This window comes from Draconibacterium mangrovi, from assembly GCF_010586825.1.
GTDB lineage: Bacteria > Bacteroidota > Bacteroidia > Bacteroidales > Prolixibacteraceae > Draconibacterium > Draconibacterium mangrovi.
In genome coordinates, this window is sequence record NZ_JAAAGB010000002.1 from 346,029 (window position 1) to 461,371 (window position 115,343).

The following is a 115,343-nucleotide window of genomic DNA, read 5'->3' on the forward strand; positions in this document are numbered from 1 at the left end:
TTGGCGTACAAAAATCAAGATTTCCCCAACGGTAGCGCTGGTTGGCATACGAGAACCAGGCGTTTTCTTCGGCGCGGGTTAGGGCCACGTAAAACAGGCGGCGTTCTTCTTCCAGCGTTTCCGGTTTATTGTCGCCATTTTGGTTCGAAGGGAAAAGGTTCTCTTCCATCCCTACAACAAACACATTTTTAAACTCCAGTCCTTTCGATGAGTGCACGGTCATCAGAGTCACTTTATCGCGGTCTTCTTCCTTTTCGTTGTCCTGGTCGGTAAGAAGTGCCACATCTTCAAGGTAATTTTCCAGTTTTTCGGGCTCACCGGTTTCTTTGGCGTTTATGCTAAATTCCTGGATACCGTTCAACAATTCCTGGATGTTTTCGTGGCGGCTCAATCCTTCGGGTGACTTGTCGATGTATAATTCTTTCAGGATACCGGTTTGTTCGGCAATGGTTTTGGCCGTATCAAAAGCATCGCTGTCTTGCGACAGTTGCATAAACCTCTGAATTAAACCCACAAAGTGTAGAATTTTACCAGCAGTTCCTTTATTTAAATTGCCGTGATTAACGGTAGGTAAATCGCTAATAATCTTCCAAATCGAAGTTTCGTTATTAATTGCCGCAGCCTCCAGTTTCGCGAGGGTAGTGGCCCCAATTCCGCGAGCAGGATAATTGATGATACGTTTTAACGCTTCGTTGTCGGCAGGATTTATCGTCATTCGGAAATAGGAGATGAGGTCTTTAATTTCCTTGCGTTGGTAGAAACTTAAGCCGCCATAAATTTTGTACGGAATATTTCTTTTGCGCAACGATTCCTCAAAGATCCTCGACTGCATATTCGTACGATACAAAATCGCGAAGTCTTCGTATTTGTAGTGATCACGCAATTGCGATTGGGCAATTTCCTGTGCTACCAAAAATCCTTCTTCGTTGTCGGTTAGCGCCGAAATCAATTTGATGGGTTTTCCGGTGGCGTTTTCAGAAAACACCTTTTTCGGAATTTGCCGTTTGTTTTTGGCAATTATGCTGTTGGCAGCGTTTACAATGGTTTGTGTTGAGCGGTAATTTTGCTCCAGCTTAAACACTTTATGCTCGGGGTAGTCCGATTTAAAATTCAGAATATTTTCGATACGTGCACCACGAAACGAGTAGATACTTTGAGCATCGTCGCCCACCACACAAATGTTTTTATGCCCGGCAGCCAGTTTTTTCACAATCAGGTATTGCGAGTAGTTGGTATCCTGGTACTCGTCAACCATCACGTAACCAAAGCGCTCCTGGTATTTTTTCAGCACCTCGGGATGATCGCGAAACAACACGTTTGTTTTCAACAGCAGATCGTCGAAATCCATGGCTCCCGAAAGTAAACAGCGTTTGGCATATTCTTTATAGATCTGGGCAATTTGTGGCAAACGCATGCTTTTATCAGCGCTGCGTATTTCGGCTGAGTTTTCATACGCATTGGGCGTAATCAGGTTGTTTTTTGCCATCGAAATACGGCTGGCAACCACTCCCGGCTTGTATATTTTATCGTCGAGCTGAAAACTTTTGATGATTGTTTTTATCAAACTTTTACTGTCGGCACTGTCGTATATCGTAAAGTTTGCCGGGTAGCCGATTGTTTCGTGTTCAAAACGTAAAATACGTGCAAAAATACTGTGAAAAGTACCCATCCAAAGGTAGCGGGCGGTGTTTTCGCCTACTACACTTGAAATACGTTCTTTCATTTCGCGGGCTGCCTTATTGGTAAAAGTCAGCGATAAAATGCTTGACGGCTTGGCGCCCTGTTTCAGCAAATTGGCAATACGGTACGTTAAAACACGCGTTTTCCCCGATCCGGCTCCTGCAATAACCAGTGCAGGTCCTTCGGTACGAAGAACAGCCTCTCGTTGGGCCTCATTTAAATTTTGAAGATAATCGAACACTATAGATTTCTTTTTTCTGCTTGCAAATATAAAATACTGACCGAATTAAATGTTTGTTAGCCGATTTCCGTGTGTGGGCGATTTTCGGTAAACATTCAGCATTCAATCGTAGTAAAACAACAACCGACGCGGCAGGTTGTTCTGCTTGCAAAATTAATGATGTCGGGTGGAATCTTTTCCTTATTGCCGGTGTTTTATTAACAAATTATTGAAGGCTTCTGTATTTCGGCGCAGGTTCACTATTTTTGCTTGTAACACCGATTGGAAATCAAATAAAGACTTTGGTTCAACTATTTCCAAAGTCTCTTTGATTAACCATCGACATTAACTCCCGAAAAAATTTCGGGATAATTTCACCATTTCGCTTAAGCTTTACGTTGAAAAACAATTGGTAGAACACGCAATTAAATGAAATTTATACGTTAATATTGTATCTTAAAGAGCAATAATTTATGAAGCGAAGTCTTTTTATTGTAACCATTCTGGTATTTTCTTTTTACGCTCTTCAGGCACAAATATCTTCGCCAGGAGCTGACGCCACAGATGTAACACAATACCCGGTATTTCCGGAAACCGACGATATTTTTATTTTCTGTAGTAACGACTCTGCAGCTGTTGTTGGTGCTTTAACCGCCAGTACTGCACTGGCAGGAACAAAAACCTGGTTGTGGGAAAAGTACAATGAAACAAGCGGAGCGTTTAATGAAGAATACCAGGAAACTACCGACGCTGCTTCGTCGCAAATAACTGGTTTGGCCGATGGTTGTTACCGGATAACCATTACACAGGGAACAACTACTGAAATCGACCGTGCGTGGGTTTTTAATAACTGGATGTATGCCGCTGGAGAGCTTGCTCTTTCAGACTGCGAACATTTTGTAATGAATGCAGAAATGAAGTCGGCCGTGCTGACGTATTACGATTTAAGCAGCAACGCGCCACTTTCTGTGAATAAAGATGTGCAGGTGGAATGGCTGGAAAATGGCGACCGCATTGCATCGATAATCAACTTAACGGTTTATGATCCGCCAACAGAAAATACAAACTACACTATGCGTGTTTACGATAAATTCGACTGTGATGCGCAGGCTGTTGTTTTGTACGAGTCGATTGTTACCAAAGCCAGTTTTACTGCTAGCCCGATGGAAGGCGAAGCGCCGCTTGAGGTTACTTTCTCGAATAACTCTGAAAATGGAACACCGGGTTATTACGAATGGTATTTCTACCGCGATTTAAATGCTATAAAAGCGGATTCGGACGGAACCGGAGCTCCGGTTGACAGTATCGATTTTGTAGCTTACGACGATGCACCTGTTTATACCTACGAAAACTCGGGAACATACATGGTGAAGCTGGTTTCAAAACACCTTTCCGACACGCAGACTTGTGCCGATACTGCTTATATGGAAGATTATATTGTGGTAGACACTTCGTTTATTGCCGTACCGAATGTATTTACGCCAAACGGCGACGGAGTCAACGATGAGTTTGTGGTTCAGTTCTGGTCGATGCAAAGTATCGAGATCAGTATTTTCAACCGTTGGGGCAAACGTGTACATTACTGGAAAAGTGGCGATGTACGTGGTTTTGATGATACCTACATTGAAACCGTTTGGGATGGCCGTATTATGGGAGGCCGTTACGCCAGTCCGGGAGTGTATTTTTACGACGTTGTGGGCCGTGGCCGCGATGGCGAAAAACGCAAAAAGCACGGATTTGTGCACCTGTTCCGAGATAAGGATTAGGGACTAAAATTTCAAATTAGATTTATTATACCCGTCCATTATCTTCATGGAATGGAGAGAAAGGGGAGAGGTTAAAATTCAGAAAATTAAGTACATGTTTCAAATTATTCTGTAGTTTCAATAGTATCGTCAGCTAGTTCAGCTAACCGTGGAAATACATTGTATTCGTCGCCAAACTGCGCCAGAAACTCTATACTAAACGCCCTGAACGTATAACTTACCGGCAATAAAATTACGGCTCCAATATAAGGGATGGCAATAAGCAACAAGCCAATGCAACAGGTCATCAGAGCAAAGAAAATAACAGCGATACCAATTGCAATTCCCAGTACAAAAATAAACAGCCCGTAAAGGATAAACGGTAACGCCTTTTTACCAAACAGCATAAGGAATTTTCCCCAGCCTTTTAATACGCCAACACGGTGTTTGTACATAATAGGCACCACAAAGTCTTTCAGAAACAGCGATATGTATCCAAACACAATCAGGTAGCCGATAAACAGCAGTATCATTTGTGTAACTCCGGCGAAAATAACCGCCTTGGGAGCATGTGTAAGGTATAAATCTTTACCGGTAACAAAACAGTAGGCGGCAATTAAAACAAACACTGCAAAAGCGAACCAGCCCCAGAAGAACTCAAAAATAAAAAGCGAGTTTCCCTGTTTTCGGAATTCGTGCCAGGGTTTACTGATTTCGGCTTTATCGTGTGCTACATTATCGAGAAACATAAATTTTCCACGCGAACTCACCCAAATAATCATCGAAATTATAATAAACAGAATAACCAAACCTACAAGAATAAGGTTGGCCCAAATCGGGTTGTCGAGCAGCCAATCCCAGGCCGTTTGCGGAAAGCTGAAAAATTCGTCCCAGTTTGCATTGTTCCCGGTGCTGTTTCCCGATCCGCTGCCACCTCCACAATCGGTTAGCCCGGCCAGCCAGGCTGTAAATCCTACTTTTATCCATTTGTTAATGTCGAACGGTTGGAACAAGGCTTTTTTCATGCGGTCCCAACCTGCAGAAAGTGGTAGGCTGTAGCTGATTTGCATGGCAGTAGTTTTTTGGTTTCCTGCAAGTTATAGCATTCGCTAAAAATTACCAAACCAAATGCCCATAAATAGCCCCACCCAAGCAAAATCCTTGTGTTGTCAGCTAGTGTATTTCGTTTTGTCCGGTAATTCTAATCCGGTGAAATTTTGAACTTCAAATTCGCATTAGTTTATTTCTATTCCTTATATTTGCTCCCTCAGGCAAACCTTTATTATATTGTGCGTATATTCACAGGGTGTATATATTGTAAATGTACAAGCTGTATTTATCTTTACAGTTGAAATAACAAGTGTACGGATTCTGCGTTACGTTGAATAGTTATTGAGTTTATTACAGATATTCGGCCAATGGTGAAAGGCCCGGCCATTAAATCGAAAATTGTTGTTATATGAAAAGGATATTTGCTGTAGTTGTATTGGTTTTTGTTGTGTTTAATACTTTCGCAAAAAAGGATGTAAATGCCTGGAAACAGGAGCAGACCCTGTCGAGCCAATACGCAAAATTTAAAGAAAACCTTAATTTCTGGAATGGATCTTATTTTTTGAAAGAGGATCAGTTGGATGATCTCTACGAAGCACTTACCGATACCATTGGTGTGCTGGAGAAAAGTTCGGAGCAGAAAAATGCGCAGATAAGAGACCTAAACAGCCAAATAAGCTCGAAAGATGCACAAATGAATACACTGCAGGAGCAACTCGACGAGAGTTTGAAGTTGCAGAACTCAATCGTGTTTTTAGGTATGAAAATAGATAAGAGCGCTTATTCGGTAACCATGTATTTGCTTATTGCCGGAGTTTTGGTTCTGGCCGGTTTTGTTTTCCTTTTATACAAACGAAGTCTTACAGTTACGCGCCGCACCAAAAAAGATTACGATGAGTTAAAAGAGGAATACGAAACGCATAAAAAGAATGCACTGGAGCGTTACACCAAAATGAATATGGAATTGCATCAAACCCGCCTGGAGCTAAAGAAGGGCTCGATAAAATCGTAATTGATTACTAACAGAGAATACAAAATATATAATAAAAAAAGTCCTGCACTGTTTTCGGTGCAGGACTTTTTTGTTGGTGTAAGGTTGAGGTAGGTTTTAATTGTTAGCCCTTATTTGTTTTCTCCATTTATTTTCGATTTGATTCATCTCCAGGTGATAAATTCTTTCAAATATCATTTCAGCTTCAGTACTTTTTGTGTTTGATAACGATTTAAATAATTCCAGGAATTTCTGTTTGCCAAACTCCCTGGTTAGAAATTCAACAAAAGATGCTGCTTGGCAGTAGTCTAAAGTAGCATTGTTCGAATTGCCAAATTCATCATATGAAAGAAGAGTTGAGATACTTTTTAATCCGTCCTTTTTGCTAAGCATTAAAAGAATTTCATTTGTACTTTTTGTTGGGTAGCCAATTAATCTTGAAAAAGCTTTGTCTCCAAATTGCTGGGATAGGTATACTGCTGTGCCTTCATCAATCAACGCCGGAGGTTGATTAAGTGTGTATCCCATAACATGCGACAATTCGTGATATGGATCCATCTGCACTAAATCATTAAATACCTCAACAATATTATTATCAAATCCCCATCCAAAACCTTTGTGCCCGGTAAGATAATACTTTATTTGCTCATTCTTAAAAAGAAAAATATTGAATGATAAACTTGTTTCTATCTCAAAAAAATCGGAAATCTCGTGGTATGCTATTTCTCTTTTCTTCAGTAAATCTAATCTTGTTTTAGTGCCAAGATGTCCTTTGAAAGTGTATAGATTGAAATGTTGTGAAGATGTTGATGTAAAAATCGAATCTTTGTTTGATAGCCATTCTGCCTCCTGTCCTTTAGTCATAAAAGGAATGAGGATTAGGGTGATTATGAATATCCGTTTTTTCATTGCTTGCTCCTTATAATCTCCGAAGTTTGATAGTCTTGTAGGGGGTGTGGTGTCGCGTTAATTTGATCTTGTAGCTGTGCTTTTTGCGTATGTATTTTAATAGGGCGCATATTCAATGCGTTTTGGTTTTTATCGGAAGTTTAAAGTTAGCATTAAATAAATAAAACAACATAAGTTTAGTTCATTAGGATTTGATCCGTATAGGTTGGTGCAAAAACGAATCGGGTCCTTTTTTTTATTGGTTTAGCCCTGTGCCCTGCTATAAGCGGCTTTTTGAATGTCAGGCAATTTTGCAGTCTTTGTAACTCGCTGATTTTAGGCTTCATGCATTCGTGTAATTGCTCAGCAAAAGTTGTAGCTTGCTTGTAACAGCGCTGCGGCAAGCAAAGAAATGTTGTGGCTCGTGCGTTGCACGGCTGCAATAAGCAAGAAATTTTTCTGGCGACCTTGTCGCACGGCTGCGATATACGAAAAAAGGTTGTGGAAGGCATGTCGCAATGTTGCAGCATGCGAAAAAATATTGTGGAAGGTATGTCGCAGTATTGTAATTAGGAAAAAATGTTGTTGCTCACCTGTTGCAGGGCTGTAACGTACAAAAAAGAATGAAGGAAGCCTGCTGCGCGGCTGTAAGAGGCAAGAAACTTTTATGGCGACCTCGCCGCACGGCTGCGGCATATAAGAAAGAGTTTTGGAAGGCCTGTAGTGGCAATGCAATATTCGAAAAAAAAGTTGTGAGAGCACGTTGCGTGGCTGCGGTAAGGGAATTTGATTCGGTCGGACATAAAAACAAAACCCCGATCCGTCAGCAGACGGACCGGGATTCATTAGTTATAGTAAAATGGATTAGAAAATGGTCTATTCTTCTTCCTGCTCGGCTTCGTAAGCTTTCAGCAGTTCTTCCTGCACGTCTGTAGGAACTTTTTCGTATCCGTCGAAATTCATTTTAAACACGCCTCTACCGCCGGTAATCGAACTTAGCGAAGTGGTGTATTTGAACATTTCTTTTTGCGGTACTTTAGCTGTAATTTTCTCCATGCCTTTTTCCGAGCCCATACCCATAATCATGGCACGACGTCCCTGCAGGTCGCTCATTGCATCGCCCATGCGGTCTGACGGTACCCAAACTTCAAGATTTAAAATTGGCTCAAGAATTTTAGGACCTGCACTTTTAAAGGCCATGCTAAAGGCATTACGTCCGGCCAGTTTAAACGAAATTTCGTTCGAGTCAACCGGGTGCATTTTTCCGTCGTAAACATAAACGATAATATCGCGGGCATACGAACCGGTAAGCGGACCTTCCTCGATTTTCTCCATAATTCCTTTCAGAATAGCCGGTAGAAAGCGGGCGTCGATCGATCCGCCAACAATACTGTTCACAAATACCAGTTTACCGCCCCAGTCCAATTTGTGCTCTTCAACCGCACGAACCGAAATTTTCTGCTCCTTATCGCCAAATTTAAACATGGTTTTAGGAGCAGCACCTTCTTCGTAAGGTTCAATAATCATGTGTACCTCGCCAAACTGTCCGGCACCACCCGATTGTTTTTTGTGGCGGTAATCGGCCTGAGCAGGTTTGGTAATGGTTTCGCGATACGGAATTTTTGGCTTCAGGTATTCCACTTCTACTTTGTGAACCTGGTCGAAATACCATTTTAATACGTTGAGGTGGTATTCGCCCTGTCCGTGTATCAATTGTTGTTTTAATTCTTTCGAGTACTCAATTACGTAAGTTGGATCTTCGTATTTGATCTTACTTAGGATTTCGCCTACTTTCTCGTCGTCGGAATCGTTAACAGCCTTAGCTGCTACAGTGTGGCGCGGCGTAGGAAATACAATCGGAGCAAATGCAGTTCCAATTTCTTTGGCTGACAGTGTTTGGTTGAATCGTGTTTCTTTCAGTTTAACGGTACAACCAAGGTCGCCTGCGTGAAGCTCTTCAACTTTCTCGCGGCTTTTACCATCAGGTACAAACACCTGCGATAAGCGTTCTTTGTTTCCGGTTTTTGAGTTGATGAGGTCTAAACCTTCTTTAACAATTCCCGACATTACTTTGAAATAGGTGATCTCACCAACGTGAGGCTCAACAGCAGTTTTAAAAACAAAAAGGCTTGGCGGTTGCGAAGCATCCATTGTTACCTCTTTTCCGGCAACAATTTTACCCATTTTCTTTTCCTTGGGTGTCGGAGCAATATTGGTAATAAACTCCATTAAGCGGCCAACACCAATGCTTTTCTTTGCACAGGTACAGAATACAGGAAACAGGGTAAGGTCGAGCATTCCCAGCTTAATACCTTTGCGCATTTCGTCTTCGGTAAGTGTTCCTTTTTCGAAATACAGCTCCATTAAAGCTTCTTCGTTTTCGGCAGCTTTTTCAACCAGTTCGTTGTGCAGTTCTTCTGCTTTCTCCATTTCCGATTCAGGAATGTCGGAAATTTCAGGTTTACCGCTATCGTCTTTGTAGGTGTACATCTTCATTTTAAGTACATCGATAATAGACGAAAAGCCTGTTCCTGCATCAACAGGGTATTGTACTATGGTAGTTTTATTACCAAAAGTAGTTTTGCACTGATCAAGTGTGCTATCGTAATTCGAGTTTTCGTGATCGAGCTGATTAAAAACCACAACAAGTGGCGTGTGTGCGTTATCGGCATGGCGGGCTGCGGCCTCGGTACCGGCTTCAATGCCGTTTGATGCGTTAACCGTTAGTAAACCTAGTGCCGTAACACTTAACGACGAAACAACACCTCCGCACAGATCGTCCATCCCCGGGGTGTCCATTATATTTATTTTTTTTCCGTTGTATTCGGTGTGCATCAGGGTTGAGAAAACAGAATTGCCATAATCCTGCTCTATCGGGTTGTAGTCGGATACGGTATTTTTTGAACCAACATCACCTTTACGTTTTATAATTCCACCCTCGAACAGCATAGCTTCTGCAAGGGTGGTTTTCCCACTGCCGGCATTACCAATTAGAGCAATGTTCCGAACTTCATCGGTTTTGTAAACTTTCATAGTATATAAGTTTTATTGATTTATTTATTCTCGTTTTCTTCATCATTTTGAAGCGAGGTCATCAAAAATAGTAATAATTTATTAACAATCAAGAGGTAGAAATCAGGTGGAAAAAATATATAATCCGGCCCCTGTATAGTAATGGTGTTAATGCGCATCAAAACAGCTTTTTAAGTACTTTTGTTAATAATTGTTATAGTCTGAAATCATTATAAATAAGGGGGTGTAGCGAATTATCAGAATAGCATAACAATTATATCAATTAAAAAACATATGTCCTGTTTAAGCCCCTTTCAGCGCCCTTTTGGTTTGTTAATTAATTTAGAACAAATAAAAATAAGTGATAAAAATTCTTTTTTGTCTGGAATTTTCATTTACATTTGCACAGTGTGATATAAGTCACATAGAAATAATTTTAAAGCGCAATGGTTAATACTTTCTCTAAAATAGCAATGATGAAAATGACATGTATGATGTGTATGTGTTGTGATGTTATTGTTGTGCAGAGGAACTGACCATAGATTGAAAATATTACTCGATTTGAAAGGCTCTTCTGTATTTGCAGAAGGGCTTTTTTTTTAGAATAATTCAGATGACAGAATGATAGTTTAAATAGTGATATGGCGTATGGCAAAAGAAAATGGAAATACAGTTGAGAGGAAACGAAGGAGTATCGTAAAAACGATTTCGTGGCGCACCATCGGTACCATCGATACCATTCTGATCTCGTGGTTTGTGGTGGGCGATATAAATTTTGCGGTTACCATTGGTGGTGTCGAGCTTTTTACCAAAATGACTTTATACTTTTTTCATGAGCGCGCCTGGAACAAAATCAGCTTCGGAAGGGTTAAACATACACCAATTGAATACGAAATATAAACAGTATGGATGACAAGAATTTTTTACCAATTGCAATTGATATTGCCAACCAGAAAATACTGATAGTTGGTGGCGGAAAAAGTGCTTACAGCAAGCTAAAGATCTTGCAGCGCCACAACGCTGAAGTTGAGATACTGGCCATTGATGTATGCGATGAAATTAAAAACAGCGGGGTGAAATACATTGAAGCGCCGTATCATAAAAAATATTTAAAAGACTATTTAATGCTTTATTCCTGCTCGAACAACGAAGAGCTCGACCGGCAAATTGAAAAAGACTGTCGCGAAGAAAAGGTATTAGTTAATATTCATGATAAACCATCTCGCTGTCAGTTTGTTTCTCCTGCTATCTACCGACATGGAAATATTTCGGTGGCGGTGAGCTCGAATGGCGAGAATGTTTATGAATCGATTAGAATAAGAAATTTAATAAAAGATAAGTTGCAACTTGAAGATTGAGTTGGATACGTTCAATTCAATCTCTTAATTAAAAATCAAAAATGAGTTTAAAAGCAAATCCATTAAATGATGCACAGTTAAGTGCTTTAAGCCAGTTGGTTGAAGGCTTGAATAAAGAGCAGACTGTTTGGTTAAATGGTTATTTTGAGGGGCGATTGGCAGCCCTTGGAGGAGTTGAAGTGCCAGCTGCAGCAGGAACAACTGTAAGTGCAGCTGCTCCGGCACCACAAAGTTCGATTAATCTTACCATTTTATATGGTACCGAAACCGGACACTCGCAGGGACTGGCCGAAAAATTAGGAGAGAAAGCTTCGTTTAAAGGAATTAATGTCCAGGTTTTGAGTTTGTACGATTACAATTATAAAAAGCTGCACGAGGAAGACAATGTAGCGATAGTTGTTAGTACCCATGGCGAAGGCGATCCGCCGGATATGGCCGAAGATTTTTACAAATACGTCACCGGGCCGCGCGCGCCTCAACTCGAGGGAGTAAACTATTCGGTGCTGGCATTGGGTGATAAAACCTACAAACATTTTTGTAAAACCGGCGAAGAAATTGATGTGGCATTAAAAAACCTGGGTGGTTACCGAATTACGCCAGCCGTAAAATGCGATGTGGATTACGAGCAACCATCAGAAATGTGGATGAACAACTTTCTGCTTAACCTGTCGGCTACTGAAACTCCGGAACCTGCCGCAGCAGGTGGATCAACAGCAACAGCAGGCGGTATTGGAGAGGAGTTCTCAAAGTCAAATCCATATATGGCCACGGTATTAGAGAAAGTTCGGATTACCGGAAGCGATTCCGACAAGGAAGTGTACCATGTTGAACTTTCGCTTGAAGGATCAGGTCTGGAATACGAACCGGGCGATTCGTTGGGGATTTTCACCAAAAACCCTGAAGCTTTGGTAGAAGATATTCTGGCTTTTACGGGATTCGATCCGGAACAGAAAGTTGATGTTGGTGAAGACGAGATGAGCATAAAGGAGGCTTTGTCGCATCACCTTGAAATTACAATATTGACTTTTGATTTGCTGAACAAATACCAGGAGAAAACAAAGAATGCCGAACTGGCCAAATTGCTTGCCGACGATGAGGCACTGGATGAATATTTGTATGGCCACGATGTGCTCGACCTGCTGGAAGATTACCCTTTCGAGTGGAACGCGCGCAAACTGGTTGAGGTTTTACGTCCTATTCCGCCACGCTTGTATTCTATTTCATCAAGCATGGAAAGTGTGGGAGAGGAAGTTCACGTTACCGTTTCGGTTGTGCGTTACGAGCGTAAAAACCGCAAACGCAATGGAGCATGTTCGTCTCACCTTGCCGATAGCATTGAAATTGATGAGCAAATACCGATTTACATCGACAAAAATCCATCGTTTAAATTGCCGGCCAACGGATCAAAAATTATCATGGTTGGCGCCGGAACCGGTGTAGCACCGTATCGCGCTTTTATGCAGCATCGCGAGAGTATGGGCATTAAAGGAGAGTCGTGGTTGTTTTTTGGCGACCGTCGTTTTAGCTCCGATTTCCTGTACCAAACCGAGTGGCAAAAGCTATTAAAGAATGAAATACTAACCAAAATAGATGTGGCTTTTAGTCGCGACCAGGAAGAAAAAGTTTATGTGCAGCATAAGCTAAAAGAGCAGCAAAAGGAAGTGTTCGACTGGCTGGAAAACGGTGCCCACTTGTATTTGTGTGGCGATATGAAATACATGGCCAAAGATGTAAACAAGGCTTTGCTTGATATCATTCAAACTCAGGGTGGAATCAGTGAGGAACAAGCCGAAAAATATGTGAAAAATTTGAAACGTGAAAAGCGTTTCCAAACCGATGTTTATTAGTGAGACTCAACTTCTAAAAGTGTAACGCATTAAAAGTTATTAGTCGACCTAATCCCGAGAATAAAGTTCATCGGGATAAATAAAAATAGCAGGAGCGACTGCAACTACCTTCATGTAGTTGCTCCTGAAACTATAACCCAAAAATTATGAGTGAAAATATTAACTGGCAGGAGCTTTCAGAAGTTGAAAAGCTCAAATACGATAGTAACTATTTACGGGGAACCTTAACCGAAAGTCTGGCCGATCCGATTACCGGGGCCATATCGGATGGAGATACGCAAATCTCGAAATTCCATGGTATTTATCAGCAGTGGGATCGCGATATTGACAAAGAGCGAAAACGGCAAAAACTGGAACCTGCCTTTTCATTTTTGATACGGTTGCGTATGCCCGGCGGAAGATTTACGCCAGGGCAATGGCTGGCAATGGATGAGTTGTCGGAAAAATATGCCAATGGTACATTGAAATTGACAACAAGGCAAACATTTCAGTTGCACGGTGTACTGAAGCGCAATCTGAAGGCCACCATTAAAGAAATGAACGACCATTTGATGGACACCATAGCTGCGTGTGGCGATGTAAACCGTAACGTAATGAGCCATGCCAATCCGGCGCAGTCATCGTTTCATGCTGAAGTGATTGAGACAGCTAAAAATATCAGCGAGCATCTTTTGCCCAAAACAGGTGCTTACCACGAAATCTGGCTGGATAAAAAACTTGTGGCCGACAGTAAAGAGGAAGTGGAACCCTTGTACGGAAACCGTTACCTGCCGCGAAAATTTAAAATCGGGATTGTAATTCCACCACATAATGATTGTGATGTTTTTTCGCAGGATTTGGGTTTTATTGCCATTGTTGAAAACGACAAAATTGTTGGGTATAATGTTGCTGTTGGCGGTGGTTTGGGAACTACTTTCGGGAAACCCGAAACTTATCCGAGAACCGGAACTGTAATTGGTTTTTGTACCCCAGGTCAAATTATTGATGTTGCAGAGAAAGTGGTGCTGGTACAGCGTGATAACGGTAATCGAAAAGACCGGAAACAGGCCCGTTTAAAATACACCATCGACCGAATGGGTGTAGAGGAGTTCGTTGCAGAACTGACAAAGTACCTGGGGTATGAACTGGAGCCGGAACGCGAATATGTTTTAGACCGAAACGGAGATGATTTTGGCTGGATAAAAGGCAGCGACAAAAAGTGGCATCTCACTTATTTTGTAGAAGGCGGCCGCGTGCTTGACCGGGGAGAATACAAACTGAAAACCGCTCTTCGTGAGATATCAAAAGTGATCGACGGTGATATTATCTTAACCGGAAATCAGAACCTGATCATTTCGGGAATGAGCACAAAAGTGAAAAACCAGGTGGATGCCTTACTAAAAACTTATGGCGTGTCTCCTGAAGATATTTCCGGCTTGCGAAAAAATTCAATTGCCTGTGTTGCTTTGCCAACATGCCCGCTGGCATTTGCTGAAGCCGAACGTTATCTGCCTGATTTGGTATCGAAAATTGAAACAATACTGAATGAACACGAGCTGGGCAAAGAAGAGATTGTAATTCGTATGACCGGCTGCCCCAATGGTTGCGGGCGTCCTTATCTGGCCGAAATTGGCCTGATCGGTAAATCGCCGGGTTACTACAATTTATACCTTGGTGGAAGTTTTAACGGATCGCGTTTGAATACGCTCTACAAACAAACCATCAACGAGGAAGGGATACTGAACGAGCTACGTCCGATTATTGCTGATTTTGCAGCAAACCGTGAGGATGGAGAGCATTTTGGCGACTTTGTTATCCGCAATAATTATGTGGAGGAAATTAAAGAAGGCAAGTATTTTAAGCACTAATTCCATTAGTAACAGGTAGAAATCAAAACTTAAAAAGCAAACAAACATGAGAACAACAGTATCGATATTAGGTTGTGGATGGCTTGGAACAGCGTTGGGAAGATCATTGCTCCGAAAAGGCTGGAAAGTTAAAGGTTCGGTGGCGTCAACGCAAAGTTACAACCGGCTTGAGGTGAGTGGAATTAGTGCATTTTATGTGAAAGCCAAAGCGCAATCGCTGACGGTGGATTACAATAGTTTTTTCAATACCGATGTGCTTATTATCAGCATTCCGCCAACGCGAACAGATTGTGTGGAGGACTCATACCCAAAAAAAATTGAGCAGGTGATTGCCAAAGTTGAGGAGTTGAACATTAAAAAAGTTCTTTTTATTTCTTCAACGTCGGTGTACGAATCGAAAAATGCAGAAGTAAAAGAAGGTGATGAGGGAACGCCGGAAAAAGCCAGTGGGCGAGCTTTGTTAAAAGCGGAAAAACTGTTGCTGAATAATCCGGCATTTCAAACTACTGTAATTCGTTTTGGCGGTTTGATCGGATACGACCGCAATCCGGCACGTTTTGTACAAGGCAAAAATACACCGGTTTTTGATGCACCTGTAAATTTGATTCACCGCGACGATTGCATAAATATCATCACTCAAATTATTGAAAAAGATATTTGGGGCGAGGTGTTCAATGCATCGAGCCCTGAGCATCCCGGACGAAATGAGTTTTATGCAAAAGCTGCAAAAATCAGTGATCTGCCAATTCCGGTGTTTTCAAAAGACAAAGGAAGTTACAAGGTGATTAACAGCGATAAACTTATTGAGGCGTTGGATTATAAGTTTGTATATCAAAGTCCGATGGACTACTTAAAAGAAGTGGAAGAGTGGGCCTACAGAATTTAGATATGGAACAGTTGGGAAAAGTTTATATTGTAGGAGCGGGCCCCGGACCGGCAGATTTACTCACTGTGAAAGCGCACAATTGTATTAAAGAGGCAGATGTGATTTTATACGATGCCTTGATTTCGCGCGATGTTCGGGCGCTTTTCCCGGAGAATGCAGAACTTATTTTTGTGGGTAAACGTGCCGGCGATGGCGTTGATGTAACGGAGCGGCAAAACTCCATCCACCACAAAATTGAAAAGCACGCAAAACAGGGGAAAGTGGTGGTGCGTGTGAAATCGGGAGATCCGATGATTTTTAGCCGGGGAGCGGAAGAAACCTCGTATCTGCAGGAAAAAAATATCCCTTTTGAAGTGGTGCCGGGTATTTCGGCGTTTAATGCGGCATCGGCGGAATTTGGTATTCCGTTAACCGACCGGCGGGGAAGCAACTCGCTGCACCTGCTTTCAGGACGCGATGTGGCTGGGAAATTGCTCAGCGTAAAACAGTTGGTAAGTATTCTGGAAAACCGCGGGACCGCTGTGATTTACATGGGCACGAAAGTACTGGAGGAAATTTACGAGGCGCTGGATGTCTTTCACCGCGAATGTATTCAGACTACAATCGTTTCACGTTCCGGCCGGTGGGATGCACAAAAGTTTAAAGGGACATTGCAGGAGATGGTTTCTTTGAATAGCGAAACACCTGTAAAAACGCCGGCTTTGATTTATTTACGAATGGAATGTTGATATAGCAATTTAATGTTCGTTGCTGTTTTGCAGTACTCAAAAAACTTCGTGGCCAGATTATTTTCGTTTCTTTTGTCTTCATGCCAGACGGGCAGTTCCTTTTCCAGTCGATGAAAAGGAACCAAAAATCTTGTCAAAAAATAACCTTTGCGTTTTTTCAATGTTGTAGGTTAGCCCGACTGACGGATTTTTGACGAGCCCGCACCAGTTTCATTACTCTGTAGGTTTAGGGAGAACTAGAATTGCAGCGCCACCTATTATTTGTAGAAATATATTGAATTTTAAAAAGGCGTTTCATTAGTGGAACGGCCTCTTTTGGTCTTTGTCAGGAGGTGAAATGAAACCTTAATGAGAGCGGGAAGCTCCGAAGAATTGAGGAGATCACCCGTCCGAATTTAGGTTTTATGAAACGGAGGATAAAGATCAAAAGCAGCCTTGATTTTTTTGCTTCGTTTTTGCATTAAGGCAAAAATGAAGGCCTCCGGCAGGAGATTTAAACTTTTATGGGTTTCAAAAGATAGTTTGGCAAATGGCAAATTGATAAGCTACTGTTAAGCGTAAATCGATAACAACGAAATAGCAATTAGCACAACTGAAACAGAATAGTAAACGAGGATTTTTATAAACCGGCTACGACTCTGCCTGGTCAGGAATGAAGATATTAACCCGAGGTTGGCAATAAAAAGAGCGAACAACATAAGAACAATGTGTTCTACGGGCCACAATCTTTTGGCAACCATATTATTGCTTTCGTCGGGGATGTACTGAAAATCGAAACCTGATCCCAGATTCGTAAACATTATCAGCCCTAAAATAAGTTGCAGATACAAGGCCACAATAAAAGCAATGGCAACATACTTGTCGGTTTTGGCGTAGGGCAGGTGGTTTTTTATTCCACGAACCGAGCGGTAAATCAACGTAACCGCCAAAAGTAAAAATGATACACTAACAATGTCGTGTATTATTTTTACTACGTCGGATGTGATTATTGCGCTCAGATTCATAATTTTCAGTATTCAGTCTCAGTTTGCAGTCTCAGTTTTAATTTCGCAGACTCTTTGTTTTGTATCCAGTTTCCGGTTTTCATTAGCGGAGTTTTCTTATCCTTCGCCAATCGAAAATCGTTAATCTTCATTCTCAAATCAACCGTTCCAGTTTGCACTTTTGATCCAGTCGACAACGAATTTAGCATTTTCAACCGGAATGCCGGGAACAAATCCATGACCTACGTTAAAAATCCATTTGTCTTCTTTTGCTCCAAACGAAAGGTATTCCTGCAATTTTGTTTCAATCACTTCCTGGTTGGCAAACAGAATACGTGGATCTAAATTTCCCTGAATTCCCATGTCTGCCGGGATCATTTCGCGTGCTTCTTTAATTGGTACCTGCCAGTCGACACTGATAAAGTCGGCATCGCCGGGTTGCAACTGTTTTAAACCGGTTCCCAAACCTTTTGGTAAGAAAATGGTTGGCGTACCAGTTTCCATTACTGCTGCCGATATTTTTCGTACAAACGGCATAATCAATTCCATATATAAATCTGCAGGGATAAGTCCTGCGTGCGTTTCAAAAATCTGAAAAGCAGCAATGCCATGTTTTACCTGGTTTAATGCGTACTCAATCGACAAATCGGTAATGGCAGCTAACAGTTGTTTTGCCAGCTTTTTGTCTTTATACAACAGCGAAACCGCATCCGGGAAAGTGTGGTTTGTTCCCAATCCCTGCACCATGTAACAAAGCGTTGTAAATGGCGCACCGCAAAAACCAATCAGCGGGAAATCCGCCGGTTTGGTTTCCTGTATTTTGTCGATAACATCATAAATGTATTCCAGTTTTGTGGCGTCCGGATTGATAAGTGACATCGGATCGTCAAGGTCTTTTAAAGCCGTGGCAAAACGTGGCCCTGAATCGGTAAATGTCAATTCCATTCCCATCGCCTCGGGAATTACAAGAATATCGGAAAAAAGAATAGCTGCGTCAACGCCCAAATCGTAAACCGGGAGCAGCGTAACTTTGGCTGCCAGTTCCGGATCGCGCATCAGTTCTTTAAAGCTATACTGTTTCCGCATTTCAAGGTACGACGGCAAAACTCTTCCCGCCTGACGCATAAACCACACCGGTGGCCGTTCCGTTTTTTGCCCTTCAAGTGTTTTTATAAATATTCCTTTTTCCATCTATTTTGGTATTTCTTTCTTATCAACAAAATTTGTGTAACTATCTGCAAAATATATCCAACTGGTTTCTGATTGAAATGATTGAATGGATTGACGAGATTGAGTTAATCCGCATCAATCTACAATCAATCTTTAATCGATCTTCTTTCAATCTCTCTTCCTAAGCTAATTGTTTTAAGGCGTTTAAATTGGCGTTGATGATGTTGTCGATATCTTTATCGGTGTGTGCGTACGAAACAAACAAACATTCAAACTGCGACGGCGCAATGTACATACCGCTCTCCAATGACATTTTGAAATATTCTGCATAACGTGCAGTATCTGCACTCATTGCTTCCTCATATGAGCTCACTTTTTCTTCGTTAGTGAAGAACAAGGTCATCATCGATCCAACACGGTTCAACACTGCTTTGATACCTGTTTCTTTCAGGTTGTTGCGAATTCCTTCTTCCAGCTTTTTAGCTTTCCGCTCCAATTCCGGGTAGAAGTCGGCAGTGTTCAGGATCAGTTTCAACATGGTGCTTCCGGCTGCCATCGCCAATGGATTTCCCGACAAAGTTCCTGCCTGGTATATTGGACCGTTTGGCGCCAGTTGATCCATAATTTCTTTTTTACCACCGTAAGCGCCAACCGGCAAACCTCCGCCAATGATTTTTCCCAGAGTGGTAATATCGGGCATTACGTTAAAGTATTCCTGTGCACCTCCTTTTGCCAAACGGAAACCGGTGATCACCTCGTCAAAAATAAGCAGTGCGCCATTTTTAGTGGCAATTTCGCGCAGTCCCTCCAAAAATCCTTTTTCAGGAAGAACAACACCCATGTTTCCGGCAACCGGTTCAACAATAATTGCAGCAATATTTTCTCCGTCTTCAGCGAATAGTTGTTCTACTGAAGCCAGATCGTTATAATTGGCCAGCAAGGTATCTTTTGCATTTCCGGCAGTTACGCCCGGACTATCAGGTAATCCCAGAGTGATAGCTCCTGAGCCGGCTTTGATCAGAAAACTGTCTCCGTGACCGTGGTAATTACCCACAAACTTTACAATTTTCTCGCGGCCTGTGTAACCACGTGCCAAACGAATGGCGCTCATTGTGGCTTCAGTTCCCGAGTTCACCATACGCACTTTTTCTATCGATGGCACCATCTCAACGATTAGCTCTGCCATTTCTGTTTCGTACAAGGTAGGAGCACCGTAACTGGTTCCTTTTTGTGCGGCTTCATTAATGGCTGAAACAATTTCAGGGTGTGCATGACCAAAAATCAGTGGCCCCCACGACGATACAAAATCAGTGTATTGGTTTCCGTCCAGATCAACAACTGTTGATCCATTGGCACAGTCGATAAAAACCGGATTTAGATTAACACTTTTAAAAGCCCTAACCGGAGAATTTACGCCTCCCGGAATACTTTGCTGAGCTTGCTGAAATGCTTCTATACTTTTTGAAAACTGCATGTTCTATCCTTTTATTCCATTCAAAATTTTCGCTGCCTCAACAGCTGAATACGTAATAATAATATCGGCGCCGGCTCTTTTTATCGAGGTAAGAATTTCCATCATCACACGCGGCCCGTCGATCCAATCTTTCTCTTCAGCTGCTTTTAACATCGAGAATTCGCCACTAACATTATAGGCAGCCGTTGGCATTTTGAATTCGGTTTTTACACGGTAAATAATATCGAGAAATGAAAGCGCCGGTTTTACCATAACAATGTCGGCACCTTCGGCAATGTCGAGTTCTACCTCGCGCATGGCTTCGTCTGAATTGGCCGGATTCATTTGATAAGTGGCACGGTTGCCAAATTTTGGTGCACTTTCCGCAGCTTCACGGAATGGCCCGTAAAAACCCGATGCATATTTAGCCGAATAAGCCATGATCGGAATTTTCTCGAATTTGTTGTCATCCAATGCTTCGCGGATACGTCCAACGCGTCCGTCCATCATATCGCTCGGAGCAATCATATCTGCACCGGCTTCTGCCAATGAAACTGATTGTGCGGCCAATGTTTCAAGTGTGGTATCGTTATCCACATCGCCATCAATTATGGTTCCGCAATGTCCGTGAGTGGTGTATTCGCAATTACACACGTCGGCAATGACATACAAATTCGGAAGTTCAGCTTTTATGGCACGAATGGCTTGCTGTACAATACCGTTGTGCTGACAGGCAACTGTTCCGTCTTCGTCTTTTTCGGCAGGAATGCCAAACAAAAGAACCGCTTTCACGCCTGATGCCGCAACCTCCTTACATTCCTCAACCAGGTTTTCAACTGATAATTGGAAATTGCCCGGCATTGAGCTGATCGGGTTGCGAACGTTGGTTCCGGCACAAACAAAAAGTGGCATCACCAAATCGTCAACCGATAGTTTTGTTTCGGTTACCATGTCGCGTAAAACCGAATTGTATCTTAATCTTCTTAATCTTGTTTCAGGAAACATCATATAGTGTAGTTTTATTTGGTTTGATAATAGTCGATTATTGCTTTGTACAGTCCTTCAGCATTTGAATTTTCTGCGGTAACCAATGGTTCGGCACCACCTTGTCGGATAGCTTCCGAGGTTGTTTCACCAATGCTGGCCATTTTCACACATGAAATATTTTCAGTGCCATAAAAGTGGCAGAAATTGTTAAACGTTGACGGACTTGTAAATACGATCAGATCGTAATTGTCATTCGAAATCGTATCCAGTATTTTCGAATCAGCACCCGATGGTTTTACCGTTTGATATGTATTGATACGGGTAACTGTATTTGTTTTTGACAATTCGGTCTCCAGTTTATCACCGGCCAGCTTTCCGAGGGCCAGTAAAATATTTTGGTTTTGCAGATTGTGCTTCTCTGCTAATTCCTTTAGCAGGCCGTCAGATGAATTCTCACTTGCCGTAAAATACGGCGCATAACCGTAATAATCCAGTTCTGCTGCTGTGTTTTTGCCAATCACGGCAATCTTTAAATCGTTGGGCAAAGTGGTATTGCCTAAGGTTTCGATAAGTTGTTTGAAGAAACTAACAACGCCATTTTTGCTGGTGAAAATAATCCACTGAAACTGATCGAGATTTTGTAAAGATTGTTCTTCTGCTGCAGTCAGTTGTGTCTGTTCAATTTGAATCATTGGCAGCGAAACAACCGATGCGCCTGCTTTTGTAAGCAGCTCAGGAAGATCATCGTGAATATCAGCCGGACGAGTTGAAATGATCACCTTGTCATTTAGCGGAAGTTCCGTTTTTGTAACAGGTAAATTCTCCGTGCGGATTGCATCCAGAATTTCTTTTCCGCCGGCGTTAAATAATTTATTGGCCAGGTTTCTTGCCAATTCATTGGCATCTTCAACCGGTCCGGTTGCCGTTTCTTTCAAAAATTTACTTCCGTCGATGCTGGCAATAAAACCGGTTATCTTTACCTGATCACCTTCAACTTTGCAGGTGCTTCCCACCGGAATTTGGCAACCGCCTTCCAAAGAATTCAGAAACACACGTTCTGCCGAACTTGTAATCATCGTTTCCTTGTGATTGATCTGCGCAATAATTGCTTCAATCTCCGGATCGTTATCTTTTATTTCGATTGCGATTGCACCTTGACCACACGCCGGAATCATTGTTTCCGGGTCAAGAATTTCGGTGATCGCATCATCCATTTCTAAACGTTGTAATCCGGCTCCTGCCATGATCATGGCATCGCAGTAACCTTCATTCATTTTGCGGATGCGCGTGTTTACGTTTCCTCTGATTTCAACGATATTAAAATCGGGATTCAAACGAAGCAATTGTGCTTTGCGGCGTAAACTTGAAGTTGCGATTATATGCTCCGAAGTCAGTTCCGAAAGTTTTAAATGATCTTTGCTGACCAGTGCGTCGTTAACGGTTCCTCTTTCCAGTACGGCTCCCAGTTTTGTTCCTTCAGGAAAAATAGTGGGAAGGTCTTTTAAACTGTGCACGGCCATGTCGATTTCGTTGTTGAACATGGCTACTTCCAGCTCTTTGGTAAAAAGGCCTTTATCGCCGATTTTTGACAACGGGACATCCAGAATTTTGTCGCCTTTTGTTTTTATAACAACAATCTCAAATTGCTTTTCAGGGAATTTTGGTTTCAGTTCATCTTTTACCCTATAAGCTTGATATAAGGCAAGTTTACTGCCTCGTGTACCAATGCGAATTATATGTTTCATGGAGCGAGCTTGAACAGATCGTTAACGAGTTCGATGTATTCTTTTTTACGCCCGTTATCGGTGATCGATTTAACGTTTTTAATCATCAGGCGAATAAATTTATTGGTAATATGGTCGGCGTACATCGAAGCTTCATCGGTGTTGTCTTTCGACTGTCGTTTGATAAAACCTTCGAGTTCGGCTTCATTTATTTTCTTGAAATTATCGCTGATGCTTTGGAAAGTCGGAGTAAGGTTACGGGTGTGTTGCCAGTCGCTAAAATCGGTAACAAACTCGGCAATGATAGCTTCTGCTTTTTCAATTTCACCCTTACGAATATCAAATGTTTTATCGACAACGGCATTTAAATCATCGATATCGTTAACAAAAACATTTTCTATTTCTGCTACGTTCGGTGCAACGTTATGCGGTACTGAAAGATCGACAAAAAACATTGGTTTATATTGTCTTTCAATCATTACCTGTTCCACCATTTCTTTTGTAATAAGTGGCTTTTTCGATGCGGTTGATGTAACTACAATGTCGTTGTGAACCAGTTCATTTTGCAGTTCCGAAAATTCTCTGGCCACTCCTTTGTAGCGTTTTGCCAGTTCCTGCGCTTTTTCTGCGGTACGGTTAATAATGGTGAACTTGCTGCATCCTTTTTTCAGCAGATTTTGCAGTGTGAGTTCACCTGTTTGACCAGCTCCAAGCAACAATGTTGGATGCGAACTAAGATTGTGCAGTTTTTTGTTAGCCAGTTCAACGGCAGCGTAACTAATTGAAACGGCTCCTTTTGAGAGTGCAGTTTCTGTTCTAACTTTTTTACCGGCCTCAAAAGCCTTGTTAAACAGGCGAATTAGAGTTGGAGTGTGCAGCTCATATTTGTCGGCAATGGCAAAAGCATCTTTCAACTGGCCAACAATCTGATATTCGCCCAGCGCCATTGAGTTGAGGCCCGATGCTACACGGAATAAATGTTGCGAAGCTTCGTCCTGAAATTTGTGGTAAAAATGTGCTCCCACACTTTTATCCGCTTTCCTCCAGTCAAAAAGCATTTTTGCCAATGTTGATGTACAATCAAAAATGTCTTTTTCCGGGTAGTCAAAATATATTTCGGTACGGTTGCATGTCGAAACAACGATTGCACCGTTTATACCTGCGTCGATTAATTGCGGCACAAAACGCTTCACATCTTCTTCGCAAAAAACAAATTTTTCGCGAACTTTTATAGGAGCAGTTTTGTGGTTTAATCCAAGTAATCCTATCATGAATGAATTGATTAAGTCTTGATTTTGAAACAATACTATTAAAACAATCTGTAGAAAATCTGTAGAAAAAACAAGATTTGGAGGGGTATTGAACAAAGGCTTGTAAGTGTTGTGTTAATGTGTCAGAAAAACAGGAGATTAAGCGGTGTTGTTATTTTGAGATTCAGTCTTCAAAATTCTTTGTTTCCGGGTTGAAAATAATGCTAAAATTGTGCAAATTATTCTCATAGGAATAAAGGGCCTTAAAACCCGAAACTTCGCATATTTTCTGAACGATGGCAAGCCCCAATCCAACTGAACTGTCGGAGGATGATGATTTGTAAAATCGTTTGAAAATATCGTCGGCGTTTCCCTCGATTTTTTCACCGCTGTTGGCAATCGTTAGTTGCGTTTCCGTTGTGGATATTGAAATAGAACCGTTTTTATGATTGTGGCGTATGGCATTTTTTAACAGGTTGGAAATAAGAATGTCGGCCAGGTACGGATTCATTTCAACAAAATATGCTTTGCCGGGGCTTACCACCGAAATCTTTTTGCTTTCGATAACATCTTCAAGGAACGAAAGTTGGGTGTTGATAATTTGAGTTAAATCGATTTTTTTGACTTCCGGAAATTGACGGTTTCCAATTTTAGAAAGCAACAGCAAGGTATTGGTCAGGCGCGAAAGTTTGTTGGAAGCTTCGTACGCGTCACTAATTGTTTTTAGTTCTTTCTCCTGCATACAATCCGACTGCAGCAAAAGCTCCATTTTTGAAATAATTACGGCAATGGGAGTCTGCAGTTCGTGAGAGGCATTTTCAGTATATTCCTTCAGGTTATAATAGTCTTCTTTTATGCGCTCGGTCATCGAAGTTAAAACCTTGTTTAGCTCGTTGAATTCCTTGATGTCGCTTTCTTTCAACTGAAAATCTTCGTGGGTGTTCAGGTCGTATTTTTTTATTTTGTTGATGGTGTCGTAAAACGATTTTAGTGTTTTTTGCGAAATATGCCGGTTTAGCACCAAAAGTCCTACAATAAGGGCAACTACCAACAGAGTCATTGATAAAATAATGCGGACCATCAGGTTGTCGGTTTCGGCGTGCGATTTAAAGATTCGTACCAGGTATTTTTGCCCGCCAATCTCCGAAACAAACTGCAGTTGACGGTAAGCGGTGTAAGCGCCTGTTTCATTGTTCACAATTAGCGTATCGGAATAACCTTCAACCGGAGTTTGGTTAGCAGGAATCGGAGTTATTTCAACCTTTTTTTCAAAATCGGTCGGTGTGGTAGCAGCCGAGTGTGCGGATTTCAATTCGTTCAGAATACTGGTTTGCCGTTTTTGCAGCTCAACATTAATGTTTTGGTTTACTTGCTGTCGGAGTAAAAAATAAAAAGCAATTAGCCCTACCAGAAAAATGAAAAGGGAAATGGAGAGGAAATTGAGACTTATTTTGGTAAGTAGTTTCATTATTTTTCTTTCTGGCTTTGCCTTTTATTCCTGGGTTAAATCAAATTTATAACCAACGCCGTAAATAGTTTTAATATAATCGGCACATCCTTTTTTTATGAGCTTTTTGCGCAGGTTTTTAATATGGCCGTATATAAAATCGTACGAATCGGCAATGTCCATATAGTCGCCCCAGAGGTGTTGTGCCAAACCTGTTTTGGTAATTACCTTGTTTTTGTTGGCCACAAAAAACTGAAGCAGTTCGTACTCTTTTTTGGTGAGTTGCAACTCGTCGTCGTTTACAAAAACCTGGTGCGAATCAGGAAGAATCTTTATTTCGTTGACCAGAATATGATTGTCGCCATCGAAATTTATTCGCCGGTTAATCGATTTTAAGTGCGCATTTAATTCGGCCAGATGAAAAGGTTTTGTGAGGTAATTATCAGCACCAATTTCGAGTCCTTCAATTCTGTTTTCCACCGAATCGCGTGCCGAAATAATAATGATCCCCATTTTTTTATTGTCCTTTTTTACCTGCCGGATAAGGTCGAGCCCGCTGCCGCCCGGCAAATTAATATCTACCAAAATGCAATCGTAAAAATGAATTTCAATATGTTCGGCCGCCGTGTTGTAATCGTAGGCAGTTTCGCACACATAACCTTCATCGGTCAGGTACTGAAAAATGGCGTCGGATAAAGCTATTTCGTCTTCTATAATCAGAATCTTCATGAATGCTTATTTTCAATTTGCAATATAATAACTTTTCAATCTTATGTCGTCATTTGTTCGAACTGAGTTAGAATATGGCCTTTAAGTTGTACCGTTCAAAAACTTTATAATTATCTTGCGCTATGCAAAAAAATAAACTTTGTTGCCGTATTTATCCGGTGGTAATTATTCTTGTTTCAGCCGTTATTTCTGCTGCCATTTTTTATTTTAGGGAAGGAGCGCACCAATTTCGTTTTCTAACTGAAAAGGTGGCATTTTTCGATTTTTTTGGAATAAGTATGGTAATTGCAGTGCTGCCGGTTGCACTATATTATTATTTAAGCGAGAAAGAACGATTTCAGAATTCGGCACGGCCAATATCGTTGCTTGGTTTTTTGCCAGCTTTAATTTATCTGATCTTTATTCTGTTATGATCCCGGGGAGTTGTAGAGTTATGTGAGATCACAAAAAAACACAATAGAATCAACTTTTTATACAGTAATTCTATTGTGTTTTTTTGTATTGTTTTATTCCGGGATTGTATCCTGAAGCGAAGGCGTTTCTTCTGTTTTCTGGCGTTTAAAGATATAACGTGTAATAAAAATACCATTGGTGTCATCAGCACCGCCGTAACTTTCAACACCGGTATTTACAAAAGCCAGTTCCCATCCCTGGCTCATCATATCGTTAATTTTAGAGGTTAACAATGCATCGTTCGAAGCAATGTTCTGAAAACGGATACCTCCAACATTAAAAAAGTTGAGCAGCTTTGTTTCGTCGTAATCCTTAATACGAATTTCTTCGCGGTCGCTTTTGTTTCTGTCTCCGTTTTCGGCTGTTTGTCGTGTGGTAAATTCTTTGTAATCCACTTCGTGATCGGTAGAAATTAAACGCGAACGGCCAACGCCACTTGGAATGATCGATTCGATAGTGGTAATTATTTTTACCTCGTATTGCGGAGTTTCCTGTCCGTTAGCTGCCGGCGATAAAAATATCGCCAAAAGGATGAACATGAGTGCTTGTTTCATTTTGTATTTGTTTTTGTGATTTATAACTTGTTCTGAATGACGAATCCTTATTCTTTAATTTCTTTTCTGAAATAATATCGTGTAAGAAATAATCCGTTCGGATCATTCGCACTTTCGCTATCGTCATTAATCAGTGCCTTGAAGATTTCTTTTTTCACACTGGCATTGGCCATTTTGCTTTCAACACCGGTTTTTACATCAAACAGCTCCCATCCGTTGGACAGCATTTCGTTAATTTTCGATGTTATCAACGCATCATTCGAGGCAATGTTCTGGAACCGGATTCCTCCTTCGTTGTAGAAGTTCAGTAACTTGGTTTCTTCATATTCCTTAATGCGTATTTCACTTCGTTTACTTTTGTTTTTGTCGTTTTTTGCTGCCGTTTGTTGCGAGGTAAAATCCTGGTAATTTACTTCCACAACCAGCGAAATCATTCGCGATCTTCCCAGGCCGCTCGGAACCAGCGATTCAATACAGCTAACAACCTTAATGTCGTATTTTGGCTGTTGGGCCAGTGCAAATACAGGCAGGCAAAAAAGCATGAATAAAGAAATTCGAATTTTGAGGTGCATTCTGAAACTAATTATGTTTAGCGCTAACAAATATAGTTAATTCATATTATCAACTTTATAGCAAAGGATAAAAACAAAAATCGATGCTCCAGGATTTTGTATGCTGATAACTCTGTTAGTATCAAATCGTCAATACTGGCGGGAGCATTGAGAATTTTTTCTATCTTTCCGCAACAAAAGTAAGTTATGTCAAAGTTCCCGTTTTATCAACAATTTGATGCAATGGATTGCGGCCCTACGTGTTTACGTATGGTGGCTAAATATTACGGGAAGCATTACACCACCGAATTTCTTCGCGAAAACTCCTATATCACCCGCGAAGGTGTGTCGTTGCTGGGAATCAGCGATGCTGCTGAAGCCATAGGTATGCGCTCGATGGGAGTAAAAATTACTTTTGAGCAGTTAAAGAAAGAGGCACCATTACCTTGTATCGTGCATTGGGGACAGGAACATTTTGTTGTTGTTCATCAGTTTAAGAAAGGGAAAGTTTGCGTGGCGGATCCGGCTTTTGGACGGGTTGAATATTCGGAGAAGGAGTTTTGCGAAAAATGGATATCAACCGTTTCCGGGGGCGAAGAAAAAGGAATCTGCCTGCTTTTACAACCTACACCCGATTTTTACCAGAGTGAAGACGACCAAGTTAAGCGTACCGGATTTCAGTTTGTATTTAATTACCTAAAACCATACAAAAAACTGGTAATTCAGTTAATTCTAGGGTTCTTTTTGGGAAGCTGTATTCAGCTGGTATTGCCATTTTTAACGCAGAGTGTAGTTGATATTGGTATCAATAACCAGGATATCGGTTTTATCTACCTGGTGCTTATCGCTCAACTGGTTTTGTTCATCAGCCGTATGTCGGTCGAATTTATTCGCTCGTGGATTCTTTTGCACATCAGTACACGTATTAATATTTCTATTATATCCGATTTTTTGATCAAGCTGATGAAATTGCCGCTGGGCTTTTTCGATTCGAAAATGATCGGTGATATTTTACAACGAATTGAAGATCATGACCGGATTGAGCGCTTTTTAACGGCCCAGTCAATCGGGGTGTTGTTCTCGGTTTTTAGTTTGGTGGTTTTTGCTATTGTGCTGGCCATTTACAGTTGGACTATATTTTTCATTTTTATTGTCGGTTCGGCCTTGTATTTTGTCTGGATCTATGTTTTTATGAAACGGCGGCGCGAGCTCGATTTTAAGCGGTTTAGTAAACTTTCGGAAAATCAGAGTAAGCTTATCCAGATCATTAATGGAATGCAGGAGATAAAACTGAACAACTACGAAAAGCAAAAGCGCTGGGAGTGGGAGCGTGTTCAGGCCGGGCTTTTTAAAGTGAGTGTGAAAAGTCTTTCGCTGCAGCAGTACCAGGATGCGGGTTCGGTATTTATTAATGAAACAAAAAACATTCTTATTATAATTATTTCTGCTACGGCGGTGGTGAATGGCGAATTAACCCTTGGTATGATGCTGGCAATACAATACATAATAGGGCAGCTAAATACACCTTTGCGCCAATTGATTAATTTTATGCACACAGCACAGGATGCCAAGATCAGTTTGGAGCGCCTCGCAGAGATACATGAGAAAAAGGATGAGAGTGAAGCCGGTAAGTCGTATGTGAGAAATCTGCCTGAAAATAAGGGGATATCGGTTAACGATTTGGTTTTTCAGTATGAAGGGCCACGTTCGCCAAAGGTGTTAAATAATATCAATCTCGAGATTCCGGAAAAGAAAACTACTGCAATTGTTGGAACCAGCGGTAGTGGAAAAACCACATTAATAAAATTGTTGCTTGGTTTTTACCCGCCGATTGCAGGTGATATTAAAATTGGAGGAACTCGCCTGTCCAATTATTCGCCGCAAATGTGGCGCGACAACTGTGGCGTGGTAATGCAGGATGGTTTTATATTTTCCGACAGCATTGCAAAAAATATTGTGGTGAATGACGAACTCATTGATCAGGAGCGTTTGCTGAATGCAGTTAAAATGGCTAACATTCAGGAGTACATTGAAGCTTTACCTTTGAGTTACAATACAAAAATAGGACAGGAAGGCGTTGGCCTGAGCCAGGGGCAAAAACAGCGAATATTGATCGCTCGGGCTATTTATAAATCGCCGGAGTACCTGTTTTTTGATGAAGCCACTAATGCGCTTGATGCCAACAACGAGAAAATGATCATGGAAAACATGGACAAGTTCTCGGCCGGTAAAACAGTGGTTGTTGTGGCACACCGTTTAAGTACGGTAAAAAATGCAGATCAGATTGTAGTACTCGAAACAGGTGAAATTGTTGAGCGCGGCACGCACGAAGAGCTGATTACAAAACAAGGAAAATATTATCAACTGGTAAAAAATCAATTGGAGTTGGGGAATTAATGGCTAATGACAAGTGACCAATGGCTGATGACAAAAAAATAGAGTTACGTTCCGGCGAAGTACAGGAGATACTTGGCGGAGTTCCATCGCGCATTGTGCGATACGGGATTCTTGTGTTTGTTGCCATCTTTTCGCTCATCATTATTTTTAGCTTTATATTTTATTACCCTGATATTCTGCGCTCGAATATTGTGGTTACTACCGAAAATCCGCCGGCTACACTGGTTGCCCGTGCAACAGGTAAAATCGATAAACTATTTGTTGACGATAAGGATCATGTAATAGCAGGGCAAACAATCGCTTTAATTGAAAATCCGGCAGATTATACCGATGTGCTTGAGTTGGAGCAGACGATAAGTACTGTTCAGCCCGCTTTTGATACGCTCAATTTTTCTGTTTCGCAGCGTTTTAATAAAAGTCTGCAGTTGGGTGCTGTTCAGGAGTATTATTCGCAGTTTTTAACCCGCTACGAGGAGCTGAATGAGTTTTACCAACGCAACTATTATATATTAAAAGAGGAGTCGTATAAGGAGCAGTTGAAAAACGCCCGGATTTTATATGATCGCCTTTGGGAGCAAAAAGTGGCCATTGATAAAGAATATCAGATTAAACAACGCAATTACGAACGCCAGAAAAAACTACTGGCTGGCGAGGTGGTTTCGTCGACTGTTCTGGAGCAGGCTGAATCGGAAATGTTGAGTAAAAAATCGGAACTCGACGGTATACGTTCAACTCTGGCAGAGCGACAAATCGGTATCAGCGAACTGGATCAGAAAATTATTGAAAACGAAAAAGAATATCGCGATTTTAAAATTCAATACGAATCGGCCCTCATTGAGGCTTTTAATAATTTGAAAAGCCAGGCAAGCAATTGGTTCCTTACTTATGTGTTGCGATCGCCAATTGATGGTGTAGTAACGTTTAATAAGTTTTATGCCGAAAATCAGAATATTACCGAGGGCGACCGTGTATTAACCATTGTGCCCGAAGATGTAGGCGAGGTAGTCGGGAAAGTAGAATTGCCTGTTCGTGGATCGGGAAAAGTTAAAGAAGGGCTCGATGTGAATGTGAAATTCGACAATTATCCTTACATGGAATATGGTTTGGTGCGTGGTAAAGTGAAAAGTGTTTCGCTGGTGCCCGAAGATAGTTTTTATATGGTAGAGATCACTTTCCCTAATGGTTTGGTTACTAATTACGATAACAAGCTGCAAATGCAAAGTCAGTTAATGGGGCAGGCCGAAATTATTACCGAGGATCTGCGTTTGATCCAGCGAATTTTTAATCCATTAAAATCGCTGTGGAAAGAAAGAATAAAGCAATAAGCGGTTTCAGTATTCGGTTGTCGGTTGTTTTGCCTATTTCTTCTGTCGTTTTCAATGCTGTCTGATGCTTCCGGCTTCCTTCTTCAATCTTCTCTCTCTCAATCCATTTCAATCTTAATTATTTCAAAAAAAAGGTAGAAATCTATTGTTCTTTAATAATAATTTGTACTTTTGCGAGCCGTTTTTAGGGGGAAAGTGCGCTTTTTCGTCTCGAAACGATTGATAATTAAGGATTTTTGCATAATTTTGCAGTCCATTTTGGATAATGATTATTAACTATATAAAAAACAGGTAGTTATGCCAACTATTCAACAGTTAGTTAGAAAAGGAAGACAAACTAAAGTTGAGAAAAGTAAATCTCCGGCTTTAGATTCATGCCCACAACGTCGTGGAGTATGTGTTCGTGTTTATACCACTACGCCAAAGAAACCAAACTCGGCAATGCGTAAAGTTGCAAGGGTTAGGTTAACAAATGGTAAAGAGGTGAATGCTTACATTCCTGGTGAGGGCCACAACCTTCAGGAGCACTCAATTGTGCTTGTACGTGGAGGTAGGGTAAAAGACCTTCCGGGTGTACGTTATCACTTAATTCGCGGTGCTCTGGATACTGCGGGTGTTGAAGGACGTTTACAACGTCGTTCGAAATATGGTGCGAAAAGACCGAAAAAATAAGAAAGTAAAAAAGAGTAATTAACTACGTTATTTGCAGTGGTTTGGTTGAGTAAGGAATTCTCTCTAATGTCTTCCGGAGATGAACTGAAGACCGCCTTAGGGCAGCCGATTTGAATAACACTAAAAAGTTTTAAAATGAGAAAGTCGAAACCAAAGAAGAGGATCCTTTTGCCGGATCCAAAATTCAACGACACTTTAGTAACAAGATTCGTAAATGACCTTATGGTTGATGGTAAAAAATCAACAGCCTACTCGGTATTTTACGAGGCTATGGACATGGTAGAAAAAAGAGTAAAAGAGACAGAGTTGTCTCCTCTTGATGTTTGGAAAAAAGCATTGGAGAACATTACTCCGAATGTTGAGGTTAAGAGCCGCCGTGTAGGTGGTGCTACTTTCCAGGTTCCAATGGAAGTTCGTCCGGAAAGAAAAACCGCTATCAGTATCAAAAACATGATTTTGTTTGCCCGTAAACGTTCGGGAAGATCTATGGCCGATAAATTATCTGCAGAGATCGTTGCTGCTTTCAATGAAGAAGGTGGAGCATACAAGAGAAAAGAAGATACACACAGAATGGCCGAAGCTAACCGTGCATTCGCACACTTCAGATTCTAGAATAGTTTAGTAAAATTGGTAATAGAAAATAGGTTAAAAAATGGCTAAACAAGATCTGAAATATACCAGGAACATTGGTATTATGGCGCACATCGACGCCGGAAAAACCACGGTAACAGAGCGAATTCTGTATTATACAGGTTTGACTCACCGTATTGGTGAGGTGCACGATGGTGCTGCTACCATGGACTGGATGGAGCAAGAGCAGGAAAGAGGTATTACTATTACTTCTGCTGCAACTACTACATTCTGGAAGCACAACGATATTGAGCATAAAATCAACATTATTGATACTCCGGGACACGTTGACTTCACTGTTGAGGTTGAGCGTTCACTGAGAATTTTGGACGGAACTGTAGCTTTGTTCTGCGCCGTTGGTGGTGTGGAAGCTCAGTCTGAAACTGTATGGCGTCAGGCTGAAAAGTACGGTGTTCCACGTATCGCATTCGTAAATAAAATGGACCGTCAGGGAGCCGATTTCTTTAACGTTTACAACGAGATTAAAGAAAAATTAGGTGCCAACCCTGTGCCAATGCAAATCCCTATTGGATCTGAAGAAAGTTTCGAAGGGGTAATCGACCTTGTAGAAATGAAAGCTATCCGTTGGGAAGACGATGCAGCAATGGGAACCAAGTATGTTCTTGACGAAATTCCTGCTGATTTAGTTGAGCAAGCTGAAGAGTGGAAAGAAAACTTAGTTGAAGCAATCGCGGAAGTAGATGACGCAATTTTAGAGCGTTACTTCGAAGATCCTGATTCAATTACGAAAGAAGAGATGTTGGCTGTTATCCGTAAAGCAACTTTGGAAGGAGTAATCATTCCAATGATGTGTGGATCAGCATTTAAAAATAAAGGTGTTCAGCGTTTGCTGGATGCTGTTTGTGAGTTTTTACCTTCGCCTCTTGATAAAGGTGAAGTTAAGGGTAAAAGACCGGGAACTGACCAGGATGTTACACGTCAACCTGATGCCGATGAGCCTTTGGCTGCATTAGCATTTAAAATTGCTACCGACCCATTCGTTGGTCGTTTGGCATTTATTCGTGTGTATTCAGGTACATTAAATGCCGGTGACTCTGTATACAACTCGCGTACAGGTAAAAAAGAGCGTATCTCGCGTTTATACCAGATGCACTCTAACAAGCAAAACCCAAAAGATTCTATCGAAGCAGGAGATATTTGTGCTGCAGTAGGTTTTAAAGATATCCGTACAGGTGATACACTTGGCGATCTTAAAAACCAAATTGAGCTGGAAAGCATGGACTTCCCTGAGCCGGTAATTGGAATTGCTATTGAGCCTAAGTCGCAAAAAGACGTTGACAAACTTGGAAACGGATTGGCAAAACTAGCCGAGGAAGATCCTACATTCGTTGTTAATACCGACGAAGATTCAGGTCAGACTGTAATCCGTGGTATGGGTGAGTTGCACCTCGAAATTCTGGTTGACCGTTTGAAACGCGAATTCAAAGTAGAATGTAACCAGGGAGCTCCTCAGGTTGCCTACAAAGAAGCGATTACTCAGGAAGTTGAACTTCGTGAAGTATTCAAGAAGCAGACCGGTGGTCGTGGTAAATTCGCCGATATTATTGTTAAAGTTGAACCTGCAGAAGACGGAAAAGTTGGATTGGAATTTATCGACGCTGTAAAAGGTGGTCGTATTCCACGCGAATTTATTCCTTCTGTTGAAAAAGGTTTCAAAGATGCATTGTCGAATGGTCCTTTGGCAGGTTTCCCTGTCGACAGCTTGAAAGTAACATTGATCGACGGTTCGTTCCACCCTGTGGATTCAGACCAGTTATCGTTCGAGATTTGTGCTCGTCAGGCATTTAAAAGTGCTACATCAAAAGCGAAACCAGCGCTTCTTGAGCCAATTATGAAAGTTGAGGTTGTAACTCCTGAGGAGTACATGGGTGATATTATTGCCGACCTTAACCGTCGTCGTGGCGAAGTTGCAAGCATGGATAGCAAGGGTAACGCAAAAGTAATCGAAGCTAAAGTTCCACTGTCAGAACAATTTGGTTACGTAACAGTATTGCGTACACTTTCTTCGGGTCGTGCTACTTCATCAATGGAATTTAGCCATTATGCAGAAGTTCCACGTAGCCTTGCTGAGAAAGTATTGGCAGATTGTAATGGAAAAGTTGATTTATTAAAATAATTTATAACAATTTTCTCTTATGAGTCAAAAGATCAGGATTAAGCTTAAATCGTACGATCACAACTTGGTAGACAAGTCGGCTGAGAAAATCGTTAAAACAGTAAAAACTACTGGTGCTGTAGTAAGTGGTCCTATTCCACTTCCTACTCACCGCAGAGTTTTTACAGTTTTACGTTCAACCTTCGTAAATAAAAAATCGAGGGAGCAATTTCAGTTGTCATCTTACAAACGTTTGATCGACATTTACAGCTCAACCGCTAAAACAATCGACGCACTAATGAAGCTGGAGCTTCCAAGTGGCGTTGAAGTAGAAATTAAAGTTTGATAATTTAAAGTAGTCGAAAAAAATGGCTGGTATTATTGGAAAAAAAATCGGAATGACATCCGTATTCAGTGTTGAGGGGAAAAACATCCCATGCACTGTGATTGAGGCCGGACCTTGTGTAGTTACACAAGTGAAAACGGCAGAGACCGACGGCTACGAAGCGCTTCAGTTAGCTTATGGCGAGAAAAAAGACAAGCACGCCACTAAAGCTGAAGTTGGCCACTTTAAAAAGGCTGGTGTTTCACCAAAGCGCAAAGTAGTAGAGTTTCATAACACCTATCAGGAAGAGTTTGAGCTCGGACAAGAAATTGATGTAAACATTTTCGCTGAAAAAGATTACGTTGATATAGTTGGAGTTTCAAAAGGTAAAGGTTTTCAGGGTGTAGTAAAACGTCACAATTTTCGTGGTGTTAACGATGCTACACACGGTCAGCACAACAGGCTGAGAGCACCTGGTTCTATCGGTGCATCTTCATGGCCTTCACGCGTATTTAAAGGTATGCGTATGGCTGGTAGAGACGGTGGAAAAACAGTTACTATCGAAAACCTCGAAGTAGTTAAAATTATTCCTGAGAAGAATGTATTAGTGGTAAAAGGTTCAGTACCTGGAGCCAAAGGTTCATACTTAATTATTAGAAAACAATGGAACTAAGTGTACTGAATATAGAAGGAAAAGAAACCGGAAAGAAAGTCACTTTAAACGACCAGATTTTCGGTATTGAGCCCAGCGACCACGCCATTTATTTGGATGTAAAGCAATATTTGGCGAACCAACGCCAGGGTACAAGCAAAAGTAAAGAACGTGGTGAGATTGCAGGTAGCACCAAGAAGATTAAAAGACAAAAAGGTACAGGTACAGCTCGTGCAGGTAGCATCAAGTCGCCAGTCTTCCGTGGTGGTGGTACTATTTTTGGCCCACGTCCGCGTAACTATGGTTTCAAGCTGAACAAAAAAGTGAAGCAATTGGCCCGTAAATCAGCTTTAACTTACAAAGCAAGCGAAAAGAGTATCGTTGTTGTTGAAGACTTCAATTTTGAAGCTCCAAAAACAAAAGAGATGATAGCAATACAGAACAATCTGCAAATTGCTGAAAAAAAGGCACTTTTCGTTTTACCAACTGAAAATAATAACATATATTTGTCGTCGCGAAATTTGCAAGACGTATCGGTTGTAATTGCTTCAGAGTTAAATACTTATCAGATCTTGAACGCAAAGGCCATTGTGCTTTGTGAGGGATCTGTTGCGAAAATTGAAGAAGCATTTAAACTTTAACGGATAAAAAAAGATGGAAATTTTAGTAAAACCATTAGTTACAGAAAAAATGACCGACCAGTCGGAACGTTTTAACCGTTACGGTTTTGTGGTAGCTCGCAATGCAAGTAAACCTGAGATTAAAAAAGCGGTTGAAGATCTTTATAACGTTTCGGTTGAGAACGTTAACACCATGGTTTATGGTGGTAAAGTAAAATCGAGATATACCAAAGGTGGTATTATTACCGGTAAAACAGCAGCCTATAAAAAGGCTATTGTTACTTTGGTTGAAGGAGATAGTATTGACTTTTATAGTAATATATAATAGTATATAATTAATAAGTATTATGGCAGTAAGAAAACTGAAACCAGTAACTCCGGGTCAAAGGCACAAAGTAATTGGCGCTTTTGATACCATTACTGCATCTACACCTGAAAAATCATTGTTGGAGCCCATTAAAAAGTCCGGTGGTCGTAATAACCAGGGACGCATGACAATGAGGTATATAGGTGGGGGACATAAACGCAAATACCGTATTATCGACTTTATGCGCGATAAAGACGGTGTTGCAGCTGTTGTCGATTCAATTCAGTACGATCCAAACCGTACAGCTCGTATCGCCCTTCTGAAATACGAAGATGGCGAAAAACGTTACATGATTGCGCCTAACGGGTTGCAAGTTGGCCAAACTGTAATGAGCGGTACTGGAGCAGATCCTGAAATCGGTAATTGTCTTCCTCTGGCTGAAATGCCTCTTGGTACTTTGGTTCACAACATTGAACTTCACCCAGGACAGGGTGGAGTGATGGCACGTAGTGCAGGTGCTTATGCACAATTGACCTCACGTGATGGCAAATATGCAATTTTAAAATTGCCATCAGGCGAATCTCGTATGGTACTTACGTCCTGCAGGGCTACAGTAGGTACGGTTGGAAATACAGAACATAACATCGAGAAATCGGGTAAAGCCGGTCGCTCTCGTTGGTTAGGAAGAAGACCTCGTGTTCGTGGTGTTGTAATGAACCCTGTCGATCACCCAATGGGTGGTGGTGAAGGCCGAAACTCAGGAGGACACCCGAGATCACGTAAAGGTTTGCTTGCGAAAGGTTATAAAACCCGTTCGAAGAAAAAAGCTTCCAACAAGTATATTGTAGAACGTAGGAAAAAATAGTAAAGAGGAATAAATTATGAGTCGTTCATTAAAAAAAGGCCCATTTATCGATTTCAAGTTAGAACGTAAAGTTTTAGCTATGAATGAATCGAACAAAAAATCGGTTGTGAAAACCTGGGCCAGAGCATCAGTAATTTCTCCTGATTTTGTAGGACACACTATTGCGGTACATAATGGAAACAAATTCATCCCGGTATATGTCACCGAAAACATGGTGGGACACCGTTTGGGCGAATTTGCTCCAACCCGTACATTCAGGGGGCATGCTGGTAATAAGAAAAGATAGGCATTAATATTTAAAAAGTAAGTACAATGGGTGCCAGAAAAAGACTAGCAGCTGAGAAAAGAAAAGAAGAGAAAAAACAACAATATTTTGCTGTTTTACGCAACTGCCCTACATCTCCAAGGAAAATGAGGCTTGTAGCCGATTTGATCCGCGGAATGGAGGTTAATAAAGCCTTAGATGTATTGAAGTTTTCTTCAAAAGAAGCATCACGCAGGGTAGAGAAACTTCTGCTTTCAGCCATTGCCAATTGGCAGGCGAAAAACGAAGGAGTTCGTTTAGAAGAAAGTGAACTTTACGTATCACAAATCATGGTTGATTCAGGTCGTATTTTGAAACGTTTGCGCCCGGCTCCTCAGGGTCGTGCACACCGTATCAGAAAACGCTCGAACCACGTGACTATTTACGTAGATAGTAAAGAAAGTGTTGTTGAAGAAAACCTTAATTAATATTCATGGGACAAAAAGTAAATCCGATAGCAAATCGTTTGGGATTCATCAAAGGATGGGATTCAAACTGGTTCGGTGGTGATAATTACGGCGACAAACTGGTTGAAGACCAAAAGATCAGGAAATACCTGAATGCTCGTTTGGCCAAAGCCAGCATTTCAAGAATCGTTATTGAACGTACCTTGAAGCTGATCACCATCACCGTTCATACTTCTCGCCCTGGTATTATTATTGGTAAAGGCGGTCAGGAAGTTGACAAACTGAAAGAAGAATTAAAAAAGATTACCAAAAAAGAGGTTCAAATCAACATTTTCGAGATCAAACGTCCTGAACTTGATGCTAAGATCGTTGCAAATAACATTGCACGTCAGCTAGAGGGTAAGATTGCTTACCGTAGGGCGGTTAAAATGGCCATTGCTTCAACCATGAGAATGGGAGCCGAAGGAATCAAAGTATTGGTTTCAGGTAGGTTAAACGGAGCAGAGATGGCTCGTTCTGAAATGTATAAAGACGGCCGTACTCCGCTTCATACTTTGCGTGCAGATATTGATTACGCATTGGCAGAAGCATTAACAAAAACCGGACTTATTGGAATTAAAGTTTGGATTTGTAAAGGTATGGTATACGGAAATCGCGACCTTTCGCCTAACGTTGGACAAAAGTCCGGACGTCCGGGTGGAAACAGAGGTGGTGGTGCAAACCGTAACCGTCGTAGAAAATAGTGGTTTAACACTCACAATCTAAAAAAAGGATGTTACAGCCAAGAAAAGTAAAATTTAGAAGAGTACAGAAGGGTCGAATGAAAGGTAACGCTCAACGCGGAAACCAATTAGCATTCGGTTCATTTGGAATAAAGTCGTTGGAAGAATCGTGGCTTACCGGTAGGCAGATTGAAGCTGCCAGGGTTGCGGTAACACGTTATATGCAACGTCGAGGACAAATTTGGATACGCGTATTCCCCGATAAACCTATTACCAAAAAGCCAGCCGAAGTAAGGATGGGTAAAGGTAAAGGTGCTCCTGAAGGATTTGTTGCTCCGATAGCTCCGGGTCGTATTATTATTGAAGCCGAAGGCGTTTCATTGGAAACAGCAAAAGAAGCTTTAAGACTTGCCGCTCAGAAACTACCGGTAAAAACAAAATTTATGGTTAGACGTGATTATGTTGAAGAATAAAATTAGGTGAATCATGAAAGTAAGTGAAATCAAAGAAATGACGAACAACGAAATCGTTGAGCGTCTGCAAATTGAAAAAGAAAATCTTGTTCGCCTAAGATTGAATCATGCTGTATCGCCGCTTGAAAATCCTACCAGATTAAGGGAAACTAAAGCAACGATCGCACGTTTGAATACAATTCTTCGCGAAAGAGAATTAAACGAAAATCAGAAGTAATTCAACGATGGAAAATAAAGAAAGAAATCTCAGAAAAGAGAGAATCGGGGTCGTTGTTAGTGATAAAATGGATAAATCGATTGTGGTTGCCGAGAAACGCAAAGAAAAGCACCCAATCTATGGTAAGTTCGTTAACAAAACTACCAAATTCCATGTCCACGATGAGAAAAATGATTGCAACGTTGGCGATACAGTAAGGATTATGGAAACTCGTCCTTTAAGTAAAACCAAATGTTGGAGAGTAGTTGAAATAATAGAAAGAGCTAAGTAATCATGGTACAACAAGAATCAAGATGTTCGGTAGCCGATAACAGTGGAGCAAAAGAAGTTTTAGTGATCCGTGTATTAGGCGGAACACGCAAACGTTATGCTACATTGGGCGACACTGTTGTGGTTACTGTAAAAAGTGCACTTGCCGGAGGCGAGATGAAAAAAGGTACTGTATCACGCGCAATTGTTGTACGTACGAAGAAAGAAAACCGTCGTCAGGATGGTTCTTATATTCGTTTCGACGATAACGCTGTAGTACTTCTTAACAACGCTGGTGAAATGCGTGGAACACGTATTTTCGGTCCTGTAGCACGTGAATTACGCGAGAAGAATATGAAAATTATCTCACTCGCTCCAGAAGTATTGTAAAAAGAAAAAAGCTCAAAATGCAGAAAAAGTTACACATAAAAAAAGGTGACACTGTGGTTGTGATCGCTGGTAACAGTAAAGGCCAAAAAGGTCGTGTACTGGAGGTGATCAGAAAAACCGACAGAGCAATAGTTGAAGGTGTTAACATGATGAAAAAGCATACCAAACCTAACGCGGAAGCGCCACAGGGTGGTATCATTGAACGAGAAGCACCGGTGCATATTTCTAACCTTATGTTGGTTGATCCTAAAACAGGTGAAGCTACACGTGTCGGAAAGAAATTGAATGACGATGGTAAATTAGTTCGTATTTCGAAAAAAACAGGAGAGGAGATTAAGTAATGGCTTACGTACCAACTCTTAAGAAGAAATATCAGGAAGAAATAATCCCTGCTTTAAAGAAAGAGTATGATTACTCTTCTGTAATGCAGGTTCCGAAATTAGAAAAGATCATCCTTAACCAGGGTGTTGGAGCAGCAATCGCCGACAAAAAACTGATCGACGTAGCTCAAACCGAAATGACAATGATCGCCGGCCAGAAAGCCGTACAAACTTTGTCAAAAAAGGATATCTCTAATTTCAAATTGAGAAAGAAAATGCCAATTGGCGTGCGTGTAACATTACGTCGCGACCAAATGTATGAATTCTTGGATCGTTTAATTGCTGTGGCACTGCCACGTATTCGCGACTTTAAAGGTATCGAAAGCAAAATGGACGGCCGTGGAAACTACACACTTGGCGTTCCGGAACAAATTATTTTCCCGGAGATCGTACTTGATAAAGTAAGTAAGATCAACGGAATGAATATTACCTTTGTCACTTCTGCAAAAACCGACGAAGAAGGTTTTGCTTTGTTGAAAGAATTAGGTTTACCATTTAAAAACGTTAAAAAGAACTAGTAATGGCTAAAGAATCAATGAAAGCACGCGAAGTGAAACGTGCAAAACTAGTTGAGAAATACGCCGAAAAACGTGCCAGATTGAAAGCTGAAGGCGATTGGGAAGGTTTGCAAAAACTACCTAAAAACTCGGCAAAAGTACGTTTGCACAATCGTTGCAAACTTAGCGGCCGTCCGAAAGGGTATATGCGCCAATTCGGTATCAGCAGGATTGATTTTAGGGAAATGGCTTCAAATGGCCTGATTCCAGGAGTTAAAAAGGCAAGTTGGTAATCGTTAAAAGAAACTTGAAAAATGAGTAAAGTAACAGATCCAATAGCAGATTATCTGACAAGGGTAAGAAATGCAATTATGGCGAAAAACCGTGTAGTTGACATTCCTGCTTCAAATATTAAAAAAGAGATGACTAAACTTTTGAAAGAAAAAGGTTACATCTTAAACTACAAATTTGAAGAAGGTGTTGGCGTTCAGGGTAACATTAAAATTGCGTTGAAATACAATCCAGAAACAAAAGTATCTGCAATAAAAGCGTTAGAACGCATTAGTAAACCAGGTTTACGTCAGTACTGCGACACAACCAGTATCCCACGTGTACTAAATGGTTTAGGCATAGCAATAATCTCTACCTCTAAAGGTGTAATTACCGATAAAGAAGCTCGTGAGCTTAACGTAGGTGGAGAAGTTTTATGTTACGTGTATTAATAGGGAGGAACAGTCATGTCAAGAATAGGAAAATTACCCATTTCAATACCAGCAGGAGTAGAAGTAAAAGTTAACGACAATGTTGTTAGCGTAAAAGGTCCTCTGGGTGAATTGACTCAGCAAGTTGATCCGCTTATCGAGGTTGCCATCGAAGATGCAACTATCGAAGTAAAAAGAAACGGCGAATCAAAACGCGAAAAGTCAATGCACGGACTGTACCGCTCTTTGATCAATAACATGGTGGAAGGCGTATCAAAAGGATACGAAATTAAATTAGAGTTAGTTGGTGTAGGTTATCGTGCAGAAGTTCTGCCAGATAACGTACTTGACCTTGTATTAGGTTTTGCTCACCATACTTACCTGCAACTTCCAGCAGAAGTTAAAGTAGAGGCATTATCTGATAAACGCAGTACGCCATCGGTGACTCTTAAAAGTCACGACAAACAATTAATCGGACAAGTAGCTGCCAAAATCAGATCCTTCCGTAAACCTGAACCTTACAAAGGAAAAGGTATTAAGTTTGCAGGCGAAGTATTGAGGCGTAAAGCTGGTAAAGCCGCCGGTAAGTAATTTTTAAAAAGATTAATTATTATGGCATTAACAAAAGTTCAAAAGCGAGCAAGAATAAAAAGTCGCATACGCACAGTTGTTTCCGGCACAGCAGAACGTCCACGATTAAGCGTTTACAGAAGTAACAAGCAAATCTACGTTCAGGTTATTGACGATGTACAAGGAGCAACTTTGTTGGCAGTTTCATCATCAGATAAAGGTATTACTGAAACAAGCGGTACAAAAACTGAAAAAGCTGCGTTGGTTGGTAAAGCAGTGGCAGAAAAAGCCCTGGCAGCCGGAATTACTGAAGTTGTATTCGACAGAGGTGGTAACTTATACCACGGAAGAGTAAAACAATTAGCTGACGCTGCCCGTGAAGGTGGCCTTAAATTCTAATATTATGGCGAAAGTAAGTAATAAAGTAAAAACAAGCGACCTGGAATTAAAAGACAGGTTGGTAGCCATTAATCGTGTAACCAAAGTAACAAAAGGTGGACGTACGTTCAGTTTCTCTGCCATTGTTATTGTGGGCGACGAAAAAGGAATTGTAGGCTGGGGACTTGGTAAAGCAAGCGAAGTAACAACAGCAATTTCTAAAGGCGTTGACGCAGCTAAAAAGAACCTGGTAAAAATTCCGGTAATTAACGGAACTATACCTCACGAACAAACCGCTAAATTCGGCGGTGCAAACGTCCTGTTAAAACCTGCTTCGTCGGGTACCGGTCTGAAGGCTGGTGGTGCGATGCGTGCAGTACTGGAAAGTGCCGGTATTCACGACGTTTTGGCTAAGTCAAAAGGATCATCAAACCCACACAACCTGGTAAAAGCAACAATGAATGCTTTGACCGAGTTAAGGGATGCTTATACAGTAGCTGAACACAGAGGTGTTTCAATGGAAAAAGTTTTTAAAGGATAACACAGTTATGGCTAAATTAAAAATAACACAAGTAAAAAGTGGTATCGGTTCAACAAAACGACAAAAAGCAACGCTCGAGTCGTTAGGTTTGAAAAAATTGAACCAAACTGTTGTTCACGAAGCTACTCCTCAAATTGTTGGCATGGCTAACAAACTGAGACATTTACTGAGTATAGAAGAAGTTAAGTAATATTTCAAACTATTGAAATTATGAAACGGGTCTCGAGCACTCGAGACCCGTTCCATCTTATTCAATGGAATATAAAAATATTTAATAAGATGAATTTAAGTAACTTACAACCTGCAGAAGGATCGACTAAAACTGGTAAACGAATTGGTCGTGGTCAGGGCTCTGGCCGTGGCGGTACATCAACTCGTGGTCATAAAGGTCAAAAGTCGCGTTCAGGTTACTCAAGAAAAATTGGTTTCGAAGGTGGTCAAATGCCTTTGCAACGTGTAGTTCCAAAAATGGGATTTAAAAACATCAACCGTGTTGAATACAAAGCAATCAACCTTGATGTACTTGAGAACCTTGCAACTAAAAAGAACCTGACCGTAATTGACAAAGAATCCTTGATTAACGCAGGTATCGCGTCGAAAAACGACAAGATCAAAATTCTTGGCGGAGGTACTTTAACTAAAAAATTAGAAGTTAAAGCCGCTGCATTTTCAAAAAGCGCGAAGGAAGCAATAGAAAAATTAGAAGGAACAACCGAAATAGCTTAAACCGGAATGAAACGATTTATTGAGACCCTAAAGAATATTTATAAGATTGAAGATCTAAGGTTCAGAATTGGAACAACACTGTTTTTCCTGTTAATTTACAGGTTAGGCTCGTTTGTTTCGCTTCCGGGAATTGATCCGGCTCAGTTACAAAACCTGCAAAGTCAAACTTCTGACGGATTGCTGGGATTGATTAACATGTTTTCGGGTGGTGCGTTTGCACAGGCTTCTGTCTTTGCTTTAGGAATCATGCCGTATATTTCTGCCTCAATTGTTATCCAGTTAATGGGTATCGCAGTTCCCTATTTCCAGAGGTTGCAGAAAGAGGGAGAGTCAGGAAGAAGGAAAATAAATCAGATTACACGTTATTTAACCGTGTTAATTCTGATTCCGCAGGCATCGGCATATCTTACTAATCTACACATGCAATTACCCGGTTCGGCTTTCGCAATGACAGGAATATGGTTTAACGCCCCTTCCATTGTGATTTTAACAGCCGGATCGATGTTTGTGTTATGGTTAGGAGAGCGAATTACCGATAAAGGTATTGGTAATGGTATCTCTTTGATCATTATGATTGGTATTATTGCCCGTTTACCAATGGCCGTGGTTCAGGAATTTGGATCGCGAATCAATGGTGGAGGTTTAGTAATGTTCCTGGTAGAGTTTGTTATCCTGTTTATCGTATTTATGGCATCAATTGCCTTAGTACAGGGAACCCGTAGGATTCCGGTACAGTACGCGAAACGAATTGTTGGTAACAAGCAATATGGCGGAGTACGTCAGTACATCCCTTTGAAAGTTAATGCTGCAGGTGTAATGCCTATCATTTTTGCTCAGGCAATTATGATGGTGCCTATTACAATTGTTGGTGTTGCTAATTCTGAAAATCTGCGTGGTGTGGCGGCTGCCTTATCAAACATCACAGGTTTATGGTATAATTTAACACAATTTTTATTAGTGGTAGCTTTTACGTATTTTTACACCGCTATTACTATTAACCCAACCCAAATGGCAGAGGATATGAAGAAAAACGGTGGTTTTATTCCGGGTGTTAAACCAGGAAAGAAAACTGTTGAATTTCTTGATACCGTTATGTCGCGTATAACATTACCCGGTTCTATTTTCTTAGGATTGGTAACTATTATGCCGGCCTTTGCCATGATGATTGGAATCAGCCAGTCGTTTGCCCTGTTCTACGGTGGTACATCGCTGCTAATTCTTGTTGGTGTAGTGTTAGATACCTTACAGCAGATTGAAAGTCACCTGTTGATGCGCCATTACGACGGTTTGATGCAATCAGGCCGAATTAAAGGTCGTCCGGGACTCGGAGGAATGTAAGACAAATTGTAAAAAGAGATATTTAGTATAAACTTATTCAAAAAAAATTAAAAGAGAATTTTATGGCAAAACAACCTTCCATAGAACAAGATGGAACAATTATAGAAGCATTATCAAACGCAATGTTTAGGGTTGAACTGGAAAACGGTCACGTTATAACAGGACACATTTCCGGGAAAATGAGAATGCATTATATTAAAATTTTGCCAGGGGATAAGGTTAAAGTCGAAATGTCTCCTTACGATTTAACTAAAGGTAGAATTACGTTTAGGTACAAAAACTAAAGATTGTATATGAAACGAGTCCCGACAAACGTCGGACATCGATACAAAAAATTAAAAAAATAATTAAGATGAAAACTCGTGTTTCAGTTAAAAAACGTAGCGAAGACTGCAAAATTATACGCAGGAAAGGACGTTTGTATGTGATTAATAAGAAGAACCCTAAGTTTAAACAACGTCAAGGGTAATTAATCTTAAAAAAAAGAATTTTATGGCACGTATTACAGGTGTTGATATTCCAAGTAATAAAAGAGGTGAGATTGCTCTTACTTATATTTATGGTATTGGCCGCAGCAGAGCCATCACTATCCTGGAAGAAGCAGGTGTAGACAAAAACCTGAAAGTACAGGATTGGACTGATGATGATTTAGCAGCTGTTCGTGGAGTTATCGGCGATAACTTCAAAGTGGAAGGTGAGCTAAGATCAGAAGTTCAGATGAACATTAAGCGTTTAATGGATATTGGTTGTTACCGTGGTATCCGTCACCGTATCGGTTTACCGGTTCGCGGACAGAGCACAAAAAACAACGCACGTACCCGTAAAGGAAAACGTAAAACTGTTGCTAACAAAAAAATGGCCACTAAATAAGGAATTTGAGTTATGGCAAAAAAAACAGGATCAAGTAGAAAGAGAACAGTGGTTGTTGAAGCCAATGGTATGGCTCATATCCACTCGTCTTTCAACAATATTATTGTTACGCTGACAAACATGAACGGAGAGGTTATCTCTTGGTCGTCAGCTGGGAAAAAAGGATTCCGTGGTTCGAAAAAGAATACTCCTTATGCAGCTCAGGTAGCTTCAGAAGAGTGTGCTAAAACTGCTTATGACCTTGGACTACGTAAAGTTAAGGTATATGTTAAAGGACCTGGTAACGGTCGTGAATCAGCAATCAGAGCTTTGGCTACTATCGGTATCCAGGTTACTGAAATTATTGATGTAACACCGCTTCCGCACAACGGTTGCAGGCCTCCTAAAAGACGTAGAGTTTAATTTTAAAACGAAAAGGAAATGGCAAGATATAGAGGACCAAAATCTAAAATCGCTCGTAAATTCGGAGAGCCTATCTTCGGACCGGATAAAGTTTTCGAACACAAAAACTACCCTCCGGGGATGCACGGTTTAGCTTCGAAAAGAAGAAAAGTATCGGAATACGGGCAGCAGTTAAAAGAGAAACAAAAGGCAAAATATACTTACGGTGTATTAGAAAGACAATTCCGCACACTTTTCAAAAAAGCGCAAGCTGCTAAAGGTGTTACCGGTGAAGTTTTGCTTCAGTTGTTAGAGTCTCGTCTCGACAACGTAGTATTCCGTTTGGGTATTGCTAAAACTCGTGCTGCGGCACGTCAGTTTGTATCACACAAACATATTACTGTTAACGGAAAATTAGTAAATATTCCATCGTACACGGTTAAATCTGGCGACGTTATCGGCGTTCGCGAGAAATCAAAATCGCTGGAAGAAATTACTGGCTCATTGCATTCACGCAGAAGCTCACAGTACGAATGGTTAGAATGGGACGGTGCACAAATGACCGGAAAATTCCTGAATCGTCCGGAACGTGAAGAGATTCCAGAAAACATCAAAGAGCAACTAATCGTAGAGTTGTATTCAAAATAATAAAATTACTTAGAATATTATGGCAATATTAGCATTCCAAAAGCCTGACAAGGTAATAATGTTAGAATCCGATGACAAGTTCGGACAATTCGAGTTTCGTCCCCTGGAACCGGGATACGGTATTACAATTGGTAATGCACTTCGTCGTATTCTGTTATCGTCGTTGGAAGGCTATGCAATTACAACCGTTAAAATTGAAGGTGTTGACCATGAGTTTTCTACGATTAAAGGAGTTATTGAAGATGTAACTGATATTATCCTTAATCTGAAGCAAGTTCGTTTCAAAAACGAGGTGGAAGATTTTGACAGCGAAAAAGTATCTATTTCAATCAGCGGACAGGAAGAATTTACTGCCGGCGACATTAACAAATTTATGACCGGTTTCAGAGTACTGAATCCTGAGTTGGTAATTTGCAGAATGGAATCGGATGTAAAAATTCAAATGGAGTTGAACATCAGCAAAGGCCGTGGTTACGTTCCTGCTGTTGAAAACAAGCCGGTTGAAGAAGAATTTGGTGTAATTCCGATCGACTCGATCTACACACCAATTAAAAAGGTAAAATTTGCCGTTGAAAACTATCGTGTTGAGCAAAAAACAGACTACGAAAAATTAGTTCTGGATATTGCTACCGATGGTTCTGTTCACCCAAAAGATGCATTAAAAGAAGCAGCTAAAATTCTTATCTATCACTTCATGCTGTTCTCAGACGAAAAGATCACTCTTGATACGGATGAGAAATTTGCAAACGAAGAGTTTGACGAAGAAGTACTGCACATGCGTCAGTTGTTGAAAACTAAACTGGTTGATATGGATCTGTCAGTTCGTGCTTTGAATTGTTTGAAAGCTGCGGATGTAGATACATTAGGAGACCTGGTTACCTACAACAGAAACGACCTGCTGAAATTCAGAAACTTTGGTAAAAAATCGTTAACCGAATTGGATGACCTTTTAGATAACATGGGACTGAATTTTGGAATGGATATTTCCAAGTATAAACTTGATAAGGAGTAAAAGGCAATGAGACATAATAAGAAATTTAATCACTTAGGCCGTAAAGCACCACATCGTAAAGCGATGTTGGCAAACATGGCAAGTTCACTTATCGCGCATAAGAGAATTTCAACTACTGTTGCAAAAGCGAAAGCATTGCGTATGTACGTTGAGCCACTGATTACTAAGGCAAAAGAAGATACTACACACTCGCGCAGGGTAGTTTTTAGCTACTTGCAAGACAAAGATGCTGTATCGGAATTGTTCCGCGAAGTAGCTGTAAAAGTTGCTGACCGTCCGGGAGGATACACTCGTATTCTGAAAACCGGTAGCCGTTTAGGCGACAACGCTGATATGTGTATCATCGAGTTGGTTGACTTCAACGAAGCTATGTTGGCTGCAAAAGAAGAAGCTGCTGCACCTAAAAAACGTCGTTCACGTCGTGCCGGTGCTAAAAAAGCTGATGCTACTGCGCCAGTTGCAGAGGCTGAAGTTGTTGAAGAAGTTAAAACTGAAGAAGCTCCGGCTCCTGAAGCAAAAGCTGAAGAAACAACCGAAGAGCCTAAAGCTGACGAGTCAGCTGATGAAGAGAAAAAAGAAGACTAATAATTTTCTTTACCATATTGAAAAGCCGATCCGTCAACTGACGGATCGGCTTTTTCATTTTTAGGATGTCATCTGTATGATTTGCAACATAAACAGATGACATCCTTTTTTTATGTTCCAATGGCTAAAGCCCCATGTCTAACGACTCTTAATCTTGTGGCCGGGCTTTCCGCGTTTAGACAAAGTGGCCACTAAAATTTCTTGCTTGCCGCAGCCGTGCAACATACGAGTTACAATATTTATTTGCTTCCTGCAGCCGTGCTACAAGCTTTCCACAACATTTTTTCGCCTGTTGCAGCTTGCAACATGGTCGCCAACAAATTTTTTTGGCTGTTGCAGCCGTGCAAGAGGCCAGCAAATAAGTTTTTTGCTTCCTGCAGCCGTGCTACACGCTTTCCACAACATTTTTTCGCCTGCTGCAGCTGTGCAACATGGTCGCCAACAAATTTTTTTGGCTGTGCAGCCGTGTAGGAGGCGAGCCAACAAGTTTTTTTGCTTGCCGCAGCTGTGCAACAGGCCTGCAAATAAGTTTTTTTGCTTGCTGCAGCGCTGCAACAAGGCAGCCAATAAGTTTGCTGAGCAATTACACGGCTGCAGGAAGCCTAAAATCAGGGAGTTACAAGGTCAGCTTAAGCAAGAGGCTATCTAAATACCGCCTGCAGCAAGGCTTAAGGGCTAAAGCCCGGTTCTGCTTTCAAAGTTGGGCATCAGCACACCTGGTTCCTGAACTCTGCAACGTGAGGCTTAAGAAAGCAAAAGAGGAGGTAAACCATGTATGAGGAAGGCATGATAGCTGGAGATGCGAGAACCGTTTATATAGTGGTGGCTGAGGTTAGAAAGATCGATGTAAAATTATTTTATATTCCTCCTAAGCGATTAAATTAATTCAATTAAATTTAAAGCAGCAAGAATCAACTAATCTAATAAACCATGATTAAGAAAGATCAATTTTCCAGAAGAAACTTTATTCGAACAACTGCTGTCGGTGCAACTACTTTGGCGTTTGCACCGCTGTCGTTTAGTTGTGCTCCCAACGATTCAGGTTCTACCTTTGGAGGTGTCCCCATTGGCGCAATTACTTATAGCTGGCGCAGTATGCCCAGCTCGGTAGAAGACATTATAGCCTATTGTAAAGCTGCAAATATTACCTCACTTGAACTCATGGGAAATACGGCAGAAGAATGGGCCGGAGTACCGGCAACACCGAGCCGGCCCGGAAACGATGCAAGTGAAGAAGAACGTAATGTGTACCGAATAGCCATAGAAGAAGCCTCACAAACACAAAAAGAGTGGAGAACCACCCTTGATATTAAAAAATACGAAGAGCTGAAGAAGTTATTCGATGACGCGGGCATACATGTTCATACGGTAAAGTTTGCACCTGCCAACTGGAGCGATGATGAAATTGATTATGCATTTAAAGCCGCTAAAATATTGGGTGCCGGAGCGGTTACCAACGAAATTGGTGATGAAGCGTGCCGTAAACTCGGAAAATTTGCCGAAAAACATGGAATGATTGCGGCCTATCATAACCATTCGCAACCCGGGCAGCCCGGTTTTGACTTTGAAACCTTTTTGGCACATTCTCCGGCCAATAAACTGAACTTTGATGTGGGGCACTATTTTGGTGCTACAGGTAAGCACCCCAACGAAATAATTGAAAAATTACACGACAGAATTTACAGTATCCACATTAAAGATAAAACCGGTAAAAACACCGAGCCTGCAAATACCAATAAAGTTTGGGGCGAAGGAGAAACGCCGCTGGCGGATATTCTTGGATTAATAAAAGAAAAGAATTGGAATATATATGCCGATATTGAATTGGAATATCCTATTCCGGAAGGATCAGATGCACAGAAAGAGATTGTTAAGTGTGTGGAATATTGTAAGACCATTTTAGTTTAGCTATAAAATTCGAACGACTAACCAATATAAAAATCAGGGATGAACAACCGTTCATCCCTGATTTTTTATTATGCGAAATATACTGTCATCCCGGCGGTTGTCGGGGCAAGTTCCGTCAATACTTTACAGTTCGATCGCTGATCCAGGTTTGTTATCTTAAACTTTTTGAATAATGAGAAGGAGATAGATTCCTCTCTCGTTCCTCATTTGAAATGACAGTCAAATCAAACGACCAGTGACCAGTGACTAGTGCCCCCGCCGCCGCGCGATTGTATCGGTGGCTAAGCCGAACACCTGAAAGCTAAAATTTTGAACAAGCTTTGCATAAACATTTTCAATTTCAACTGTTATAAAAATGATAACAGCAATAAATACAAATGAAAATCCTAAAACTTGAACTGCCAACAAACAATCTCAAACAAACAGAGCGCTTTTACAACGATGTATTGGAATTGAACGCTTGCGATGTTTCATCCGATTCGCTATGTTATGAAATTGGGCATTCTGTTTTGCGTTTTACCGAGAAAGCAGGGGAGTCGGGCGCTTATCATTTTGCGTTTAATATTCCCTCCAATAAAATTAAAGAGGCTTTACATTGGATAGCATCCAAGCTCGACCTGTTAAAAAAATAGCGAAGGTGAGTACATTACCGATTTTACGACCTGGAATGCTGAATCCATTTACTTTCTTGACAACAACAAAAATATTCTTGAATTTATTGCGCGTGGCGATTTGGAGAACGCGTCAGATAAGCCGTTTAACAGTAATTCCATTTTGTCGATAAGCGAGGTTGGAATTGTAGCCGAAAAGCCACTGGAACTGGGCGAACAGTTAATAAATAACCACGGCCTGTTTTATTTTGGCAAGGGGCCAAAACGCGAAGATTTTGTTGTACTGGGCGATGATAACGGTCTGGTTGTTATTTCCGGCACCGATAGAAACTGGTATCCAACCGGGCAGCCGGCAAAACAACGCAGTCTAAAAATGAAATTACAGGTGAATACTACATTCCCGGAAATTGAAGTTGAAGGGTAAAATCGATGCAGAATGTTATTTGGTGAGCAAATCTCTGGTCGAATTCAAATGTTTGTTAATTACGGTAAGCAACTGTTCGCGGGTAAGTGGTTTACCAACAAAATCATCGCAGCCGGCTTCAAAGGCTTTTACTTTATCATCGTCGGAAACATAAGCCGTTTGTGCAATGATTTTAATTCCGGGAGCCGCCGATTTTATTCTTCGGGTAGCTTCGTAGCCACTTATGTCGGGTAGCCCGATGTCCATAAGTACCAGCGTGGGCAACTTTGAGCAGGCCATATCAACGGCTTCTTCCCCGTATTCGGTACACAGCAGTTTGAGACCGGTATCGGCAAGCATTTTTTCTATCAGGCGTGTGTTGGCAAAGTTATCTTCCACCAGTAAAACGGTTTCGTCGTTAAACCGGTATTCTTTTCCGTTAACTGTTGTATTTACTTCTTTGGGTTTAGCTTCGGTTTTATGGTAAGGAATACTAAAATAAAAGGTGGTTCCCCCACTTTGTCCATTCGGGCGGTCTTCCTTTACCGACTCCAATGTTATTGTTCCTCCCATCAGATCTAACAAACCTTTTACAATCGACAGCCCCAAACCGGTGCCACCGTATTGTTTCTTTTTATCGGTGTGTAGCTGGGTAAACCGTTCGAAAATGGACTGTTGTTTATCAGCAGGAATACCAATTCCTGTATCGCGTATATAAAACTGTATTATATTTTTATCTGCTACAGTGCAGCCTCCTTCAATTGTTCCTTCGTGGGTAAATTTAAAGGCATTACTGATCAGGTTTATTAGTATTTGTCGCAGTTTGCCTTTGTCGGTTATAATAGTATCGAGTTGGCACGAACAGGGTTTAAAATCGAACTGCACGTGCGATTTGTTAATCTGGCGCTGGTATTCTTTAAAAAAGGTTTTTAGTTCGGTAAACAGCTCGTTTAAACAAAACGATTCATTAAATAGCGGTAATTGCCCCGATTCTATTTTGGCAATTTCAAGTATATCGTCGATAATACCCAACAGGTTGTTCGAGCTTTGGTTAATAATATCGGAGTATTGAATCAGCTGCTCTTGGTTGTTGTACGAGTGTGGCAGTAACGACGAAAACCCAATAATAGCGTTCATGGGTGTGCGTATCTCGTGGCTCATATTCTGCAAAAATGCGGTTTTCAGGCGGTTGCTTTCTTCTGCCTGTTCTTTTGCCACAATTAGTGCCCGGGCCGCTTTTTTTCGTTGTGTAATATCGTGTATAACCGAGTGGAAAACGATTTTATTATCGATCTCAACCCGGCTACTGAAAACTTCAACATCGCGTATTTCGTTGTTTTTTAAACGGTGCCTGAACTCAAAACGGATACTTCCTTTTTCTTTCAGATTTGTAAATTCTTTTTTGATATTTTCTTCCGAGAGCGTATTGATCTCATTAATGGTCATATTCTGAAGTTCCTCTCTACTCCATCCATAAAACCGGGTCGCCGATTTGTTGGCATCAACGATTCGCGATGTTTCGGGGTCGATCAACAATTTGATTGCCGAATGATCTTCGAATAACTTCCTGAATTTCTCCTCGCTTTTTTGCAATGTCTTTTCAGCTTCCCGTCGTTTGGCTTCTACTTTCAAAACATTTCTGACTTTTACCAGCGAATAAAAGTAGAATGCCAGGGCCAGCAGTAATAGAGAAAAGGCGATAAAAGAGTGATTACGGAAACGGGTTAGTGCATTAAAAATATCTGCTTCACGCGATGAAATAAGAATGGTCCAGTAAGTATTTCCCAACGGAGTGCGGTAAAAAGTAACATATTGTTCTTCAATAACAGCCTCTCCGTAGCTGGTATCAGCACTATGATAACTTTTAATAGCACCACTGCTGTCGCGTGTTATATTTGTCATTAGTTGCTCGGCAAGGTCCTGGTGTTGGTTGTTATCAATAAAAGTTCGTCCGGTGTGTTCTTCAATCGAACAATAAATCTCGGTTCCGTTTTCGCTAAGCAGCCATGTTTGCCCGGTTCCCCGCGTTTTTATGTTACCCAGGTACTGTCTTCCTAATTCATCCATTGGAATAAGCATAGCAAGACTGCCCACAAAAGCAGACCCGTTAAACACCGGAACATGATAAGCTATGCTCAAATAGCCCTGCACCGACATAAATACATCGCTGATAACGGGTTGGTGCGTTTCCATCACCTGTTTTACATGGGCCTGATACGAGATATCATTTCCTATTACAGATAGATTTTCAGGGTAGGTCGATAGTATTCTGCCCGAAGAGTCGATCCGGGTGATAGCCGTCAAAATAGAGTCGTGTGCATGATAGTAACCTTGTAATATTTCTTTACTACCATCTGTTACTTGAATCACATCTTGAAGGCTTGCCAGGAATTTTAAATCGGCTTCCGAATCCGTAAAAAACGAGGTAATTCCCATCGAGGCTGTCTGGGCCAGAATCAATTGCTCGTTATTGAATTCGTTAATTGTGGTAAGTTTAATATTGCGGTATACCAAAAAGAAAACGATGGAGAATAACGTTAGCAGAACTGGAATAAACAGGTAACGGTAAAACGATTTTATTTTGGTGATTAGCGAATCATTCATGGTCTCTGTATACCTACCCACTACCATGCTGTTATATGGGTAAAGGGTTGTTGTTTAGCTTATAAAGCTATATAGAATTATTGTGGTACACAATACCAGGTTAATAAAATTGTATTCGTTGCTAAACTCCATGCAAATAAACAAGACTACAGTAGGCACGTGAGAAATAGAATAGTTCTTATTATGCTTTTTAGTCTCCTTTAAAACACCAGCGAATATTACTGCTTAATCTCCAAAACTCCACCTTTAACCAAATCGGCGTGATCGATAAAGAAGTACTTTTGCTTTTTATCGTTCAATAAAATGCTTTTTATTTTATCGCCCGAGCCCGATTTTTTGATGATAAGTTCCGATCCGGGGTAGAAGTTCTGATCCAGCTGAATCTTCACTTCATCAAAAACAGGTAAGGCGATGGCATAATTCATATCGCCCGGCAAAACGGGGTAGATCCCCATCATTGCATAAACAATCCAGGTCGACATGGTACCCGTGTCGTCGTTGCCCGGCAGCCCGTCAGGTGCATTTTTAAAGTAAGTGGCCATTAAACGGTTCAATTCTTTTTGGGCGCGCCACTCTTCACCTTTTATGTAGTTAAAAAGCCAGGGGTAATGAATATCGGGTTCGTTGGCCATATCAAAATGACCGTCATCAAAAATAGCCTGCAGTTTCTTTACAAATTCCTTTTTGCCCCCGTTCAAGGTTATCATTCCATCCATATCGTGGTGTGCACAGAAGGTATACTGGTAGGCATTTCCTTCGTGGAATCCCGGACTTGGCTCAAAATTCTCTCCCTGGCGCGGATTAAAATCAGGCATAAATTCACCGTTCTCCAGTTTCGGACGGATAATTCCAAACTCCTTATCGTAATAGTTCTTGTAGCCTCTCGATTGTTGCAGAAAACGCTCGTAATCGTCATCTTTACCCAGTTCTTTTGCCAGTTGTGCCAGGTTCCAGTCGGCAATGTAATACTCCAGTGCATGCGACACAGAGTTATCGTACTGCGACATTAGCGGCACATAACCATGCGAAATATAATGGTCGATATCCGGGCGGATTTTGTTTTCAGCGCCGGGAGTAGTTGCCGATTTGTACATGGCTTCGTAAGCCTTCTCGATATCAAAATCGCGGATGCCACGAAACCAGGTGTCGACAATAACCGGTAGGGCAGGGTCGCCTTCCATAACGTGTGTTTCGGTGCTGTTTAGCTCCCAGCGCGGCAGCCAGCCACTTTCGTCGTACATTTCTATCATCGATTGAACCGCATTCAGTTGTTGTTGCGGAAATGCAAGGCTCATAAACGGATGTAGATTTCGATAAGTATCCCACAACGAGAATACGGTGTAGCGCTCGCCGTTGGGGTGCGTTTTTATCTCGAACGACTCCATGGCGGGGTACTGTCCGTTTACATCGCTTAAAATATTTGGATGAATTTGAATGTGGTACAAACCGGTGTAGAAAACCGTTTTCTGATCATCGGTTCCGCCTTTTACGGTGATGGTTGACAATGCTTCGTTCCACTTTTCTTCCGCTTGTTTTCGGGTGGCCTCAAAGTCAAAATCTTTCGATTCGTAGTTCAAATTCAGCCGCGCATTTTCAATACTTACGTACGAAATACCCACTTCTACCAGAATCTCTTCGTTGGCTTTGGTGTTAAAGGTAAACCAGCTGCCAATGCTGTCGCCGGCCATTTCGGCCTTGAAATTTTTGTAGTATTTTATTTTATCACTTGTTGCCGACCACGCTGCTTCGGGCCCCATTTTTGGCATTTTCTTCCAAACACCAAATTCTTCGGCCGGCTGGCTAAAACGGGCTACAAAATATACCGGGCGTTCGGTGCCATCGTTGTAACAAAAAGTACCGGTCATTCGCCAGCCTTCAATTTCACGGTTGTTTACAATTTTTAATGATGCGCCGCTTTCGTTGGTTAAGCCGTTGCCAAGGTCAATCAGAATATTCGATTGCCCGGCCGGAAAGGTAAAACGGCTGATTCCTGTTCGTTCCGTTGCCGAAACTTCAGTATTGATAGCGTATTTATTCAGGTAAGTAGAATAATACCCCGGGTGGGCCACCTGCTTGCTCATTTCCGATCCGTATTCGCCGTGATCGCCGTTAACATCGCCCGTTGTTGGCATCAAAAGAATTACACCCAACTCGGGGCAGCCAACACCACTCAGGTTTACGTGCGAGTAGCCTGTAAAATATTTATTGTCCCACGAATAGGGTGTTGACCACCAGCCATTGTCCTTGTCGTGTTTGTTTAATGGCGAATTGCCACTAACATTAAAAGGCACCACCGATACCATTCCGCGAGGAACTACAGCCCCGGGATTGGTTGTTCCGTAGTTGGTTGTTCCGATAAAAGGATTCACCCAATCAGCCGGAGTTTGTGCCATAATAGTTTGTGCGCAAAACAAAAGGGCGAATAACTGGAGGGCTATCTTTTTTAGATTATTCATTTTGGTATTGTGGTTTTTAAATATTTTACAAAGTGCAAATATAAACATATCTTTAGCCTATAATAACGAAAGCGCAGTTATCATGAACAAGTTAATTACATTTTTATTGGCCTGTGTATTTTTTGTTTCCTGTGGTGTACAAAAAGAGGCGAATGACCAAACAGCATCAGCAGTAAACGTAATGGCCTATTACGTTCCACGCGAGGGCTACATGCCCGATCAGTTGCCGCTGGATCAGTTAACGCATATCATTTTTAGCTTTAGTAAAGTTATTGATGGAAAGATGCAGTTTCGAAATGAAAATGCCGACTCAATTATGAAACAGCTGGTGGCACAAAAGGAAAGGTACCCGCACTTAAAAGTGATGATAGCTTGTGGCGGCTGGACAGCCGATGGTTTTTCCGATGCAGTTTTCACCGAAGAAAGCCGGACAAAGTTTATAGCCAGCACCATCGATTTTATTGAGAACTACCAGTTGGATGGGGTAGATATCGACTGGGAATATCCGGGAATTCCGGCAGGTGGCACAAAAGCACGCCCCGAGGACCAAGAAAACTTTACTCTTTTGATGAAAGGTTTGCGTGAAGCACTGGATCAACTCGATCGCCCGCAAACACTAACTTTTGCTTCGGCAGGGTGGAAGCGATACTATAAAAATGTGGAATTGCTGGAGGTAATGAAATACGTTGATTACATGAACATAATGACCTACGATCAGGCCGGTGGAGCAACAAAGTTCGCTACACACCACACAGCCCTGGGGCACCGTTCACTGGCAGATATTGCCGAAACTCCGCTTGGTTTGGCAATGACATTGCAAAATGTGGAAATGGCTGAAGGCGAAGAATTATGGGAGCCACAGTCGGCCGAAGAAATTATCCGTTTTTGTGTGGAGAAAGGTGTCGATCCGAAACAGATAGTAATTGGTGCCGCATTTTACGGCCGCGGCTGGAAAGGTATTTCACCCGAAAACAATGGTTTATACCAACCCAATACCGGCCCCATCAGCGGAGGAACATCGTATTCCGTTCTCTTAACTGATTTTACTGAGGCCGATGGTTACTATAAACACTGGGATTCGGTGGCCAAAGCGCCGTTCCTTTATAATCCAACTGATAGCATTTTTGTGACCTACGACGATACCGTTTCTGTAAAACTAAAAACACAATACGCCAAAGAAAATGATTTGGGTGGAATTATGTTCTGGCAACTCAGCAGCGATAGTAAAGACGATGCCAGTTTATTAAAGGCAATTTACACCGAGGCAGCAAAAAAGTAGCTTCAGGCATGGCACATCGTTTTTGATTGCTAAATTTGTGCTAGAAGCTATAGCCACATGGAGGACTTTTCTTTACTATATTCTTATTTCGAAAAAATTGGTAATCGCGAATTGACTGATACCGAAAAGGAGGAGATCGTGTCGGTTTTCAGAAAAGAAACGTTTAACAAGAAACAACGGATTTTTAATGCCGGCGACGAAAATACACGTCATTATTATATCGAAAAAGGATTGCTTCGCATGTACATTATCGACCAAAGCGGGAAAGAGTTTAACCTGCTTTTTGGTAAAGAACGGCAGTGGCTGGGCGATTTAAGTACTCCTGCAACCACATCGTATTATTTAGAGGCCGTAGAGAAAACCACCGTGTTTTCAATATCAGAATCTGCTTTTGCTTCCATTATGAGCAAATACACCGAATTAAGTACTAATATCAGACGCTCATATATCTTTCTGCAAAAACGTTTTGTGGCCATCCTCTCAAAAACTGCCGAAGAGAATTACGAGGAGCTTTTAAATAATGATCCCGATCTTGTTCAGCGCCTTCCACAATACCATATTTCGTCTTATCTGGGAGTTACTCCCGTGTTTTTAAGTAAAATTATTGCTAAAAGAGCAAGGAAAAAAGACTGATAGGTGTTTTATTAAACTAGTTTATTTTTTTCGTGTCAAATCCCCCGTATGTTTGCAGTAGAAATTTATTAGTAAACATTAAACAAAATTGAAAATGAAAAAATTAACTACATTATTAGTACTTGCAATAGCGATAACAACAGCAAGTTTTGCATCGAATGGAAATGGCGATAAAACAACTTACAACGTTGACACAAAAGCCAGCAAAGTTTATTGGACCGGAAAAAAAGTTACAGGTGAGCATACCGGATATCTGAACCTGGCCGGAGGAGAAGTTTTTGTTGAAGGTAAAGAGGTAACAGGTGCCAACCTGAATATGGATGTAACTTCAATTGAAGTGACCGACCTTCAGGGAGAGTGGAAAGACAAATTGGTAGGTCACCTGAAATCAGACGATTTCTTCTCAGCAGAAAAGCACCCGGTGGCCAACTTTAAAATTACTTCATACAACAACGACAAAGTTGTTGGAGACCTTACCATTAAAGGAATTACAAATGAAGTATCGTTCCCTGCAGAAGTAAAAGTCGACGGCGATGTGTTAACCGCAACAGGTACAGCCACTATCGACCGTACAAAATGGGATATTAAATACGGTTCAGGAAAATTCTTCAGCGATTTGGGTGATAACATGATCAAAGATGAATTCGAGATTAAATTTGAATTGAAAGCTACAGCTTCAGAAGGAACAACTTCGAGCAAGTAAGATAATACGCCATACGAAAACAACAAAACAAGTAAGGTTCGGAAGAAGGGAGTTAGTGAGGAGTTTGTGATGGAGAGAACCTTGGCCGGTGTCTGAAAATGCTATTAGTGCATAACCGGGCACCGGCTTTTCTTTTAAAGAAAGTATCGAAAAAAATTTGATTGACCCCCGGATGCCCAAAGCGGGACTGTTCCTCGCCGTGGGTTGGTGGATGGTTTGCAAGGACAAAAGGTTTACAGATGCGGATTCCCAAACAAATGAATGATTAAAAAGAGAAAGCAATGAAAACAATAGTATATAAATCAGATTCGAGAGGATATGCCAACCACGGCTGGTTAGAGGCAAGACACAGTTTTAGTTTCGCGAATTATTTCGATCGCGAGCGAATGAATTTCGGGGTTCTACGTGTGTTAAACGACGATGCCATTGCAGGCGGACAAGGTTTTGGAACACATCCGCACGATAACATGGAAATTATTACCATTCCGCTGGAAGGCGATCTGGAACATAAAGACAACATGGGCAACCAGGCTGTTATCCGCGAGGGCGATGTACAGGTGATGAGTGCCGGAACAGGTGTTTACCACAGCGAGTTCAACCATCATCCGGATAAAACATTAAAGCTTTTCCAGATTTGGTTGTTTCCCAACAAACAAAATGTACAACCGCGTTACGACCAGATATCGATTCGCGATGTGGCCGAAAAGAACAAATTGTACCAGGTGCTATCGCCTAACCCCGACGATCAGGGTGTGTGGATTCACCAGGATGCATGGTTTTTCCTGGGTAATTACGAGGCCGGAAAAACAGATTCGTACACGATTAAAAAAGCCGGAAACGGAATTTATATAATGGTTATAGAGGGAGAGGTGAACGTTTCAGGTACCGATTTGTCGAAACGTGATGCAATAGGAATTTGGGACGTGGAATCGGTTGATATTACCGCTTCATCAGATGCCCGGATCTTGCTGATGGACCTGCCCATGCAGATGAACTAAAGATTAAGTAATATGGAAGTTATGACGAAGTATAAGATTCATCCTTTATTGGAGAAAAGATGGAGTCCGCGGGCCTTTTCGCCCGAACCCATTGCCGAAGAGGATGTGAATGAAATTTTTACAGCAGCATCTTGGGCGGCCAGTGCTATGAATGAGCAGCCCTGGCAATATGTATATGCCATGCGCGGCACGCCGGGGTTCGATGACCTTTGGGATTGCCTGGCAACAGGTAACAAACCCTGGACAAAACATGCGGCCGTTTTATTTGTAGCCATAAAAGTTGATACGTTTTCGGATACTGGTAAGCCCAATAAATGGGCGATGCACGATGTGGGTATGGCCAATGCGCAGTTGTTGCTTCAGGCAACCAGCAAAGATATTTACGGTCACCTGATGGCCGGTTTTGGCAGCGATCAGGTTAAAGAACTTTTAAAACTCGATGAGAATCATACTCCGGTGTGTATGGGTGCCCTGGGATATTTGGGCGAAGCCGATGCGCTGGATGAGCCATACCGCTCGAGAGAAAAAGCACAACGTACCCGAAAAGATTTAGAGGAATTCGTGAGGAAGATTTAAAATGAATCATGTGAAATCCCCGGTGGAGAAAAAATATCTTATTCAAAAAGTTTTAAGATTAAAATAGGCTACGAATCAGAAGAAAGATGCTTATGTCTTATCAGACCGATTTTACTATTTGGCTTAGCCCAAATAGTAAACACAAAACCCAAGGCTGCGCCCGCTTCCCTCGGAAAAGCTACGCGATGCCGACTAAAATTCCTGAAACTCGTCGTACCTCCTCAAACATCAGTAATTTTTTAACGCCGTCACCGCTTGTTTTCCGGCTCACCGGACGAGGCCAGGCTCCGATGTCGCTAACGTTGCATTTAGTGGACGGCCTCTTTTGGTGGTTGCCCGGAGTTGAAGTAAAACCTTAATGAGAGCGGGAAGCTCCGAGGAATCGAGGAGATCACCCGTCCGAATTTAGGTTTTACAAAAATGTAGGGGAAGGACCAAAAGCAGCCTCGACTTTTTTGCTTCGTTTTTGTGGCAAGACAAAAATGAAGGCCTCCGGCAGGAAAAATAACAATTCCTCTACTGCTCTTAAATTTTACTCCAACGGATTTTTAAACTGATCCTTTGTAATCGATTTCTGGTATGTACTTCATAAAAAATCCCGGCTTGTTTTCAAGCCGGGATTTATTTTGTTCTTTTTTTAAGAGTATCTTTTTACAACGATCTTCAGAATCACTCTTATAATTCTCTGATTTTAACGTTTTGGAACCATACGGTATAACCATGGTCCTGCAAACCGATAAAACCATCTTTTGCAATACCTTCCTGGAAACCTTCAAAGCTTTTGAATTTGCTGTTTTCCACCAGTTGGTCCCATTCATCGGTCCAGTGGCTGTACGAAACAACTTCAGTACCATTCATCGATACGGTAACTTGCCCGTCTTTAACTTTTATTACGCAGGTGTTCCATTCGCCTGCCGGATTAACGGTTTCAGGATCGGCCGCAATCATATCGTACAACGAACCGGCCAGGTGGCTGTCTATTTTATTGTCGGTAGCGTCTTTATTGTCGAGCACCTGAATTTCAGGAGCGGCATAATAAATCGGTTTTCCGGGCAACTCACGTACATAATAAAAAATTCCGGAGTTGGCCATTTTACCGGCTTTCCAGTCAATCGAGAATTCAAAATCCTTGTACTTCTCTTTCTGGAAAATAATATCGCCATTGGCTCCCTGTCCCGGCTCTTTACCTTCTCCGGTAAACACTTTCATAGCGCCGTCTTCTATCTCCCAGTTAGCAGGCATGGCTGTTCCGTTGTATTGACGCCAGCCGTCAAAATCTTTGCCGTTAAACAGCAAAACCCAGCCTTCTTTTTTCTCTTGCGAGGTCAGTTTGTTTGCTTTTTTCGAAAACGCAGGATTGGCAATCAACAAAGCTGCCATCACGGCGAAACTGTAAAAAATACTTTTTCTCATGATAAATTTATTGAAATTACGGTTTAATTGATATGCCTTAAAGATAGCAAAAACAATTGCTGCCTGCCAAGAAGATCGGGCGTTTCTGTCGATAAATATTTTTACAGCGGATGGCTTTACAAATTTAGCAGGGTAGTGAGGCAGAAAATTAGGAGGGGCTTTTATTTCGGTTTACAAATCTCCTGGTTAGGCCGGTGGTAAACATTTGGTCTCTTTTAGCTGGCAAACCACGTGGTGTTTGTTTTCGCTGCAAATGCACAAAAGCCCCGATTCTTTAATCTTTTTTAGGGTAAGCTCACGAGGCTGATGCCCGTCTTCAATAACAATAATACCGTTAAACAGTACGATACGTGCCAGTTCGCGGATCAGCTCGGTTGGTTGTTCGATCATATGAAACATATCGAGGGCGTAAACCACATCGGCAATGCGGTTGGGCAGGGCACACGAATAAGCGTTGGCCTGAATGGCTTCTACATTACTCAGCCGGTGTTTTTCAATTTTGCGGTTTACGTTGCTGATGGCGATGGGATGAATATCGACGGCAAAAACCTTTCCGCCGGGGCCAACTTTCTCCGAGGCATTTTTTATGTATCGTGCCGGCCCACAGCCATAGTCAACCACAATTTGTCCCTCTTTTATCGGTAGGCGGCTAAAGTTTCGCTCCGATTGTCGGGCAAATACATCCCTGAGTTTCATGGTAAAACTCATCAGCTTAAAAAACAGGTTGGGAATATTTTCGCGGCCATGGCCGGTAACTCTGTTAAGGTGTGTTGTGTGTGTAGTTTCCATTATTTCTTTTGTTTTTTGTTTTGGCTGAAACAAAGGTAGGTAAGTGTCTGGAAATGAAAGAATATTTTGGATAAACAGGGGAGATTTTTCGATGAATGGCAAAGGAGCGTAGCGAAGAAAGCGGTGCAACCGGGAAGTTGTTCCGGCTTGTTGGTGGCTTGCACCGCAATTGTGGGAGAAGCAATCTTCTTAACGTTACATCAAAACCACCGACCGAACATTGCAGCTGTTTCCCCTCGCGAGGGGAAATGTCGACAGACAAAGGGGTAGGGAGATTCATATGTCAGTGGCTTGTGCCGCAATTTTGGAGAGATTGCTTCTCTCGTTCCTCGCTCGCAATGACGATATGTTGTAGTAAGATAGGGCAGCGGACAATGAATTAATTCATCACGGCACGATTCACTACTGTTCGCTGCCTTCTACCAATAATAAACAAGTCATTGCGATACCGGTGAGTGAAACGAATCGGGAGAAGCAATCTTCTTAACGTTACATCAAAACCACCGACCGAACATTGCAGCTGTTTCCCCTCGCGAGGGGAAATGTCGACAGACAAAGGGGTAGGGAAATTCAAACGTCAATGGCTTGCACGCAATCTTCTTTTAAAAAATGATGCCGGCGGCATCAAATGTTTATAGCCAATGTGGATGGCGATTTATTCGACTCCCGCCGGAGTCGTACCTCCTGTTGAAATCCTTGACTACAAACATACAAATCCGCCGGATTTGGTTTTGCTTTTTAAGCATAAGATAGCTACATTTAAACCACTATAATTTAAACTGTTCAATTTTCGCCCTGAAATAATCACAACAATATACAACTTACTTTAAACCCGATTAAAAGCTCAAAACACTACACAATGAAAAGATTTACATGGATCATTATTTCACTACTGGCTCTCATTAGTTGTAACAAATCCGATTGGCATGATAACTACGAAGAGTTAAAGTTGCAGTATAACGGAAAATATGAACTGCTGTCGTCTTATTCCGACGATGCTGTCGACCTGAATATGGATGGAATTTATTCCACAGATCTACCCGTTGAAAACCCGGAAATACAGAGAGCCCGTTTAGAAATAAAAATCATCGCAGAAGATCGAATGACGGAACCCGGTAAACACCTATTCGATGAAATGTGGCCGGTGGCGCACATTTCGTTGCCCAGGGGAGAGGTTTTCGATTCGACCCGTTATCACGAATCATACTCGATAATGTATGCCATGAAGATTATGCCGTGCTGGTGTGAATTCGAAGATAATAACTCCATCATCGTACTGGGTGAACCAACCATCGATGAGTCAAGCGCATTAATCAGTTTCGAATCAATCGATATGGATGAAAATGATATTATAACGTTTGTTACCCTGCGGAAGCTATACACTATAGATGGATGGGTTGAAACCCGTATTACATCGAGATATAAACGCTATACCGACCGTACGTAATCCGCTGCCATGTACCAATAATAAACAAGTCATTGCGATACCGGTGAGTGAAACGAATCGGGAGAAGCAATCTAATCCTCCGTCCCGAGACTGCAGTTAAAGCGGCAGGCAATTACTATTCGATCATTCCCTCAATAACCCAATCACTAATTCCCTCAGTCACTTAACAGATTAACCTATTGAACCATAACATTATTTTTCGTAACTTCTCGGAACCAAAAACAACACTTTTGTTTCAAACGTTTTTTACATATGCCCATTCTTCGAGTTTTTGCCTGCCTGTGGTAACTGAAAACTGCAGAATTGCTTTGCAAAAATGTATGTTTCCGCAGTTGGAAGGCCGCATTTGTAAACAAAAACACATCCTTCCGCATGCAGAAGGCACCACTTTTACGCAAAAATGCCCTCTTCCCCCCGCTCGCGCCGATTTCCAATCGGTGTGCAATTCGAAAGAATTGAAAAGAACAAACTTTCAGCCGCTGGCTGAGGTACGGATTACAAATCCGCACCAGCAATTTAGCAGCAGCAAATCAAACACCATAAAACAAAAAAGCCGGCAAAACCGGCTTTCTTTAATTTATCTTGTTGCAAATACGGTTTAGCCTTTTACTTTCTCAATCATGTGATTAATTACATGGGTATGCTCGTGCTGAGGGCTAAACATAACAATTTCGGCATCTTCGTTCACCTTTACATTATGCCCTGATGGCCAGTAGAAAAGGTCTTTGGCCTTCACCGATTCCTCGACACCTTCGGCATCGGTGGTGGTAAGCACACCGCTAATTACGTAGCCCCAGTGCGGGCACTGGCACATATTTCCTTCGAGCCCCATAAAAAGCGGGGTAGTATCGACACCCGCTGAGAGACTAAAATACTCGCCGCTGATTTTACCTAAACCGGTTGCATCGCCAAAATCGGTTTGCTGACGAATTATCGCGCCAGGAATCTCCATTTTGACTTCAATGTCATCTTTTAAAACTTTCATAATTGTTTCTCCTTGTTAGTTGGGATGAACTATCCGCTTCGGAAAGATATTGCTGCATCCGTTTCAGTCAATACCGGACTAGTATAACAGAGAACATGAAATAAGGACAATTGTTCGTTTTGCATCAGCGAGTAAGCCGATCGTAACACAGGGAGGGAATAAAAGGGGATGGGTGAGATTGCTTCTCCGTCAGCTGACGGAAGGCACAATCAGCGTGAGTCAATAAATTCTGAAACAGATTTTGCTACTGATTTTCATTTGACTTCATAAAAAAAAGCCGGTAAACTATAATACTGAAAGGATAAGCGATACATATGATTTATTTTTATATGTTACATTTGTTACTGCAGGTGCCGATTGATAATCAGTGCCCTGGTTGCAAGAACAGCTCAATAGTAACATTAAATATAATCTTCCAAGGAGCCAAGCTGAAGACGACCGTTTGAAAAACATAGAACTAATATTATTAATTGAATAACCGATAAAACAATGAAAAAATTAAAATTCATTTTCCTGTTAACACTAAGTAGCCTGCTGTTTTTGCCCTCGATGTATGCCGAGGTAAAACTTCCGGCAATAGTGTCGTCGAATATGGTTTTGCAACGTAACACCACCGTTGAACTTTGGGGCTGGGCCGATGCCAACGAAAAAATTACCATTGAAGCCTCGTGGTTAGACAAAGCCATAAACCTTGAAGCCGATAACAATGGCGACTGGCGTTTGGAGGTAAAAACAACCGACAGCAAAGCACCTCAAACGATAAAAATAAAAAGTAAAACCTCGGATATTACTTTGGAAAATGTCCTGTTTGGCGAAGTGTGGTTGTGCTCGGGACAATCGAACATGCAGCAGCCTGTAAAGGGCTATGACGGGCAACCTACATTTGGTTCGGTAAATGCCATCGCAAAGTCGGCCAACCCCAATCTACGTTTATTTACCGTAGACCGTATTGGCTCGAAAACGCCTTTGCAGGATGTGGAAAAATACAGCGCATGGCAGGAGGCAAGTCCCGCAAACGTAGCAGGTTTTAGTGCTGTGGCCTATTTCTTTGGGCAGCAGCTTCAGGAAATTCTGGATGTTCCGGTAGGAATGATACACACCTCGTGGGGCGGTAGTTCTGTTCAGGCCTGGATAAGCAAAGAGGAGATAAGCAAATACCAGGAAGTAAACCTTGACGATGTGGATATTACAAAGGGAACCAATCAGATTCCTACTGCCTTGTTTAATTCGATGATCAACCCGTTGATTCCTTACACCATTAAAGGTGCATTGTGGTACCAGGGAGAATCGAACCGTGGCGAACCGGAGAACTATAAGACGCTTTTTCCGGCCATGGTAAAAGATTGGCGCACGCGCTGGGGAATTGGCGATTTCCCGTTTTACTACGCACAAATTGCGCCGTATATGTATGGCGACAACGAAGTGTTTCAGCATGCGAATAATTCAGCTTTTATACGCGAAACGCAGTTGCAGTGCCTCGATCTGATTCCGAATTCGGGCATTGCCATTACTATGGATATTGGCGACGATTATTGTATTCATCCTCCGAAAAAGAAAGAGGTGGCGGATCGTTTGCTTTACAATGCGCTAAACCAGACTTACGGGTTTGAAAGCGTGGATTATGCTGCTCCGATTTTTGAAAGCCAGGAAGCAAAAGACGGTGGTTTGATTTTGAAATTTAAAAACGCAGAATCCGGACTTTTTGCTTACGAAAAGCTGGAAGGCTTTGAAATTGCCGGAGAAGATAAAGTGTTTTATCCGGCTGAAGCGGAAATTATCAACCGCAAAAACCTTTTGGTAAAAAGCAACAAAGTAGCAAACCCTGTTGCCGTGAGATATGCCTGGCGTAACTGGATTGTTGGAACACTTTATGATGCCAATCTTTTGCCGGCTTCATCGTTCAGAACTGATAACTGGGACGATGCCACCCGTGCAGTAGAATAATAAAATAGTTGCTGACAGAACTTTGTAGAAGAAACTATAAAAACGCCCGCTCGCGCCGATTTGTAATCGGTGTGCAATTCGGTAGAATTGAAAAGAACAAACTTTCAGTCTCTGGCTGAGGTACGGATTACATCCCGAAGCTTCGGGACGCACCAGCAGCTTAGTAGTCGCGAATATGCAAGTAAAGCAATCTTTCAGCTAACTCTCCCTTATCCGTCAGCTGACGGAAGGGACGATTGTCCGCCAGCTGGCGGACAATCAGGGTGAGTCAATAAATTCTGAAGCAGATTTTGCTACTGATTTTCATTTGACTTCATAAAAAAAAGCCGGCAAAACCGGCTTTTTTATTATATCGTTGCAATGATTAGCAATCTGATCCTTTTCCTTCAGCTTGTTCTTTAAACCAGCTAAGCGGGTGCGAAGTTGGGCGCTCGATCGGCATACCGTAAATACGGTCGTTAACCAACGATGCCAGTACTCCCAATGCACGCGATACACCAAACATTACGGTGTAGAAGGTGTATTCCTTAATTCCGTAGTGATACAGCAACGAACCACTGTAAGCATCAACGTTAGGCCATGGATTTTTAATTTTTCCAACCGAACCCAAAATTGGAGGAACAACGCGGTACAACTGGTTTGCCAGGTTCACCATTTTGTCGTCTTTAATGTACTTGTTGGCAAATTCCTGTTGTGCGGTAAAACGTGGGTCGGTTTTACGCAATACAGCGTGTCCGTATCCCGGAATTACGCGGCCGCTCTCCAGTGTATGTTTACAGTATTCGGCCACCTGCTCGTCGGTAGGTGTATCGGTATCCAGTTCCTCGATCATTTCAAATATCCAGAAAATAACATCCTGGTTTGCCAGTCCGTGTAATGGTCCGGCCAAACCGGTCATTGCAGCAGCGTAGCAGTAGTATGGATTACTTAGTGCAGTACCTACCAGGTGTGCGGTGTGTGCCGATACGTTTCCACCTTCGTGGTCGGCGTGAATGATCATGTACAAACGGAACAAACGGCGAACTTCTTCCGAATCGTGCCCCATCATATGCGCCAGGTTACCTGCCCAGTCTAAACGTGGATTTGGTTCAATGTGGTCGCTGTTAAAGAACTGGCGACGGTAGATATAAGCTGCAATACGTGGTAAACGTGCAATCAGGTTCATTACGTCTTCGTAAGTGGCATCCCAGAAATATTTTTTATTTACACCAGCACGGTATGCTTTCTGGAAAGACGACTCGGTTGCCATTGAAAGGATCGCAGCGCTGAACTGTGTCATTGGCTTCGATGTTTTTGGCATTGCATCAATTACGTCGAAAGTATGCTGAGGTACGTGTGCACGTGTTGCCAGGTCTCTCGACAGGTTCAGTGCATCTTCCTGCGACGGGATCTCGCCGATAAGCATCAGGTAAAGCAGTCCTTCAGGGATTGGCTCACCATCGGGATTTATTTTTGGCAGTTTCTCGCGCAATTCAGGAATTGAATAACCTTTAAAACGGATTCCCTCTTCGGGATCGAGTTTTGAAGTGTCGGTAACCAGCAAAGGGATACCTTTCATTCCGGTTAATACTTGCCCGAGGGTTACTTGTCCGAGTACCACATCGGCATGTTCACTTTTGAGTCTTTGGAACTCCTTAGCGCACTTATTCGCTTTCTGGTAAAATCTGTACTTAATGTATTCCATCTGTTATTGGTATTGATTTATTTAATTAATGCATATTTCGGATTATGGCATCGGCAAATTCAGAAGTTGTTAGCAGTGTTGCTCCTTCCATTTGCGCATGCAGATCGCTGGTTACTTTACGTTTTGCAAATACGTGTTCCATTGCATCGTAAACGTGCTCAGCTGCATCGTTCCATCCCATATATTCCAACATCATAACAGCCGACAGGATCAGTGATCCCGGGTTGGCTTTACCGGTTCCGGCAATATTTGGTGCCGTACCGTGAGTAGCTTCAAAAATGGCATACCCACTTTGGTAGTTGATATTTGCTCCCGGCGAAATTCCAATTCCACCCACCATTGCTGCCAGCTGATCCGACACGTAATCGCCGTTCAGGTTCATGGTAGCAATTACCGAGTGGTCCCACGGGTGCAACAACGACTCTTGTAAAAAGGCATCGGTAATACAATCTTTAACGATCACTTTTCCGGCTTTTCGGGCTTCGTCGAGTGCTTTTTTGGCATCCAGTTCGCCTTTGTCCTTTTTCAGGGTTTCATATTGTCGCCAGGTAAAAGTCTGTTCGGCAAATTCAGTTTCTGCCAAATCGTAGCTCCAGTTTTTAAAGGCTCCCTCGGTAAATTTCATAATGTTTCCTTTATGAACGATGGTAACCGATGGCAACTGGCGATCGATGGCATATTCAATAGCCGCACGTGTTAAACGCTCCGATCCGTCTTTTGAAATGGGCTTTACACCAAACGACGACGACTCGGGGAAACGAATCTTATCGACGCCCATTTCGTTGATCAGGAAATCGCGAAACTTTTTGGTTTCTTCTTCACCCATCATGTATTCGATACCGGCATAAATGTCTTCGGTGTTTTCGCGGAAAATGTGCATGTCCACCATCGACGGGTAACGAATAGGCGAGGGCACACCTTTAAACCATCGCACCGGGCGCACGCAAACGTACAAATCGAGCGTTTGGCGCAAGGCCACGTTCAACGAACGTATTCCGCCACCAACGGGTGTTTGCAGCGGGCCTTTTATACCGATGAGGTATTCTTTAAACGCTTCGATGGTTTCGTCGGGCAGGTAACTTCCGGTTTCGTGGTAGGCTTTTTCGCCGGCCAGCACTTCTTTCCATGTAATCTTTTTGGTGTCGCCGTAGGCTTTAGCCACAGCAGCATCGATTACACGTTGCGAAGGCAGGCTGATATCCTTTCCGATTCCGTCGCCCTCGATATAAGGAATGGTCGGATAATCCGGCACTACCAACTTCCCGTTAATTATTTTGGTTTTTTCTGTCATATTTTTTCTTTCATTGTCATTTCGAAGGAGGTAACGACTGAGAAATCTGTAGCTTCAAAGCGTTATTGAAACAGATTTCTCTCTGCGTTCGAAATGACAGTTAATTTAACTTGGCTTGTAAGTTTTCGTCCAACGCTTCCAGAAACTGCTCTGTTGTTAAATAATGCACTTCCTGAAGTTCTTTACCGTGAATGATCAAGGCCAGGTCTTTGGTCATTTTACCTGATTCTACGGTTTCAATACAAACCTGTTCCAATGCATGCGAAAAATTGATCAAATCCTGGTTGTCATCCAGTTTTCCGCGGAATGCCAAACCTCGTGTCCATGCAAAAATTGATGCAATCGGATTCGTTGATGTTGGTTTTCCCTGCTGGTGCTGACGGAAGTGGCGTGTTACCGTTCCGTGAGCTGCTTCGGCTTCCATGGTCTTCCCGTCGGGAGTAACCAGTGTTGATGTCATTAATCCCAGCGAACCAAAACCTTGTGCTACGGTATCGCTTTGTACATCGCCATCGTAGTTTTTACAAGCCCAAACAAATCCGCCTTCCCACTTCAGGGCTGCGGCTACCATATCGTCGATCAAACGGTGTTCGTACCAAATTCCTTTGGCTTCGAATTTTTCGCGGTAATCGTTTTCGTAAACCATCTGGAAAAGGTCTTTAAACCGACCGTCGTAGGCTTTTAAGATAGTATTTTTAGTCGACATGTACAAAGGCCATCCTTTGTCAAGCGCTTGATTCATACACGAATGAGCAAACCCGATAATCGACTCGTCGGTGTTGTACATAGCCATTGCCAGTCCGTTGCCTTGGAAATCGAAAACTTCGTGCGAAACAGGTTCGCTGCCGTCTTCAGGTGTAAAAGTGATGGTTAACTTACCTTTTCCTTTGGTAAGGAAATCGGTAGCACGGTACTGATCACCAAAAGCGTGACGACCGATGCAAATTGGCATTTTCCAACCCGGTACCAAACGCGGAATGTTCGAAATCATGATTGGCTCGCGGAAAACCGTTCCACCCAAAATGTTACGGATAGTACCATTTGGCGACTTCCACATTTTTTTCAGGCCGAATTCTTCCACACGAACTTCGTCGGGAGTGATTGTGGCACATTTTACACCAACACCATATTTCTGTATGGCGTGGGCTGCGTCTATTGTAATTTGGTCGTCGGTGGCATCGCGGCTTTCCATTCCCAAATCGTAATATTTCAAATCGATATCAAGATAGGGAAGAATGAGTTTTTGTTTGATGAAATCCCAAATTACCCGGGTCATTTCATCACCGTCGAGCTCGACAACCGGATTTTGTACTTTGATTTTTTGCATGGTCCTAATTAATTAATTTACTGGTTATAATAAAATGAAGATAGCTCGTAAAGGCGCAGAGACGCCAAGTTTAATTCTTAGCGCCTTCGCGGCTTTGCGAGATTTCTTATGCGTTTTGTTGTTTGATCAGATTTAATGCTGATCCGGCTTTAAACCATTCAATCTGTTGCGCATTGTAAGTGTGGTTCAGTTTAATGGCATCTTTTGAACCATCAGCGTGAACGAGCTCAACAGTAAGTGCTTTGTCCGGTGCAAAATCTACCAGGTCAACAAAGTTGAATACATCGTCTTCCTGTACCAGGTCGTAATCGTTTTCGTTCGCGAAGGTCAATCCTAACATTCCCTGTTTTTTCAGGTTGGTTTCGTGGATACGTGCAAACGATTTAACGATAACGGCTTTTACACCCAAATGACGAGGTTCCATGGCGGCATGCTCGCGCGACGATCCTTCACCGTAGTTATGATCGCCAACCACAACCGTTGGAATTCCCTCGGCTTTGTACTGGCGCTGAACGGCAGGAACTGCATCGTATTCGCCGGTAAGCTGGTTTTTCACTTTGTTAGTTTCGCCATTAAACGCGTTAACGGCCCCAATCAGCATGTTATTTGAAATATTATCTAGGTGACCACGGAAACGTAACCACGGTCCGGCCATTGAAATGTGGTCGGTGGTACATTTTCCTTCGGCTTTAATTAGCAGTTTGGCACCGGTTATGTTCTGTCCGTCCCATTTTTCGAAAGGCGATAAAAGCTGCAAACGATTCGAGTCGTCGGCAACATTTATCACAACGTTTGAACCGTCTGCGGCAGGTGCCTGGAATCCCGGATCTTTTACATCAAAACCTTTGCTCGGAAGTTCTTCGCCTGTTGGCAGGTCGAGTTTTACTTCTTCGCCGTTTTTGTTGGTCAGGGTATCGGTAGCCGGATTAAAATCCAAACGACCGGCAATGGCCAGCGCAGTTACCAGCTCGGGCGATGTTACAAAAGCGTGGGTATTCGGGTTGCCGTCGGCACGTTTCGAGAAGTTACGGTTGAACGAGTGTACAATCGTGTTTTTCTCTCCTTTTTCCGCTCCGGGGCGCGCCCACTGACCGATACATGGTCCGCAGGCATTAGCAAATACTTTTCCTCCAATTTTCTCGAAGGTATCGATAAATCCATCGCGTTCGATGGTGTAACGCACTTGCTCCGATCCCGGCGTAATGGTGAATTCTGCCTGGGTAACCAAACCTTTTTCTTCGGCTTGTTTGGCAATCGACGCAGCACGCGAAATATCTTCGTATGATGAGTTGGTACAGCTACCAATCAATCCTACAGAAACTTCCATTGGCCAACCGTTGGCTTCGGCTGTTTCTTTCATTTGCGATATAGGAGTGGCACGGTCTGGGGTAAATGGCCCGTTTACGTGTGGCTCCAGTTCGGAAAGGTTGATCTCGATCAACTCATCGTAATATTGTTCAGGATTGGCATAAACTTCGGCATCGGCATCAAGGTGTTCTTTTACCCCATTGGCCAGATCAGCCACTTCTGCACGACCTGTGGCGCGTAAATAACGCTCCATACTTTCGTCGTAAGCAAAAATACTTGTGGTAGCACCCACTTCGGCACCCATGTTACAAATGGTTCCTTTACCGGTTGCTGAAAGCGATTTGGCACCTTCGCCAAAATATTCGATAATGGCTCCCGTACCACCTTTTACGGTAAGAATTCCGGCCACCTTCAGAATTACATCTTTTGGAGCCGCCCAGCCACTCAATTTTCCGGTGAGTTTTACACCGATCATTTTTGGCATCTTCAACTCCCAGGCCATTCCTGCCATTACATCAACAGCGTCGGCACCACCAACTCCAATGGCAACCATTCCCAGTCCTCCCGCGTTAACGGTGTGCGAGTCGGTTCCGATCATCATCCCTCCCGGGAATGCATAATTTTCCAAAACCACCTGGTGAATAATGCCGGCTCCCGGTTTCCAGAAACCTATTCCGTATTTATTGGAAACAGACTCCAGGAAATCAAAAACTTCCTTGTTAGCGGTTTTTGAAACGGAGAGGTCGGTTTTTCCTTCTACCTGCGCCTGAATTAAGTGGTCGCAATGCACGGTTGACGGAACGGCTGTTCGCTTTTTTCCTGAGTTAATAAATTGAAGCAATGCCATCTGTGCAGTAGCGTCCTGCATGGCTACACGGTCGGGAGCAAAATCAACATAATCTGCTCCGCGTTTAAAGGCAGCTAATTCCTGCGCTGCAAACAGGTGAGAATAAAGAATTTTTTCTGCGTACGTCATTGGCTTATTCAGAATGCCTTTGGCTTGTTTCACCTTTTCGGGGAGTTCTGAATACACTTTTTTTACTAGGTCTAAATCAAACATAAGAAATTTAGTTTTTTTGAATATTGTCGGCGTATTAATTTTCGCTTTTACTAACAATAAATATCGTGAAAAGTTGACTGATTTCCTATAGAAATTTATTATCGCAGTTCACTGATATCAATAAATGCCGAATATAAATAAACCATAATATAAGTTTTCTATTTGTAATTTTAATCACATAACAGGACCGGGGAGATTTGATATATATCAATGTGCCGAACTAACGTAACGGGGGATTTATTACTGTGTGATATTCAGTGTATTAGTCGAAGGATTTATTTAACAGGTACAACGCAGATTGTGTTATGTTATGAAACATGTTGCTGAATGCGCTTAAAAGCTAGCTTAGAGCTGATTATAGCCATTGGTATTCCGGCTCCGGGAACGGTTGATGCACCCACATAAAAAACGTTTTTATATTTCTCATCGATATTGCGTGGGCGCATAATGCCAATCTGGTTCATATTATGCGATAATCCGAGTCCGGCTCCACGGTGCAAATTAAAGCGGTTTTGCCACACTTGCGGGGTGTAAATGGTTCTTGAAACGATTTCTTCTTTTATGTTTTTTCCTATTCTATCCGAGAAATCTTCAATAATACTGTCAACGATCTGGTCTTTATCCGACCAGTCTTGTTTGTGGTAGAGATTGGGCACCGGGCAGACAAAAAACAGACTTTCGCAACCTTCGGGCGCACAATCGTTATTGTGTTTCGACAAGACATTTACATAATAATAGGGTTTTTGTAAAGTCCCCGGGTTTTTCATCACATTCTCGGCATAGTCTTTATAATTCGTTCCCAGGTAGTAGTTGTGATGATTTACCTGTGGCAATTTACATTTCAGCCCGATATAGAAAGTAAGGTAGCCCATTGTCCAACTCATTTTATCGAGTTTGGCAGGAGCATAAGCGGGCCGTATAAAAATATTCCCTCTGAACCAGGCAGCATCCGAATTGATGAGGTAACTGTCGGCCGACCACGATTTGCCGTTTTGGTCGGTCAGTGCTATTAAAACTCCGTTGTCTTCGGTAAATCCCTTTATCTCGGTGTTGTAATGGATTTTTACGTTTTCCTTGTTCAGGATATCTAGAAAACCTTCAACAATTTTATACATCCCGCCTTTTACGTTGTAGTAGCCGTCGTGTTTAAATTCGGTGTACGAAAGCAGACTATAAATTCCCATGGTATCGAAAGGCGTACGCCCCAGGAAAAAGGCCACCAGCGAAATAATCTGTTGCGCCTGGGATGATGAAAAATAGTTGGTAACGTGGTTCCAGAAGCTTTTGAACAATACCGGAATATGTACCGGGTTTACGCGCATTAAAGCCCAAACATAACCCGCCAGTGAATCGAAGTTTTGTTTGATCACAATATCAACGGTGTCGTGAAATAGCGCACCGGCTTTATTCATGTAACGTTCAAACTTTTCTTTAAAGTCGGGTTCGATATCGGCAAACTGTTCAGCAAGTTTATCAATGTTTTTGTATAGGAAATAGGTTTTATCGTCGCCTCGGAAATTTACCGTGTACAGCGGATCCAGTTCCACATATTCGAACGGAAGTTGAATGCCACAATCCTTGGCAAACTCCTCAAACTCGTACGACATGCTGAAAAAACTTGGACCGGTATCGAAGGTAAAACCATCTTTTTTTATCTGGTTCAGTCTGCCACCGGCTTGTTCGTTTTTTTCCAGCATCTCAACTTCGTAACCGTTTTTTACCAACCGAATTGCCGTGGCCAGTCCGCCGATTCCGGCACCTACTATCAAAACCTTTTTCTTCATTCTTCTGTCAGTTTTGTTTTTAAGTCAGGATAAAGTTCGTCTTTAATCCATTTAAAATCGGGTTCAAATTTTAACGCTTTCTCGTATATAACCTGCGCTTTCTTCAATTCGTTCAATTCTTCGTACGATTGCCCGGTTAAACTCAGTAAACTCAGGTAATTCCAGTCGTTCTCCAGTTCTTCGGGTTTCTTTTCCATCTGTTCAATAGCCAGCAAAAAGTGCTCGATGGCCACTTGCTTCGATCCGCCAAAAACTGCCGGCATATAAAAATAAGCGTTGCCATATTGCACGTGGGCAAAGGGCAGTTCATTGTTTTGTTCCAGCGACAGGTCGGCATGTTTAATGCTTCTTCTTCCGTAAATTGGCGCTTTTATGGGCTGAATTCCAATTTTAAATCCCCAGAAAGCCGCTTTGTAGGCATTGATCAGTGCCGGATTAAAGTTCTTTTCCTCCAGAGTCTCGAGGTTTTCCTCAGCCAGATCAAGATAGTATTTGGCTTTCTTATCATCGTCTTCAGCTAAACAATAACCTATGTAACCGTATTGGTAGTTGACCAGTTCACAGAGATAGCCGGCATTTTCTGTTTTGTTTTGCTCCAGGCTGTCGATTATGGTTTTCCACTTGTCCATCCGGTTGCTAATGTAGGCCTGATAGATTTTTTCCTTGTTCGAAGCAAAAGCACTTACGGAAAGGAAAAAGACCAAAAACAGTGAAATTATGATATCGTTCTTCCTTTCCATTGGTAGGCTTTTTTTGATTTATTGAGAAATGCTTTTATAATGAAAATACCCAGCACCACTTGTTGAGGAATGGCGAGCAGCAGGTTTTTTAAAGGGTTTTGATGGCTGATAACACTTATTAAAATGTGAATGGATACAAGCATTAATAAATAGGAGGACACGAATACTTTGGGCAATGCGATAAGAACTGGAATAAATCCTAAGGTGGTGATCAGCCAAAAGAGTACGGCCAATATTCCTGAGTTCCCAAAAAACATAATTACGTTTTTCGAGAAGCCGTTTACAGCGTCGCTGAACGAATTGTACATGCGGCAGGAAATTGAAGCGTTTCCCGATAAACATGCGATTTGGATTCCATTTTGCTTGAAATATTGGGCAATGGATATGTCTTCCACTTTATTGTCCCGAAAGGTGTGATGTGGTTGTTTGTCACGGTATGTTTTGGCATCGAAGAGCATAAATTGCCCGTTTGCAGCTGCCATTGATGAAAAGGGCAGAAGCCTGACAAAAACCAGTGGCAATAAACTGAGCAGAATAAAATTCATATTCGGAACCGTCAAATATTCACCCCAGCTGTGCATGTTTTGTTTGGGGAAAATAGAGAGCAAACCAAGTTGATGTTTTTTAAGTTTGGCGATTGTTCCGGCGATTATTGCTCCCGAAATTTGTACATCAGCATCCAGAAATAACAAGTAATTTCCTTTTGCTTTTTGGGCCAGTTGGTAACAACCATAGTTTTTCCCCAGCCAACCTTCGGGAAGTCCGTCGGAATTGAAAAGCTGAAAACGTTGATCTGTTTTTGCGTACGATTCAACAATTTCTGAAGTTTTATCGGTCGACTGATCGTTAAAGACCAAGACCTCAAAATTTTGCCATTTCTGCTGTTGAAGATCCTGAAGTAAACTGCCGATGTTTTGTTCTTCGTTACGTGCCGGAATAAGAATGGAAACAAGCGGGTTAAAATCGTTTGGGCAAGGGGGAAGTGGTTGCCTGAAAATTGCATTCAGCAATACAACCCAAAGTTGAATCGCCGTAAAAATGAATATGATCCATGCTGCAATTATCATCTTTAAATTTCTTTTTTAGCCTGCGTTTCCAGGCAATTGTTATAAAAAGCGTTGTAGGCCTTTTCTATTTCGTCAATATTCCATGCTCCGGTGTAGTGTTGCAGGTTGAAAAAAGCATTAGGTTTCGCATCAGCAAAATAATCGATGAGGTTAGCTTGAAAAACGATCTGGATTTCATTTTTTGTTCGCTGCAAAATCTTCTCAATTCCCTTCTCGAAAACAAATTTGTTCTGGTAAATGCTTTTTATGTTTCCCTGAGGAAACAGCAAAACCAGATTCTTTGCATCCGACAATAATTCGGCGGTGTAATCAAAGGTTTCAATAATCGACTTCGACCGTTTTTTGATGGAGAACCCGCCGGTATACCGGAAAAACCAGTTTTTTCGAAGCTCCTCTTCCAACATCATAAAATGGTATTTCCGTTTAAAGAGTTGTTGGTTAATGTATAAAGTCCAAATGCCGTCCCACCAACTCACGTGGTTGCAGATCAACAGAATGGGCAAACCTTTGTCCTGTATCGCGCCATTGATGGTAAACGACTGAAAGTGATGTTTCATTTTCCGGATTACATAATGCCTGAAAAATGGATCGAGGAGAAAATTATGTTTTGCTTTTATGATCAAAGTTTTAGTTTAAAGTTAAAAGTAACAGGGCAAAAAATAAAGTCTGAATGCCAAAAACCACCGGCGCTATCCGGTTTTTTGTATCTATTTTTAGTACGCTGATTGCCAGTGAAAAAAGCAGGGCCAAAACAAACCAGGCCACATAGTTTTGCAGGGGAACCGGAGATTGGTAAAAAGTCCACATAGACAATTGTGGTGCTACCTGTTCCAATAAAACATCGTAGGCCAGCAGTAAAAAGGCTGCCCCAAAAACTTTTATTGCTGCATGCCAGTTTGTTTTCTCCATCACTGAATTGGAGACATAAACAAGCAAAAGCCAGTTCAATCCAATAATTAGCGGCGTGTTAAACAATTTTATACCCAACCCGTGCCCGTAGGTGTAGCTGCCAAAAATAGCTCCGGTGTTTACACCAATTAGTTCAACAATAAAGCTGGCGGTAAAAATAAAAACGAGAACCAGTATTGCTTTTTGTGAAAACTTGCCGTGAAATAAGGCCACAATAAAAGAGCTCAATAACAAAGCAAACGGCGTTAAATGCACAAAAAGCGAGCGGGAAGCGGGAATGGAAAAGCCTGCAAGTCCAGCAGCATAAAAAATGAGGAGAAAGAGAACAAAGTACCGGTAATTTGCCTGTAATGAATTTGCTATGTTTTTTGTGCCAATCATTTTTTAGCGAATTTCTTTAACTGTTCAATTAGCAACATGTTGTATAAAATCATGCTGAAAGCATAGGCAAAATCTTCAACGGGAATGGTGAAAATCCGTATTCCCAGGTTTTCACTGTTGTTGTACCACACCACTTCTCCGTTGATATACGAACCGGTTAAAATACCGTTTACGATGAGGAACGGAACAAGGATGACACCGAAAGTGATAAAAAACGAACGGGGAATTCTGCTGTTTAAAAGTAAAGCCAGCAGCAAAACAACCGCCAGTTTCAGCGAAATGTAAAATGTGTAGCTTTTATCGGTGTTAAAAACAGCTATCAATACGCACAAAACAATTAGTGCTATTATCAATGCCCTATTTATTGACTTTGGTATTTCCAGCTTTGGAAAATATTCGCGGACGGATTCGTGAAGGAAAATACTGGCATAGGGAATAACTACAAAAAACAGGATTTCCTCTAATGGGAGAGAGAACAAATAAATGCCGGAAAGATATTCCGGGTTAAAGCCCCAAATGCCCCGGTTGGTAAAATTTACATCGAAAATGATATACACTAAAGCCACCAGCAGAATGGAAGGAAAAACAAATTTCCACTGTTTGTAAAACTGCAGCCGTTTATCGAAACTGAGCAGCAAAGGCACTGCGCCGGAAGCCGTAAGTAGTATAAAGTACAATGACATTTATTTCTTTAAAAAACGAAATTGAAAGATCAGTAATCCATAGTTGTCGAAATCGCGAATGTTCTTTCCGCGATGGTGTGCCAGGTGTGCCTCTCGCACGGCCCTGAGGTATTTGTTTTTTGTGTTGGATAAAAAGGGAATGTTGAGCCGTTGGTGGATCATTACGTCGTGAATGGCAAAATAGGTGAGCCCGTACAAACTAATACCAATGCCCAGTGCAATTAAAGCTGAGATTTGAAAGAAAAAACCAACGATGAGGACAACAATTGCCGGAATGGCGTATACGAGGAAAAAATAGTCGTTCTTTTCAAAACCTGGTTTGTACAACTCGGTTTGCGATGCATTTTTTTTGTGGTCGTTTACATGATGATCGCGGTGCCATTTCCATAAAAAGCCATGCATAACAAATTTATGGTTCGACCAGGCTACGAACTCCATAAAACAAAAGGCTGCTATGGCAATTAGTATATTCACGTTTCTACTTTTAAATGTTCCTCAACGCGTTCGTATATCTTTTTAAACCAAACGGTATAGTTCTCCGGATTGTTCTTTACATCCTTTTTTAATTCTTCGAAGTTGATGTATTTCCAATTGGAAACTTCATCGGCATTCGGCTCCGGCTTTTCATCGCAAAAACCAATAAAAACACGATCGAGTTCGTGTTCGGTAAGCTGGTTGTCCAGTTCTTCTTTGTAGATAAACGCAAATATCTCCTGCAACGGAGCTGTCATGCCCATTTCTTGCATTAAGCGGCGGTTAGCAGCATCAAAACTGGTCTCTTCAGGGTAGGGATGACTGCAACAGGTGTTGGTCCACAGCCCGTTGGAGTGGTATTTGTTGAAAGCCCGCTGATGTATAAGCCATTCGCCTTTCGAGTTGACGATAAACACAGAAATGGCTCGGTGAAGCAACCCTTTCAGGTGCGCCTCCATTTTTTCCATCTCACCAAGTACTTTGTCGTTTTCGTCGACCAGAATCACTTTTTCTATTTTGTGGTTGTTCGTCATACAAGTCCGAGATTATAGAGTGTTTTTGCTTTAACCATGATCAACATTTTTTTGTAATTCGGAATTCGTACCCTGTTTTGCATAATTACAGAGGCAGGAGTTTCACGTAACTTATTTAGCAGTAAACGGTAATAATAATAAGCCAGTAGAACGGCGAGTTTTGATTTTCCGGGTAGCTTTTTAATGCCTTCGTAGGCGGTTTCAAAATCGGCTTCTATATCTTTTACAATGCGTTTCTTTTCTTCGTCGCAAAATTCTTTACTGCATAATTCCGCAAAATAAGTCCGGCCCAACGTTTCAGTGTCTTCACGCAGGTCGCGCAAAAAATTTACTTTCTGAAAAGCAGAGCCGAGTTTCATGGCAGGTGTTACCAACTCGTCGAATTTTTCCTGATCACCGTCGCAAAATACTTTCAAACACATCAAACCAACCACATCGGCCGAGCCGTAGATGTATTGGTTGGCCTCCAGTTTTGTTTTGTATTCTTTTTTTTCCAGATCGTATCTCATGCTGGTAAGAAAAGCTTCGACATGAGCCAGCGAGATCTTGTATTTTTTTACGGTGTCCTGAAACGCCTGAAGAACCGGATTAAGACTAATCCCTCGTTTCATGGCATCTTTAAAATCTTCTTCGAATTTATTGAGTAGGTAGGCCTTGTCGTTTTCGTGAAAAGTATCAACGATTTCATCGGCCAAACGAACAAAACCATAAATGCTGTAAATAGCATCGCGATGCTGTTTTTGCAATAAACTGGTAGCATACGAGAAAGACGTGCTGTAACTGGATGTTACAACTTTCGAGATCTTTATTGAACAGGCGTTGTACAATTTCATATACATTCAAGTTACTAACAAAATCGCAATGCACTAAAATCTCAACAGTCTGATAAATCAGGGACTTTTACAAAATAAAGTAATGCGTATTATTTGTAACTAAACAACGCAGAATACTACTGATTTGTTTATTTACAGGTAGGTTAAAGTAGTGGGGGACAGGAAGTAGAGCGAATTGTTAGATTCTTACAATGCAAGAATCGGGTAGCCATCCCTGGTTGCCGTCGGCCAGTTTTATTTCTGTCCAGCTGTCGAGCTGATCGGTAATTTCCAGCTTTAATCCTTCGTAGATGAGGAACAGGTCGGTCCCGCTTTCACTGGGCGAACTTTTAACCGTAACACGCGGACAAAAAACAATGGCGGTATTCCGGTTATTGATCCTTGCTTTCTGTTGTGCTGCATGCGAAACTGCAAAAACCGACAAAAGAACGGCTACGATGCCAAACCAAAACGAAAGGCGTTTTACGGCCACTGTTTTACTAAAGAAAAAGGCACCGAGCAACAAAAGGAACAATACAAACGAAACAATGCTGATGTATGCCCAGGTGTCGGCGGGGTATTTATTAATTACCGAGTTTTTCCAGCGCAGGAAAAACGGTTTTGGCAATTCCTCGATTTGGGTAACCACATACTGGTTGGCCACCTGCAGGTTAAATGCAATGTCTTCGTCGTGTGGTGCCAGCACTTTGGCGCGCTCGTAATTTAAAATGGCGTTGTTAATGTCGCCGGTTTTAAAATAGGCATTTCCCAGGTTGAAATATACTTTTGCCGACTCTTCGCCGGTAGCTAAAATCTGCTCGTAAGCCGAAACGGCCTGCTGGTATTCTTCGGTGGTGTAATAAGCGTTGGCTTTCTCCCAAAGTTGCTCATTTGTTTCCTGTGCGAAAGCAAAATACGGAGCTATAAGTAGTATGAATATTAGTATCCTTTTCATTGTTCTAGCGTTTAATTTGTTTTTCAAAACGGCTCATTGTGGTCTCAGCCTTCTTATACAAATCATGGCGTGCTTCCGATCCTCCAACCGGAGCATAACGTGCAAACTCGCACTGGTCAACAACTTCTTCAAAGTCTTTAATTACTTCATCGGCAACATTGCGGTCCTGCAGCTTTGCCACTGCTGTTTCACGGTTAAGGTCGGCAACCGGGATTCCCAGTTTGTCGCTTAAATAGCCCCAGAACGCTTTTAAAATGGCATCGTGGAACGCTTCGTTGTTGTTGTGTTTCATATAACCGGCAGCCGCTTTCAAACGTTTTACAGCCACACGGTTGGCTTTTTTATTACGTACCAGTGCAATGTTGGCGTTTTCGCGGGCCTTTTTACGGTACACGAAATACAGCACCACAAACAGCACGGCAGTAATCAGGTAAATCAAATAAAAGATAGTGCTTCCGTAAAAAGTATGTCCTTTTACCTGCAACATCGGTTTGCCCGATTTGATGAAGCGAATATCCTGTCCGATCAACTGCAGGTCTTCTTTACGTCGTGAGCTGATAACCGTAGTCGATTGCTCTTCAGTTCCTTTTTCAACGTGCAGTGTGTAAGCCTCGGTTGATTTGGTTACATATTTTCCTGTGGCCGGGTTGAAGTACGCAAACTTGATCGGCGGAATTTCATAGTCGCCCTCAAAACGTGGCTGGAACAGGTACTCAATGGTTTTATTTCCCGAAACGCCGTTGTCGTTGGCCTGTACATTGTCGGTTGCTCGCGGATCATAAACTTCAAAATCGCTTGGCAGCTCCAGTTCAGGAGAACGTACCAGACGGATATTTCCGTTACCCGATATTTTCATCGTAAGCGTAACTGCATCGTTGGTAGTTACATCGGTACTGCTGATTTCCGACGAAACATTAAAGTTACCCACACCGCCCATAAAATTGGCCGGCTCGGTTGGCAGGTCTTTTACATTTACCGAAACGGCATCGCTGGTAACGCGTGCTTTCACGGTTCGGTAATTGTCGAAAAAGTCATCGAAGAAACTACGTGCTTTTACCCGCTGGCGGATCAACAAAGCCATGCTGAATGGCTCGATTGTCAATCGTCCGTTTTGCTGCGGGAAAAGGATCGTTTTTTTCAGCGTTCCAACCTGGTAAATTTTATCGTTATACACCTCTCGGGTGAAATTTATCTGCTGCGGAATATCGATGTCCTGGGTGTAAAAACCTTCGTAAGTCGGCAGGTTTACTTCATCAAAACCATGCACCGGAACATTCGGATTGACATACAATTTTACGGTGGCAATTATTTGCTCGCCACGATAAACATTTCGTTTGCTTAAATCAACACGAACAAAAAGGTTGTCTTTGTCGAGATCAATATTCTGAGTAGCTCCTTCGGGTGTTTGCCCCGGAGTTGCCTGTTGCTGGCTTGGCTGTGACTGTGCTTTTACCACCTGGATAGACAGCTTATTGGATTCAAAAACCTTTCCGTTTACCTCTATCGATCCCGGGCGGATTTCGAAAGTTCCCTCCGCTTTGGCCCTCAAAATATAGGTGTAGGAAAACGTGACCTCCGAAGTCGTTTTTCCGTTAATGGTTTGAATGCTTGTTGACTGACTGGTGCTTGGCCCCATTAAAATCTGGAAATTGTCGCTTAGTCCCGGAGGAAGCTGCAAATTTGTTCCCCTGTCGTTAACCTGGAAACTCAGCCTGAATTGTTGTCCCATTTCAACGGCGCTTGGTGCCGACATGGTAAAACGGGTTTGTTCGGCCCGGGCTGCAATTGCCGCGCAGAAAAGAAAAATATATATTACCAGTTTCTTCATCATTGTATCAAAGCCTACAAAATTATTGTTTTTGTTCAATTGCTTTAGTCTGAAATCAATTAATCACTAATCCTTAAGAATTAATCCTTTATCCTACATCGTTTTCTTACCATTCTTTCTCCGATCGCGTACGTTTGGCTTTGGCAGCTTTCGCTTTTTTCACCTTATCCTGAATGTCGCGTTCGTCGTTTTGCAAGGCCTGCAACAATTGCTCAGCATCCTGTTTCGAAATTTTATTTTGCTGAGGTTGTTGCTGTTGCTGCTGGTCTTTATTTTGGTCTTTGTTCTGATCCTGATTTTGCTGATTCTGATCTTTATTCTGGTCCTGCTGATCCTTGTTCTGATCTTTGTTTTGATCCTGCTTGTCCTTATTCTGATCGTTTTTATCCTGGTTTTGATCTTTGTTCTGGTCCTTATTTTGGTCTTTATCCTGATCCTTGTTCTGATCTTTATTTTGTTGATCCTGCTGCTCTTTTTTCTTTTTCAGCATTTGCGCATAGGCCAGGTTGTATTTTGTTTCCAGATCATCCGGATTTTCACGCAGCGCCTTTTTATACGATTCAATGCTTTCATCCAGTTTCTCCTGCATCAGCTGCGTATTTCCGAGGTTGTGGTTAACACGGGCGCGCTCACCCGGCTCTTCCATTTTTTCGGCCAGCTCAGAGAATTTACCCTCGGCATCTTCGAATTTTTGTTGTTTGTACAAGGCATCTGCCAGGTTGTAATTCCACTTCAAATCTTCTGGGCGTTTTTCCAGCGCCTTGCGGTATTCGGTTTCGGCATTACTGTATTTTATGGTGTCAACTTTCATGGTGTCGCGCACGGCCTCCATAAACAACTTGTTCCCGTTGCGTACAAATTTCCGTTCGTTTTGCCCGAAAGCAATCCCCGAAATCGTTAGCAGAAATAGTATGAAATATATTCGTCTCATCATTCTAGTCATTAGTCAATTGTCATTCGTCACTTGAAGTCTTCCAACTACATGCTTCATGCTTCAATCTTTATCCAAACAATTTTATGCGTTTCAAATACTTGTTTTTGCGTTCAAGAATTACAAATTCAAGCAACAGCAAAAACAATCCCACTGCAAAGAAATACTGGAACTGGTCATCGTACTCCGAAAAAGTGCGTGATTCCATTTCCTGTTTTTCCATTTTGTTTATTTCGTCGAACAAAGCATTTAATCCTACCTGTGCATTATTGGCGCGTACATAAATTCCTCCGCCAGCAGCAGCAATTTGCTCCAGCATTTGTTCATTCAATTTTGTTACCACTACATTTCCGTCACGGTCTTTCAAATAATCGGTTTGGCCGTTACGCAACACCGGAATTGGCGATCCTGACGGCAGTCCCATTCCAATGGTGTGCACAATTGCACCTTCATCCAACGCGGCTTTGGCTGATGCCAGTGCATCGTCTTCATGGTTTTCTCCATCGGTTATAATTATGATCGCTTTGTTGGCTTCGCCGTTTGGCGTAAACGATTTTCGTGCCAAATCGATGGCGGCTCCAATGGCCGTTCCCTGTTTCGGAACGATTTGTGTATTCACCGAATTCAAAAACAGTTTTGCTGAATTGTAATCGGTGGTAATTGGCAGCTGTGTGTAAGCATCGCCGGCAAAAACGATCAGTCCGATTTTGTCGTCTTTTAAACGGTCTACCAGCCTTGAAATTGCTCTTTTTGCACGTTCCAAACGGTTGGGCTGAATGTCTTCGGCCATCATACTGTTCGACACGTCAAGCGCGATCATCAACTCAACACCTTCGCGTTTTTCGGTTTTTAATTTCGACCCGAACTGCGGGCGGGCGATTCCAACAATAAAAAATGCCAGTGCCAGCATCAGTATGATAAACTTAACAACAGGGCGGTTGCCTGAGCTGTAAGGCATCAGTTGGGCCAGAATTTCCTGCTGTCCAAACTTTCTTAATGCGCGGCGGCGTGAAATTCGCGACCACACAAAAAACACTGCCAACATTGGAATTATTAGCAATCCCCATAAATATTCGATATTTCCAAACCTAAACATTTCCATCCTTCTATCTTTTATGGGATACTTCTAAATATGGTTAAACGCATAAACAAACTTGCAATCAAAAACAGTGCCCCAAGCAAAGCAAATGGCATAAATTCTTCCGACTTGCGGCTGAATTCGCGCACTTCAATTTTCGATTTTTCCAATGCGTCAATTTCTTTATAAATCTCTTCCAGCTTGGTATTACTGGTTGCTCTGAAATATTGTCCATCAGTAAGCGAAGATATTTCCTGCAGTGTTTCTTCGTCGATTTTTACCGGCATGTCTTGCAACTGAACACCAAACTGTGTCCGCACAGGGTAGGGTGCTGTTCCGATACTTCCCACACCAACCGTGTAAACCCGAATACCAAAGGTTTTGGCAATTTCAGCAGCAGTTACCGGAGCCACTTCTCCACGGTTGTTTTCCCCGTCGGTAAGCAAAATTACCACGCGGCTGATGGCTTCGCTGTCTTTCAATCGAGCAACAGATGTTGCCAGTCCGTTTCCGATGGCGGTTCCATCTTCTATCATGCCACTTTCAATATCTTTAAACAGGTTGAGTAACACGGCACGGTCGGTTGTTAACGGACATTGCGTAAATGCTTCGCCGGCAAAAACTACCAGGCCCATCCGATCGTATTCACGTCCCGAAATAAATTCCATGGCCACATTTTTTGCAGCTTCCAAACGGTCGGGCTGAAAATCCTGTGCCAGCATCGAGCTTGAAATATCGAGCGCAATTACAATATCAATACCTTCTGTTTCACTTTTTTCCCAGTTTCTGGATGATTGCGGACGAGCCAGCACCACCACAAAAAAACTGATGGCGATAAGCAGGCATACAAACACCAGGTGGCGTAAATAATGCCTGATGGTTTTTGGGGCTTTTATTACCGAAGCGGTGGATGAAACCTGGATGCTTGCGGTATTTTTTTTCTGCCTGAACACATACCACGCCACCGTGGGAATCATTACCCATAGAATGTGGAACAGCTCAGGGTTTTTAAATGTCAATCCTTCAGCCATCTCTTTTTATTTTATCTCAACTTCTTCAACATTTTCATCATCATCGGCTTTCTCTTCCGCCTTTTTCTGCTCCTCTTTCTTCGTGTCATTCACAAAGAAATAGGCATTTACCAGCGACAGGTTATCGTCGTCGGGCAGCGGCTGATACTTGGCAAATTTTACCAGGTCGGCCGTTTGCAGCAGTTGCGTAAGATTCGCAAAGTTTTTATCGCTAACCAGTCCTTTTTGTAGGCGGAAACTTTCAACAGTTTCGTCGCTGGTTTGCTCCATGGCCCGGATTCCAAAACGATCTTCAATGTACTCGCGCAGTGTGTCGGTAAGCTCGCTGTAGTATTGTTTTGTTTTGCCTTTTTGCCACACTTTTTCCGTTTTGATACGGTCAAGTTCTCTTAACGCAATAATATGCGCCGGTTCTTTTGGTTTTGCCGGACGCGCAAATATCGGTTTGTTGTTTTTCTTCCGCTTAATTGAATATAACAGGAAGAAGATAATCGCTCCGATAAGAATTACTCCCAAAATGTAAGGCGTAACTTCTTTTAAAGTAAGCGGTGCATCGTATGGCATTTTTATGTCTGTCGGTCCTTTCGTGGTGTCAATCTCCATGGTGTAAACATTCAGCGTAACACCGTTGCTGGGAATGGAGTCGATTGTTCCGTCCACATCGATTTTAAACCAGTAGGGCGGAATTCGGTAACTTCCGCTGTCGAAACTGGTAATGGTGTAGGCCTGAATTTGTTTCATCAGCTTCTCATCGTCTAATTCAAAAGTGTCGACACCCGAACGGCTGATCACTTCAATCAGGCTGTTGATCGTATCCGGAACCGTCGGAAACTGTACGTTTACATCTTTCGGATGATCTATCTCTAGGAATAGTTTTACCTGGTCGCCAATCAAAATATTTGCAGAATCGAGGCTGGCAGTAGCTTTAATGCGCTGTGCCTGCGTAGTTCCTGCAATCAAAATTGCTGTAAACAGAAATAATATTTTTAGTTTCAATTGCATGCTTCTCTATTTTAATGCCCGTTTTTTAAACAAGGTCATTAATGATTTTACATAGTCTTCACTGGTGTTTATCGATACATAATCAACACCACTTTTTTTGAACATCACATCCAGCCTTCCCATGTGTTTTATCCACCAGTCGGCATAAAGTTTACGCGTTTTACGCGAGCTGCTGTCAACCCAAACATAGTTGCCTTTCTCAGCGTCTTTCAGTTTTATCATTCCAATAGAGGGCAGTTCTGTTTCGCGCTTGTCGTATATGTTCAGCGCCACCATGTCGTGCTTGTTGTTGGCGATAGAAAGAGCCATTTCCAGGTCTTTGTTATCGTCCATAAAGTCGGAAATAATAAAAGCAGTGCAGCGCTTTTTTATGGCGTTGGTCATGTAGCGAACAGCTTCGGTAATGTCGGTTCCGTTACTTTCCGGGTGAAAATCGATCAGTTCGCGAATAATGCGCAGAATGTGGCTTTTCCCTTTTTTCGGCGGAATAAATTTCTCGATCTTGTCCGAAAAGAAGAGCACCCCGATTTTGTCGTTGTTTTGAATGGCCGAAAACGAAAGCACAGCAGACAGTTCTGTGATTACATTTTTCTTTAGCTTTTCAAACGAACCAAATTCGCGCGAACCACTCACATCAATCATTAGCATCACGGTGAGTTCGCGTTCCTCTTCAAATACTTTTATGTAGGGATGACCGTAGCGGGCGGTAACGTTCCAGTCGATGTTGCGAATGTCGTCGCCAAACTGGTATTCGCGGACCTCAGAGAAGGCCATACCGCGCCCTTTAAAAGCACTGTGGTACTCGCCGGCAAAAATATTGCGCGACAAACCACGTGTTTTAATTTCAATCTTCCGTACTTTTTTTAATAAATCAGTTGTCTCCATAATTAGAGTTCAAAGTTTAACGTTCAGCGCTCAAAGTTGTGTTTGAACAGCTGTAAACTGCCACTGTTAACTGCGACTCGACTATGGTACTTCTACCTGGTTTAATATGTCGGTAATAATTTCTTCCTGTGTAATGTTGTTCGCCTCGGCTTCGTAGCTCAGGCCAATACGGTGACGCAAAACATCCGGACAAATGGCGCGCACATCTTCAGGAATTACATAACCGCGGCGCTTAATAAAGGCAAAAGCTTTTGCAGCTTGTGCCAGGCTAATTCCTGCCCTTGGCGATGCTCCGTAAGCGATCATATCGTTGTATTTTTCCAGTTTATATTCGTTGGGCTCGCGTGTTGCAAATACAATGTCAACAATGTATTTCTGAATTTTTTCGTCCATGTAAACATCTTTCACGACGTTGCGGGCTTTGATAATGTCTTCCGGTTTCAGAATTGTTGATGTTTCAGGAAATTGTGCCAAAAGGTTTTGATTGATGATCTGGCGCTCCTCCTCTTTTTTCGGGTAGTTGATCACCACTTTTAGCATAAAACGGTCGACCTGCGCTTCAGGCAGCGGGTACGTACCTTCCTGCTCAATCGGGTTCTGTGTCGCCATTACCAGGAATGGTTCCTCTAGTTTAAAGGTTTCGTCGCCAATAGTAATCTGGCGTTCCTGCATAGCTTCGAGCAGTGCCGATTGTACTTTTGCCGGCGCACGGTTGATCTCGTCAGCCAACACAAAGTTCGCAAAGATCGGTCCTTTTTTAATGCTGAACTCTTCTCTCTTTTGGCTGTAGATCATTGTTCCCAAAACGTCGGCAGGCAGCAGGTCGGGTGTAAACTGAATACGCGAAAATTTAGCGCTGATGGTTTGCGACAAGGATTTAATTGCAAGTGTTTTTGCCAATCCCGGTACACCTTCCAAAAGAATGTGGCCATTGGAAAGTAAGCCAATAAGTAAACTTTCAACCAGGTGTTTTTGTCCTACAATCACCTTGTTCATCTCCATGGAAATCATATCCACAAACGAACTCTCTCTCTGTATTCTCTCGTTCAATTCTTTGATATCAACTGCTTGATTCATATCTTTTATAAATTTATTTGCTATATTTTTTTCGAAGGCACGAATTTAAAGCATTATGGTATTTATTTCCCTATTCTTTTGTTAAAAAAAATTAAGTAAACGCGAAAGAAATTATGATGTTAACAAAGAATAACAGCTTATTAGGAATTCATTAAGAAATTATGCCCGATTTAAGGTAATTTTGATGCCATGGATTTGTTACGCATAGGATTGCAATCTTCGCATTTATTTTTTGCGACGATGGATAACAAAGGCGATCGTCTTTTTTGAAATCAGTGTTAAAAATAATTAAACAAGTTGTCGGATAATCTGTTGTGGTGTACATATTACAAATTGTGTTCATATATTAACCGTGTGATATTATAAGCGGTGAATTTGTCCTAATGTTAATTCATGAATTGAAAGAATTGTGTTGAAATCAATCGTTTTTATAATCGTTATTCTCCTGTTCGCCAACACCTGTTTTTCGCAGAGCAGTTTAAATGGAAATGAATCTTATTTCGAAAAGAGTCACATACTTGTTCAGCATATAAATGATATTGATTTGCTTTTCTCCGGCAAGTCAAACGATGTGGCATTTACTTCATCATTTTTAGTAAAAGCCTTTTTTAATCAAAAAACAGAGAAACAGCGCTTACTTTCTTTTGGAATCAGAACTGATCTTTATACAAAACGACAATATAGTCAGCGTTTTGATGAAAATGGCCGGTACTACCGAGGCGAATCGTTTACTGAGATTAGTACTGCCGAATTTTCCTGGGTAAAGTTTCTTACCAATAACCTGGCTATTCAATTGTCGGGAGGTCCCGGTATTTTAAATAAGAAAAAACCGATTCCCGGATTGGCTTTGTGGATCCAAGGCGGAAAAGATGGTGCCGGTGGAATTCATAAAATCATTGATAGTTTTGGAAAACAACATGGCCAAATTATTGAAGGACGTGATGTGTTGACTCATTTCCTGTATTTTAACCCTGCAGTGATTTATTATTTGAATCTTTTTCCAAAATCGGGTTATACCCCGCATACTTTAGTTAGCGAATTAGGCGTAAATTTATGTGACGAGTTTGCGGGTAACTGGATATTCTTTGAAAATGATCTGAACTTACATCTTTTTAGGTTTCCGCTTTCAAAAAGATTGTTTTCAGTTGATTTGACAGGAGCAGGAGATTTTCGTTTGCATCGGGCAGGATTAAAAACTGACATCCGCCTGGGAACAGAAATTTCGTGGGGTAGGATTACTTTTGGATATGAACTCACCAACCAGTATGGAAAGGAGAATATTGATTGGGTTGATTATTACGATAACGATGATATTTACCGGATTTACTTCAAGATTCGGTTAAAAAAGCAAAAGGGAGAATATTTGAGTGCAGGGACGAATAAAGCATAGAGCTTAAAAACTGACTTAAATCCACAAACTAGTGACAAATTGAATGTTTTACCTTCTCAAGGATGCAATTTATTGTTAATTAACTGTTGCTTGCTGACAAAAATAAACTGCTTTATCACTTTGATCTGTCTTATTTTATAGCTTTATACCCGACGCAAACCAACTTTATACTACTATGGATGTAGAGAAATTTAAATATGAATACAAAGATTGTATCGTATTTAAGTCCTATTTCGGATTAATAACCGTTGAAGATGTGAAAAACTCCTGGCTGGAAGCTATCTCAAATAACTTGTTTCCGGAAGAAACCATCGGATTTATTCTTGATTACCGAGAGGCTCATTTCGATATTGAACCGGGCAGGCACAATGAAATTCCTGCATTTTACTGGCAACACCCCGGTGTTTTTGAAAATAAAAGAATCGCAATAATTACAGAAAATCCCGAAGATATCGTGTATCCCATGTTAATTCGTCTTCAGGACCGGGGGTATGAATCCCGGCCATTTAGTACAATGGATGCCGCAATTCGTTGGATTTTGAAAAAGGAATAGGACATGTGAAGTTGGGTTTCCGGAACCAGCAATAAAAAAAACGTCGCCCAGAACTGTGAGCGACGTGTTGATCAATCATTAAGCAATCTTAATTTGCCTCTCAGGCTGTGGTTTTACTTCATCGCGTTTTGGCAGTACAATATGCAATATTCCGTTATCGTACTTGGCTGAAATCTTTTCGCCAACTACTGCATTATCGGCGACAGTGAACGAACGCTGAAACGATTGGTAACTGAATTCTTTACGAGTATAGTTCTCATTCTTTTCTTCTTTTTCGTTTTTCTTTTCCGAAGAAATGGTGAGCACGTTATTTTTAAAGTTCACGTTAAAATCGTTTTTGCTCATTCCCGGAGCTGCAACTTCGATAACAAAATCATCGTCGGTTTCTTTTACGTTAACTGCCGGTAACGACGTGTTTGTGCTCGAAAAATTCGAGTGATTCCAATCCATCAATTCATTGTTGAAAAACCTGTCAAAGACTGATGGAAAATACGGTTCGTTTCTTCTTGCTAATTTCATGACTTTATCCTCCTTTAACTTTAATGGTTAAACAATTCATTGAACTTTTCGAAAAGAAAAAATCAAAAGGTATACCATGCCGGAATTTCTGAAAATATTTCAGGACTAGCTGTCTGGTTGTCAGTTGGTTTGGACTGTGTTCCGAATGGTATTGAAAGCCAGTATTTTGGAAAATGTCAAAATTTCAGTTTATCTGCTTTATTGTTAAACAACATCTTTATCGCTCTTGCTTTTAATGAATTATTGCTTTAATTTTATTAAATAAACCTGACCGCCCCATTTTAAGGGCCGCCAAATTAAAACAAACAATGAAAAGTTTTAACTCCATAAATTGAAAAGTATAAGTAGTTACAACCCATACTTTTTGGAGGATTAAAACCTACATTTAAAACAGCTCAAATTGCATTAGAAACTCAAGGGATAGGATTGGAAAAGTTAATGAATACTTTCAAAAACTTTTAGGCTTCGTTCTGAAGTCGCGTGTTTGGGGTTAACTGGGGCCGCCTCTTTGAATAAGAGAGGCGGCTATTTTTTTGCTGATAGTATGATTGAACTGTGCTTTCAACTTTTTCTGTAATTTTACGCCCTGATAAACGAGAACAATGCCACAACGCTATTTTTTACAACTAAGTTATAAAGGAACTAATTATCATGGTTGGCAAATCCAGCCCAATGCCGTTTCTGTTCAGGAGGTGATGGAGGATGCACTATCAAAAATCCTGCGTGAAAAAATAGATGTAGTTGGAGCCGGACGTACGGATACCGGCGTACATGCTTCGTTTTTTATCCTGCATTTTGATTCGGAAAATGGTATTCCCAAAAATCTGGATATCGTTTATAAACTCAACAGCTTTTTACCATCGGATATTGCCGTGCAAAAAGTCTGGCCGGTTGATTCGGAGGCACACGCCCGGTTTAGTGCTGCATCGCGAACGTATCATTATTTTATTTCTACAGAAAAAGATCCGTTTGTAACCGAAATAAGCCATAAATACCTGAAACCACTTGATGTGGACAAAATGAACCAGGCAGCCCAAAAATTATTTAACTACACCGATTTTACCAGCTTCAGTCGACTGCACACTGATGTTAAGACCAACAACTGCAAAATAATGCAGGCCGGGTGGACGCAACGCGGCGAGCGATTACAATTTACAATAAAAGCCGATCGGTTTTTACGCAATATGGTACGCGCCATTGTAGGAACTCTGCTGGAAGTAGGACAAGGCAAACTGAGTATCGATCAGTTTTGTGCGATTATTGAAAAACAGGATCGTGGTTCTGCCGGTGCATCCGCTCCGGCACAGGGATTGTTTTTGGTGGATATTGAGTATCCTGAAAATATTACACAGGGCCGCTATTAAACTTTTTACGGTATTGTAATGGTGACACGCCGTTAATTCGCTTAAACTGCCGGTTAAAATACGAAATGCTGTTGTAGCCACATTCAATGGCAATATTCCCAAAACTTTCGTTACTTCCGGCTATTAATTTCCCTGCATATTCTATCCGCATATCATTCAGAAATTCAGAATAAGCTTTGCCTGTACGTTGTTTAAAATAACGGCAAAACGAGTTGGGGGTCATATTTGCCACATCGGCAAGTTGCCCCAGATTCACTTCGTTGCGGAAGTTTTTTGATAGAAAGTTAAAGATCACATTAATGCGTTCGTTGTCTGATTCGCGGGTTGGCGAGCGGTAACTTACCGAAGAAAGTGTGCGCAAATCTTCGGAGTGCGCAAAAGTATTCAGAATGCTCATCAGCAGTTGAAAGCGTTTAAAACCATCGGCATCGGGGCACTGATTTATCCATTCAATCAATTCGTTTTTATCCGGCCCATCAATTTTAATTCCCATCGATGCTTTATCCAGCAGGTGTTTTATGTGTGCCATTTCCGGGATTTCAAAAAACCGGTTACCAAAAGTCTCATCTTTAAAAAACAAGGAAATACTTAACACTTCCAGGTCGCTTTCGGGGTGGTAATACGATTCATCGCATTTGGTTACATGAGGTACATTTTTACCAATAAAAAACACGTCGCCCGGCTGAAATCGTTCCACATGATTTCCAATAAAACTGGTGCCTTCACCTTTTACAATGTAAGTTATCTGGTGCTCAGGATGATAATGGATCGTATCATAAAACCGCGCCCCATCATCAATTTGGAGCCGGAAAGAGTTTCCTCCTGTCTTTGGAATTACAAAACGTACTGCCTTCATTTTTTATCGATCTGTGAAATGTCCTTCTCTGAAAAATTGTTCTCAATTACCATAATAATTTACCATAAAACTCCAAAAGGTTAAAATAGTTCAAAAAATGGATAAAATAAGAAAATAAAAAGGTGTTTAACTCCTTTAAATTTGCCTTTGTAAATAGTCATCAAATAAATAAGAAGATATGAGACCAACATGGACAGGGGTTTATCCCGCAGTAACAACAAAATTTAAGGAAAACGGAGAACTGGATATTCCGGCATTTATCAAGAACATTGAATTCCAGATCGAATCAGGAGTGTCGGGAATTATTATCGGTGGTTCATTGGGCGAATCGAGCACTTTAAGCAACGATGAAAAAGTTGAGCTAGTAAAATCACTTCAGCCTTATCGCGAACAGGTACCGGTAATTATGAACATTGCCGAGTCGAGCACAGTAAATGCTGTTGAGGCAGCTAAACAGGCTGAATCAAATGGTGCCGATGGCTTGATGTTGCTTCCACCGCTTTTATATAAAGCCGATGCCGATGAAACTGTAGAGTATTTCAAAACTGTTGCTGAAGCTACTACATTACCAATTTTGTTGTACAACAACCCGGTTGATTACAAAATTGAGATTACAGTGCCGATGTTCGAGAAACTAAAAGATACACCGAATATAGAGGCAGTAAAAGAATCTACCCGCGACCTTACAAACATTACAAGATTAAAGAATGCTTTAGGCGACCGTTTTAAAATTCTTGGTGGTGTTGATACTCTTTGTTTAGAGTCGTTGCTGTTGGGTGGCGACGGTTTGGTGGCCGGTTTAGTTTGTGCTTTCCCTAAAGAAACAGTGGTATTGTACGAGTTGGCCAAAGCCGGAAAAATTGATGAAGCATTGGAATTGTACCGTTGGTTTATGCCGCTTTTCGAAATGGATATCCACGCGAAACTGGTACAGTACATCAAACTTTGCGAAGTGTACACCGGTATTGGAACTGAATATGTACGCGCTCCCCGAAAAATGATAAAAGGAACAGAACGCGAATCGATCATTGCTACCATTGAACACGCCTTGGCAAACCGTCCAAAATTTTAAAGTATGGCAGAATTGAAAGACCAGATTAATGAGATAATGTTGAAGGCTTCAGAAGCGTTCAACGTATATAAGAAAGTTTCTGCTGAAAAGCGCGCTGCTTTTTTGCGGAAGATCGGTGAGGAGATCATGAATATAGGCGACGAATTGGTGGAAACTGTTATGGCTGAATCCAATTTGCCGGAAGCTCGTGTGCGCGGAGAACGTGGTCGTACCGTTGGGCAGCTGAATAAATTTGCCGATCTGATCGATGAAGGTTCGTGGTGCGAAGCTACAATTGATGTTGGTGATCCTGAACGCGAGCCACTGCCAAAACCTGATATCAGAAAAAAACTGGTACCGCTTGGTCCGGTTGTGGTTTTTGGCGCAGGTAATTTCCCGTTGGCATTTTCTGTTGCCGGTGGTGATACTGCTTCAGCTTTGGCCGGAGGAAATCCGGTAGTTGTAAAAGGTCATCCGGCTCATCCAAAAACAGGAGCATTAGTGGCAGCTGCAATTAACAAAGCTGCAGAAAAATGCGAATTGCCTGCCGGTACTTTCGGCTTTATCGATGATGCAAGTTACGAATCGGGTCAGTGGCTGGTGAAACATCCGGTTACAAAAGCTGTCGGATTCACCGGCTCATATCAAGGAGGAATGGCCCTGGTTAAACTGACTGCTGATCGTGAAGAACCGATTCCTGTTTTTGCAGAAATGGGAAGTATAAATCCGGTGGTAGTGATGGAGGAAGCGCTGGTTAAGGACCATGCAAGAATCGCTTCAAAATTGGTTGCTTCGGTAAATCTTGGAGCAGGTCAGTTTTGTACCAATCCGGGATTGCTGATCACAACAAAAACAGAGGGATACGAAGCGTTTGTAGAAGAGCTGGCAAAAGAGGTTGCGGCAACAAAAGGTGCTCAAATGTTCAGCACGTCGGTACTTCGAAATTACGAACTGAACAAAGACAAAATGTTCTCGCACACGGAAGTAAAGTTGCTTGGAACAGGAATAGGCGAAGAAGAAACAGGAAATGTTCCTCCTGCTCTTGCTACAGTTGCTGGTGCTGATTTTATAAAGAATCCGCATTTGCACGAAGAGGTTTTTGGCCCTTTTAGTTTGCTTGTAGTTTGCGAAAGCAAGGCCGAACTTTTGGATGTGGTAAACGGCTTAAAAGGTCAGTTAACGGCTACTGTTCATGCAACAGAAAGTGAGTTGCCCAACAACCAGGAAATTTTAGATGCTTTGCTCGAAAAATGTGGCCGACTGTTGTTAAATGGTGTGCCAACGGGTGTTGAAGTATGTGCTGCAATGCAGCATGGCGGACCTTTCCCTGCAGCAAGTGATTCGCGTTTTACATCGGTTGGAGTGAGCGCTATAAAACGTTTTGTGCGTCCGGTGGCTTACCAGGATTTCCCTGACAGTTTATTACCGGCCGAGTTGCAAAACAGTAACCCAATGAATATTTGGAGAGTAGTGAACGACACGTGGACTAACGCCGCGGTTAAATAATATTGATATGGTTATTTAATAGCTGATAATGACAAGAAGATCATTTTTTTGTATCGATGGACATACCTGCGGCAATCCGGTGCGGGTAGTGGCCGGTGGAGTTCCCCGCTTAAGGGGGAAAAGTATTTTTGAGAAACGCGAGCATTTCCTTGAGGAATACGACTGGATTCGCACAGGTTTAATGTTCGAACCCCGTGGCCACGAGCAAATGTCGGGGAGTTTTATTTTTCCTCCGGAAAATCCGCACAACGATGCCGGAATTCTTTTCATCGAAACAAGTGGTTGTTTGCCCATGTGCGGGCACGGAACCATTGGCACAGTTACCATTGCCGTTGAAGAAGGTTTAATTGTGCCCCATACACCGGGAACCGTTCGTTTGGAGACGCCGGCAGGATTGGTTCTGGCACATTACAAACAGAATGAAAAAGGCAAAGTTACATCGGTGAAGATCATCAATGTTCCTTCGTTTTTATATGCACGAAACCTGACGGTTGAAAGTCCGCATTTGGGCGAATTGACTGTTGATGTGGCGTACGGTGGTAATTTTTATGCCATTGTTGATGAGCAGCCGAATTTTTCCGGATTACACAATTTTACTACAGACGAGTTGATCACTTTCAGTGGGGCGGTTAGGAAAGACCTGAATGAAAAATATAGTTTTGTACATCCGCAAAACGAAAAAATATGTGGATTGAGCCATGTACTTTGGACCGGAAATACCAAAAGCGAAGAAGCCGATGCGCGTAATGCTGTTTTTTACGGCGAAAAAGCGATTGATCGTTGCCCGTGTGGTACCGGAACTTCGGCCCGAATGGCCCAGTGGTTTTCCAACGGAAAACTTCAATTGGGTTCTACATTTTTGCACGAGAGTGTTATTGGCAGCCAGTTTATTGGTACCGTTGAGCAGCAACAAAAAGTGGGCGATTTCGATGCCATTGTTCCGGGAATTGAAGGCTGGGCAAAAGTTACCGGTTACAATCACATTATTATCGACGACGAGGACGATCCTTATGCCCACGGATTTAGGGTGGTAGGAAAACTTTAGCAGAAGATGAGCAAGAAAATTATTGTTATTGGTGCGGGAGTTATCGGATTGCATTGTGCTTATTATCTGAATCAGGCCGGCTTCGGGGTGGAAGTTATTGAAGCAGCCAGCGAAAGCAGTGAAGAAGGTTGTTCGTACGGAAACTGCGGATTGTTGGTGCCCAGTCATTTTGTGCCGCTGGCATCGCCCGAAATGTTACGCTCCGGCCTGAAAATGATGCTCGACAGAACAAGTCCCGTTTATCTTCCGCCGGGTAAAAATATTTCCTCACTCCCGTGGTTTTTGAAGTTTATAAAAGCTGCCAATAAAAAAGCTGTTGCCCGCGCTATACCTACATTGTACAAACTGAATGACGAAAGCAGAAAGTTGTATGAGGAGTTGAATACAGTGAATAACAATGAAAGCGGTTTCACGAACAAAGGGCTATTAATGGCAGCAACCACCGAAAAAGGATTGGAAGAGGAACTTGCTTTGGCTGGAATTGCCAAAGATCTGGGGATCAAAACGCAGCTCCTCGACCAACAGCAGTTGAAAACAATAGAGCCTGATGTTGATTTGCGGGTAGCCGGAGCAGTGTTATATAAAAGCGATGGGAATGTATCGCCGGAAGGATATTTGCGCTGGCTGAAAAGTTACTTAAAACAGAGCGGTGTGGCATTTCGGTACGATACTTTTGTAAGTGGTTTTCAGCTTGAAAAAGGTAAAATTATAGCTGTAGAGACCAGTTCTGGGAAGCTGAAAGCCGATGAATTTGTGCTGGCAGCAGGATCTTATTCCCCAAAAATTGCGGCATCTGCAGGCGTGAAAGTTCCTGTGATTGCAGGAAAAGGTTACAGTTTCGACTTGGCAAAGGACAAGCTGAAATTACAAACTCCACTTATCTTAACAGAAGCCAAAGTGGCGCTTACACCATTTAATAATACAGTGCGCTTGGGCAGCGGAATGGAATTTAACGGAACTATCGGAGATATTTCATATAACCGGGTTCAGGCAATTATCAACCGTACACAAAAAGCTTTGCCCAATATGGAAAAGCTGGATGCCAAGAAGCTGGATATATGGGAAGGGTTACGACCGGTTACACCAACCGGAATTCCTGTTATTGGTCGAACCAACAAGTACAACAATCTGCTTGTGGCAACCGGTCATGCCATGATGGGAGTTAGTCTTGGCCCGATAACAGGAAAAATTATCAGCCAGTTGGTGGCGGGTGAAAAACCCGGTTTCGACATGGAACTGATGAAATTATAATCCTCGCATTGAGAGTTGTTAATCCCCTGTACACCGCAATTCTTCTCCTATAAAAACACAAAAGAAATCAGAAAACTTTCCGACAGAAAAGATTCTGCTTATATTTGTCCGCGAGTTTGGTTCGATGGTTTATAGCACTATAAACACGATGAAAAGGGAATCCGGTGGAAATCCGGAACTGTACCCGCAGCTGTAAATCCTGAAACTGATCATTACTCACGCCACTGTCGGTTCAGCCAATGACGGGAAGGCAATGATCAATGGGGATAAGTCAGAAGACCTGCCAACAATTTAGATGAACGAACTTCGGGAACAAAGTTTCGGGAATCAATCTATTGATTTCTGCACCTGATTTCCTGTTAATTTTAAACGGATGAAGATTAAAATACTCGTAGTATTGCTGCTTGCCGGTTTTTCGGTGTTTGCACAGGATGTTAATCGCGTAATTTCGCTGGCACCGTCGATTACCGAAAATATTTATCTGGTTGGTGGAAAAGATAAATTGGTTGGTTGTACGAGTTATTGCATGCTGGCCTTAAATGATGGTGTTGAAGAAATTGGCTCAACAGTTGATGTAAATGTGGAGAAAATTTTTGCGTTGAAACCCGACCTGGTGCTGACCATGAAATTAACCAAACCACAAGATATTGCTACCCTCGTAAAACTTGGATTACGTGTTGAGGTGCTGGAAACGCCGGTTTCCTTTGATGAAATTTGTGAACAAACACAGCAAATAGCCGACTTGATTGGTTGCGAAGATCAATCGACAGAGGTGGTTACAAAAGCCCGAAAAACAGTTGCAGAAATTCAGGCAAAATCAAAGCAACTGCCTACATCAAAAATATTTTTTCAAATAGGTGCCAATCCGGTGTTTTCGGTGTTGGATAATACCTTTATGAATGATTTTATTCGCTTATGTAATGCAACGAATATTGCCTCCGGATTAACCCATGGAACCTTAACGCGTGAAAGTGTTTTGCTAAAAAATCCGGATGTGATAATTATTGCCGAAATGGGAGGTTTTGGTAAGGAGGAACAAAAAGTGTGGAGCAGTTATGAAGGAATGGAAGCCGTGAAAAACAACAAGGTTTTTCTGATCTCTTCCGAAACATCGTGTAGCCCAACGCCGGCAAATTTTGCAAGTGCACTGAAAGATGTTTACCGTTTTATAAGCGAGTAAATCCAATATTTAGAGACCAATGAACAGCAAATATTTAAAATGGATACTTTTTTTAGCCGCACTATTAGTGTTGTTGTTGGTGTCTGTTTTGTTTTCATTATCGGCCGGAGAAATAAAAGTGTCGCTCTCGCAACTGCCACAAATATTATCGGATAAAGCCAGCATCGAATATACTGTTTTATCAAAAATTCGTGTTCCCCGAATATTGATGGCCATCGGAGTTGGAGGTGCTTTAAGCCTTTCGGGAGTCGTGCTTCAGGGCATTTACCGCAATCCACTGGTTGAGCCCTATACGCTCGGAATTTCCGGCGGTGCTGCATTAGGGGTGGCCATCGCCATTGTTTTCGGATTGAATACATTGAGCTTCTTTTCGCTTCCGGCATTTGGTTTTCTGGGAGCGCTTGTCACGCTCATTGTCGTGTATCTGTTAAGTATAAAACGTGGAGGTTTAAGCATAAACAGTATGTTGCTGATTGGTGTGATGGTAAGTTTTGTATCCTCGTCGGCCATGATGTTTCTGATGTCGATTTCCACCACCGAAAACCTTCATAATATTGTTTTCTGGGTGATGGGCTCGTTGGATGAATCAAACAATTCGTTGATCGCCATTGCCTTCTATTCATCGCTGGCGGGGCTGGTTATTTCGTACTTTTTTGCACAAACGCTAAATGCGCTTCGTCTGGGAGAAGTAAAAGCACGACACCTGGGAATTAACACCGGAGTAGCCATTAAATTGCTCTTTTTTGTGGCTTCGCTACTTACCGGAATTGCCGTGTCGGTGGCCGGAGTTATCGGCTTTGTAGGTTTGGTTATTCCGCACTTAATCCGGTTGATTATTGGTAACGATTACCGTGTACTTTTGGCCGGATCGTTTTTGGGAGGTGCTATCTTCCTGATTCTATCCGATACCATTGCCCGAACTATTATTTCGCCAAACGAATTACCAATTGGTGTAATAACCGGTTTTGTTGGTGGTTTGGTTTTTATAATTGTACTGAGTCGCTCAAAATCACATTTTAAACTGAACTAGCATGGAACAGTTCTTTCAGATCACTAATTTTTCCTGCGGTTATCCCGGTAAGTTTTTACTGAAGGATGTGAGTTTTAATGTGGCAAAAGGCGATTTTGTGGGGATTATCGGCCCAAACGGTTCTGGAAAAACAACCTTGTTTCGTGGAATTTCAGGAGAGCTTCCTCCGTTAAAAGGAAGAATGGAGTTGAAGGGATTGGATACCCGAAAAATGAATCTGAAGCAGCGTGCTCAAAATATTGCCATTGTTACGCAGAATATTGAGATTGGCAGCATGACAGTGGAGGAATATGTTTTGATGGGGCGGATTCCATATCACAAACAATTCCAGTTTTTCGAGACGAAAGAGGATTTTGCCATTGCCGAGAAATACATGAAACTAACAGGCGTTGAAAAGCTAAAGGGCAAATACATGAATGCCTTGAGCGGTGGTGAGCAGCAACTGGCCGGAATCGCTCGTGCTTTAACACAGGAGCCCGATCTGCTTTTGCTCGACGAACCAACTTCGCATTTGGATATTACGCACCAGGTACAAACCCTGAATTTGATTCGTCGTTTAAGTCGCGAACTGGGATTAACCGTTCTGATGATTATTCACGACCTGAACCTGGCCGGAGAATATTGCGATTCGCTGATTATGATGCAGGAAGGCCATATTCGTAAAAAAGGCCTACCGTCAGAAGTGCTTAATTATGCAGATATTGAAGCGGTTTACGAAACCGTTGTAGTGGTGCGCACCAATCCTATTTCAAATAAACCTGTGGTATTTCTGGTATCGGAGGAAGTGATCGAAAAAAGTTAAATCGAAGACTGAGTGATGCCCTCACTTCCAGTGAGAGTATCACTATCTGTAGGTCAATTTCCCCATTGAAAGAATTCATTATTAGATTTTCAGCAGGTGTATGCCAATTCATTCTTAATTCACCATTAAGTTTTGTTGTAGTAGCTTAAGGCTTTTTATATTAGTGAATTAAGAATGTTGTTAATAATAGGAGTCAATTTCCTGTGTATCTTTTTCAATAAAATCATTGTTGTTAAAAAATGTGACTATCTTTGTCGGTGAATTTAGGTTCTTAAAATTTCTGTTTCAGAAATAAGATGAAAAGGGAATCCGGTGAAAAACCGGAGCTGTACCCGCAGCTGTAAGTCCTATCCGTCGTTTGACGGATCGTGTTATTGAATCATAAGCCACTTTCCGAGGGAATCGGGAGGGAAGGCATCAATAACCGGGATGAGCCAGAAGACCTGCCATAAATTCAATAGTAAATAATTAAGCTTCGGGATAAAAGCTTGAGAAATATATCCGTATTTTTCATTGATTTATCCAAAGCTCCTTAAATTTTGATAATGAGGAGGTTTGTAGTTTTTGGAATCGTATTGTGGGCGCTGGCTCAAAGTGCAGTGGCGCAGCAGCCTTTTACCGTGTTCGACACCGTTCAGGTTGAAGAAGTAGTGAGTTATGGAAAGCTTCAGAAATACCAGTCGGGAGCTAAAATCGAACGTATTAATGCGACTCAGTTTTTGTTGTCGCAGGATGGAAACCTGGAGCAATTACTTTCGCGCAGTTTACCCATCGCCTTTAAGACCAATGCAGGTGGTTTGGCCACTATTCGTATTCGCGGATCGGCGCCCGATCATACCAGTTTTAATTTTGGCGGAATAAATATTAATTCGCTTACGCTGGGCCACTCCAATGTTAATAATGTACCCATCTATCTTTTCGATGAAATTGGGGTGCAGTTTGGTAGTGCCAGTTCTGTAAACGGATCAGGGAGTATTGGCGGAGCCATTCATTTGGGCCTGCAAAACAACTGGACCAACGGTTTTAAGGCCGAAGCCCGCATTGCAAACGGTTCATTTGGTGAGCAGCTTTACGGAACAAAACTGTTTTGGGGAAACGGAAGGTTTGAAGCGGTTACACGTGCATATTATTATTCGAAAACAAATGATTTTAAATTCACGAATCCCAATTACCGTGATTTCGAAAACGACATTTTTGAAATAGAAGATACGCAGCACAATGCCAATATCGAGAATATGGGATTACTGCAGGAACTGAATTATAAGTTCGACAAGGACGAGTTCTTCATCTTTAATATTTGGCTGGAGAAAGACTGGCATCTGGTTCAGCAAAACATGCAAACCAACCTGAGTAATCCGGATTTGCGCGAAGAGTATAACAATGATCATGTGCGTATCTGGACAGGTTATAAAAACCGCAAAAATCCCTTCAAATTCGAAATTAACGGCGGGTATGTATATGATAATGCCGTTAGCAACGAAAATACTTCTGATACCATTTCAACCCAACGCATAATTGGCGAGGCTTTTGTCGAACACGATTTTTCGCCCAATGCCAGTTATAAAGCCGGAGCAAAAGTTACCCGTATTTATCCAACGGTTTATGCTTATTCCGAATCTTTGAAACACGAGGATCGGGTAGACTTGTATGCTTCGTACTATCATCGTTTTTTTAACCGTTTAACCGCAACTCTAAATTTACGCTATGGTTATGTTACCGATTTCGACGTGCCTTTTACGCCGTCGTTCGGATTGAATTACCTGGCGCTTTCAAAAGAAAAGTATGTGCTTCGGTTTACCGGAAATATTGCACGCAGTTATCGTGTTCCAACTTTTAACGACCGCTTCTGGGTGCCCGGCGGAAATCCCGATCTGAATCCTGAAGAAGGAATGAGTTACGAATTCGGCACAAAATGGAGCTACTGCGTTGGAGACATGTCAGGAAATGTAAAACTGAATGCTTTCCTGATGAATGTGGACGACTGGATTCTCTGGAAAAACGGAGGAGCATATTGGTATGCCGCGAATGTGCAAAATGTGCAAAGCAAAGGTTTGGAGTTTATGACGGATTGGAATTATACCATTTTGGGATTAAAAGCAAATTCGGGGCTGAATTATACCTATACTTCTGCAGAGCGTAAAAAGTCGCAAAATAACACGAACGCGCTTAACCGTCAGTTGGAATATGTTCCGCTTCACGCCGGTAATTTTTTCACAACGGTAGCTTATAACAAATTCGATTTCACAGTTGACGGAAGTTACACCGACGAGCAATTTACTGATGAGGAAGAAAAAAATGTTCTGGATGCTTTTTTTCTGATGAATGTGGCTGTTGGATACAATTGGAAAATCGACGGACAGAATCAAATTCGAATAAATGGAATGATAAACAACCTGCTGGATACCGATTACCAGGCAAGTTGGGGCTATGCCATGCCCGGCATCGCCTACCGATTGAGCATCACATATAAATTCAAATAAAAAACAAACTACAAAATGAAAAAACAATTTAAAATTTTGACGTTTTTGGCGGTGTTGGCCTTTGCCTTTACTGCATGCGACGACAATGATTCGGCAAGTGTTACAGCCGGCTTTACTTATGCTCCCGAGGAGAATATTCAGGCGGGAGATACTGTGTTCTTTACTAACACTTCATCAGAGGCAGCAAGTTATGAGTGGAGCTTTGGTGACAATGCAACTTCAGCAGAAGCCAACCCATTTCATATATACACCGAGCCGGGTATTTATGATGTTACGTTGATTGCGGTGAATGGAGAGTTGAGTAATACGATCACTCACCAGGTGAATGTTGACGCATCACTGGCCTACATTGTTAACGCCGGTAGCTGGTCGGGAGATAAATCGACCATTACAGCTTACAATAAATATACTGATGAGGTGGTTAATAGCTATTACAATTCGGTAAATGGATTGGATATCACTTCAAATATTCAGTTTGCCTATAACTACAACGGCAAAATTTATATGATGGGAAATACTGCCGATCAGGTTTTTTGGGTTGATGCAAAAACATTTGAGCAGACAGAAAATGGAATCACTGATCAGATTGTGGCTCCCCGTAATTGTCAGGCGTTGGGCGATTACATGTACGTTTCTTGTTGGGGAGGAGCGGTGTATTCCGATCCTACTCTCTCGTACATTGCCAAAGTGGATTTAACTGCCGGCGAAGTAGTGAAAACTATTCCTGTGCATTACGGACCTGAAGGATTGGCTATTGCCGGAAACAAGTTGTATGCTGCATTAAATTATACGAATAAAGTTGCAGTAATCGACTTAGATACCGATGAAGTTTCATACATCGATCTTCCTGAAGGCAACATCCCTTCGTATTTTGAAAAGGATGATCAGGATAACCTGTACATCAATCTGGGAGTAGCATACGGCGATGAGACCACTCAAACAGGAATCGGTTATATCAATACTTCTACCGATGAATTTGAAGCCAATTATGATTTGGAAGGAGTAAGCAGCATGAACTACGTTGATGTTTTTGAGTTTAATGATGACTTCACAAAATTATATATAGTAACAACCGGCGGCTACGGAATGCCTGGAGGAGTGTCTGTTTTCGATGTAGCATCAAAAAGTTTCGAGGCTGAAAAATTCATCGATGGAGTGAATGGCCTGAATGGTTTGGGATACTACGATAATAAACTGTTTTGTTTCTTCTCTGACAATGTAACTTCAAATGGTTCAGTAATAACATACTCGCCAGACGGAACTGAGCTGAACGAGTTTGAAACAGGTATTGCGCCATTCATGTTACTTGATATTGAATAAGTAATGAACAAACAAAAAATATTTTGCCTTATTCTGCTGTTGGCCTGTTTTATCGGATTATCGGCTTTTGCCGGCAACGGAGAAAAGGTTACTGTTGAAATAGATTTTGGATCCTTGAAACATCCAAAACTGAAAATCGAGACAAATTGGAAAGAAGGGCTTTCGGCTTTGGAAGCCCTCCAGTTTGTTGCGGAAGTAAAAACACACCCCGTGGGGCAATATGTTTTTGTCGATGAAATTGATGGTGTAAAAGGTGTGCCGAACCAAAGTGTTTGGTACTACAAAATTAATGGTGAGCCTGCCAAAAAGATTGCCACCGACCAGCCCCTTAAAAACGGCGATATAATAACCTGGATATATAAACAAGATGTTTGCAGTTCGAAAGAAGACAAATAGCTATAGGAATAATTATAGCAGTTTCTTCCCTAAGTGCGGCACTCAAAGCACATGATAATGATTCTTACCCCTGGTCGTGTACCGGGGGTTTGATTTTTTGTAACTTTTGAAATTCAATTTTAAAGAATGGCACAAATTACATTTATAACAGGCGGTCAGCGTTCGGGTAAAAGCAGTTTTGCACAAAAACGTGCAGAGGAGAGTTCCGAAGCACCGGTTTATCTGGCAACTGCCCGTATCTGGGACGAAGATTTTCATAAGCGGGTAAAACGCCATCAATCCGATCGTGGCGAACAGTGGCAAACCATCGAGGAAGAGCTGGAAATCAGTAAACACAACCTGAGCGGGAAAACAGTTATGCTTGATTGTATTACGCTTTGGCTAACGAATATTTTTTATCAGAAAAACAACGATGTAGATGTCAGTCTGGAAGTAGCCAAACGAGAGTGGGATAAATTTATCAATCAGGATATGACGCTTTTTGTGGTAAGCAATGAGTTGGGAATGGGTGTTCATCCCGAAAATGAAATCGCCCGCAAGTTTGCCGATCTGCAAGGTTGGATGAACCAGTACATTGCCAAATCGGCAAACGACGTATTTCTGATGGTTTCGGGAATACCTGTTCAAATCAAAGGAATTTCGAATGATGATTAACGAATTGAGATTTCAGAATCCTCTGCGTCGTGGCGCTTTTGCGAGGAAATATTCTTCGAATCTTCGTGTTCAAAAATTATATCTGCGCATATCCGCGAGCAATAAAATAAAAAACCAAAAACAATGACATTAAAAGATCAACTTCAACACAAAATCGATAACAAAACCAAGCCGATCGGATCGCTTGGTTTGCTTGAAGAACTGGCCCTGCAAATAGGCATGGTTCAAAACACTCTGTCTCCCAAAATAGAAAAACCGGCTCACCTGATTTTTGCTGCCGATCATGGTCTGGCCGACGAAGGCATCAGCCCTTATCCAAAAGATGTTACCTGGCAAATGGTAATGAACTTCTGCGCCGGAGGTGCGTCCATCAACGTTTTTTGCCGTCAGAACGAGCTGGAACTGAAAGTTTACGATGTGGGCGTTGATTACGCTTTTCCGGCAGAACTTCCGGTGATTAATGCAAAAATTGCCAACGGAAGCCGTAATATGAGAAAAGAACCTGCCATGACCGCGGAAGAATGCCGCGCCGCAATGGAAGCAGGAGCAAAAGCAGTTCGCGAAGAAGCGGCCTTAGGGTGTAATACTATTGGGTGTGGGGAGATGGGAATTGGAAATACCTCGCCTTCGTCGTTATTGATGCATAAATTTACCGGCCTTTCCATGGAAGATTGTACCGGTCGTGGCTCTGGTTTGAAAGATGAGCAGGTAGATCGCAAAACCAGAATCCTAAAAGAAATTGCCGCGAAATACAATCCGGGTTCAATCGAAGAAACTCTGGCCACTTTTGGAGGTCTCGAAATTGCTGCCATGACGGGAGCTTACCTCGAGGCGAAAAAACAAAATATGCTTATCCTGATCGATGGTTTTATTGCTACGGCTGCTGTGCTTACGGCAATACAAATGGAACCTGCCGTAAAAGATAATTGTGTATTTTGCCATGGTTCCGACGAAAAAGGACATAAGCTGATGTTGGAGTACCTTGGGGCAAAACCGCTGCTGCAGTTGGGAATGCGACTGGGCGAAGGAACCGGAGTTGCCGTTGCAATGCCGCTGGTGCGTTCGGCTGTAAATTTCCTTAATGAGATGAGCAGTATGGAAGACGCCGGTGTGAGTAATAAGGATTAAACGCCTGCTTTATAAAAAGCAATGTTTTGTTGGATCCATCAAGTGATGATATAACTTTGTTACACAGGCTGATTGTTAATCCACTATGGTTGAACAGCAATCAACCAATTTCGGAAATGAAAAAACCATAGTTGATAGTCAATCAGCCTAAGTAGGAAATAAAACAACCTAAGTTGAAAGAGTATCAACCAAGGTTGGAAGATGATCGACTAAGGAAGAATAAAAAACAACCAAGGTTGGAAATGAAACAACTAAGGTTGATGGCAAATCAATCCGAATGATTTTGGCAGAAATAAGCGACACATGAGAAATGAGATAAAAATATTCCTCACGGCCCTGATGTTTTACACCCGAATTCCGGTTGGGCGAATCGAAGGATGGTCGGAGAAGATGTTGAACAAATCAACGCGCTACTTTCCGGTAATCGGATGGATTGTTGGAGGAGTTGGGGCAGTGGTTTATTTTGCTTTTGGCGCTGTGCTGCCTGTTACGCTGGCAGTCGCACTTAGCATGGTGGCCACCATATTGTTGACCGGAGCATTTCATGAAGATGGTTTCGCCGATTTCTGCGATGGTTTTGGTGGCGGTTACACGCCCGAACGTATTCTGGAAATAATGAAAGACAGCCGGATAGGCACCTACGGAACGGTAGGACTATTGTCGGTGCTGGCGATAAAATTTCTGGCTTTGTCGCATGTCGATACGATCAGGATTCCTTTTATTTTAATTGCCGGTCATGCATTGAGTCGTGTCTTCCCGGTGTTGCTCATTTATTCTTCTGTCTATGCGCGGTTGGATGCAACAAGTAAAACCAAACCTGTCGGGAAAGCCGATTCTTTATTTTCATTGTTATTTGCGTTGGTTACAGGCGGATTGTCTTTGCTGTTTCTCAATTGGCACGAAACGGTTTTGATAGTTGCAATTTTGCTCATCGTTACCTTTTTCTTCAGGAATTATATCACGCGCAAATTGGGCGGCTACACCGGCGATGTGTTGGGGGCCTTGCAGCAACTCTGCGAAGTGTTTTTTTATTTGTGTATTCTCGCTTATCAAAATATGGGATGAAGATTTATGCGATACGACATAGCAGCGTAAATGTAAAGTCCGGCATTTGTTACGGGCAAACCGATGTTGATGTTGCTGAATCATTTTATGATGAACAAAAACGTTTGCTACAGGAAATTAAGCAGGAGAGTTTTGATGCCGTGTTTTCGAGCCCGCTCTTACGTTGCCGGAAATTGGCCGAAAGTCTTTTCCCAAATAAAAAGATTCATTTTGACCCGCGTTTGAAAGAATTGAATTTTGGAGACTGGGAAATGTTGTACTGGGACGAAATATATGCGCAACCTGAAGGAAAAACCTGGATGGACAATTATCAAACCTTGCCAACGAAAAACGGCGAATCTTACCCCAAAATGGTGGCGCGTGTTTCAGCTTGTGTCAACGAAATAAAAAAATTAAACGCCGGTAATATTGCCATTGTTGCTCATGCCGGAGTAATTCGCATATTAAAAAGTGTGATTGAAAATGTACCCATTTCACAACTCTTTGAAAATTTTAAACCGGCGTATGCCAGTGTTACCGTATTCGAAATAGATAAACATGAGTAAAACAAAAACATACCGCCCGATAATGTTTGTGGGCACGGGCTCCGATGTGGGAAAGAGTGTTATTAACGCCGGATTTTGCCGCATTTTTAAACAGGATGGTTTAAGTCCGGCGCCGTTTAAAGCTCAAAACATGTCGCTGAATAGTTTCCCTACACCCGATGGTTTGGAAATCGGTCGTGCCCAGGCTGTTCAGGCCGAAGCATGTGGTATTGACTGCCGTGTTGAGATGAATCCGGTGTTATTGAAACCAACCGGTTATATGGATTCGCAAATTGTGCTGAATGGTAAACCCTGGGCAAACAAATCGGCAAAAGCATATTTTAACGAAACCGACCGTGACTTTCTGTTCAATGAAGCAATGAAAGCTTTTTCAAGATTGGAGAACGAATTTAATCCGATTGTTGTTGAGGGGGCCGGAAGTATCTCCGAGGTAAACTTGTGGAAAAAAGACATTACGAATATGCGTGTGGCTGTGGAGAAAAATGCAGCCACTTATCTGATTGCTGATATTGATAAAGGCGGCGTGTTTGGAAGTGTTTACGGAACGATGTTGCTATTGCCGGAGCAGGAACGTAAACTGGTGAAAGGCATCATCATCAATAAATTCAGGGGCGATATTTCGTTGTTTGAAGATGGTGCAAAAAAGCTTGAGGAACTTTGTGGTGTACCGGTAGTAGGTATCATTCCGCATTTCCGCGATATTTATATCGATGATGAGGACTCGGTGGTTGTAGATAAAAAACAGTTTAAGGCGGTTGAAGGAAAAACAAATATTGCCGTGGTTTTGCTGCGGCACATGTCAAACTTCACCGATTTTAATTTTCTGGAACAACTACCCGAAGTTAACCTGTTTTATGCCGCATCGCCCGAAGATATCGATGAGGCTGATATCGTGTTATTACCCGGCTCAAAAAATACCATTTCTGATATGTTGTTTCTGCAAAAGCAGGGAATGGCAACGGCGGTGAAAAAGGCACACGATCAGGGAAAAGCTGTTTACGGTATTTGTGGCGGTTTTCAGATGATGGGCGAGTGGATTGCTGATCCGCATCATGTGGAAGGGCAGATTGAAAAAGTTCCGGGTCTTGGAATTTTACCGGTTGAAACGATTCTCACCGAAGAAAAGGTAACAGAACAGTGTTCGTTTACTTTTCAAAACGGCGAGTTAGGAAAGGGCTACGAAATTCATATGGGTGAAACAATTGCAAAACACGAAAGCCCGGCTTGTATGGTAAACGGCCAAAAGAAGGATGGTTATTACCTGAATGAACGAACCTGGGGAACTTATATTCATGGTATTTTTGATAATATCAGCGTGGTTAACCGAATATTAAAAGAGTCGGGGAAACAGCTGGCAACCCAAATGGATTTTCAACAATTTAAAGATACGCAATACGACAAACTGGCGCAGCTGATCAGAGAAAATGTTGATATGGCGTACATTTATAAATCGATGGAAATTGAATGAACATCTTACTATAATTATTCCGCTGCTGGCGGGTTTTGCTCTTGATTGTCTGATTGGCGATCCTCATTTTCTGCCACACCCCATTCGTTTGTTTGGCAATACAATTTCTTTTGGTGAAGCAAAGTTGAACCGGGGCAAAAACAAAAAGCTAAAAGGTGCGTTTCTGGCTTCTTGCCTCATTCTTGCCACTTACTTTGTTTTTGAACTGGGGCTATCGGTTTTATCCGCCTATCAAAACCTGTACTTTCTTGTTTCTGCCATTTTTGTTTTCTATGGTTTAGCCAACCGCTCGCTTATTCAGGAAGCATTGCGTGTAGTAATAAAACTGGAAAAGGAAGGATTGGAAGCCGGCTGGCAGCAATTGTCGATGATTGTTGGCCGCGAAACAGCAACGTTAAACGAAAACCAGATAAGAACAGCAGTTTTGGAGACACTGGCCGAAAACCTCAGCGATGGGGTAATTGCTCCCCTGTTTTTTTATTTCATCGGCGGAGTGCCTGCAATGCTGGCCTATAAAATGGCCAATACCCTCGATTCGATGATAGGCTATAAAAGCGAACGACACAAAGATTTTGGTTTTTTTGCCGCAAAGCTCGACGATGTGTTGAATTTTATTCCCGCACGACTTACTGCGATTTTAATGGCTACAGTTAGTTTTAACTTCCGGGCCATTAAATTCATCGTTAAATACGGCAGGAAGCATTCAAGTCCAAATGCAGGATATCCGGAGGCTGCCCTGGCCGGTATACTGAATTGTCGTTTCGGGGGGCCAAACCGTTATCACGGAAAACTGGTTGAAAAGCCTTTTATTGGCGAAAATCCAAGGCCGGTATATTCAAAGGATGTTTACAAGGCTTGTTTAATCAACTTAGCAGTAACGCTTGTGTTTATTGGAATTATTGTGCTTTGGTGGGTATAAACAAAAAAAGGACGGGTCAACACCCATCCTTTTCACTAACTAAACCAATAAAACTAATCAAACCTAAACTTATGAACTAAACTTGTATGACAAATGTAAGGTGTAAATATGAATTGGAGGTTATCCTAATGTTAAAAAATGTGTTTTATAACATATTTTTAATCTATTACCACTTAAGGAAGATCTATTGGGAGATTGTTGGTCGGTGTTGAATGGCTTGTTAAATCTACTGTTTGGGTTAAAATAAAAAAGGACGGGTCAACACCCATCCTTTTCACTAACTAAACCAATAAAACTAATCAAACCTAAACTTATGAACTAAAACTTATAGTACAAATGTAAGGTCTTTCTTCGAAACAAAAGTTAATCTAATGTTAAGTTGTCGAATATCGTATTGTTATTATTTATGTGCGATAAATGTCATCTATCGTTCAGATGTTGCAATGAGATATTAAAATGTAATTTTAAATACGTGAAAGGCGGCAAAAAGATATGTTTGATTTCGTTTGAGGTCATAAAAAAAGGACGGGTCAGCACCCATCCTTTTCACTAACTAAACCAATAAAACTAATCAAACCTAAACTTATGAACTAAACTTGTACTACAAATGTACGGCGAATAAGGCGAAGGGAGGTTAATGCAATGTTAAAATGCCACACGATAACATATTTTAACTTTATGGATCATCAATCAAATTGATTGGAATTATTTGTTCATACTCTTTAAGTGTTACAAAATCAGTATTTTATAATGGTTGTGGCCTGGGGTAAGACCTATGAATTCAGGCTTTTGGTAGAGTGTCTGAGTTAATTCAGATGTTAAGTACGTATTAAGTACGTGGAAAATATCCCAATTTTTAATTTTCAACTAATGAAGTATCCAAAATATTATGAATTTACTTAACACACGATCCTCTTTCTGCAATTTCTGAAACAGATATTTTTTCAAAATATAATTCTATAGGAATGTAAACTGATTTAAATATGTTCTATGGAAAAGTGGCTAAATATGAAAGTCAGTTTGCGGATAGATGAAATGTAAAGAGCGGGTGACTACTAGGTGCTATTGGAGTCTGGTTGGTATAAAATAAAAAAGGACGGGTCAACACCCATCCTTTTCACTAACTAAACCAATAAAACTAATCAAACCTAAACTTATGAACTAAAACTTATACTGCAAAGATAAGGTGCGTATGTGAACCGGAGGTTACCCGAATGTTAAAAAATGTGTTTTATAACATATTTTAAATCTATGCGAACTTAAAGAAAATCTATCGGGTGAATTTATAGATGGAAAATAGTGGGGTGGAAGAGACAGTTTCAGAAATAAGCCATAAAAAAAGGATGAGTCAACACTCATCCTTTCCACTAACTAAACCAATAAAACTAATCAAACCTAAACTTATGAACTAAAACTTATGCTGCAAATATATGCTGAAAAACATGTTCTGGCATCAAAGTGGATCTAAAATCGTATAAAATTACAGATATTTTAACAAAGTCTTAAGCTTTGGAAAAAATTTTAGAAACATAAATATTGAAAACACCATAATTCCCGGCAGTTCTCAACAAGAATGAACGTGAAACAATATTAACAGACTCTCCCTCATTCCCTCTCTTCGCGAATAGAGGGACGATTGTGTCGAATGTGCAATCAGGGTGAGTCAATAACTTTTGAAGCATACTTTGCCATTAATTTTCGCTTGAATTTCAGAAAAAAGCCCGCTACAAGTTGTAACGGGCTTTACTATTTTATCGTTAATATGTTTTATTGATCGTCTGGTTTGCTTTTATCTTCATCAGCAATCGACTCACGCATTGTAGTGTCGGCCATTATGTTTTTGTATTTCATGTAATCCATAATTCCAAGGTTTCCGCTACGGAAGGCCTCCGAAATGGCCAATGGTACCTGAACTTCAGCTTCAATAACCTTAGCTCTCATTTCCTGTGCTGTAGCTTTATTTTCTTGCTCCAGCGCAATTGCCATGGCTCGGCGTTCTTCTGCTTTAGCCTGCGCAATGTTCTTATCGGCCTCAGCCTGGTCCATTTGAAGCACTGCTCCAATGTTTTTACCTATATCGATGTCGGCAATATCAATCGATAATATTTCAAATGCTGTTCCTGCATCCAACCCTTTTTCAAGCACTACGCGCGAAATAAAATCAGGATTTTCTAAAACAGCTTTATGTGAATGTGATGATCCGATTGACGAAACAATTCCTTCACCCACACGAGCGAGTACTGTTTCTTCTCCGGCTCCTCCAACCAATTGTTTAATGTTTGCCCGAACGGTTACCCTTGCTTTTGCAATTAGCTGAATACCGTCTTTTGAAACAGCAGTTACGGGAGGAGTATTAATTACTTTCGGATTTACCGACATTT

At 41.8% G+C, this 115,343-nt stretch carries 116 protein-coding genes and 2 riboswitches (2 of these 118 cut by a window edge); of the genes, 72 read left to right on the forward strand and 44 right to left on the reverse strand.

What is annotated here, in order from left to right:
- A protein-coding gene (locus G4420_RS08385) for an ATP-dependent helicase (RefSeq protein WP_163323152.1) crosses the window boundary here: on the reverse strand, positions 1–1,921 show its 5' portion. The gene continues 410 nt to the left of window position 1, outside the view; the window shows 1,921 of its 2,331 coding nt (coding positions 1–1,921); the start codon lies at positions 1,919–1,921; its stop codon lies off the left edge, out of view.
- Between the two features lie 452 nt (positions 1,922–2,373).
- Here G4420_RS08385 and G4420_RS08390 point away from each other — a divergent pair, with 452 nt between their 5' ends.
- Positions 2,374–3,666, forward strand: coding sequence for a T9SS type B sorting domain-containing protein (locus tag G4420_RS08390; RefSeq protein ID WP_163323154.1), 1,293 nt, complete (start codon positions 2,374–2,376; stop codon positions 3,664–3,666).
- A 104-nt stretch (positions 3,667–3,770) separates the two neighbouring features.
- Here G4420_RS08390 and G4420_RS08395 read toward each other — a convergent pair whose 3' ends face one another.
- A complete protein-coding gene (locus tag G4420_RS08395; protein ID WP_163323156.1) occupies positions 3,771–4,715 on the reverse strand; it encodes a DUF7544 domain-containing protein in 945 nt (314 codons plus the stop codon).
- Between the two features lie 389 nt (positions 4,716–5,104).
- Between G4420_RS08395 and G4420_RS08400 the strand changes: the two genes are divergently transcribed.
- Entirely contained in the window at positions 5,105–5,707 is a 603-nt protein-coding gene (locus G4420_RS08400) for a hypothetical protein (protein WP_163323158.1), read from the forward strand.
- 96 nt (positions 5,708–5,803) lie between these two features.
- Here the strand turns inward: G4420_RS08400 and G4420_RS08405 are convergent, their stop codons facing one another.
- The 3 genes from G4420_RS08405 to G4420_RS08415 form a co-directional block, all read right to left on the reverse strand.
- Positions 5,804–6,550: a hypothetical protein gene (locus G4420_RS08405; protein WP_163323159.1), complete on the reverse strand. Its 747-nt coding sequence runs from the start codon at positions 6,548–6,550 to the stop codon at positions 5,804–5,806.
- Positions 6,551–6,937: 387 nt separating this feature from the next.
- The gene (locus G4420_RS08410; RefSeq protein WP_163323161.1) at positions 6,938–7,270 is read right to left on the reverse strand and encodes a hypothetical protein; all 333 of its coding nucleotides are present in this window, start codon (positions 7,268–7,270) and stop codon (positions 6,938–6,940) included.
- A gap of 180 nt (positions 7,271–7,450) precedes the next feature.
- Entirely contained in the window at positions 7,451–9,607 is a 2,157-nt protein-coding gene (locus G4420_RS08415) for an elongation factor G (protein ID WP_163323162.1), read from the reverse strand.
- A 627-nt stretch (positions 9,608–10,234) separates the two neighbouring features.
- On the opposite strand from G4420_RS08415, the gene G4420_RS08420 reads away from it, so the two are divergent.
- The 6 genes from G4420_RS08420 to cobA all read left to right on the forward strand — a co-directional run bounded on the left by G4420_RS08420 (position 10,235) and on the right by cobA (position 16,252).
- Positions 10,235–10,486 carry a DUF2061 domain-containing protein gene (locus G4420_RS08420; protein WP_163323164.1) on the forward strand — a complete coding sequence of 84 codons (252 nt, stop codon included), beginning with the start codon at positions 10,235–10,237 and terminating at the stop codon, positions 10,484–10,486.
- A 5-nt stretch (positions 10,487–10,491) separates the two neighbouring features.
- On the forward strand, positions 10,492–10,944 hold the full coding sequence (locus G4420_RS08425) for a precorrin-2 dehydrogenase/sirohydrochlorin ferrochelatase family protein (RefSeq protein WP_163323166.1): 453 nt from the start codon (positions 10,492–10,494) through the stop codon (positions 10,942–10,944).
- A 41-nt stretch (positions 10,945–10,985) separates the two neighbouring features.
- On the forward strand, positions 10,986–12,791 hold the full coding sequence (locus G4420_RS08430) for an assimilatory sulfite reductase (NADPH) flavoprotein subunit (RefSeq protein ID WP_163323168.1): 1,806 nt from the start codon (positions 10,986–10,988) through the stop codon (positions 12,789–12,791).
- A gap of 146 nt (positions 12,792–12,937) precedes the next feature.
- Positions 12,938–14,638, forward strand: a complete 1,701-nt coding sequence (gene cysI, locus G4420_RS08435; RefSeq protein WP_163323170.1) for an assimilatory sulfite reductase (NADPH) hemoprotein subunit — start codon at positions 12,938–12,940, stop codon at positions 14,636–14,638.
- Positions 14,639–14,684: 46 nt separating this feature from the next.
- Positions 14,685–15,524, forward strand: a complete 840-nt coding sequence (locus tag G4420_RS08440) for a Rossmann-fold NAD(P)-binding domain-containing protein (protein WP_163323172.1) — start codon at positions 14,685–14,687, stop codon at positions 15,522–15,524.
- A gap of 2 nt (positions 15,525–15,526) precedes the next feature.
- On the forward strand, positions 15,527–16,252 hold the full coding sequence (gene cobA / locus G4420_RS08445; RefSeq protein ID WP_163323173.1) for a uroporphyrinogen-III C-methyltransferase: 726 nt from the start codon (positions 15,527–15,529) through the stop codon (positions 16,250–16,252).
- Positions 16,253–16,803: 551 nt separating this feature from the next.
- Here cobA and G4420_RS08450 read toward each other — a convergent pair.
- From G4420_RS08450 to G4420_RS08485, 8 genes are all read right to left on the reverse strand, one after another.
- Positions 16,804–17,256: a hypothetical protein gene (locus tag G4420_RS08450; protein WP_163323175.1), complete on the reverse strand. Its 453-nt coding sequence runs from the start codon at positions 17,254–17,256 to the stop codon at positions 16,804–16,806.
- A 138-nt stretch (positions 17,257–17,394) separates the two neighbouring features.
- A complete protein-coding gene (gene hemE, locus G4420_RS08455; protein ID WP_163323176.1) occupies positions 17,395–18,426 on the reverse strand; it encodes a uroporphyrinogen decarboxylase in 1,032 nt (343 codons plus the stop codon).
- Positions 18,427–18,586: 160 nt separating this feature from the next.
- On the reverse strand, positions 18,587–19,879 hold the full coding sequence (hemL, locus tag G4420_RS08460; RefSeq protein ID WP_163323178.1) for a glutamate-1-semialdehyde 2,1-aminomutase: 1,293 nt from the start codon (positions 19,877–19,879) through the stop codon (positions 18,587–18,589).
- Positions 19,880–19,882: 3 nt separating this feature from the next.
- Positions 19,883–20,866, reverse strand: coding sequence for a porphobilinogen synthase (gene hemB / locus G4420_RS08465; protein WP_163323179.1), 984 nt, complete (start codon positions 20,864–20,866; stop codon positions 19,883–19,885).
- 11 nt (positions 20,867–20,877) lie between these two features.
- Entirely contained in the window at positions 20,878–22,590 is a 1,713-nt protein-coding gene (gene hemC, locus G4420_RS08470; protein WP_163323181.1) for a hydroxymethylbilane synthase, read from the reverse strand.
- The gene (hemA, locus tag G4420_RS08475) at positions 22,587–23,840 is read right to left on the reverse strand and encodes a glutamyl-tRNA reductase (RefSeq protein ID WP_163323183.1); all 1,254 of its coding nucleotides are present in this window, start codon (positions 23,838–23,840) and stop codon (positions 22,587–22,589) included. The genes hemC and hemA overlap by 4 nt, the downstream gene beginning before the upstream one ends.
- A gap of 163 nt (positions 23,841–24,003) precedes the next feature.
- Positions 24,004–25,287: a sensor histidine kinase gene (locus G4420_RS08480; RefSeq protein WP_163323185.1), complete on the reverse strand. Its 1,284-nt coding sequence runs from the start codon at positions 25,285–25,287 to the stop codon at positions 24,004–24,006.
- 24 nt (positions 25,288–25,311) lie between these two features.
- Positions 25,312–25,995: a response regulator transcription factor gene (locus G4420_RS08485; RefSeq protein WP_163323187.1), complete on the reverse strand. Its 684-nt coding sequence runs from the start codon at positions 25,993–25,995 to the stop codon at positions 25,312–25,314.
- A 122-nt stretch (positions 25,996–26,117) separates the two neighbouring features.
- On the opposite strand from G4420_RS08485, the gene G4420_RS08490 reads away from it, so the two are divergent.
- Positions 26,118–26,408, forward strand: coding sequence for a hypothetical protein (locus G4420_RS08490; RefSeq protein WP_163323189.1), 291 nt, complete (start codon positions 26,118–26,120; stop codon positions 26,406–26,408).
- A gap of 93 nt (positions 26,409–26,501) precedes the next feature.
- On the opposite strand, the gene G4420_RS08495 is transcribed toward G4420_RS08490, so the two are convergent.
- Together G4420_RS08495 and G4420_RS08500 are read right to left on the reverse strand one after the other, a co-directional pair.
- Positions 26,502–27,002, reverse strand: coding sequence for a hypothetical protein (locus G4420_RS08495; protein ID WP_163323190.1), 501 nt, complete (start codon positions 27,000–27,002; stop codon positions 26,502–26,504).
- A gap of 47 nt (positions 27,003–27,049) precedes the next feature.
- The gene (locus G4420_RS08500) at positions 27,050–27,574 is read right to left on the reverse strand and encodes a hypothetical protein (protein ID WP_204273633.1); all 525 of its coding nucleotides are present in this window, start codon (positions 27,572–27,574) and stop codon (positions 27,050–27,052) included.
- A 186-nt stretch (positions 27,575–27,760) separates the two neighbouring features.
- On the opposite strand from G4420_RS08500, the gene G4420_RS08505 reads away from it, so the two are divergent.
- The 37 genes from G4420_RS08505 to G4420_RS08685 all read left to right on the forward strand — a co-directional run bounded on the left by G4420_RS08505 (position 27,761) and on the right by G4420_RS08685 (position 51,794).
- Entirely contained in the window at positions 27,761–29,950 is a 2,190-nt protein-coding gene (locus tag G4420_RS08505) for a peptidase domain-containing ABC transporter (protein WP_163323192.1), read from the forward strand.
- A gap of 20 nt (positions 29,951–29,970) precedes the next feature.
- The gene (locus G4420_RS08510) at positions 29,971–31,275 is read left to right on the forward strand and encodes an HlyD family secretion protein (RefSeq protein ID WP_163323194.1); all 1,305 of its coding nucleotides are present in this window, start codon (positions 29,971–29,973) and stop codon (positions 31,273–31,275) included.
- Between the two features lie 297 nt (positions 31,276–31,572).
- On the forward strand, positions 31,573–31,947 hold the full coding sequence (gene rpsL, locus G4420_RS08515; protein WP_038558978.1) for a 30S ribosomal protein S12: 375 nt from the start codon (positions 31,573–31,575) through the stop codon (positions 31,945–31,947).
- A gap of 135 nt (positions 31,948–32,082) precedes the next feature.
- Entirely contained in the window at positions 32,083–32,559 is a 477-nt protein-coding gene (gene rpsG / locus G4420_RS08520; RefSeq protein WP_163323196.1) for a 30S ribosomal protein S7, read from the forward strand.
- Between the two features lie 40 nt (positions 32,560–32,599).
- Complete coding sequence (gene fusA, locus G4420_RS08525; RefSeq protein WP_163323197.1) at positions 32,600–34,714, forward strand: elongation factor G; 2,115 nt, start codon at positions 32,600–32,602, stop codon at positions 34,712–34,714.
- 19 nt (positions 34,715–34,733) lie between these two features.
- A complete protein-coding gene (gene rpsJ / locus G4420_RS08530) occupies positions 34,734–35,039 on the forward strand; it encodes a 30S ribosomal protein S10 (protein ID WP_038558987.1) in 306 nt (101 codons plus the stop codon).
- Between the two features lie 22 nt (positions 35,040–35,061).
- A complete protein-coding gene (rplC, locus tag G4420_RS08535) occupies positions 35,062–35,691 on the forward strand; it encodes a 50S ribosomal protein L3 (RefSeq protein ID WP_163323199.1) in 630 nt (209 codons plus the stop codon).
- Positions 35,682–36,311: a 50S ribosomal protein L4 gene (gene rplD, locus G4420_RS08540; RefSeq protein ID WP_163323201.1), complete on the forward strand. Its 630-nt coding sequence runs from the start codon at positions 35,682–35,684 to the stop codon at positions 36,309–36,311. Before rplC ends, rplD begins: the two co-directional genes overlap by 10 nt.
- 13 nt (positions 36,312–36,324) lie before the next feature.
- Positions 36,325–36,615, forward strand: coding sequence for a 50S ribosomal protein L23 (rplW, locus tag G4420_RS08545; RefSeq protein WP_045032505.1), 291 nt, complete (start codon positions 36,325–36,327; stop codon positions 36,613–36,615).
- Positions 36,616–36,637: 22 nt separating this feature from the next.
- Complete coding sequence (gene rplB / locus G4420_RS08550) at positions 36,638–37,462, forward strand: 50S ribosomal protein L2 (protein ID WP_163323202.1); 825 nt, start codon at positions 36,638–36,640, stop codon at positions 37,460–37,462.
- A 16-nt stretch (positions 37,463–37,478) separates the two neighbouring features.
- Positions 37,479–37,748 carry a 30S ribosomal protein S19 gene (gene rpsS, locus G4420_RS08555; protein ID WP_038559002.1) on the forward strand — a complete coding sequence of 90 codons (270 nt, stop codon included), beginning with the start codon at positions 37,479–37,481 and terminating at the stop codon, positions 37,746–37,748.
- Between the two features lie 26 nt (positions 37,749–37,774).
- Positions 37,775–38,194 carry a 50S ribosomal protein L22 gene (gene rplV, locus G4420_RS08560; RefSeq protein ID WP_163323204.1) on the forward strand — a complete coding sequence of 140 codons (420 nt, stop codon included), beginning with the start codon at positions 37,775–37,777 and terminating at the stop codon, positions 38,192–38,194.
- Between the two features lie 5 nt (positions 38,195–38,199).
- Positions 38,200–38,916, forward strand: coding sequence for a 30S ribosomal protein S3 (rpsC, locus tag G4420_RS08565; RefSeq protein ID WP_038559008.1), 717 nt, complete (start codon positions 38,200–38,202; stop codon positions 38,914–38,916).
- 29 nt (positions 38,917–38,945) lie between these two features.
- Entirely contained in the window at positions 38,946–39,368 is a 423-nt protein-coding gene (rplP, locus tag G4420_RS08570; RefSeq protein ID WP_163323206.1) for a 50S ribosomal protein L16, read from the forward strand.
- 13 nt (positions 39,369–39,381) lie between these two features.
- Complete coding sequence (gene rpmC, locus G4420_RS08575) at positions 39,382–39,585, forward strand: 50S ribosomal protein L29 (RefSeq protein WP_163323208.1); 204 nt, start codon at positions 39,382–39,384, stop codon at positions 39,583–39,585.
- A 7-nt stretch (positions 39,586–39,592) separates the two neighbouring features.
- Positions 39,593–39,856, forward strand: coding sequence for a 30S ribosomal protein S17 (gene rpsQ, locus G4420_RS08580; protein ID WP_163323210.1), 264 nt, complete (start codon positions 39,593–39,595; stop codon positions 39,854–39,856).
- 2 nt (positions 39,857–39,858) lie between these two features.
- Entirely contained in the window at positions 39,859–40,224 is a 366-nt protein-coding gene (gene rplN / locus G4420_RS08585) for a 50S ribosomal protein L14 (RefSeq protein WP_045032512.1), read from the forward strand.
- A gap of 17 nt (positions 40,225–40,241) precedes the next feature.
- Positions 40,242–40,565, forward strand: a complete 324-nt coding sequence (gene rplX / locus G4420_RS08590; protein WP_038559026.1) for a 50S ribosomal protein L24 — start codon at positions 40,242–40,244, stop codon at positions 40,563–40,565.
- Positions 40,565–41,122 (forward strand): 50S ribosomal protein L5, encoded by a 558-nt coding sequence (gene rplE, locus G4420_RS08595; protein WP_038559032.1) that lies wholly within the window; start codon positions 40,565–40,567, stop codon positions 41,120–41,122. Before rplX ends, rplE begins: the two co-directional genes overlap by 1 nt.
- Before the next feature lie 2 nt (positions 41,123–41,124).
- Positions 41,125–41,394 carry a 30S ribosomal protein S14 gene (gene rpsN, locus G4420_RS08600; protein WP_038559037.1) on the forward strand — a complete coding sequence of 90 codons (270 nt, stop codon included), beginning with the start codon at positions 41,125–41,127 and terminating at the stop codon, positions 41,392–41,394.
- Positions 41,395–41,415: 21 nt separating this feature from the next.
- Complete coding sequence (rpsH, locus tag G4420_RS08605) at positions 41,416–41,823, forward strand: 30S ribosomal protein S8 (RefSeq protein ID WP_163323212.1); 408 nt, start codon at positions 41,416–41,418, stop codon at positions 41,821–41,823.
- 15 nt (positions 41,824–41,838) lie between these two features.
- A complete protein-coding gene (rplF, locus tag G4420_RS08610; protein ID WP_163323213.1) occupies positions 41,839–42,393 on the forward strand; it encodes a 50S ribosomal protein L6 in 555 nt (184 codons plus the stop codon).
- Between the two features lie 21 nt (positions 42,394–42,414).
- Entirely contained in the window at positions 42,415–42,771 is a 357-nt protein-coding gene (gene rplR, locus G4420_RS08615) for a 50S ribosomal protein L18 (protein WP_163323215.1), read from the forward strand.
- A gap of 4 nt (positions 42,772–42,775) precedes the next feature.
- Positions 42,776–43,291 carry a 30S ribosomal protein S5 gene (gene rpsE, locus G4420_RS08620; protein ID WP_045032520.1) on the forward strand — a complete coding sequence of 172 codons (516 nt, stop codon included), beginning with the start codon at positions 42,776–42,778 and terminating at the stop codon, positions 43,289–43,291.
- A 7-nt stretch (positions 43,292–43,298) separates the two neighbouring features.
- Positions 43,299–43,481, forward strand: a complete 183-nt coding sequence (gene rpmD, locus G4420_RS08625; RefSeq protein ID WP_045032522.1) for a 50S ribosomal protein L30 — start codon at positions 43,299–43,301, stop codon at positions 43,479–43,481.
- Positions 43,482–43,570: 89 nt separating this feature from the next.
- Positions 43,571–44,017, forward strand: a complete 447-nt coding sequence (gene rplO, locus G4420_RS08630; RefSeq protein WP_163323217.1) for a 50S ribosomal protein L15 — start codon at positions 43,571–43,573, stop codon at positions 44,015–44,017.
- Between the two features lie 6 nt (positions 44,018–44,023).
- Positions 44,024–45,355, forward strand: coding sequence for a preprotein translocase subunit SecY (gene secY, locus G4420_RS08635; protein WP_163323218.1), 1,332 nt, complete (start codon positions 44,024–44,026; stop codon positions 45,353–45,355).
- Between the two features lie 62 nt (positions 45,356–45,417).
- Positions 45,418–45,639, forward strand: coding sequence for a translation initiation factor IF-1 (infA, locus tag G4420_RS08640; RefSeq protein ID WP_038559066.1), 222 nt, complete (start codon positions 45,418–45,420; stop codon positions 45,637–45,639).
- A 68-nt stretch (positions 45,640–45,707) separates the two neighbouring features.
- Positions 45,708–45,824: a 50S ribosomal protein L36 gene (gene rpmJ, locus G4420_RS08645; RefSeq protein WP_074780216.1), complete on the forward strand. Its 117-nt coding sequence runs from the start codon at positions 45,708–45,710 to the stop codon at positions 45,822–45,824.
- Positions 45,825–45,847: 23 nt separating this feature from the next.
- Entirely contained in the window at positions 45,848–46,225 is a 378-nt protein-coding gene (rpsM, locus tag G4420_RS08650) for a 30S ribosomal protein S13 (RefSeq protein ID WP_163323220.1), read from the forward strand.
- Between the two features lie 12 nt (positions 46,226–46,237).
- A complete protein-coding gene (gene rpsK, locus G4420_RS08655; RefSeq protein ID WP_045032531.1) occupies positions 46,238–46,627 on the forward strand; it encodes a 30S ribosomal protein S11 in 390 nt (129 codons plus the stop codon).
- Between the two features lie 18 nt (positions 46,628–46,645).
- On the forward strand, positions 46,646–47,254 hold the full coding sequence (rpsD, locus tag G4420_RS08660; RefSeq protein ID WP_163323221.1) for a 30S ribosomal protein S4: 609 nt from the start codon (positions 46,646–46,648) through the stop codon (positions 47,252–47,254).
- A gap of 19 nt (positions 47,255–47,273) precedes the next feature.
- Complete coding sequence (locus tag G4420_RS08665; protein ID WP_163323224.1) at positions 47,274–48,266, forward strand: DNA-directed RNA polymerase subunit alpha; 993 nt, start codon at positions 47,274–47,276, stop codon at positions 48,264–48,266.
- A gap of 6 nt (positions 48,267–48,272) precedes the next feature.
- Positions 48,273–48,851 carry a 50S ribosomal protein L17 gene (rplQ, locus tag G4420_RS23645; protein WP_163323225.1) on the forward strand — a complete coding sequence of 193 codons (579 nt, stop codon included), beginning with the start codon at positions 48,273–48,275 and terminating at the stop codon, positions 48,849–48,851.
- Positions 48,852–49,781: 930 nt separating this feature from the next.
- The gene (locus G4420_RS08675; RefSeq protein ID WP_163323227.1) at positions 49,782–50,759 is read left to right on the forward strand and encodes a sugar phosphate isomerase/epimerase family protein; all 978 of its coding nucleotides are present in this window, start codon (positions 49,782–49,784) and stop codon (positions 50,757–50,759) included.
- Positions 50,760–51,136: 377 nt separating this feature from the next.
- The gene (locus G4420_RS08680; RefSeq protein WP_163323229.1) at positions 51,137–51,391 is read left to right on the forward strand and encodes a VOC family protein; all 255 of its coding nucleotides are present in this window, start codon (positions 51,137–51,139) and stop codon (positions 51,389–51,391) included.
- Positions 51,392–51,491: 100 nt separating this feature from the next.
- Positions 51,492–51,794 (forward strand): hypothetical protein, encoded by a 303-nt coding sequence (locus G4420_RS08685; protein WP_163323231.1) that lies wholly within the window; start codon positions 51,492–51,494, stop codon positions 51,792–51,794.
- Positions 51,795–51,809: 15 nt separating this feature from the next.
- Here the strand turns inward: G4420_RS08685 and G4420_RS08690 are convergent, their stop codons facing one another.
- The gene (locus tag G4420_RS08690; protein ID WP_163323233.1) at positions 51,810–54,398 is read right to left on the reverse strand and encodes an ATP-binding protein; all 2,589 of its coding nucleotides are present in this window, start codon (positions 54,396–54,398) and stop codon (positions 51,810–51,812) included.
- Positions 54,399–54,595: 197 nt separating this feature from the next.
- Positions 54,596–56,833 (reverse strand): GH92 family glycosyl hydrolase, encoded by a 2,238-nt coding sequence (locus G4420_RS08695; protein ID WP_163323235.1) that lies wholly within the window; start codon positions 56,831–56,833, stop codon positions 54,596–54,598.
- A gap of 82 nt (positions 56,834–56,915) precedes the next feature.
- Between G4420_RS08695 and G4420_RS08700 the strand changes: the two genes are divergently transcribed.
- The 5 genes from G4420_RS08700 to G4420_RS08720 all read left to right on the forward strand — a co-directional run bounded on the left by G4420_RS08700 (position 56,916) and on the right by G4420_RS08720 (position 61,022).
- Positions 56,916–58,112, forward strand: a complete 1,197-nt coding sequence (locus tag G4420_RS08700) for a glycoside hydrolase family 18 protein (RefSeq protein ID WP_163323237.1) — start codon at positions 56,916–56,918, stop codon at positions 58,110–58,112.
- Positions 58,113–58,169: 57 nt separating this feature from the next.
- Positions 58,170–58,745 (forward strand): Crp/Fnr family transcriptional regulator, encoded by a 576-nt coding sequence (locus G4420_RS08705; protein WP_163323239.1) that lies wholly within the window; start codon positions 58,170–58,172, stop codon positions 58,743–58,745.
- Positions 58,746–58,839: 94 nt separating this feature from the next.
- The gene (locus G4420_RS08710; RefSeq protein ID WP_163323240.1) at positions 58,840–59,448 is read left to right on the forward strand and encodes a YceI family protein; all 609 of its coding nucleotides are present in this window, start codon (positions 58,840–58,842) and stop codon (positions 59,446–59,448) included.
- 281 nt (positions 59,449–59,729) lie between these two features.
- Complete coding sequence (locus tag G4420_RS08715; RefSeq protein WP_163323242.1) at positions 59,730–60,446, forward strand: pirin family protein; 717 nt, start codon at positions 59,730–59,732, stop codon at positions 60,444–60,446.
- Positions 60,447–60,467: 21 nt separating this feature from the next.
- Complete coding sequence (locus G4420_RS08720) at positions 60,468–61,022, forward strand: nitroreductase family protein (protein WP_163323244.1); 555 nt, start codon at positions 60,468–60,470, stop codon at positions 61,020–61,022.
- Positions 61,023–61,697: 675 nt separating this feature from the next.
- Here G4420_RS08720 and G4420_RS08725 read toward each other — a convergent pair.
- Both G4420_RS08725 and G4420_RS08730 read right to left on the reverse strand, forming a co-directional pair.
- Complete coding sequence (locus G4420_RS08725; protein ID WP_163323246.1) at positions 61,698–62,435, reverse strand: 3-keto-disaccharide hydrolase; 738 nt, start codon at positions 62,433–62,435, stop codon at positions 61,698–61,700.
- Between the two features lie 186 nt (positions 62,436–62,621).
- A complete protein-coding gene (locus G4420_RS08730) occupies positions 62,622–63,224 on the reverse strand; it encodes a class I SAM-dependent methyltransferase (RefSeq protein ID WP_163323248.1) in 603 nt (200 codons plus the stop codon).
- 859 nt (positions 63,225–64,083) lie between these two features.
- On the opposite strand from G4420_RS08730, the gene G4420_RS08735 reads away from it, so the two are divergent.
- Positions 64,084–64,671 carry a hypothetical protein gene (locus G4420_RS08735; RefSeq protein ID WP_163323250.1) on the forward strand — a complete coding sequence of 196 codons (588 nt, stop codon included), beginning with the start codon at positions 64,084–64,086 and terminating at the stop codon, positions 64,669–64,671.
- A gap of 598 nt (positions 64,672–65,269) precedes the next feature.
- Here the strand turns inward: G4420_RS08735 and G4420_RS08740 are convergent.
- Complete coding sequence (locus G4420_RS08740) at positions 65,270–65,656, reverse strand: cupin domain-containing protein (protein WP_045032563.1); 387 nt, start codon at positions 65,654–65,656, stop codon at positions 65,270–65,272.
- 489 nt (positions 65,657–66,145) lie between these two features.
- Between G4420_RS08740 and G4420_RS08745 the strand changes: the two genes are divergently transcribed.
- The gene (locus tag G4420_RS08745) at positions 66,146–67,600 is read left to right on the forward strand and encodes a sialate O-acetylesterase (RefSeq protein WP_163323252.1); all 1,455 of its coding nucleotides are present in this window, start codon (positions 66,146–66,148) and stop codon (positions 67,598–67,600) included.
- Positions 67,601–67,964: 364 nt separating this feature from the next.
- Here G4420_RS08745 and G4420_RS08750 read toward each other — a convergent pair whose 3' ends face one another.
- The 21 genes from G4420_RS08750 to G4420_RS08850 form a co-directional block, all read right to left on the reverse strand.
- Complete coding sequence (locus G4420_RS08750; protein ID WP_163323253.1) at positions 67,965–69,284, reverse strand: citrate (Si)-synthase; 1,320 nt, start codon at positions 69,282–69,284, stop codon at positions 67,965–67,967.
- A gap of 25 nt (positions 69,285–69,309) precedes the next feature.
- Complete coding sequence (gene icd / locus G4420_RS08755; RefSeq protein ID WP_163323255.1) at positions 69,310–70,575, reverse strand: NADP-dependent isocitrate dehydrogenase; 1,266 nt, start codon at positions 70,573–70,575, stop codon at positions 69,310–69,312.
- Between the two features lie 100 nt (positions 70,576–70,675).
- On the reverse strand, positions 70,676–71,902 hold the full coding sequence (locus G4420_RS08760) for an isocitrate dehydrogenase (NADP(+)) (protein WP_163323257.1): 1,227 nt from the start codon (positions 71,900–71,902) through the stop codon (positions 70,676–70,678).
- Positions 71,903–72,008: 106 nt separating this feature from the next.
- Positions 72,009–74,270 carry an aconitate hydratase gene (locus G4420_RS08765; protein WP_163323259.1) on the reverse strand — a complete coding sequence of 754 codons (2,262 nt, stop codon included), beginning with the start codon at positions 74,268–74,270 and terminating at the stop codon, positions 72,009–72,011.
- 308 nt (positions 74,271–74,578) lie between these two features.
- Complete coding sequence (locus tag G4420_RS08770) at positions 74,579–76,054, reverse strand: phytoene desaturase family protein (protein ID WP_163323261.1); 1,476 nt, start codon at positions 76,052–76,054, stop codon at positions 74,579–74,581.
- A complete protein-coding gene (locus tag G4420_RS08775; protein ID WP_163323263.1) occupies positions 76,051–76,794 on the reverse strand; it encodes a hypothetical protein in 744 nt (247 codons plus the stop codon). Before G4420_RS08775 ends, G4420_RS08770 begins: the two co-directional genes overlap by 4 nt.
- Positions 76,770–77,861, reverse strand: coding sequence for a glycosyltransferase (locus G4420_RS08780; protein ID WP_163323264.1), 1,092 nt, complete (start codon positions 77,859–77,861; stop codon positions 76,770–76,772). The genes G4420_RS08775 and G4420_RS08780 overlap by 25 nt, the downstream gene beginning before the upstream one ends.
- A 2-nt stretch (positions 77,862–77,863) precedes the next feature.
- Positions 77,864–78,418 (reverse strand): 1-acyl-sn-glycerol-3-phosphate acyltransferase, encoded by a 555-nt coding sequence (locus tag G4420_RS08785; RefSeq protein WP_163323266.1) that lies wholly within the window; start codon positions 78,416–78,418, stop codon positions 77,864–77,866.
- Between the two features lie 70 nt (positions 78,419–78,488).
- Complete coding sequence (locus G4420_RS08790; RefSeq protein WP_163323268.1) at positions 78,489–79,151, reverse strand: carotenoid biosynthesis protein; 663 nt, start codon at positions 79,149–79,151, stop codon at positions 78,489–78,491.
- The gene (locus G4420_RS08795) at positions 79,148–79,834 is read right to left on the reverse strand and encodes a lycopene cyclase domain-containing protein (RefSeq protein WP_163323270.1); all 687 of its coding nucleotides are present in this window, start codon (positions 79,832–79,834) and stop codon (positions 79,148–79,150) included. Before G4420_RS08795 ends, G4420_RS08790 begins: the two co-directional genes overlap by 4 nt.
- On the reverse strand, positions 79,835–80,308 hold the full coding sequence (locus tag G4420_RS08800) for a sterol desaturase family protein (RefSeq protein ID WP_204273634.1): 474 nt from the start codon (positions 80,306–80,308) through the stop codon (positions 79,835–79,837). It lies immediately after the preceding gene.
- Positions 80,305–80,841 (reverse strand): isopentenyl-diphosphate Delta-isomerase, encoded by a 537-nt coding sequence (gene idi / locus G4420_RS08805; RefSeq protein ID WP_163323272.1) that lies wholly within the window; start codon positions 80,839–80,841, stop codon positions 80,305–80,307. Before idi ends, G4420_RS08800 begins: the two co-directional genes overlap by 4 nt.
- Complete coding sequence (locus G4420_RS08810) at positions 80,838–81,674, reverse strand: phytoene/squalene synthase family protein (protein ID WP_163323274.1); 837 nt, start codon at positions 81,672–81,674, stop codon at positions 80,838–80,840. Before G4420_RS08810 ends, idi begins: the two co-directional genes overlap by 4 nt.
- A gap of 178 nt (positions 81,675–81,852) precedes the next feature.
- Complete coding sequence (locus tag G4420_RS08815; RefSeq protein ID WP_163323276.1) at positions 81,853–82,608, reverse strand: tetratricopeptide repeat protein; 756 nt, start codon at positions 82,606–82,608, stop codon at positions 81,853–81,855.
- Between the two features lie 4 nt (positions 82,609–82,612).
- Positions 82,613–84,436 (reverse strand): BatD family protein, encoded by a 1,824-nt coding sequence (locus tag G4420_RS08820; RefSeq protein WP_163323278.1) that lies wholly within the window; start codon positions 84,434–84,436, stop codon positions 82,613–82,615.
- A gap of 106 nt (positions 84,437–84,542) precedes the next feature.
- Complete coding sequence (locus tag G4420_RS08825; RefSeq protein WP_204273635.1) at positions 84,543–85,367, reverse strand: tetratricopeptide repeat protein; 825 nt, start codon at positions 85,365–85,367, stop codon at positions 84,543–84,545.
- 70 nt (positions 85,368–85,437) lie between these two features.
- A complete protein-coding gene (locus G4420_RS08830; RefSeq protein ID WP_246241581.1) occupies positions 85,438–86,469 on the reverse strand; it encodes a vWA domain-containing protein in 1,032 nt (343 codons plus the stop codon).
- 11 nt (positions 86,470–86,480) lie between these two features.
- Positions 86,481–87,476, reverse strand: a complete 996-nt coding sequence (locus G4420_RS08835) for a vWA domain-containing protein (protein WP_163323281.1) — start codon at positions 87,474–87,476, stop codon at positions 86,481–86,483.
- A gap of 6 nt (positions 87,477–87,482) precedes the next feature.
- A complete protein-coding gene (locus G4420_RS08840; protein WP_163323282.1) occupies positions 87,483–88,478 on the reverse strand; it encodes a hypothetical protein in 996 nt (331 codons plus the stop codon).
- Positions 88,479–88,484: 6 nt separating this feature from the next.
- Positions 88,485–89,363, reverse strand: a complete 879-nt coding sequence (locus tag G4420_RS08845) for a DUF58 domain-containing protein (protein WP_163323283.1) — start codon at positions 89,361–89,363, stop codon at positions 88,485–88,487.
- An 81-nt stretch (positions 89,364–89,444) separates the two neighbouring features.
- A complete protein-coding gene (locus G4420_RS08850) occupies positions 89,445–90,440 on the reverse strand; it encodes an AAA family ATPase (RefSeq protein ID WP_163323284.1) in 996 nt (331 codons plus the stop codon).
- 412 nt (positions 90,441–90,852) lie between these two features.
- On the opposite strand from G4420_RS08850, the gene G4420_RS08855 reads away from it, so the two are divergent.
- The gene (locus tag G4420_RS08855; RefSeq protein WP_163323285.1) at positions 90,853–91,830 is read left to right on the forward strand and encodes a DUF3016 domain-containing protein; all 978 of its coding nucleotides are present in this window, start codon (positions 90,853–90,855) and stop codon (positions 91,828–91,830) included.
- A gap of 175 nt (positions 91,831–92,005) precedes the next feature.
- Entirely contained in the window at positions 92,006–92,383 is a 378-nt protein-coding gene (locus G4420_RS08860) for a hypothetical protein (RefSeq protein WP_163323286.1), read from the forward strand.
- Positions 92,384–92,461: 78 nt separating this feature from the next.
- Here the strand turns inward: G4420_RS08860 and G4420_RS08865 are convergent, their stop codons facing one another.
- Positions 92,462–92,902 carry an Hsp20/alpha crystallin family protein gene (locus tag G4420_RS08865; RefSeq protein WP_163323287.1) on the reverse strand — a complete coding sequence of 147 codons (441 nt, stop codon included), beginning with the start codon at positions 92,900–92,902 and terminating at the stop codon, positions 92,462–92,464.
- A 602-nt stretch (positions 92,903–93,504) separates the two neighbouring features.
- Here G4420_RS08865 and truA point away from each other — a divergent pair.
- The gene (gene truA / locus G4420_RS08870) at positions 93,505–94,266 is read left to right on the forward strand and encodes a tRNA pseudouridine(38-40) synthase TruA (protein WP_163323288.1); all 762 of its coding nucleotides are present in this window, start codon (positions 93,505–93,507) and stop codon (positions 94,264–94,266) included.
- On the opposite strand, the gene G4420_RS08875 is transcribed toward truA, so the two are convergent.
- Positions 94,247–95,122: an AraC family transcriptional regulator gene (locus tag G4420_RS08875; protein WP_163323289.1), complete on the reverse strand. Its 876-nt coding sequence runs from the start codon at positions 95,120–95,122 to the stop codon at positions 94,247–94,249. The genes truA and G4420_RS08875 overlap by 20 nt on opposite strands.
- A gap of 178 nt (positions 95,123–95,300) precedes the next feature.
- Here G4420_RS08875 and G4420_RS08880 point away from each other — a divergent pair, with 178 nt between their 5' ends.
- The 16 genes from G4420_RS08880 (at position 95,301) to cbiB (ending at position 112,962) form a co-directional block, all read left to right on the forward strand.
- Positions 95,301–96,194, forward strand: a complete 894-nt coding sequence (locus G4420_RS08880) for a dihydrodipicolinate synthase family protein (RefSeq protein WP_163323290.1) — start codon at positions 95,301–95,303, stop codon at positions 96,192–96,194.
- 3 nt (positions 96,195–96,197) lie between these two features.
- The gene (locus G4420_RS08885) at positions 96,198–97,679 is read left to right on the forward strand and encodes an aldehyde dehydrogenase (NADP(+)) (RefSeq protein ID WP_163323291.1); all 1,482 of its coding nucleotides are present in this window, start codon (positions 96,198–96,200) and stop codon (positions 97,677–97,679) included.
- A 28-nt stretch (positions 97,680–97,707) separates the two neighbouring features.
- Positions 97,708–98,724, forward strand: coding sequence for a 4-hydroxyproline epimerase (locus tag G4420_RS08890; RefSeq protein ID WP_163323292.1), 1,017 nt, complete (start codon positions 97,708–97,710; stop codon positions 98,722–98,724).
- A gap of 6 nt (positions 98,725–98,730) precedes the next feature.
- Entirely contained in the window at positions 98,731–99,975 is a 1,245-nt protein-coding gene (locus G4420_RS08895; RefSeq protein WP_163323293.1) for an NAD(P)/FAD-dependent oxidoreductase, read from the forward strand.
- 108 nt (positions 99,976–100,083) lie between these two features.
- Positions 100,084–100,277: riboswitch (cobalamin riboswitch) on the forward strand.
- Positions 100,278–100,348: 71 nt separating this feature from the next.
- Positions 100,349–101,155 (forward strand): ABC transporter substrate-binding protein, encoded by an 807-nt coding sequence (locus G4420_RS08900; protein WP_163323294.1) that lies wholly within the window; start codon positions 100,349–100,351, stop codon positions 101,153–101,155.
- A 19-nt stretch (positions 101,156–101,174) separates the two neighbouring features.
- The gene (locus tag G4420_RS08905; RefSeq protein WP_163323295.1) at positions 101,175–102,185 is read left to right on the forward strand and encodes a FecCD family ABC transporter permease; all 1,011 of its coding nucleotides are present in this window, start codon (positions 101,175–101,177) and stop codon (positions 102,183–102,185) included.
- A gap of 1 nt (position 102,186) precedes the next feature.
- Positions 102,187–102,987 carry an ABC transporter ATP-binding protein gene (locus G4420_RS08910; RefSeq protein ID WP_163323296.1) on the forward strand — a complete coding sequence of 267 codons (801 nt, stop codon included), beginning with the start codon at positions 102,187–102,189 and terminating at the stop codon, positions 102,985–102,987.
- 248 nt (positions 102,988–103,235) lie between these two features.
- Positions 103,236–103,453: riboswitch (cobalamin riboswitch) on the forward strand.
- Between the two features lie 79 nt (positions 103,454–103,532).
- Complete coding sequence (locus G4420_RS08915) at positions 103,533–105,467, forward strand: TonB-dependent receptor (RefSeq protein ID WP_163323297.1); 1,935 nt, start codon at positions 103,533–103,535, stop codon at positions 105,465–105,467.
- Between the two features lie 15 nt (positions 105,468–105,482).
- The gene (locus G4420_RS08920) at positions 105,483–106,787 is read left to right on the forward strand and encodes a PKD domain-containing protein (protein WP_163323298.1); all 1,305 of its coding nucleotides are present in this window, start codon (positions 105,483–105,485) and stop codon (positions 106,785–106,787) included.
- A 3-nt stretch (positions 106,788–106,790) separates the two neighbouring features.
- Positions 106,791–107,183 carry a DUF4430 domain-containing protein gene (locus tag G4420_RS08925; RefSeq protein ID WP_163323299.1) on the forward strand — a complete coding sequence of 131 codons (393 nt, stop codon included), beginning with the start codon at positions 106,791–106,793 and terminating at the stop codon, positions 107,181–107,183.
- Positions 107,184–107,309: 126 nt separating this feature from the next.
- On the forward strand, positions 107,310–107,837 hold the full coding sequence (cobU, locus tag G4420_RS08930; RefSeq protein WP_163323300.1) for a bifunctional adenosylcobinamide kinase/adenosylcobinamide-phosphate guanylyltransferase: 528 nt from the start codon (positions 107,310–107,312) through the stop codon (positions 107,835–107,837).
- Positions 107,838–107,960: 123 nt separating this feature from the next.
- Entirely contained in the window at positions 107,961–108,965 is a 1,005-nt protein-coding gene (cobT, locus tag G4420_RS08935) for a nicotinate-nucleotide--dimethylbenzimidazole phosphoribosyltransferase (protein WP_163323301.1), read from the forward strand.
- A 303-nt stretch (positions 108,966–109,268) separates the two neighbouring features.
- Positions 109,269–110,030 carry an adenosylcobinamide-GDP ribazoletransferase gene (locus G4420_RS08940; protein WP_163323302.1) on the forward strand — a complete coding sequence of 254 codons (762 nt, stop codon included), beginning with the start codon at positions 109,269–109,271 and terminating at the stop codon, positions 110,028–110,030.
- Positions 110,027–110,575 carry an alpha-ribazole phosphatase gene (gene cobC / locus G4420_RS08945; RefSeq protein ID WP_163323303.1) on the forward strand — a complete coding sequence of 183 codons (549 nt, stop codon included), beginning with the start codon at positions 110,027–110,029 and terminating at the stop codon, positions 110,573–110,575. The genes G4420_RS08940 and cobC overlap by 4 nt, the downstream gene beginning before the upstream one ends.
- Positions 110,568–112,043, forward strand: coding sequence for a cobyric acid synthase (locus G4420_RS08950; protein WP_204273636.1), 1,476 nt, complete (start codon positions 110,568–110,570; stop codon positions 112,041–112,043). The genes cobC and G4420_RS08950 overlap by 8 nt, the downstream gene beginning before the upstream one ends.
- Positions 112,036–112,962, forward strand: coding sequence for an adenosylcobinamide-phosphate synthase CbiB (gene cbiB / locus G4420_RS08955; RefSeq protein ID WP_204273637.1), 927 nt, complete (start codon positions 112,036–112,038; stop codon positions 112,960–112,962). Before G4420_RS08950 ends, cbiB begins: the two co-directional genes overlap by 8 nt.
- Positions 112,963–114,729: 1,767 nt before the next feature.
- On the opposite strand, the gene floA is transcribed toward cbiB, so the two are convergent.
- Positions 114,730–115,343 carry the 3' portion of a flotillin-like protein FloA gene (floA, locus tag G4420_RS08960; RefSeq protein WP_163323305.1) on the reverse strand. 373 nt of this gene lie beyond the right edge of the window, so 614 of the gene's 987 nt are visible here — the last part of the coding sequence; the start codon falls outside the window, past its right edge; it ends in the stop codon at positions 114,730–114,732.

Excerpts from the sequence above, each read along its gene's own strand:
- G4420_RS08390 (WP_163323154.1), top strand. The coding sequence starts at position 2,374 with ATGAAGCGAAGTCTTTTTATTGTAACCATTCTGGTATTTTCTTTTTAC.
- G4420_RS08395 (WP_163323156.1), bottom strand. The coding sequence starts at position 4,715 with ATGCAAATCAGCTACAGCCTACCACTTTCTGCAGGTTGGGACCGCATG.
- G4420_RS08400 (WP_163323158.1), top strand. The coding sequence starts at position 5,105 with ATGAAAAGGATATTTGCTGTAGTTGTATTGGTTTTTGTTGTGTTTAAT.
- G4420_RS08405 (WP_163323159.1), bottom strand. The coding sequence starts at position 6,550 with ATGACTAAAGGACAGGAGGCAGAATGGCTATCAAACAAAGATTCGATT.
- G4420_RS08410 (WP_163323161.1), bottom strand. The coding sequence starts at position 7,270 with ATGCCGCAGCCGTGCGGCGAGGTCGCCATAAAAGTTTCTTGCCTCTTA.
- G4420_RS08415 (WP_163323162.1), bottom strand. The coding sequence starts at position 9,607 with ATGAAAGTTTACAAAACCGATGAAGTTCGGAACATTGCTCTAATTGGT.
- G4420_RS08420 (WP_163323164.1), top strand. The coding sequence starts at position 10,235 with ATGGCAAAAGAAAATGGAAATACAGTTGAGAGGAAACGAAGGAGTATC.
- G4420_RS08425 (WP_163323166.1), top strand. The coding sequence starts at position 10,492 with ATGGATGACAAGAATTTTTTACCAATTGCAATTGATATTGCCAACCAG.
- G4420_RS08430 (WP_163323168.1), top strand. The coding sequence starts at position 10,986 with ATGAGTTTAAAAGCAAATCCATTAAATGATGCACAGTTAAGTGCTTTA.
- cysI (WP_163323170.1), top strand. The coding sequence starts at position 12,938 with ATGAGTGAAAATATTAACTGGCAGGAGCTTTCAGAAGTTGAAAAGCTC.
- G4420_RS08440 (WP_163323172.1), top strand. The coding sequence starts at position 14,685 with ATGAGAACAACAGTATCGATATTAGGTTGTGGATGGCTTGGAACAGCG.
- cobA (WP_163323173.1), top strand. The coding sequence starts at position 15,527 with ATGGAACAGTTGGGAAAAGTTTATATTGTAGGAGCGGGCCCCGGACCG.
- G4420_RS08450 (WP_163323175.1), bottom strand. The coding sequence starts at position 17,256 with ATGAATCTGAGCGCAATAATCACATCCGACGTAGTAAAAATAATACAC.
- hemE (WP_163323176.1), bottom strand. The coding sequence starts at position 18,426 with ATGGAAAAAGGAATATTTATAAAAACACTTGAAGGGCAAAAAACGGAA.
- hemL (WP_163323178.1), bottom strand. The coding sequence starts at position 19,879 with ATGCAGTTTTCAAAAAGTATAGAAGCATTTCAGCAAGCTCAGCAAAGT.
- hemB (WP_163323179.1), bottom strand. The coding sequence starts at position 20,866 with ATGATGTTTCCTGAAACAAGATTAAGAAGATTAAGATACAATTCGGTT.
- hemC (WP_163323181.1), bottom strand. The coding sequence starts at position 22,590 with ATGAAACATATAATTCGCATTGGTACACGAGGCAGTAAACTTGCCTTA.
- hemA (WP_163323183.1), bottom strand. The coding sequence starts at position 23,840 with ATGATAGGATTACTTGGATTAAACCACAAAACTGCTCCTATAAAAGTT.
- G4420_RS08480 (WP_163323185.1), bottom strand. The coding sequence starts at position 25,287 with ATGAAACTACTTACCAAAATAAGTCTCAATTTCCTCTCCATTTCCCTT.
- G4420_RS08485 (WP_163323187.1), bottom strand. The coding sequence starts at position 25,995 with ATGAAGATTCTGATTATAGAAGACGAAATAGCTTTATCCGACGCCATT.
- G4420_RS08490 (WP_163323189.1), top strand. The coding sequence starts at position 26,118 with ATGCAAAAAAATAAACTTTGTTGCCGTATTTATCCGGTGGTAATTATT.
- G4420_RS08495 (WP_163323190.1), bottom strand. The coding sequence starts at position 27,002 with ATGAAACAAGCACTCATGTTCATCCTTTTGGCGATATTTTTATCGCCG.
- G4420_RS08500 (WP_204273633.1), bottom strand. The coding sequence starts at position 27,574 with ATGCACCTCAAAATTCGAATTTCTTTATTCATGCTTTTTTGCCTGCCT.
- G4420_RS08505 (WP_163323192.1), top strand. The coding sequence starts at position 27,761 with ATGTCAAAGTTCCCGTTTTATCAACAATTTGATGCAATGGATTGCGGC.
- G4420_RS08510 (WP_163323194.1), top strand. The coding sequence starts at position 29,971 with ATGGCTGATGACAAAAAAATAGAGTTACGTTCCGGCGAAGTACAGGAG.
- rpsL (WP_038558978.1), top strand. The coding sequence starts at position 31,573 with ATGCCAACTATTCAACAGTTAGTTAGAAAAGGAAGACAAACTAAAGTT.
- rpsG (WP_163323196.1), top strand. The coding sequence starts at position 32,083 with ATGAGAAAGTCGAAACCAAAGAAGAGGATCCTTTTGCCGGATCCAAAA.
- fusA (WP_163323197.1), top strand. The coding sequence starts at position 32,600 with ATGGCTAAACAAGATCTGAAATATACCAGGAACATTGGTATTATGGCG.
- rpsJ (WP_038558987.1), top strand. The coding sequence starts at position 34,734 with ATGAGTCAAAAGATCAGGATTAAGCTTAAATCGTACGATCACAACTTG.
- rplC (WP_163323199.1), top strand. The coding sequence starts at position 35,062 with ATGGCTGGTATTATTGGAAAAAAAATCGGAATGACATCCGTATTCAGT.
- rplD (WP_163323201.1), top strand. The coding sequence starts at position 35,682 with ATGGAACTAAGTGTACTGAATATAGAAGGAAAAGAAACCGGAAAGAAA.
- rplW (WP_045032505.1), top strand. The coding sequence starts at position 36,325 with ATGGAAATTTTAGTAAAACCATTAGTTACAGAAAAAATGACCGACCAG.
- rplB (WP_163323202.1), top strand. The coding sequence starts at position 36,638 with ATGGCAGTAAGAAAACTGAAACCAGTAACTCCGGGTCAAAGGCACAAA.
- rpsS (WP_038559002.1), top strand. The coding sequence starts at position 37,479 with ATGAGTCGTTCATTAAAAAAAGGCCCATTTATCGATTTCAAGTTAGAA.
- rplV (WP_163323204.1), top strand. The coding sequence starts at position 37,775 with ATGGGTGCCAGAAAAAGACTAGCAGCTGAGAAAAGAAAAGAAGAGAAA.
- rpsC (WP_038559008.1), top strand. The coding sequence starts at position 38,200 with ATGGGACAAAAAGTAAATCCGATAGCAAATCGTTTGGGATTCATCAAA.
- rplP (WP_163323206.1), top strand. The coding sequence starts at position 38,946 with ATGTTACAGCCAAGAAAAGTAAAATTTAGAAGAGTACAGAAGGGTCGA.
- rpmC (WP_163323208.1), top strand. The coding sequence starts at position 39,382 with ATGAAAGTAAGTGAAATCAAAGAAATGACGAACAACGAAATCGTTGAG.
- rpsQ (WP_163323210.1), top strand. The coding sequence starts at position 39,593 with ATGGAAAATAAAGAAAGAAATCTCAGAAAAGAGAGAATCGGGGTCGTT.
- rplN (WP_045032512.1), top strand. The coding sequence starts at position 39,859 with ATGGTACAACAAGAATCAAGATGTTCGGTAGCCGATAACAGTGGAGCA.
- rplX (WP_038559026.1), top strand. The coding sequence starts at position 40,242 with ATGCAGAAAAAGTTACACATAAAAAAAGGTGACACTGTGGTTGTGATC.
- rplE (WP_038559032.1), top strand. The coding sequence starts at position 40,565 with ATGGCTTACGTACCAACTCTTAAGAAGAAATATCAGGAAGAAATAATC.
- rpsN (WP_038559037.1), top strand. The coding sequence starts at position 41,125 with ATGGCTAAAGAATCAATGAAAGCACGCGAAGTGAAACGTGCAAAACTA.
- rpsH (WP_163323212.1), top strand. The coding sequence starts at position 41,416 with ATGAGTAAAGTAACAGATCCAATAGCAGATTATCTGACAAGGGTAAGA.
- rplF (WP_163323213.1), top strand. The coding sequence starts at position 41,839 with ATGTCAAGAATAGGAAAATTACCCATTTCAATACCAGCAGGAGTAGAA.
- rplR (WP_163323215.1), top strand. The coding sequence starts at position 42,415 with ATGGCATTAACAAAAGTTCAAAAGCGAGCAAGAATAAAAAGTCGCATA.
- rpsE (WP_045032520.1), top strand. The coding sequence starts at position 42,776 with ATGGCGAAAGTAAGTAATAAAGTAAAAACAAGCGACCTGGAATTAAAA.
- rpmD (WP_045032522.1), top strand. The coding sequence starts at position 43,299 with ATGGCTAAATTAAAAATAACACAAGTAAAAAGTGGTATCGGTTCAACA.
- rplO (WP_163323217.1), top strand. The coding sequence starts at position 43,571 with ATGAATTTAAGTAACTTACAACCTGCAGAAGGATCGACTAAAACTGGT.
- secY (WP_163323218.1), top strand. The coding sequence starts at position 44,024 with ATGAAACGATTTATTGAGACCCTAAAGAATATTTATAAGATTGAAGAT.
- infA (WP_038559066.1), top strand. The coding sequence starts at position 45,418 with ATGGCAAAACAACCTTCCATAGAACAAGATGGAACAATTATAGAAGCA.
- rpmJ (WP_074780216.1), top strand. The coding sequence starts at position 45,708 with ATGAAAACTCGTGTTTCAGTTAAAAAACGTAGCGAAGACTGCAAAATT.
- rpsM (WP_163323220.1), top strand. The coding sequence starts at position 45,848 with ATGGCACGTATTACAGGTGTTGATATTCCAAGTAATAAAAGAGGTGAG.
- rpsK (WP_045032531.1), top strand. The coding sequence starts at position 46,238 with ATGGCAAAAAAAACAGGATCAAGTAGAAAGAGAACAGTGGTTGTTGAA.
- rpsD (WP_163323221.1), top strand. The coding sequence starts at position 46,646 with ATGGCAAGATATAGAGGACCAAAATCTAAAATCGCTCGTAAATTCGGA.
- G4420_RS08665 (WP_163323224.1), top strand. The coding sequence starts at position 47,274 with ATGGCAATATTAGCATTCCAAAAGCCTGACAAGGTAATAATGTTAGAA.
- rplQ (WP_163323225.1), top strand. The coding sequence starts at position 48,273 with ATGAGACATAATAAGAAATTTAATCACTTAGGCCGTAAAGCACCACAT.
- G4420_RS08675 (WP_163323227.1), top strand. The coding sequence starts at position 49,782 with ATGATTAAGAAAGATCAATTTTCCAGAAGAAACTTTATTCGAACAACT.
- G4420_RS08680 (WP_163323229.1), top strand. The coding sequence starts at position 51,137 with ATGAAAATCCTAAAACTTGAACTGCCAACAAACAATCTCAAACAAACA.
- G4420_RS08695 (WP_163323235.1), bottom strand. The coding sequence starts at position 56,833 with ATGAATAATCTAAAAAAGATAGCCCTCCAGTTATTCGCCCTTTTGTTT.
- G4420_RS08700 (WP_163323237.1), top strand. The coding sequence starts at position 56,916 with ATGAACAAGTTAATTACATTTTTATTGGCCTGTGTATTTTTTGTTTCC.
- G4420_RS08705 (WP_163323239.1), top strand. The coding sequence starts at position 58,170 with ATGGAGGACTTTTCTTTACTATATTCTTATTTCGAAAAAATTGGTAAT.
- G4420_RS08710 (WP_163323240.1), top strand. The coding sequence starts at position 58,840 with ATGAAAAAATTAACTACATTATTAGTACTTGCAATAGCGATAACAACA.
- G4420_RS08715 (WP_163323242.1), top strand. The coding sequence starts at position 59,730 with ATGAAAACAATAGTATATAAATCAGATTCGAGAGGATATGCCAACCAC.
- G4420_RS08720 (WP_163323244.1), top strand. The coding sequence starts at position 60,468 with ATGACGAAGTATAAGATTCATCCTTTATTGGAGAAAAGATGGAGTCCG.
- G4420_RS08725 (WP_163323246.1), bottom strand. The coding sequence starts at position 62,435 with ATGAGAAAAAGTATTTTTTACAGTTTCGCCGTGATGGCAGCTTTGTTG.
- G4420_RS08730 (WP_163323248.1), bottom strand. The coding sequence starts at position 63,224 with ATGGAAACTACACACACAACACACCTTAACAGAGTTACCGGCCATGGC.
- G4420_RS08735 (WP_163323250.1), top strand. The coding sequence starts at position 64,084 with ATGAAAAGATTTACATGGATCATTATTTCACTACTGGCTCTCATTAGT.
- G4420_RS08740 (WP_045032563.1), bottom strand. The coding sequence starts at position 65,656 with ATGAAAGTTTTAAAAGATGACATTGAAGTCAAAATGGAGATTCCTGGC.
- G4420_RS08745 (WP_163323252.1), top strand. The coding sequence starts at position 66,146 with ATGAAAAAATTAAAATTCATTTTCCTGTTAACACTAAGTAGCCTGCTG.
- G4420_RS08750 (WP_163323253.1), bottom strand. The coding sequence starts at position 69,284 with ATGGAATACATTAAGTACAGATTTTACCAGAAAGCGAATAAGTGCGCT.
- icd (WP_163323255.1), bottom strand. The coding sequence starts at position 70,575 with ATGACAGAAAAAACCAAAATAATTAACGGGAAGTTGGTAGTGCCGGAT.
- G4420_RS08760 (WP_163323257.1), bottom strand. The coding sequence starts at position 71,902 with ATGCAAAAAATCAAAGTACAAAATCCGGTTGTCGAGCTCGACGGTGAT.
- G4420_RS08765 (WP_163323259.1), bottom strand. The coding sequence starts at position 74,270 with ATGTTTGATTTAGACCTAGTAAAAAAAGTGTATTCAGAACTCCCCGAA.
- G4420_RS08770 (WP_163323261.1), bottom strand. The coding sequence starts at position 76,054 with ATGAAGAAAAAGGTTTTGATAGTAGGTGCCGGAATCGGCGGACTGGCC.
- G4420_RS08775 (WP_163323263.1), bottom strand. The coding sequence starts at position 76,794 with ATGGAAAGGAAGAACGATATCATAATTTCACTGTTTTTGGTCTTTTTC.
- G4420_RS08780 (WP_163323264.1), bottom strand. The coding sequence starts at position 77,861 with ATGATAATTGCAGCATGGATCATATTCATTTTTACGGCGATTCAACTT.
- G4420_RS08785 (WP_163323266.1), bottom strand. The coding sequence starts at position 78,418 with ATGAAACATCACTTTCAGTCGTTTACCATCAATGGCGCGATACAGGAC.
- G4420_RS08790 (WP_163323268.1), bottom strand. The coding sequence starts at position 79,151 with ATGATTGGCACAAAAAACATAGCAAATTCATTACAGGCAAATTACCGG.
- G4420_RS08795 (WP_163323270.1), bottom strand. The coding sequence starts at position 79,834 with ATGTCATTGTACTTTATACTACTTACGGCTTCCGGCGCAGTGCCTTTG.
- idi (WP_163323272.1), bottom strand. The coding sequence starts at position 80,841 with ATGACGAACAACCACAAAATAGAAAAAGTGATTCTGGTCGACGAAAAC.
- G4420_RS08810 (WP_163323274.1), bottom strand. The coding sequence starts at position 81,674 with ATGAAATTGTACAACGCCTGTTCAATAAAGATCTCGAAAGTTGTAACA.
- G4420_RS08815 (WP_163323276.1), bottom strand. The coding sequence starts at position 82,608 with ATGAAAAGGATACTAATATTCATACTACTTATAGCTCCGTATTTTGCT.
- G4420_RS08820 (WP_163323278.1), bottom strand. The coding sequence starts at position 84,436 with ATGAAGAAACTGGTAATATATATTTTTCTTTTCTGCGCGGCAATTGCA.
- G4420_RS08825 (WP_204273635.1), bottom strand. The coding sequence starts at position 85,367 with ATGAGACGAATATATTTCATACTATTTCTGCTAACGATTTCGGGGATT.
- G4420_RS08830 (WP_246241581.1), bottom strand. The coding sequence starts at position 86,469 with ATGGAAATGTTTAGGTTTGGAAATATCGAATATTTATGGGGATTGCTA.
- G4420_RS08835 (WP_163323281.1), bottom strand. The coding sequence starts at position 87,476 with ATGGCTGAAGGATTGACATTTAAAAACCCTGAGCTGTTCCACATTCTA.
- G4420_RS08840 (WP_163323282.1), bottom strand. The coding sequence starts at position 88,478 with ATGCAATTGAAACTAAAAATATTATTTCTGTTTACAGCAATTTTGATT.
- G4420_RS08845 (WP_163323283.1), bottom strand. The coding sequence starts at position 89,363 with ATGGAGACAACTGATTTATTAAAAAAAGTACGGAAGATTGAAATTAAA.
- G4420_RS08850 (WP_163323284.1), bottom strand. The coding sequence starts at position 90,440 with ATGAATCAAGCAGTTGATATCAAAGAATTGAACGAGAGAATACAGAGA.
- G4420_RS08860 (WP_163323286.1), top strand. The coding sequence starts at position 92,006 with ATGGATGTAGAGAAATTTAAATATGAATACAAAGATTGTATCGTATTT.
- G4420_RS08865 (WP_163323287.1), bottom strand. The coding sequence starts at position 92,902 with ATGAAATTAGCAAGAAGAAACGAACCGTATTTTCCATCAGTCTTTGAC.
- truA (WP_163323288.1), top strand. The coding sequence starts at position 93,505 with ATGCCACAACGCTATTTTTTACAACTAAGTTATAAAGGAACTAATTAT.
- G4420_RS08875 (WP_163323289.1), bottom strand. The coding sequence starts at position 95,122 with ATGAAGGCAGTACGTTTTGTAATTCCAAAGACAGGAGGAAACTCTTTC.
- G4420_RS08880 (WP_163323290.1), top strand. The coding sequence starts at position 95,301 with ATGAGACCAACATGGACAGGGGTTTATCCCGCAGTAACAACAAAATTT.
- G4420_RS08885 (WP_163323291.1), top strand. The coding sequence starts at position 96,198 with ATGGCAGAATTGAAAGACCAGATTAATGAGATAATGTTGAAGGCTTCA.
- G4420_RS08890 (WP_163323292.1), top strand. The coding sequence starts at position 97,708 with ATGACAAGAAGATCATTTTTTTGTATCGATGGACATACCTGCGGCAAT.
- G4420_RS08895 (WP_163323293.1), top strand. The coding sequence starts at position 98,731 with ATGAGCAAGAAAATTATTGTTATTGGTGCGGGAGTTATCGGATTGCAT.
- G4420_RS08900 (WP_163323294.1), top strand. The coding sequence starts at position 100,349 with ATGAAGATTAAAATACTCGTAGTATTGCTGCTTGCCGGTTTTTCGGTG.
- G4420_RS08905 (WP_163323295.1), top strand. The coding sequence starts at position 101,175 with ATGAACAGCAAATATTTAAAATGGATACTTTTTTTAGCCGCACTATTA.
- G4420_RS08910 (WP_163323296.1), top strand. The coding sequence starts at position 102,187 with ATGGAACAGTTCTTTCAGATCACTAATTTTTCCTGCGGTTATCCCGGT.
- G4420_RS08915 (WP_163323297.1), top strand. The coding sequence starts at position 103,533 with ATGAGGAGGTTTGTAGTTTTTGGAATCGTATTGTGGGCGCTGGCTCAA.
- G4420_RS08920 (WP_163323298.1), top strand. The coding sequence starts at position 105,483 with ATGAAAAAACAATTTAAAATTTTGACGTTTTTGGCGGTGTTGGCCTTT.
- G4420_RS08925 (WP_163323299.1), top strand. The coding sequence starts at position 106,791 with ATGAACAAACAAAAAATATTTTGCCTTATTCTGCTGTTGGCCTGTTTT.
- cobU (WP_163323300.1), top strand. The coding sequence starts at position 107,310 with ATGGCACAAATTACATTTATAACAGGCGGTCAGCGTTCGGGTAAAAGC.
- cobT (WP_163323301.1), top strand. The coding sequence starts at position 107,961 with ATGACATTAAAAGATCAACTTCAACACAAAATCGATAACAAAACCAAG.
- G4420_RS08940 (WP_163323302.1), top strand. The coding sequence starts at position 109,269 with ATGAGAAATGAGATAAAAATATTCCTCACGGCCCTGATGTTTTACACC.
- cobC (WP_163323303.1), top strand. The coding sequence starts at position 110,027 with ATGAAGATTTATGCGATACGACATAGCAGCGTAAATGTAAAGTCCGGC.
- G4420_RS08950 (WP_204273636.1), top strand. The coding sequence starts at position 110,568 with ATGAGTAAAACAAAAACATACCGCCCGATAATGTTTGTGGGCACGGGC.